General features: G+C 63.3%; 106 protein-coding genes and 1 riboswitch (1 of these 107 only partly in view). Of the genes, 59 read left to right on the top strand and 47 right to left on the bottom strand.

The genetic code is table 11. The annotated features are described in order from the left end of the window. Window positions 1-385 precede the first annotated feature (385 nt). Together BFN03_RS19380 and BFN03_RS19375 are read left to right on the top strand one after the other, a co-directional pair. Window positions 386-1,474 (top strand): nitric oxide synthase oxygenase, encoded by a 1,089-nt coding sequence (locus tag BFN03_RS19380; protein ID WP_232320366.1) that lies wholly within the window; start codon window positions 386-388, stop codon window positions 1,472-1,474. Between the two features lie 235 nt (window positions 1,475-1,709). Further along, window positions 1,710-2,543, top strand: a complete 834-nt coding sequence (locus tag BFN03_RS19375) for an oxidoreductase (RefSeq protein WP_070380381.1) — start codon at window positions 1,710-1,712, stop codon at window positions 2,541-2,543. Window positions 2,544-2,594: 51 nt separating this feature from the next. On the opposite strand, the gene BFN03_RS19370 is transcribed toward BFN03_RS19375, so the two are convergent. The 3 genes from BFN03_RS19370 to BFN03_RS19360 form a co-directional block, all read right to left on the bottom strand. Next, entirely contained in the window at window positions 2,595-4,043 is a 1,449-nt protein-coding gene (locus tag BFN03_RS19370; protein ID WP_070380380.1) for an MFS transporter, read from the bottom strand. Continuing rightward, window positions 4,040-4,495 carry a MarR family winged helix-turn-helix transcriptional regulator gene (locus BFN03_RS19365; protein ID WP_070380379.1) on the bottom strand — a complete coding sequence of 152 codons (456 nt, stop codon included), beginning with the start codon at window positions 4,493-4,495 and terminating at the stop codon, window positions 4,040-4,042. Before BFN03_RS19365 ends, BFN03_RS19370 begins: the two co-directional genes overlap by 4 nt. A 153-nt stretch (window positions 4,496-4,648) precedes the next feature. Beyond that, the gene (locus BFN03_RS19360) at window positions 4,649-6,064 is read right to left on the bottom strand and encodes an MFS transporter (protein ID WP_070380378.1); all 1,416 of its coding nucleotides are present in this window, start codon (window positions 6,062-6,064) and stop codon (window positions 4,649-4,651) included. A 610-nt stretch (window positions 6,065-6,674) separates the two neighbouring features. Here BFN03_RS19360 and BFN03_RS19355 point away from each other — a divergent pair. The 4 genes from BFN03_RS19355 to xylB are packed head-to-tail and all read left to right on the top strand — an operon-like array spanning window position 6,675 to window position 11,482. After that, window positions 6,675-7,679, top strand: a complete 1,005-nt coding sequence (locus tag BFN03_RS19355) for an NAD(P)-dependent alcohol dehydrogenase (protein WP_070381099.1) — start codon at window positions 6,675-6,677, stop codon at window positions 7,677-7,679. A 10-nt stretch (window positions 7,680-7,689) separates the two neighbouring features. Beyond that, window positions 7,690-9,171 (top strand): mannitol dehydrogenase family protein, encoded by a 1,482-nt coding sequence (locus BFN03_RS19350; RefSeq protein ID WP_070380377.1) that lies wholly within the window; start codon window positions 7,690-7,692, stop codon window positions 9,169-9,171. Beyond that, on the top strand, window positions 9,168-10,091 hold the full coding sequence (locus BFN03_RS19345) for a carbohydrate kinase family protein (RefSeq protein WP_070380376.1): 924 nt from the start codon (window positions 9,168-9,170) through the stop codon (window positions 10,089-10,091). The genes BFN03_RS19350 and BFN03_RS19345 overlap by 4 nt, the downstream gene beginning before the upstream one ends. Next, the gene (gene xylB, locus BFN03_RS19340) at window positions 10,088-11,482 is read left to right on the top strand and encodes a xylulokinase (protein WP_070380375.1); all 1,395 of its coding nucleotides are present in this window, start codon (window positions 10,088-10,090) and stop codon (window positions 11,480-11,482) included. The genes BFN03_RS19345 and xylB overlap by 4 nt, the downstream gene beginning before the upstream one ends. Before the next feature lie 4 nt (window positions 11,483-11,486). Here xylB and BFN03_RS19335 read toward each other — a convergent pair whose 3' ends face one another. Continuing rightward, window positions 11,487-12,494 (bottom strand): NADP-dependent oxidoreductase, encoded by a 1,008-nt coding sequence (locus tag BFN03_RS19335; RefSeq protein ID WP_070380374.1) that lies wholly within the window; start codon window positions 12,492-12,494, stop codon window positions 11,487-11,489. Between the two features lie 85 nt (window positions 12,495-12,579). Between BFN03_RS19335 and BFN03_RS19330 the strand changes: the two genes are divergently transcribed. Further along, window positions 12,580-13,173 (top strand): TetR/AcrR family transcriptional regulator, encoded by a 594-nt coding sequence (locus BFN03_RS19330; RefSeq protein WP_070380373.1) that lies wholly within the window; start codon window positions 12,580-12,582, stop codon window positions 13,171-13,173. Between the two features lie 5 nt (window positions 13,174-13,178). Here the strand turns inward: BFN03_RS19330 and BFN03_RS19325 are convergent, their stop codons facing one another. From BFN03_RS19325 to BFN03_RS19315, 3 genes are all read right to left on the bottom strand, one after another. Continuing rightward, complete coding sequence (locus BFN03_RS19325; RefSeq protein WP_070380372.1) at window positions 13,179-14,423, bottom strand: AGE family epimerase/isomerase; 1,245 nt, start codon at window positions 14,421-14,423, stop codon at window positions 13,179-13,181. Between the two features lie 75 nt (window positions 14,424-14,498). Beyond that, on the bottom strand, window positions 14,499-15,353 hold the full coding sequence (locus BFN03_RS19320; RefSeq protein ID WP_070380371.1) for an SMP-30/gluconolactonase/LRE family protein: 855 nt from the start codon (window positions 15,351-15,353) through the stop codon (window positions 14,499-14,501). Between the two features lie 10 nt (window positions 15,354-15,363). Beyond that, window positions 15,364-16,170, bottom strand: coding sequence for an SDR family NAD(P)-dependent oxidoreductase (locus BFN03_RS19315; RefSeq protein WP_070380370.1), 807 nt, complete (start codon window positions 16,168-16,170; stop codon window positions 15,364-15,366). A gap of 47 nt (window positions 16,171-16,217) precedes the next feature. Here BFN03_RS19315 and BFN03_RS19310 point away from each other — a divergent pair, with 47 nt between their 5' ends. From BFN03_RS19310 to BFN03_RS19290, 5 genes are all read left to right on the top strand, one after another. Beyond that, the gene (locus BFN03_RS19310) at window positions 16,218-16,949 is read left to right on the top strand and encodes a GntR family transcriptional regulator (protein ID WP_070380369.1); all 732 of its coding nucleotides are present in this window, start codon (window positions 16,218-16,220) and stop codon (window positions 16,947-16,949) included. 49 nt (window positions 16,950-16,998) lie between these two features. After that, window positions 16,999-18,033: a mannonate dehydratase gene (locus BFN03_RS19305; protein ID WP_070380368.1), complete on the top strand. Its 1,035-nt coding sequence runs from the start codon at window positions 16,999-17,001 to the stop codon at window positions 18,031-18,033. A gap of 37 nt (window positions 18,034-18,070) precedes the next feature. Continuing rightward, a complete protein-coding gene (locus tag BFN03_RS19300; RefSeq protein ID WP_070380367.1) occupies window positions 18,071-18,805 on the top strand; it encodes an SDR family NAD(P)-dependent oxidoreductase in 735 nt (244 codons plus the stop codon). Window positions 18,806-18,838: 33 nt separating this feature from the next. After that, window positions 18,839-19,693 (top strand): fumarylacetoacetate hydrolase family protein, encoded by an 855-nt coding sequence (locus tag BFN03_RS19295; RefSeq protein WP_070380366.1) that lies wholly within the window; start codon window positions 18,839-18,841, stop codon window positions 19,691-19,693. Window positions 19,694-20,106: 413 nt separating this feature from the next. Beyond that, window positions 20,107-20,802, top strand: a complete 696-nt coding sequence (locus BFN03_RS19290; RefSeq protein WP_070380365.1) for a hypothetical protein — start codon at window positions 20,107-20,109, stop codon at window positions 20,800-20,802. 80 nt (window positions 20,803-20,882) lie between these two features. Here BFN03_RS19290 and BFN03_RS19285 read toward each other — a convergent pair whose 3' ends face one another. After that, window positions 20,883-22,016: a beta-propeller fold lactonase family protein gene (locus BFN03_RS19285; RefSeq protein WP_070380364.1), complete on the bottom strand. Its 1,134-nt coding sequence runs from the start codon at window positions 22,014-22,016 to the stop codon at window positions 20,883-20,885. Window positions 22,017-22,385: 369 nt separating this feature from the next. On the opposite strand from BFN03_RS19285, the gene BFN03_RS19280 reads away from it, so the two are divergent. After that, window positions 22,386-22,754, top strand: a complete 369-nt coding sequence (locus BFN03_RS19280) for a putative quinol monooxygenase (RefSeq protein WP_070380363.1) — start codon at window positions 22,386-22,388, stop codon at window positions 22,752-22,754. 16 nt (window positions 22,755-22,770) lie between these two features. On the opposite strand, the gene BFN03_RS20345 is transcribed toward BFN03_RS19280, so the two are convergent. From BFN03_RS20345 to BFN03_RS19235, 10 genes are all read right to left on the bottom strand, one after another. After that, window positions 22,771-23,040, bottom strand: coding sequence for a WhiB family transcriptional regulator (locus BFN03_RS20345; RefSeq protein WP_084385701.1), 270 nt, complete (start codon window positions 23,038-23,040; stop codon window positions 22,771-22,773). A gap of 33 nt (window positions 23,041-23,073) precedes the next feature. Then, on the bottom strand, window positions 23,074-23,616 hold the full coding sequence (locus BFN03_RS19275) for an HNH endonuclease (RefSeq protein ID WP_070380362.1): 543 nt from the start codon (window positions 23,614-23,616) through the stop codon (window positions 23,074-23,076). 399 nt (window positions 23,617-24,015) lie between these two features. Continuing rightward, window positions 24,016-25,113 (bottom strand): 1,2-phenylacetyl-CoA epoxidase subunit PaaE, encoded by a 1,098-nt coding sequence (gene paaE / locus BFN03_RS19270; protein ID WP_070380361.1) that lies wholly within the window; start codon window positions 25,111-25,113, stop codon window positions 24,016-24,018. Window positions 25,114-25,115: 2 nt separating this feature from the next. Further along, a complete protein-coding gene (gene paaD, locus BFN03_RS19265; protein ID WP_070381098.1) occupies window positions 25,116-25,601 on the bottom strand; it encodes a 1,2-phenylacetyl-CoA epoxidase subunit PaaD in 486 nt (161 codons plus the stop codon). A 61-nt stretch (window positions 25,602-25,662) separates the two neighbouring features. After that, window positions 25,663-26,580: a 1,2-phenylacetyl-CoA epoxidase subunit PaaC gene (paaC, locus tag BFN03_RS19260; RefSeq protein WP_070380360.1), complete on the bottom strand. Its 918-nt coding sequence runs from the start codon at window positions 26,578-26,580 to the stop codon at window positions 25,663-25,665. Between the two features lie 49 nt (window positions 26,581-26,629). Beyond that, window positions 26,630-26,935, bottom strand: coding sequence for a 1,2-phenylacetyl-CoA epoxidase subunit PaaB (gene paaB / locus BFN03_RS19255; RefSeq protein WP_070380359.1), 306 nt, complete (start codon window positions 26,933-26,935; stop codon window positions 26,630-26,632). Next, a complete protein-coding gene (gene paaA / locus BFN03_RS19250) occupies window positions 26,932-27,897 on the bottom strand; it encodes a 1,2-phenylacetyl-CoA epoxidase subunit PaaA (protein WP_070380358.1) in 966 nt (321 codons plus the stop codon). Before paaA ends, paaB begins: the two co-directional genes overlap by 4 nt. Window positions 27,898-28,015: 118 nt before the next feature. Next, on the bottom strand, window positions 28,016-28,807 hold the full coding sequence (locus BFN03_RS19245; protein WP_070380357.1) for an enoyl-CoA hydratase/isomerase family protein: 792 nt from the start codon (window positions 28,805-28,807) through the stop codon (window positions 28,016-28,018). A gap of 64 nt (window positions 28,808-28,871) precedes the next feature. Next, entirely contained in the window at window positions 28,872-29,726 is an 855-nt protein-coding gene (locus BFN03_RS19240; protein ID WP_070380356.1) for a 3-hydroxyacyl-CoA dehydrogenase family protein, read from the bottom strand. Next, window positions 29,723-30,448, bottom strand: a complete 726-nt coding sequence (locus BFN03_RS19235) for an enoyl-CoA hydratase/isomerase family protein (protein ID WP_070380355.1) — start codon at window positions 30,446-30,448, stop codon at window positions 29,723-29,725. The genes BFN03_RS19240 and BFN03_RS19235 overlap by 4 nt, the downstream gene beginning before the upstream one ends. A 221-nt stretch (window positions 30,449-30,669) precedes the next feature. On the opposite strand from BFN03_RS19235, the gene paaZ reads away from it, so the two are divergent. Genes paaZ through paaI form a run of 3 tightly spaced genes read left to right on the top strand, consistent with a single transcriptional unit; the run spans window position 30,670 to window position 33,486 of the window. Beyond that, window positions 30,670-32,709: a phenylacetic acid degradation bifunctional protein PaaZ gene (paaZ, locus tag BFN03_RS19230; RefSeq protein WP_070380354.1), complete on the top strand. Its 2,040-nt coding sequence runs from the start codon at window positions 30,670-30,672 to the stop codon at window positions 32,707-32,709. Next, window positions 32,706-33,023 (top strand): EthD family reductase, encoded by a 318-nt coding sequence (locus BFN03_RS19225; protein ID WP_070380353.1) that lies wholly within the window; start codon window positions 32,706-32,708, stop codon window positions 33,021-33,023. Before paaZ ends, BFN03_RS19225 begins: the two co-directional genes overlap by 4 nt. 7 nt (window positions 33,024-33,030) lie before the next feature. Beyond that, window positions 33,031-33,486 carry a hydroxyphenylacetyl-CoA thioesterase PaaI gene (paaI, locus tag BFN03_RS19220; RefSeq protein WP_070380352.1) on the top strand — a complete coding sequence of 152 codons (456 nt, stop codon included), beginning with the start codon at window positions 33,031-33,033 and terminating at the stop codon, window positions 33,484-33,486. Here paaI and BFN03_RS19215 read toward each other — a convergent pair. Next, window positions 33,473-35,251, bottom strand: coding sequence for a CocE/NonD family hydrolase (locus BFN03_RS19215; RefSeq protein WP_198163506.1), 1,779 nt, complete (start codon window positions 35,249-35,251; stop codon window positions 33,473-33,475). The two genes, paaI and BFN03_RS19215, sit on opposite strands and share 14 nt — an antisense overlap. Window positions 35,252-35,466: 215 nt before the next feature. Between BFN03_RS19215 and BFN03_RS19210 the strand changes: the two genes are divergently transcribed. Then, window positions 35,467-36,588 (top strand): AbrB family transcriptional regulator, encoded by a 1,122-nt coding sequence (locus BFN03_RS19210; RefSeq protein WP_070380351.1) that lies wholly within the window; start codon window positions 35,467-35,469, stop codon window positions 36,586-36,588. A gap of 63 nt (window positions 36,589-36,651) precedes the next feature. Here BFN03_RS19210 and BFN03_RS19205 read toward each other — a convergent pair whose 3' ends face one another. Next, entirely contained in the window at window positions 36,652-37,302 is a 651-nt protein-coding gene (locus tag BFN03_RS19205; RefSeq protein WP_070380350.1) for a TetR/AcrR family transcriptional regulator, read from the bottom strand. Between the two features lie 81 nt (window positions 37,303-37,383). Here BFN03_RS19205 and BFN03_RS19200 point away from each other — a divergent pair, with 81 nt between their 5' ends. From BFN03_RS19200 to gcvT, 12 genes are all read left to right on the top strand, one after another. Beyond that, the gene (locus BFN03_RS19200; protein ID WP_070381096.1) at window positions 37,384-38,277 is read left to right on the top strand and encodes an SDR family oxidoreductase; all 894 of its coding nucleotides are present in this window, start codon (window positions 37,384-37,386) and stop codon (window positions 38,275-38,277) included. Between the two features lie 28 nt (window positions 38,278-38,305). Further along, complete coding sequence (locus BFN03_RS19195; RefSeq protein WP_070380349.1) at window positions 38,306-39,832, top strand: flavin-containing monooxygenase; 1,527 nt, start codon at window positions 38,306-38,308, stop codon at window positions 39,830-39,832. 112 nt (window positions 39,833-39,944) lie between these two features. Continuing rightward, entirely contained in the window at window positions 39,945-41,276 is a 1,332-nt protein-coding gene (locus BFN03_RS19190; RefSeq protein WP_198163316.1) for a lipase family protein, read from the top strand. A 588-nt stretch (window positions 41,277-41,864) separates the two neighbouring features. Then, window positions 41,865-42,914 (top strand): 3-oxoacyl-ACP synthase III family protein, encoded by a 1,050-nt coding sequence (locus tag BFN03_RS19185; protein ID WP_070381095.1) that lies wholly within the window; start codon window positions 41,865-41,867, stop codon window positions 42,912-42,914. Window position 42,915: 1 nt separating this feature from the next. Continuing rightward, on the top strand, window positions 42,916-43,815 hold the full coding sequence (locus BFN03_RS19180; RefSeq protein ID WP_070380347.1) for a hypothetical protein: 900 nt from the start codon (window positions 42,916-42,918) through the stop codon (window positions 43,813-43,815). Next, window positions 43,815-45,479: a fatty acid CoA ligase family protein gene (locus BFN03_RS19175; RefSeq protein WP_070380346.1), complete on the top strand. Its 1,665-nt coding sequence runs from the start codon at window positions 43,815-43,817 to the stop codon at window positions 45,477-45,479. The genes BFN03_RS19180 and BFN03_RS19175 overlap by 1 nt, the downstream gene beginning before the upstream one ends. Next, the gene (locus BFN03_RS20510; protein WP_070380345.1) at window positions 45,476-45,802 is read left to right on the top strand and encodes a hypothetical protein; all 327 of its coding nucleotides are present in this window, start codon (window positions 45,476-45,478) and stop codon (window positions 45,800-45,802) included. The genes BFN03_RS19175 and BFN03_RS20510 overlap by 4 nt, the downstream gene beginning before the upstream one ends. Continuing rightward, on the top strand, window positions 45,799-46,839 hold the full coding sequence (locus BFN03_RS19165) for an NAD-dependent epimerase/dehydratase family protein (RefSeq protein ID WP_070380344.1): 1,041 nt from the start codon (window positions 45,799-45,801) through the stop codon (window positions 46,837-46,839). Before BFN03_RS20510 ends, BFN03_RS19165 begins: the two co-directional genes overlap by 4 nt. A 48-nt stretch (window positions 46,840-46,887) precedes the next feature. After that, complete coding sequence (locus BFN03_RS19160) at window positions 46,888-49,923, top strand: non-ribosomal peptide synthetase (protein ID WP_070380343.1); 3,036 nt, start codon at window positions 46,888-46,890, stop codon at window positions 49,921-49,923. After that, window positions 49,920-50,615 carry a formyltransferase family protein gene (locus BFN03_RS19155; RefSeq protein WP_070380342.1) on the top strand — a complete coding sequence of 232 codons (696 nt, stop codon included), beginning with the start codon at window positions 49,920-49,922 and terminating at the stop codon, window positions 50,613-50,615. The genes BFN03_RS19160 and BFN03_RS19155 overlap by 4 nt, the downstream gene beginning before the upstream one ends. Beyond that, window positions 50,612-52,789 carry an MMPL family transporter gene (locus BFN03_RS19150; protein ID WP_070380341.1) on the top strand — a complete coding sequence of 726 codons (2,178 nt, stop codon included), beginning with the start codon at window positions 50,612-50,614 and terminating at the stop codon, window positions 52,787-52,789. Before BFN03_RS19155 ends, BFN03_RS19150 begins: the two co-directional genes overlap by 4 nt. Before the next feature lie 51 nt (window positions 52,790-52,840). Continuing rightward, a riboswitch (glycine riboswitch) is annotated at window positions 52,841-52,932 on the top strand. A gap of 154 nt (window positions 52,933-53,086) precedes the next feature. After that, window positions 53,087-54,199 (top strand): glycine cleavage system aminomethyltransferase GcvT, encoded by a 1,113-nt coding sequence (gene gcvT, locus BFN03_RS19145; protein WP_070380340.1) that lies wholly within the window; start codon window positions 53,087-53,089, stop codon window positions 54,197-54,199. Between the two features lie 52 nt (window positions 54,200-54,251). Here the strand turns inward: gcvT and BFN03_RS19140 are convergent, their stop codons facing one another. After that, complete coding sequence (locus BFN03_RS19140; protein ID WP_070380339.1) at window positions 54,252-54,473, bottom strand: hypothetical protein; 222 nt, start codon at window positions 54,471-54,473, stop codon at window positions 54,252-54,254. Window positions 54,474-54,901: 428 nt separating this feature from the next. Here BFN03_RS19140 and BFN03_RS19135 point away from each other — a divergent pair, with 428 nt between their 5' ends. Next, the gene (locus tag BFN03_RS19135) at window positions 54,902-56,275 is read left to right on the top strand and encodes an APC family permease (RefSeq protein WP_198163314.1); all 1,374 of its coding nucleotides are present in this window, start codon (window positions 54,902-54,904) and stop codon (window positions 56,273-56,275) included. Window positions 56,276-56,288: 13 nt separating this feature from the next. On the opposite strand, the gene BFN03_RS19130 is transcribed toward BFN03_RS19135, so the two are convergent. The 5 genes from BFN03_RS19130 to hppD form a co-directional block, all read right to left on the bottom strand. Then, window positions 56,289-57,926 (bottom strand): ABC transporter permease, encoded by a 1,638-nt coding sequence (locus tag BFN03_RS19130; RefSeq protein ID WP_070380337.1) that lies wholly within the window; start codon window positions 57,924-57,926, stop codon window positions 56,289-56,291. After that, window positions 57,923-58,846 carry an ABC transporter ATP-binding protein gene (locus tag BFN03_RS19125; protein WP_070380336.1) on the bottom strand — a complete coding sequence of 308 codons (924 nt, stop codon included), beginning with the start codon at window positions 58,844-58,846 and terminating at the stop codon, window positions 57,923-57,925. Before BFN03_RS19125 ends, BFN03_RS19130 begins: the two co-directional genes overlap by 4 nt. Continuing rightward, window positions 58,843-59,559, bottom strand: a complete 717-nt coding sequence (locus BFN03_RS19120) for a TetR/AcrR family transcriptional regulator (protein WP_070380335.1) — start codon at window positions 59,557-59,559, stop codon at window positions 58,843-58,845. Before BFN03_RS19120 ends, BFN03_RS19125 begins: the two co-directional genes overlap by 4 nt. Window positions 59,560-59,675: 116 nt before the next feature. Beyond that, window positions 59,676-60,260 carry a thiamine phosphate synthase gene (locus tag BFN03_RS19115; RefSeq protein WP_070380334.1) on the bottom strand — a complete coding sequence of 195 codons (585 nt, stop codon included), beginning with the start codon at window positions 60,258-60,260 and terminating at the stop codon, window positions 59,676-59,678. Between the two features lie 127 nt (window positions 60,261-60,387). Beyond that, window positions 60,388-61,593: a 4-hydroxyphenylpyruvate dioxygenase gene (gene hppD, locus BFN03_RS19110; protein ID WP_070380333.1), complete on the bottom strand. Its 1,206-nt coding sequence runs from the start codon at window positions 61,591-61,593 to the stop codon at window positions 60,388-60,390. Between the two features lie 199 nt (window positions 61,594-61,792). Here hppD and BFN03_RS19105 point away from each other — a divergent pair, with 199 nt between their 5' ends. Both BFN03_RS19105 and BFN03_RS19100 read left to right on the top strand, forming a co-directional pair. Next, window positions 61,793-62,320, top strand: coding sequence for an Lrp/AsnC family transcriptional regulator (locus tag BFN03_RS19105; RefSeq protein ID WP_070380332.1), 528 nt, complete (start codon window positions 61,793-61,795; stop codon window positions 62,318-62,320). Window positions 62,321-62,525: 205 nt separating this feature from the next. Then, a complete protein-coding gene (locus tag BFN03_RS19100; RefSeq protein WP_070380331.1) occupies window positions 62,526-63,752 on the top strand; it encodes a Glu/Leu/Phe/Val dehydrogenase dimerization domain-containing protein in 1,227 nt (408 codons plus the stop codon). 3 nt (window positions 63,753-63,755) lie between these two features. Here BFN03_RS19100 and BFN03_RS19095 read toward each other — a convergent pair whose 3' ends face one another. Next, complete coding sequence (locus BFN03_RS19095; RefSeq protein WP_084385700.1) at window positions 63,756-64,262, bottom strand: mycothiol transferase; 507 nt, start codon at window positions 64,260-64,262, stop codon at window positions 63,756-63,758. Between the two features lie 81 nt (window positions 64,263-64,343). Next, on the bottom strand, window positions 64,344-65,066 hold the full coding sequence (locus tag BFN03_RS19090; RefSeq protein ID WP_070381094.1) for a haloacid dehalogenase type II: 723 nt from the start codon (window positions 65,064-65,066) through the stop codon (window positions 64,344-64,346). Window positions 65,067-65,204: 138 nt separating this feature from the next. Here BFN03_RS19090 and BFN03_RS19085 point away from each other — a divergent pair, with 138 nt between their 5' ends. After that, window positions 65,205-65,618 (top strand): VOC family protein, encoded by a 414-nt coding sequence (locus BFN03_RS19085; protein ID WP_070380329.1) that lies wholly within the window; start codon window positions 65,205-65,207, stop codon window positions 65,616-65,618. Here the strand turns inward: BFN03_RS19085 and BFN03_RS19080 are convergent. Then, complete coding sequence (locus BFN03_RS19080; RefSeq protein WP_070380328.1) at window positions 65,603-66,571, bottom strand: GlxA family transcriptional regulator; 969 nt, start codon at window positions 66,569-66,571, stop codon at window positions 65,603-65,605. The two genes, BFN03_RS19085 and BFN03_RS19080, sit on opposite strands and share 16 nt — an antisense overlap. A gap of 104 nt (window positions 66,572-66,675) precedes the next feature. Here BFN03_RS19080 and BFN03_RS19075 point away from each other — a divergent pair, with 104 nt between their 5' ends. Both BFN03_RS19075 and BFN03_RS19070 read left to right on the top strand, forming a co-directional pair. Beyond that, window positions 66,676-66,972 carry a putative quinol monooxygenase gene (locus BFN03_RS19075; RefSeq protein ID WP_070381093.1) on the top strand — a complete coding sequence of 99 codons (297 nt, stop codon included), beginning with the start codon at window positions 66,676-66,678 and terminating at the stop codon, window positions 66,970-66,972. A 288-nt stretch (window positions 66,973-67,260) separates the two neighbouring features. After that, window positions 67,261-68,160, top strand: a complete 900-nt coding sequence (locus tag BFN03_RS19070) for a metallophosphoesterase family protein (RefSeq protein ID WP_084385699.1) — start codon at window positions 67,261-67,263, stop codon at window positions 68,158-68,160. A gap of 69 nt (window positions 68,161-68,229) precedes the next feature. Here the strand turns inward: BFN03_RS19070 and lpdA are convergent, their stop codons facing one another. Genes lpdA through pdhA form a run of 4 tightly spaced genes read right to left on the bottom strand, consistent with a single transcriptional unit; the run spans window position 68,230 to window position 72,986 of the window. After that, window positions 68,230-69,612: a dihydrolipoyl dehydrogenase gene (lpdA, locus tag BFN03_RS19065; protein WP_070380327.1), complete on the bottom strand. Its 1,383-nt coding sequence runs from the start codon at window positions 69,610-69,612 to the stop codon at window positions 68,230-68,232. Continuing rightward, window positions 69,612-70,862 (bottom strand): dihydrolipoamide acetyltransferase family protein, encoded by a 1,251-nt coding sequence (locus tag BFN03_RS19060; protein ID WP_070380326.1) that lies wholly within the window; start codon window positions 70,860-70,862, stop codon window positions 69,612-69,614. Before BFN03_RS19060 ends, lpdA begins: the two co-directional genes overlap by 1 nt. Then, entirely contained in the window at window positions 70,859-71,863 is a 1,005-nt protein-coding gene (locus BFN03_RS19055; RefSeq protein WP_070380325.1) for an alpha-ketoacid dehydrogenase subunit beta, read from the bottom strand. Before BFN03_RS19055 ends, BFN03_RS19060 begins: the two co-directional genes overlap by 4 nt. A gap of 4 nt (window positions 71,864-71,867) precedes the next feature. Continuing rightward, window positions 71,868-72,986, bottom strand: a complete 1,119-nt coding sequence (gene pdhA, locus BFN03_RS19050) for a pyruvate dehydrogenase (acetyl-transferring) E1 component subunit alpha (protein ID WP_232320364.1) — start codon at window positions 72,984-72,986, stop codon at window positions 71,868-71,870. 153 nt (window positions 72,987-73,139) lie between these two features. On the opposite strand from pdhA, the gene BFN03_RS19045 reads away from it, so the two are divergent. The 12 genes from BFN03_RS19045 to BFN03_RS18990 all read left to right on the top strand — a co-directional run bounded on the left by BFN03_RS19045 (window position 73,140) and on the right by BFN03_RS18990 (window position 84,623). Then, window positions 73,140-73,613: an Lrp/AsnC family transcriptional regulator gene (locus BFN03_RS19045; protein WP_070380323.1), complete on the top strand. Its 474-nt coding sequence runs from the start codon at window positions 73,140-73,142 to the stop codon at window positions 73,611-73,613. 129 nt (window positions 73,614-73,742) lie between these two features. Next, entirely contained in the window at window positions 73,743-74,381 is a 639-nt protein-coding gene (locus tag BFN03_RS19040) for an SIS domain-containing protein (protein WP_070380322.1), read from the top strand. Continuing rightward, on the top strand, window positions 74,378-75,868 hold the full coding sequence (locus tag BFN03_RS19035; RefSeq protein WP_070380321.1) for a xylulokinase: 1,491 nt from the start codon (window positions 74,378-74,380) through the stop codon (window positions 75,866-75,868). The genes BFN03_RS19040 and BFN03_RS19035 overlap by 4 nt, the downstream gene beginning before the upstream one ends. A gap of 23 nt (window positions 75,869-75,891) precedes the next feature. After that, on the top strand, window positions 75,892-76,665 hold the full coding sequence (locus tag BFN03_RS19030) for an SDR family NAD(P)-dependent oxidoreductase (RefSeq protein ID WP_070380320.1): 774 nt from the start codon (window positions 75,892-75,894) through the stop codon (window positions 76,663-76,665). 71 nt (window positions 76,666-76,736) lie between these two features. Then, the gene (locus tag BFN03_RS19025; RefSeq protein ID WP_070381091.1) at window positions 76,737-77,186 is read left to right on the top strand and encodes an ArsR/SmtB family transcription factor; all 450 of its coding nucleotides are present in this window, start codon (window positions 76,737-76,739) and stop codon (window positions 77,184-77,186) included. After that, on the top strand, window positions 77,183-78,223 hold the full coding sequence (locus BFN03_RS19020) for a cation diffusion facilitator family transporter (RefSeq protein WP_070380319.1): 1,041 nt from the start codon (window positions 77,183-77,185) through the stop codon (window positions 78,221-78,223). Before BFN03_RS19025 ends, BFN03_RS19020 begins: the two co-directional genes overlap by 4 nt. Window positions 78,224-78,306: 83 nt before the next feature. Continuing rightward, window positions 78,307-79,788, top strand: coding sequence for an FGGY-family carbohydrate kinase (locus BFN03_RS19015; protein WP_070381090.1), 1,482 nt, complete (start codon window positions 78,307-78,309; stop codon window positions 79,786-79,788). Between the two features lie 91 nt (window positions 79,789-79,879). Beyond that, on the top strand, window positions 79,880-80,956 hold the full coding sequence (locus BFN03_RS19010) for a zinc-binding dehydrogenase (protein WP_070380318.1): 1,077 nt from the start codon (window positions 79,880-79,882) through the stop codon (window positions 80,954-80,956). Between the two features lie 184 nt (window positions 80,957-81,140). Further along, the gene (locus tag BFN03_RS19005; protein ID WP_070380317.1) at window positions 81,141-82,523 is read left to right on the top strand and encodes an MBL fold metallo-hydrolase; all 1,383 of its coding nucleotides are present in this window, start codon (window positions 81,141-81,143) and stop codon (window positions 82,521-82,523) included. Window positions 82,524-82,887: 364 nt separating this feature from the next. Beyond that, the gene (locus tag BFN03_RS19000; RefSeq protein ID WP_070380316.1) at window positions 82,888-83,202 is read left to right on the top strand and encodes a rhodanese-like domain-containing protein; all 315 of its coding nucleotides are present in this window, start codon (window positions 82,888-82,890) and stop codon (window positions 83,200-83,202) included. A 144-nt stretch (window positions 83,203-83,346) separates the two neighbouring features. Further along, on the top strand, window positions 83,347-83,616 hold the full coding sequence (locus tag BFN03_RS18995; RefSeq protein WP_070380315.1) for a metal-sensitive transcriptional regulator: 270 nt from the start codon (window positions 83,347-83,349) through the stop codon (window positions 83,614-83,616). Window positions 83,617-83,849: 233 nt separating this feature from the next. Beyond that, entirely contained in the window at window positions 83,850-84,623 is a 774-nt protein-coding gene (locus tag BFN03_RS18990) for a sulfite exporter TauE/SafE family protein (RefSeq protein WP_070380314.1), read from the top strand. 85 nt (window positions 84,624-84,708) lie between these two features. On the opposite strand, the gene BFN03_RS18985 is transcribed toward BFN03_RS18990, so the two are convergent. Genes BFN03_RS18985 through BFN03_RS18980 form a run of 3 tightly spaced genes read right to left on the bottom strand, consistent with a single transcriptional unit; the run spans window position 84,709 to window position 86,961 of the window. Continuing rightward, window positions 84,709-86,136, bottom strand: coding sequence for a purine-cytosine permease family protein (locus BFN03_RS18985; RefSeq protein WP_070380313.1), 1,428 nt, complete (start codon window positions 86,134-86,136; stop codon window positions 84,709-84,711). Next, the gene (locus BFN03_RS20705) at window positions 86,136-86,279 is read right to left on the bottom strand and encodes a hypothetical protein (RefSeq protein ID WP_198163312.1); all 144 of its coding nucleotides are present in this window, start codon (window positions 86,277-86,279) and stop codon (window positions 86,136-86,138) included. The genes BFN03_RS18985 and BFN03_RS20705 overlap by 1 nt, the downstream gene beginning before the upstream one ends. Further along, on the bottom strand, window positions 86,272-86,961 hold the full coding sequence (locus BFN03_RS18980) for a cysteine hydrolase family protein (protein ID WP_070380312.1): 690 nt from the start codon (window positions 86,959-86,961) through the stop codon (window positions 86,272-86,274). Before BFN03_RS18980 ends, BFN03_RS20705 begins: the two co-directional genes overlap by 8 nt. A gap of 372 nt (window positions 86,962-87,333) precedes the next feature. Here BFN03_RS18980 and dapA point away from each other — a divergent pair, with 372 nt between their 5' ends. After that, window positions 87,334-88,224, top strand: a complete 891-nt coding sequence (dapA, locus tag BFN03_RS18975) for a 4-hydroxy-tetrahydrodipicolinate synthase (RefSeq protein ID WP_070380311.1) — start codon at window positions 87,334-87,336, stop codon at window positions 88,222-88,224. After that, the gene (locus BFN03_RS18970; RefSeq protein WP_070380310.1) at window positions 88,221-88,706 is read left to right on the top strand and encodes a DUF3293 domain-containing protein; all 486 of its coding nucleotides are present in this window, start codon (window positions 88,221-88,223) and stop codon (window positions 88,704-88,706) included. Before dapA ends, BFN03_RS18970 begins: the two co-directional genes overlap by 4 nt. Window positions 88,707-88,735: 29 nt before the next feature. On the opposite strand, the gene BFN03_RS18965 is transcribed toward BFN03_RS18970, so the two are convergent. Both BFN03_RS18965 and BFN03_RS18960 read right to left on the bottom strand, forming a co-directional pair. Then, entirely contained in the window at window positions 88,736-90,202 is a 1,467-nt protein-coding gene (locus BFN03_RS18965; RefSeq protein ID WP_070380309.1) for a pyridoxal phosphate-dependent decarboxylase family protein, read from the bottom strand. Beyond that, the gene (locus tag BFN03_RS18960) at window positions 90,199-91,584 is read right to left on the bottom strand and encodes an MFS transporter (RefSeq protein WP_232320362.1); all 1,386 of its coding nucleotides are present in this window, start codon (window positions 91,582-91,584) and stop codon (window positions 90,199-90,201) included. The genes BFN03_RS18965 and BFN03_RS18960 overlap by 4 nt, the downstream gene beginning before the upstream one ends. A 315-nt stretch (window positions 91,585-91,899) precedes the next feature. Between BFN03_RS18960 and BFN03_RS18955 the strand changes: the two genes are divergently transcribed. Beyond that, window positions 91,900-92,997, top strand: a complete 1,098-nt coding sequence (locus BFN03_RS18955) for a hypothetical protein (protein ID WP_198163308.1) — start codon at window positions 91,900-91,902, stop codon at window positions 92,995-92,997. 21 nt (window positions 92,998-93,018) lie between these two features. On the opposite strand, the gene BFN03_RS18950 is transcribed toward BFN03_RS18955, so the two are convergent. Beyond that, a complete protein-coding gene (locus BFN03_RS18950) occupies window positions 93,019-96,474 on the bottom strand; it encodes a DEAD/DEAH box helicase family protein (protein WP_070380307.1) in 3,456 nt (1,151 codons plus the stop codon). Between the two features lie 212 nt (window positions 96,475-96,686). On the opposite strand from BFN03_RS18950, the gene BFN03_RS18945 reads away from it, so the two are divergent. The 3 genes from BFN03_RS18945 (at window position 96,687) to BFN03_RS20700 (ending at window position 98,682) form a co-directional block, all read left to right on the top strand. Further along, the gene (locus tag BFN03_RS18945; RefSeq protein ID WP_070380306.1) at window positions 96,687-97,151 is read left to right on the top strand and encodes an SRPBCC family protein; all 465 of its coding nucleotides are present in this window, start codon (window positions 96,687-96,689) and stop codon (window positions 97,149-97,151) included. Window positions 97,152-97,187: 36 nt separating this feature from the next. Next, window positions 97,188-98,375 carry an NAD(P)/FAD-dependent oxidoreductase gene (locus tag BFN03_RS18940; RefSeq protein ID WP_070380305.1) on the top strand — a complete coding sequence of 396 codons (1,188 nt, stop codon included), beginning with the start codon at window positions 97,188-97,190 and terminating at the stop codon, window positions 98,373-98,375. A gap of 148 nt (window positions 98,376-98,523) precedes the next feature. Further along, on the top strand, window positions 98,524-98,682 hold the full coding sequence (locus BFN03_RS20700) for a hypothetical protein (protein ID WP_198163306.1): 159 nt from the start codon (window positions 98,524-98,526) through the stop codon (window positions 98,680-98,682). A gap of 317 nt (window positions 98,683-98,999) precedes the next feature. Here the strand turns inward: BFN03_RS20700 and BFN03_RS18935 are convergent, their stop codons facing one another. The 4 genes from BFN03_RS18935 to BFN03_RS18920 all read right to left on the bottom strand — a co-directional run bounded on the left by BFN03_RS18935 (window position 99,000) and on the right by BFN03_RS18920 (window position 104,712). After that, window positions 99,000-100,778 carry an ATP-binding protein gene (locus BFN03_RS18935; protein WP_070381088.1) on the bottom strand — a complete coding sequence of 593 codons (1,779 nt, stop codon included), beginning with the start codon at window positions 100,776-100,778 and terminating at the stop codon, window positions 99,000-99,002. A 261-nt stretch (window positions 100,779-101,039) separates the two neighbouring features. Further along, complete coding sequence (locus BFN03_RS18930) at window positions 101,040-101,966, bottom strand: restriction endonuclease (protein WP_332309176.1); 927 nt, start codon at window positions 101,964-101,966, stop codon at window positions 101,040-101,042. Next, window positions 101,963-103,171, bottom strand: coding sequence for a restriction endonuclease subunit S (locus BFN03_RS18925; protein ID WP_084385696.1), 1,209 nt, complete (start codon window positions 103,169-103,171; stop codon window positions 101,963-101,965). The genes BFN03_RS18930 and BFN03_RS18925 overlap by 4 nt, the downstream gene beginning before the upstream one ends. Continuing rightward, window positions 103,168-104,712 (bottom strand): type I restriction-modification system subunit M, encoded by a 1,545-nt coding sequence (locus tag BFN03_RS18920; protein ID WP_070380303.1) that lies wholly within the window; start codon window positions 104,710-104,712, stop codon window positions 103,168-103,170. Before BFN03_RS18920 ends, BFN03_RS18925 begins: the two co-directional genes overlap by 4 nt. A 544-nt stretch (window positions 104,713-105,256) precedes the next feature. On the opposite strand from BFN03_RS18920, the gene BFN03_RS18915 reads away from it, so the two are divergent. Beyond that, window positions 105,257-106,231, top strand: coding sequence for an amidohydrolase family protein (locus BFN03_RS18915; RefSeq protein ID WP_070380302.1), 975 nt, complete (start codon window positions 105,257-105,259; stop codon window positions 106,229-106,231). 38 nt (window positions 106,232-106,269) lie between these two features. On the opposite strand, the gene BFN03_RS18910 is transcribed toward BFN03_RS18915, so the two are convergent. Next, window positions 106,270-107,160 carry an alpha/beta fold hydrolase gene (locus BFN03_RS18910; protein ID WP_070380301.1) on the bottom strand — a complete coding sequence of 297 codons (891 nt, stop codon included), beginning with the start codon at window positions 107,158-107,160 and terminating at the stop codon, window positions 106,270-106,272. Window positions 107,161-107,540: 380 nt separating this feature from the next. Between BFN03_RS18910 and BFN03_RS18905 the strand changes: the two genes are divergently transcribed. Continuing rightward, complete coding sequence (locus tag BFN03_RS18905; RefSeq protein ID WP_070380300.1) at window positions 107,541-108,923, top strand: phenylacetate--CoA ligase family protein; 1,383 nt, start codon at window positions 107,541-107,543, stop codon at window positions 108,921-108,923. Between the two features lie 316 nt (window positions 108,924-109,239). Here BFN03_RS18905 and BFN03_RS18900 read toward each other — a convergent pair whose 3' ends face one another. Further along, entirely contained in the window at window positions 109,240-110,190 is a 951-nt protein-coding gene (locus BFN03_RS18900; RefSeq protein WP_070381086.1) for a helix-turn-helix transcriptional regulator, read from the bottom strand. A 63-nt stretch (window positions 110,191-110,253) separates the two neighbouring features. Here BFN03_RS18900 and BFN03_RS18895 point away from each other — a divergent pair, with 63 nt between their 5' ends. Continuing rightward, a complete protein-coding gene (locus BFN03_RS18895; protein ID WP_198163304.1) occupies window positions 110,254-111,249 on the top strand; it encodes an alpha/beta fold hydrolase in 996 nt (331 codons plus the stop codon). A 139-nt stretch (window positions 111,250-111,388) separates the two neighbouring features. Here the strand turns inward: BFN03_RS18895 and BFN03_RS18890 are convergent, their stop codons facing one another. Further along, window positions 111,389-111,739, bottom strand: a complete 351-nt coding sequence (locus tag BFN03_RS18890) for a hypothetical protein (RefSeq protein ID WP_070380298.1) — start codon at window positions 111,737-111,739, stop codon at window positions 111,389-111,391. A 449-nt stretch (window positions 111,740-112,188) separates the two neighbouring features. Between BFN03_RS18890 and BFN03_RS18885 the strand changes: the two genes are divergently transcribed. Further along, window positions 112,189-112,560, top strand: coding sequence for a hypothetical protein (locus tag BFN03_RS18885; protein ID WP_070380297.1), 372 nt, complete (start codon window positions 112,189-112,191; stop codon window positions 112,558-112,560). Then, complete coding sequence (gene dnaN / locus BFN03_RS18880; RefSeq protein ID WP_070380296.1) at window positions 112,557-113,690, top strand: DNA polymerase III subunit beta; 1,134 nt, start codon at window positions 112,557-112,559, stop codon at window positions 113,688-113,690. The genes BFN03_RS18885 and dnaN overlap by 4 nt, the downstream gene beginning before the upstream one ends. Window positions 113,691-113,927: 237 nt before the next feature. On the opposite strand, the gene BFN03_RS18875 is transcribed toward dnaN, so the two are convergent. Further along, a complete protein-coding gene (locus BFN03_RS18875) occupies window positions 113,928-114,470 on the bottom strand; it encodes a TetR/AcrR family transcriptional regulator (protein ID WP_070380295.1) in 543 nt (180 codons plus the stop codon). Window positions 114,471-114,523: 53 nt separating this feature from the next. Between BFN03_RS18875 and BFN03_RS18870 the strand changes: the two genes are divergently transcribed. Then, window positions 114,524-115,343 carry the 5' portion of an SDR family NAD(P)-dependent oxidoreductase gene (locus BFN03_RS18870; protein WP_070380294.1) on the top strand. It continues 20 nt past the right edge of the window, so the window shows 820 of its 840 coding nt (coding positions 1-820); the start codon lies at window positions 114,524-114,526; its stop codon lies off the right edge, out of view.

Genomic DNA, 115,343 nt, shown 5'->3' with positions numbered 1-115,343 from the left:
GGGCATGTGCAGTGGTGCGAGGTTGTCCCCACCCACTACGAACATCACCTGTTGAATGGCTGGTGTTGGCTCGCGAGTTCCTCTCTCTTGGCACCAGCCGAGTCCGGGCACTCCTCGACAGCCGTGAACCAAGTTGTGCCGCAAACAATTCACGCTCGGAACTATCGTGGATCGAGTGTCGCCGAATTGCGCGAATACCTAAACTGATCAGTATGTAGGCTCAGTAACTTTCTTCTGGCATACTGGCGCGAGCAAGATCAACAGTGGACGAGATTGACAATCGTCGGAGGTCTTGATGGAGAGCGCACGGACACTTCCATCCGCATCAGGCGTTGAGTCCAGAAGAAGTGAACGCGTATGCGCCGGAGCCAGATACAAAGCTCAAATGGAGGAGTGTTCGGACTTCTTCCATCAGCCCGAGCTGGCCCACTTGCGCGATTTACGTCTCGAAGAGTCATTGCGGTCTCTGGCTGTGACCGGCCGATATCAGCAGACCTTCGAGGAACTCGAGATCGGGGCCAGGCTGGCGTGGCGAAATCACGCACGCTGTGTGGGCCGGAAGCATTGGCGCATGCTCAAACTCATTGACGCTCGCCACGCCACCACCGCGGACGAGATCGCGGAAGCATGCTGGGAACACTTGAGGGTCGCGACCAACGGCGGTGCACTGCGTTCGGTCATCACCGTCGGCCCCCTACCTCTGCCTGACGGTCGCGAGTACAAGATCATCAGCCCCCAGCTGATCCGGTACGCCGGCTACCGCAACCCGGACGGGACGGTGACCGGTGACCCTGCGCACGTGAGCATTACCGAAGCCGTCACCAGGATGGGATGGCGCGGCGATGGGACACCATTCGATGTGTTACCGCTGGTGATCAGCACTCCTCACGAGCACGTGCGCTGGTACGACGTCCCCTCGGAACTGGTCCTCGAAGTCGAGATCACACATCCCGACTACCCCTGGTTCGCCGATCTCGGTCTCAGATGGCACGCCGTCCCGGCCGTGTCGAACATGACGCTGTCGGTCGGCGGGCTGAACTACCCGCTCGCCCCTTTCAGCGGGTGGTATGTCAACACAGAGGTCGGAGCCCGCAACTTCAGCGACGAGAATCGGTACAACATGTTGCCTACCATTGCCGAGCACCTGGACCTGGACATGAGATCGGAGCGGACTCTGTGGCGCGACCGTGCGCTGGTCGAGCTGAACCGGGCTGTTATCCACAGCTACCGACGTGCGGGCGTCATCATGGTCGATCATCACACCGTCGCCAGACAGTTCATGAGCCATGTCAAGCACGAAGAATCGAGCGGACGGAAGTGCCCTACGGACTGGTCGTGGATCAACCCCCCGATGTCAGCGGCACTCACTCCCACATTCCACCGGTACTACGACCCACCAGACATGGACGTTCGCCCCAACTTCGTCTCACGCAGGAGAAGCAGCGACCCAGCGTGCCCGATCACCGGCCGGTGAACCGACTCCGGCAATGCCAATCCGATCGCGATCTTCCGAGCACGTAGACCCTCCAATAATTGTTGGCACTGTTGCCGAGCTGCCAATACACAGCTTGACCAGCACTTTCTGCATGCACCTTTACAACGCGCCTAGTGTCGGCGGAGACGTCTTACAAGCTGACCGGTGACGGTTTCACCGTGCTGGGTAAGGGCAGCCGCCTGAGCCAGCCATCGAAACTGAGGAAGGAATTGAAATGGCGACATGGTTCATCACAGGTTGCTCGACCGGTCTCGGACGCGCCCTCGCCGAAGCGGTACTCGCTCGTGGACACAATGCGGTGGTCACCGCCCGTGACACCACGACACTGGCGGAACTGGCCGCGACCTATCCGGACAAAGCGCTCACACTTCCTCTCGACGTCACCGACCCGGATCAGATAGTCGAGGCTGTGCGGCAAGCGCGCAGCCGCTTCGGCGGTATCGACGTGCTCGTGAACAACGCGGGGTACGGGTATCGCGCCGCCGTCGAGGAAGGCGTGGACGCCGAGGTCGAGCGACTGTTCGCGACCAACTTCTTCGGCGCAGTCGGCACAATCAAGGCCGCGCTGCCCGACATGCGCGCCCGCCGATCCGGTGCGATCGTGAACATTTCCTCGATCGGCGCACGCATCTCGCCGGTTGGCTCCGGCTACTACTCCGCCACGAAGGCCGCACTGGAGGGAATGTCGGGATCACTGCGAAAAGAGCTACACCCATTCGGTATTTCGGTGACGGTGGTCGAGCCCGGTTCATTCCGCACCGACTTCGCGGGCCGCTCGCTGGCTCAGCCAGCCGAAGCCATCGCAGATTACTCCGAAACAGTGGGAAAGCGGCGAAAAGAGAACGACACCACGCACGGCACACAGCCCGGAGACCCCGCCGAGGCCGCGCAGGCGATTATCGCAGCGGTCGAGGACCCCAACCCGCCGTTCATGCTGTTGCTCGGCAAAGACGCCCTCGCCAGATACTTCGAGGTCGAGGAAGCACAACGGGCCGATGTCGAAAAATGGCGTGAGCTCACCATCGGAACAGATTTCGCGGTCACTTAGGAGCGAATCCCGCTGGGAAACACCTCCGGGCGATGGTCGCTCACCTCAGCATTATGCAGACAGGCCTGGCTTTTCCTCGAGCGGGTGGACGCTTGCCCGTGGGCGATCACCCATGCTGCGCGAAGTGAGGACACCGACCAGAAGAATGAACCCCACAGCGGCGATGAACCAGCCCGTACGGTGCAAACCATCATCGCCGATGATGTCGCCTGAGGTGGTTGCCAGCACAGCGGTAGCGAGGTTGGCTCCGATGTACTGTACGGTGCGATACATCCCGATCGCGGTGCCCACCTCCTCGACGGACGTCACCGAGCTGACCAGATTCTGATTGCCGATATTGTTGAATCCATTGGGAATTCCCAATACGCCGGCAACGAGCAGGAGCACGAGAATCGGAGCCGTACTGTCTTCCACCAAGGCCAGCAGCACACCTCCCACGAGGAGAGAGCATGTTCCCACGGTGAGTGTTCTGCGTGCTCCGTGACGCCCGTACGTACGCGAGGCAAGCATCGTCGTGAGGACACCGACCCCGGCGACCGGCAACATCGTCAGTCCCGCCTGCGTGGCACTCATTCCACGCGAGTACTGCAGCCATTGAGGTATGCCGAAGTAGACGCAGTAGAACGCGGCGTAGGTGAGAAGAGTCCGTGCGAGTGTCGCACTCAGTGCACGGTTCCGGGCGAGCGCCCGAACGTCGATGAACGGCTCGTCCGCTCTCCGTTCCCACTGGGCGAACGCCGCGAGCGCGAGTGCCCAGACGGGGAGGAGCCACCAGGCCGGTCCGGTGGTGAGCGACAACAGGAACAGCATCGTCGACGAGATCAGTACGAGGAACAGCAGCACCCCCACCAGATCGAGCGAGCGCAGCAATTGCCTGCGACTCGCGGGCACCCGTCGGACAGAGCCGACCGTCGCGAATCGGGTGACCATGACGGCACTCAACGCGGCGATCGGGAGGTTGACCCACATGATCGAATGCCAACCGAAGGCTCCTACCAGCAAACCACCGAGCGCCGGGCCCAGGGCCACGACTGATTGACTACACACGCTGAGGGTCGTGATCGCGGTTCGTGGCTGCGCGCCGTACCGCTCGGAGTAGCCCCGAATCATGGTCATCGCATTGGGGTACTGAGTGGCGGTTCCGATTCCGACAATTATGCGAGAGAAGATCAGCCAGCCTACGGTCGGCGCCAGGATGCCCACGATCGACCCGAGTGATACGAGAGCGAGCCCACCGAGGTACACGCGCCTCGCACCGAGGAGGGCACCCAGTTTGCCCGCCATCGGGGCGGCGACGGCAGTCGCTATGTATAGCCCGGAGATCACCCAGGTGATCCCGGACGAAGAGCCGAACTGCGCGGCGATTCCCACGATCGCCACAGCGATCATTGACGAGTTCAGCGGCTGCAGAATACTTCCGGTCGCGACCGAACCACTGACCCGGAAGGGAACAGACCGATTCTGCCGCGTGCTGACGGTATCTGTGACGATGACACTCACGGCTTCATCACTGACTCGCGTTGCGCTGCCGACTCCGGGATCTCGGCGAGGCGGCGCAATAGCCGACCCGCAATATAGAGGAGGTCGCGCTCTGCGTCAGTGCACTCGGCGTCGAGCGCAGCAGAGAGCCATTCGCTTCGCCGCGCCCTGTCAACGGCCAGAGTCTGCGACCCGAGCGCGGTGATCGCGACGATGCTCGCACGCGCATCTTGCGGGTCTACCGTGCGCGAGAGCATCCCTGCGTCTTCGAGTATCGAGACGGTTCGGGCGATGGATTGGGGGGCAACCTGCTCCAACCCTGCCAATGCACGAGCACTCATCGGCCCTTCGCGGTCGAGATGCGAGAGCGCCTGCAACTGCGTGGGCGTGAGTTGGTGGCCCGCCCTCTGGCTCCGGATACGCCTGGAGAACAAAACGACGTCTTCCCGGAATTGATTGACCTTCTCGTCCATCGTCTACCCCTTCGCCTCCGCTATTTAGTTAGCCAGCCTAGCTGTCTTATTTCTACTACTCAAGTCCCCTCAGATTCCATTTCGCCCGATTCGCACGCGTCTATTCATCAGAATAGCTGTCTATTTGCTTGCTCGCTCGAGCCGGTGGACGGCTCAGGCGTCCGCCGGCTGCCGGTCGCTGATATTTCGGGAGGTCAAGACACCTGCCAGAAGAATCGTTCCCACGACGGCAATGAACCAGCCTGTGCGGTGCAAACCGTCGTCACCGATGACGTGCCCAGAGGTGGTAGCCAGCACGGCGGCTGCGAGGTTCGCGCCGACATACTGGACGGTGCGGTACGTCCCGATCGCGGTGCCCACGTCCTCGACGGATGTAACCGAATTCACCAGATTCTGATTGCCGATGTTGTTGAACCCATTGGGAACTCCCAGCACAACCGCCACCAAGAGCAACACGATCACCGGGGCCGTACTGCTCTCCACCGAGGCCAGCAGCAGGCCACCCACGAGAATGGCGCACGTCCCGACGGCGAGCGTTGTACGCACTCCGTGACGTGCGTAGATTCGCGACGCGAGAAACGTGGAGGCAAAACCCACTCCGGCGACGGGGAGCATTGTCAGACCCGCCTCGGTGGCGCCCATTCCACGCGAATACTGCAACCACTGTGGAACGCCGAAGAAGATGCAGTAGAACGCCGTGTAGGTGAACAGCACCCGAGCGAGCGTCGCGCTGAGCGCACGGTTTCGGGCGAGCGCACGAACATCGACGAACGGCTCCTCGGCCCGCCGTTCCCACTCGATGAATGCGGCGAGGGTCACCAACCACACCGGGATCAACCACCAGAGCGGGACAGTGGTCACCGACAACAGAAACAGCATCATCGATGCGATCAGCACGACAGAGAGCAGCGCCCCGATCACGTCGAGCGAGTGCAGCAGTTGCCGACCGCTCACGGCTACGCCTCTGACGAACCCGCCGCCCACGAAATTCGTGACCGCAATCGCGCTCAGCGCGGCGATCGGAAGGTTGAACCACATGATCGAATGCCATCCGAACGCCCCTACCAGCAGACCGCCGAGGGTCGGCCCCAGAGCCAACACCGCCTGGCTACAGGCGGCAAGGATGGTGATCGCACTTCGAGGCTCCGCCGCATATCGCTCCGCGTAGTCTCGAATCATCGTCATCGCATTGGGGTACTGGGTGGCAGTTCCGATTCCGACAAGTACGCGGGCAAAGATCAGCCAGCCGATCGTCGGCGCCAACAAGCCGACAACCGAGCCGACAACCACCAACGCGAGTCCGCCGAGATAGACACGCCGAGCACCGAGCAGAGCACCCAGCTTGCCAGCTATCGGGGCGCAAACGGCGGTTGCCATGTAGAGACCCGAGATCACCCAGGTGATCCCGGACGACGAACCGAACTGCGCAGCGATGCCGACGATCGCGACGGCGATCATCGAGGAGTTCAGCGCCTGGAGCACGCTCCCGGAGGCCACCGAACCGCTGACCCTGAAGGGCACGGACCCACCGGTCTGGGCAGCGCCGGCATCGACTACCGTCACGTTCATCAGTGACTCCCGCTGCGGCACCCGCTCCGGGATTTCGGCGAGGCATCGCAGTCGCCCGCTGGCGGCGAACAGCAGTTCGCACTCGGCGTCGAATGCACCGACGCCAAGCGGCGCCGATGACCGTTAGAACCGCGAGGCGTGAGCCGATCGACCTTCCAGTCCATGTTCCACCTCACCAACGTCACCACACGTGGCAGCCTGATTAGCCAGTCTAGCTGTTTGTTTTAGAAGGCTCAATAGTGTTTGATAGCAATGGAATATCGCCGTCTGTGAAGAGATATTCACAAGCCGATCAAACAAATATGTTGGAACGGTCAAACCTCAACCTCCGCGTAGCAAGCCCGCAATCTATCAGCAACGCTGTCTAAAAGACTGGGGTTCGTTCCCCGTCGCGCAACTCGAACTGCTCGAGCCGCACCCAGACCGTGACGGTCCCAGGCCCACCTTGCGCAGAGCCTCCGCCACTTTGCTGCCATTCTCGATCCCGGCCCATACCTGCGGCGCCGAACCTGAACAGAGACGAGCAATGCTGACCATGCGTTCACCTGTTCACCACAGCTAGCATCGTCATGTGACCCAGGCAACACTTCCGGCAGACATTCCCTCCACGATGCGCGCGAGCGTGCTCGTCGAGCCCGGACGGATCGAGATGCAGGAACGCAGCGTCCCCTCCCCGGGCCCCGGCGATGTCCTGGTCCGGGTGGCCTCGGTCGGAATTTGTGGGTCCGACACTCACTTCTACCGCGAGGGCCGCATCGGTGACCTCGTGGCCGAGCGCCCGCTCGTGCTGGGCCACGAGTCGTCGGGCGCCATCGTCGCCGTCGGTGCCGGGGTGTCTACCGACAGAATCGGGCAAAGGGTGTCCATCGAACCACAACGTCCCGACCCCGAAACCGAGGAATCCCGACGAGGTCTGTACCACCTCTGCCCGCACATGCAGTTCTTCGCGGCACCACCGATCGACGGTGCCCTGACCGAGTACGTGACCATCGGATCGGGATTCGCGCACCCGATCCCGGACGAGATGTCCGATGACGCGGCAGCGCTGTGCGAGCCGCTGTCGGTGGCCATCGCTACCAACAGGAAGGCCCGAGTGACGGCCGGGGCCCGTGTTCTCGTCGCCGGGGCGGGACCAATCGGCATCGCGACTTTGCAGACCGCTCTCGCATTCGGAGCGACCGAAGTCATCGTCTCTGATCTCGATCCCCAGCGTCGTGACATCGCAACCAAATTCGGTGCGGCTACCGTGCTGAATCCGCGCGAGCAGAGCGTCGCCGGGCTCCACGTGGACGCCTTCATCGACGCCTCCGGCGCCCCTAGCGCGGTCTCGGCCGGGATCGAAGCCGTGCGCCCTGCCGGCACAGTCGTCTTGGTCGGGATGGGCGCAACGGAGATGACGCTGCCTGTCCAGACGATCCAGAACCGCGAGTTGGTGCTGACCGGGGTATTCCGCTACGCCAACACCTGGCCGACGGCGATCTCGCTCGAACGGTCCGGGCGGGTGGATCTCGATTCGATGGTCACCGGGAAATTCGCACTCGCCGATGCCGAGCAAGCCCTGAACGCAGACCGAACACCAGGCAGCTTGAAAGCTGTGGTCCGAGTACAGAACTGAGAGAGTTTCGATGCAGCTGAACACCCAGGCCTTACCGCGGCTCGCCGGTACGGTGGAGGTACCTACCTACAACCGAAACGAAATAAGCGTGGGGATAGTGCATTTCGGTGTCGGTGGCTTCCACCGTGCGCATCAGGCGATGTATGTCGACCAACTGATGCGGCGTGGCGAGGCACTCGAGTGGGGAATCTGCGGAGTCGGCGTCCTGCCAGGCGATCGGCGGATGAGGGATGTGCTCGACGCACAGGACTGTCTGTACTCACTCTCGGTGCGCCATCCCGACGGTAGGTGGGAGGTGAGCATTGTCGGTTCCATCGTCGAATACCTCTTCGCACCCGACGATCCCGAGGCTGTCATCGAGAAGATCGCCGCACCCACCACCCGGATCGTCTCGCTCACCATCACCGAGGGCGGCTACAACACCATCAACGACACCGGAGAGTTCGATTCCCACAACCCGGATGTCGCACACGATCTGGCCGACGGCGCGGTGCCGCGGACCGTCTTCGGTCTCGTCATCGAGGCACTCGCGCGCCGTCGCGCCCGTGGAATCGGGTCGCCGACGATCATGTCCTGTGACAACCTCGAAGGCAACGGTTCGATGGCCCGCAAGATGTTCCTGGCCTATGCGGAGCTGAAAGACCCGGAACTGGCCGACTGGATGCGCGCCGAGACCTCGTTCCCCAACTCGATGGTCGACCGGATCACGCCCGTCACCACGTTCGAAGTGCTCGAAACACTGTCGCAGCGGTTCGGCATCGACGATCAGTGGCCGGTGGCAACCGAGCCGTTCACGTCGTGGGTTCTGGAGGACTCCTTCGCCCTCGGCCGTCCCCCGTATGAGGATGCCGGAGTGCAGATGGTCGATGACGTGATACCGCACGAGCTGATGAAGCTGCGACTGATCAACGCCGGTCACCTGGCCCTCGGCTGTCTCGGCTACCTTTCCGGATATCGGCTGATACACGAAGTCGCCCAGGATCCGCTGTTCGCCGAGTTCGTGCTCGCTTACATGAACGACGAGGCCACGCCCACTCTCCAAGCGGCACCGGGCGTCGACCTCGACGACTACAAGAGCACCACCATCGCCCGATTCTCGAACCCCGAGATCGGCGACACCCTGGCCAGGTGCTGCACCGACTGGTCCGACCGTCTCCCGAAGTGGCTGCTGCCGGTCATCCGACACAATCTTCGGTCCGGTGGCCCGGTCCGACTGTCGGCAACGATCGTCGCCGGCTGGGCGCGATACGCGGAGGCCGTCGACGAGAACGGAGATGTCATCGACGTTGTCGATCGGCTGAAGGATGTGCTGGTTCCCATCGCTCGCAGCCAACGTGAGAATCCCACGGCTTTCATCGAGAACCGGTCCTTGTTCGGCGATCTGGCTGATCACCCCAGGTTCGTCGAGGCCTATCTGTGGGCCCTCGACTCCCTCCACCGCATCGGCGCCCGCGGAACACTCGAAGCTCTGCGTCAGAAGGAGCTGGCATGAGCCTGGTGATCGGTGAGGCACTCGTCGATATCGTCACCCGACGCGATGGCAGTTCCGCCGAGCACATCGGGGGAAGCCCGCTCAACGTTGCGGTCGGTCTCGGCCGACTAGGGCGCCCAGTCGAGTTCGTCACCCGGGTCGGCGACGATCCTCGCGGGCGCTCGATCGCCCGGTATCTCGAACGATCGGGGGTCAGCCTCGCACCCGGCAGCATGAGCGCGGAGCACACCGCGACCGCCCACGCGACTCTCGACGCCTCCGGCGCCGCCAGCTACGCATTCGACATCGAATGGGATCTGACCCCGCCCAGCATTACTCGCGTGCCGAATCTCGTACACACCGGTTCCATTGCCGCCGTCATGGAGCCGGGATGCGATGTGGTGGCGAACATGCTTGCCCGACGACGCTCCGGCTCAACCATCAGTTTCGACCCCAACGTACGGTCGGCGTTGATCGCGGACAGCGCGCGAGCCAAAGCGCGGATCGACCACCTGGTGTCGATCTCAGACATCGTCAAAGCCAGCGACGAAGACCTGCGATGGTACGACCCGGGTCGGGATCCGGTCGACACCGCGCATACGTGGCTCTCGCGCGGGCCGGCCACCGTCGTGGTGACAAAGGGGGCCGAGGGCGCTTTCGCGGTCTGCGGCGAGGGCGTCGTCGAGGTCCCGGCTCGCGTAGTCGAGGTGGTCGACACCGTCGGCGCAGGCGACGCGTTCATGGCCGGACTACTCGACGGCTTCTGGTCACGCGGCTTCCTCGGGGCGCAAACCCGCGAGACCCTGCACTCGATCGATCCGGAAGATTTGCACGATGTGCTGACCGATGCCGCACTGGTCTCGGCTCTTTCCGTGGCCCGGCCGGGCGCAGATCTTCCCACCCGTGACATGCTCGACGCAGCCGACGAGGCGCTTCGATGACTCTCGTGGCCGGCGTTGATTCGTCGACCCAGTCGTGCAAGGTGATCGTCTGTGAGTCCGATACCGGGGAGATCGTCCGGGAGGGCAAGGCGTCACATCCAGACGGCACCGAAGTTGCGCCGCAGGAGTGGACAAGAGCCCTCGACACCGCAATCGTTGCGGCGGGCGGATTGGACGACGTCGCCGCAGTGTCCGTTGGGGCGCAGCAACACGGCATGGTGTGCCTCGACGACGCAGCGTCGATCGTGCGTCCAGCGCTGTTGTGGAACGACACTCGCTCTGCGGATGCTGCCGCAGAGCTTGTGGACGAACTCGGCGGGGCTGCTACGTGGGCGGACGCAGTGGGGGTAGTGCCGGTCGCCTCGATCACGGTCAGCAAGCTGCGCTGGCTCGCCGATGTCGAACCGCAAAACGCCGATCGGACAGCAGCTGTATGCCTGCCGCACGACTGGCTCAGCTGGCAACTCGGGGGCGGCACCGATCCGAGTACCCTGACCACCGACCGTGGCGATGCCAGTGGCACCGGATACTTTTCTGCCGCAACGGATTCCTATCGCCCCGATCTGCTTTCGCGCGCGTTGCGAGGCCGCACGGTGCAGCTACCCCGGGTGGCCGCACCCGCCGAGCAGATCGGGGAAACCCGGTGGGGCGGCGCCCTGGGCCCGGGAACCGGCGACAATGCGGCTGCCGCACTCGCTCTCGATGCCAGAGAAGGCGATGTCATCGTGTCGGTCGGAACGTCGGGTGTCGTGTCGGCGGTGTCGGCAACAGCCGCGCACGACCCTGGAGGATTCGTCGCCGGCTTCGCCGATGCCACCGGACACAACCTCCCGCTGGTGTGCACGCTGAACGCGGCCCGTGTACTCGATGCCACGGCCACACTGCTGAGCGTCGATCACGAAGAGTTGTCGCGGTTGGCGCTCTCGGCGCCGTCGGGCAGCGCGGGTCTGGTGATGGTGCCGTATCTCGAGGGTGAACGCACACCGAACCGCCCGCACGCTACCGGAGCAATTCACGGTCTACGCCTTGCCAATTCGACACCCGCGCACCTTGCGCGCGCCGCTGTCGAAGGGCTGCTGTGCGGACTCGCGGACGGCATCGACCACCTGACCGAACAGGGTGTGACGGTGCGCCGCATTCTCCTCGTCGGCGGCGGCGCCCGCTCACGGGCACTGTGCGAACTGGCCCCGGCCGTCTTCGGGGCACCGGTGCTGGTGCCCCGCCCCGCCGAGTACGTCGCCATCGGCGCCTGCCGCCAGGCCGCCTGGACCCTCGCCGGGACCCGGGAACCACCCAAGTGGAGTCAGGCACCGGCCGACCGGTACGAGGCAGATCCGGCACCCGCTGTGCGCGAACGGTATTCCGAGGTCCGCGATCTCACCGACTCCTGACCGATCAGTTCGTGCGAACGAGCATCTTCCCGACGTTCCCGCCGCGCATGAGCTGGAGAAACGCATCGACTGAGTTCTCGATGCCGTCGACGATGGTCTCGTCGTGAACCACCTCACCGGACGCCAACCAGGGTCCCATCTTGGCGGCGAACTCGGGGAAGACGTGCGTGTAGTTGCCGAGCGTGAAGCCTTGGAGGGTCAGACCACGCCCGATGATGTTCACCATGTTGTCGGGTCCCGGCGTGCGCTCGGTCGCGTTGTACATGGAGATGGCGCCGCACAGTGCGGCCCGGCCGCCTGGACGCAGCACGTCGAGGGCGGCCTCCAGGTGGTCACCGCCGACGTTGTCGAAGTAGACGTCAATGCCATCACCGGCAAGTTCGGCCAACTGTTCACGGACCGGTGCCTGTTTGTAGTCGAAGGCGGCGGCGTATCCGTACTTCTCGGTGAGCAACGCAACCTTCTCCGCCGTCCCTGCGGATCCGATGACCCGGGAAGCGCCCTCGAGTCGCGCGATCTGCCCGGCCGCTGTTCCGACCGCACCGGCGGCACCGGAAATGAAAACGGAGTCACCGGGCTTCAGATTCGCGATGTGCTTCAGCCCGACGTACGCCGTCAAACCGGTGAGCCCGAGGATCCCCAGGTAAGCGGAGATCGGTACGCCCGGAATTTCCTCGACGATCCGGAACGCCGACGCGTCGCCCTGCGCGACGTCACGCCAGCCGAGCTCGTGCATGACCACCGAGCCCACGGGATGAGTGGCAGCCGTGGATTCGACCACACGCCCGACGGCGCCGCCGGTCATCGTCTCCCCCAGCGCGAACGGCGGAATGTATGACTCGCGATCGTTCATCCGCCCACGCATGTAGGGATCGACGGAGATGTACTCATTGGCTACCCGCACTTGATCGGGAGCGAGGTCGGGCAGATCGACGACGACGGTGCGAAAGTCGTCCTGCGTCGGCCACCCCACCGGGCGGTTGACCAACTGAATCTGGGTACTCGATGTCATGGGGGTATTCCTTTCGATACTTTCTGAAATGACCATTTCAATATATACTGGACCGACCGTTTCACAACAACGAGTGAGGGTCCTCATGCCGCGTACGCAGGATTTCGACACCGCAGAAGTGATCGAAAGTGTTCGTGATCTATTCTGGGACAAAGGATTCGAAGCCACATCGATACCGGAGGTCGAGCGGGCTACCGGACTGAATCGCTCGAGTCTCTACAACGTGTTCGGCAGCAAGCGCGGACTCTTCGACGCGGCCGTGAACGACTATCTCGACCGGGTAGCCCGCCCTCGGCTTCGCATCCTGACCGACGAGCCCTCCCATCCGGAGGATGTGTTCCGGTACTACCGGAGCCTCGCCGAGGCACTCGCGGCCGACCCGGACGACTCCCCCGGTCGCGGTTGCCTGCTCTTCAACAGCGCTGCCGGCTTCGCGGCCCACGACGACACCCAGCGCGCCGTAGTCGACACATACCGCCATGAACTCTTCGCCGCACTCACGCACGCACTTCGTACGTTCGACCAGGACACGCCACCCGACGTCTTGGAACACCGGGCCCGACTCCTGACCTCCCTGTCCGTGAGCGCCCTCGTCCTGTCGCGGGTAAACCGGGACGAAGCCGTCGCGGTCGTGCACACGGCAATAGCGCAACTGGAGGGCTGGCGCCGCAACTCCTGACGCTTTCAGGTCTGGCGCTCCGTCGACAGGGCTGTCACAAGGCTCGGGGCAAGAGGTGCCCGCGGGATGAGGGTCGCCTGCAGCGCGTGGTAGATATCCGGCTTTCCGGACCACACCGTGCTCGCGGGCCCACCTTCCGGCGTGCGTTCATGATGCCAGGATCCGTGCACTCGATCGATGAAATGTGTTTCCGCGTGGTCCCAGAACGTGTTATACCATCGCGCGTACTTCGCATCCTTTGTCACGGAATTCAATGCGGCGGCGGCCGAGATCCCCTCGGCGATCACCCAGTGCAGCCGCGTCGTGACCACCGGTTCACGCTGCCAGTCGATGGTGTAGACAAACCCCGGCAATTTGTCTGCGCACCAACCACTTTCCACGGCGACATCGAAGAGCGCCTGCGCGTCGGTCACCAACCAGTCTGGGGCAGCGTCGCCGAGTGCGGCATGTACATGCAGACACAATCTGGACCACTCGAGCAGGTGACCAATGGTGACCCCGTAGGGACGGAAGGGGTCCGCGGGTAACTCCTTGTTGTACTCGAGCTGCGGTGTCCAGTTCTCGTCGTAGTGTTCAGGCATGAGCCACGCATTGTTTCGGGTGGACTCGTGCACCAGCCGACGGGTAATTGCGAGAGCCCTGTCGTGGTGAATTCGGTCACCGGTCACGTCGCCGACAGCGAGAAGCGCTTCAACGGTATGCATGTTCGCATTCGCACCGCGGTAGGTGTCCGTCGTGGTCCAGTCGCGGCTGATACGGTCGACCACCATTTCAGCCGAGTTGTCCCACCAATGTGCGTCGAAGACCGATATTGCGTCGCCGAGCAACTCCCGGGCCCCGGGGATGTCTGCCACGACCGCACTCGATGCGGCCAGGAGGACGAAGGCTTGATCGTAGGCGTCCTTGGCCTGAGGGGATTCCTGGTTGTCGGAGACGAACGCGAACCAGCCTCCGTACTCGTCGTCATGGAGGGCCCCTCGCAGGGCGTCGACTCCGATGCCTGCCAACTCCCGGGCTTCGCGGTGCCGGAAAAGAGCGCCGATCGAATAGACATGTGTCATCCGCGAAGTCAGGTAGGTATACACGGGCATATCGCGGCGCGCGTTGCCCTGTTCGTCGAGCCAGTAGAACCCTCGGCCGGGCTCAGCCGAGTGGATACCGAAATCGAGGAGTCTGTGGGTTTCGTTCCTGAGCCAGGTTTCGTCGTATACCGTGTCGGCGGTGATGTGAAGATCTAGGTTCAGACCCATTGCCGTATCTGTCCTTCCAGTCCAAACTTCTCCGGTGCTACGTGTCGGTGCAGTGGGCGCGCACTGCCGAATGCGTCAGCCACCGAAGAATGCAACTTCGGTGCCGCGTGATCCGGTGTCGTGGAGAGCAAGTACAGAGCCGTCAATCGTGGCTGCTCGGGCAAGGTCCTGGCGGGCCGAGGTCACGATGAGAGTATCCCGCTGCGCTCCGGCGAACGCACAGGAAGACGGCTGCTGCACCGGCAAATCGACAGAAGTGAGCCGGTCGCCCTGAGGAGACAACCGGACGACGCGCCCGCCTCCCCACATCGCCACCCAGATGCACCCGTTCGTATCGACGCACAAGCCATCGGGCAGCCCTTCGTCACTATCGAAAGTCGCCAGGATCCGGTGGTTCGACAGTTCTGCCGATTCGAGGTCGTAGTCCCAGACCGAGATCGACCGCTCGAGACTGTCAACCAGGTAGAAGAGGTCAGATCCGGGACTCCACCCGAGTCCGTTCGGAAGAGTCCAGCCATCGAGAACAGTACGAACGGTGAAGTCCACGTCGAGAACGTGCAGAGCTCCACCGCCTGGCTCGAAGTCGATGGCGCAACTACCGGCCCACAGCCGGCCCCGCCCGTCGCACTTGGCATCGTTCATCCGGGCACCGCCAGGGAGGAAAGCGTTCGTAACCTCGAGTTCGCCGTCGGCGGCAATGACGCCGAACCCTTCGGCGATCGCGGCGACGTAGCCGCTGGTTGTCGAACGGGGTGCAACGGCTCCGACGGTGGTGTCGAAGATCAGTGTCTTTGTCTTGTGGGTCTCGAAGTCGGTCACATGGACCCGACCTCGAGGAATGTCCACCCAGTGGAGGACTCCGGTGCGGCTGTCCCACACCGGTCCTTCACCGACAAAAGAGTCGGATTCCGTAAAAGTGCTGACACGCATTGGGACTCGACTATTCCGGGAGGGCTACCGGAATACTCGCGAGCATTCCACCGTCGACGGGCAGCGAGATGCCGGTGATGAAACTAGCCCGGTCGCTCGACAGAAAGGCGATGGCCTCGCCGATCTCCGAGGGCTGCGCGACACGTCCCAGCGGATGCATTGTCCCCCATTGATCGACTAGCGCTTGTTCGCCGGCCGGAGTGCCATCGGAGAACTGGCGTGCGCTCGCGCGCAGCATCGGGGTGTCGACGGAGGCGGGACATACGGTGTTGGCACGGATTCCGTGTCGCGCTTCATCGATCGCGATGGATCGGGCGAGAGCGTTGAGCGCTCCCTTGCTGGCCGTATAGGACGACACACCTTCCTGGCAGACGAACGCCTGGACCGACGAGACCAATACGATCGAGCCTCCTCCGCGACGACGGAGGTGGGGAATAGCATGTTTGACAGCCAGGTAGGACCCGGTGACGTTGACCGCGAGAGTGCGCTCCCAGGTAGCTGGGTCGGTATCGGCGGCAGAGCCGTACGTCTGGATACCTGCGGCTGTGACCACAATGTCGAGGCCGCCGAACCGCTCGGCGGAGTCGGCGACGAAGCTCTGCACCGCGTCCGCATCCCTGACATCGGCAACCCGCCCGAAAACCCGGTTGTCGCCATACTCGCCGGCGAGGTTCTTTGCTGACTGTTCGGCTTCTTCCGCGTCGATTCCGCAGAACGCGACGGATGCTCCGTGCGCGAGCAGGCGCTCCACTGCCCCGAGACCGATACCACTGGTGCCACCAGTGACGATTGCGGTCCTGTTTGCCAGTTCAGACATGACTTGAATACTTGCATACAAGTTGTGAGCTGTGCAACTATTTCTCCATGGTCACGACTCGAACATCGCAGACAGAGGACGGATCGGCGCTCGAGCTCTCGCCCATCCGCCGTGGGGTGACTCGTGAACGCACCTCGGACCTCGTTTTTCAGGAACTCCAAGGGGCCATTCGGGATTTGCGCCTCACTCCGGGCCTGTCGCTGTCCGAGAGCGCCTTGACCAGGCAGTTCGCAGTGAGTCGGACCCCCGTGCGTGAAGCGCTGGCGCGCCTCGCTGATGCGGGGTTGGTTCAGGTCACGCCCCAGGTCGGCACTCGCGTAGCGCGGATACGACCGGCAGAAGTCCGCGAGGCGCAGTTCATCCGTGAGCACCTCGAACTAGGAGCGTTCGAGTCCGCATGCGCAAATCCCACCGCGAACCATGCGAGGCTGACCGCTCTCGTCGAGGAGCAGGAACAAGCGTTCAGAGACCGCGATGAAGAGCTCTTCTTCGCCAGTGACGAAGCGCTGCACCGCACGATGTTCGAACTGGCGGGCTTCCCGGGAGCGTGGGAAGTGGTTCAGTCCAAGAAACTGCAACTCGATCGCCTCCGCCGTCTGACACTGCCCGAGCATTCGACGACCCGTGAATTGATCACCGAACATACGGCCATCGTCGAGGCACTGAAGAACCGCGACGTCGCCGTCGGGCGAAAGGTCATCTGCGACCACCTCCGACGAGTCCTGACCCAGCTTCCACGGCTGCAGCATGAACACCCCCAGTACTTCGCGGAACAGTAGCGCCGCCCCAGCCTGACCAGTCGCCCTCACAACCCCAGGAGAATCAAGCATGCCGATTCGGCTATCGCTTGGCCATGTCGACGAATTCGACGACACAGTAGCGCAATTCGCACACCAACTCGGTCTACAGAGCGTGCAGTTCCACACTCCGAGCAACCTGACGACAGACAAACAGTACTGGGGCATCGATGAGCTTCAGGCTCTTCGGGAGTACTGCGACAATCATGGTCTGCGTATCGAAGGACTGGAAAATGTTCCTTCTGAACAGTTTTGGAAGATTCAGCGAGGACTACCGGGGCGCGACGAGCAGATCGAGAACTATCAGCGGACGATCCGAAATATGGCAAAGACCGGATACGATCTTCTCGGTTTCAACTTTCTGCCAACCTACGTCTGGCGTACGGATATGAATGCCGTAGGCCGCGGCGGCGCAAGTGTTACGGCCTTCGATGCGAACGACGCCCTGAACGGAAACGCGCTCGCTTCCTACAAGCTGACCCACCCCGAAGCGATTGACGGCGTCCTCGATGCGGAGCACATGTGGGACAACTACCAGTACTTCCTGGACGCCGTACTGCCGGTCGCCGAAGAAGAAGGGGTCCGCCTGGCACTTCATCCGGATGATCCCCCCGTGCGCGACGCCCTGGGCGGTCACGAGCGAATCTTCATTTCTCCCGAGGGAATCGCCGAAGCGCACCGACGTGCCAATGGAAGTCCCGCATGGGGGCTGAACTTGTGCCTGGGAACGGTGTCCGAGATGGGTGGCGAGGACGCCGTCAACCAGGTCATCGACCTACTCGGGCCGGAGGGGCGCATCTTCTATGTTCACTTCCGCGACGTCAAGGGAACCGTCCCCCGCTTCGCGGAGTGCTTCCTCGGTGAAGGCAATTTCGACCCGTCACAGGTCATTCGGCGCCTTGACGCCGTCGGCTTCGACGGGTTCCTCATCGACGATCACGTGCCGGCGATGGTCGGCGACATCGCCACGTGGGGAGATACATCATCGGCCGCATACTGCAGCCGCGGCAGGGCTTACGCCATCGGGTACTTGCAAGGAGTGCTGGGCGGGCTCGACCTCAACTGAACTCGACCTCGACCGATACCGGGAACAAGGAGTGGAAATGGGCAAGTTTGTTGGGCGACGCGTTGTCGTGACCGGGGCGGGCTCAGGAATCGGATTCGAGATCGCTCGATTGTTCCTCGAAGAAGGTGGCAAAGTCGTCGCTGCTGACAGGGATACACGGTCCGTCCCCACGGGATCCTTTCCCATCGAAGTCGATATCAGCTCACCGGACGAAATCGACCAGCTCCGAGAGCACGCATACGAACTGCTCGGCGGCGTAGACATCCTGTGCAACAACGCCGGCATCGGATCGACCACCAGCGTCCTTGACGCGACGGTCGAGGAATGGGATCGCGTGTTCGCGGTCAACGCACGCGGAACGTTCTTGTGCATGAAGAGTTTTCTCCCCGGCATGCTCGAGCAGAGGTTCGGCGTCATCGTGAACACCGCCTCGGTGGCAGGGATGATCGGCCTGCGCGATCGTGCCTCCTACTCGGCCAGTAAGGGCGCGGTGCTCACCTTGACCAAGCAAGCCGCGGTCCAATGGGCGGACGCCGGGATTCGCTGCAACTGCGTATGCCCCGGAACAGTCGATTCGCCGTGGGTCGAACAGTTGCTTCAGCAAGCGGAAGATCCTGTCGCCCGCCGCGCGGAGCTCACTGCGCGGCAGCCGGTGGGCCGGCTCGCCGCACCCACAGAGGTGGCGAAGGCGGTGCTCTATCTGGCAAGTGACGACGCCGCCTTCGTCACAGGTGCCGAACTCGTTATCGACGGCGGAATCCTTGCTGGCTGACAGCGAGCACATCTGATCGAAAGGAAGACCACAATGCGGATCGCTTCAGTTGGCGGGCGAATCAAACTCGTACGTGAGAGCAAGCTGATCGACGTTCACAAGGCCAGCGACGGCCGGTTCGGTCCAACGGCGGCCGATGTCTTCGAACAGTGGGCCCAGTTTCGTGACTGGGCGGATCACGACACCACAGAGGGCGACACACCTCTGAATGAATCAGAGGCAGAAGCGCCCGTCCCACCGAGCCCGCAGGTGTTCGGCATCGGTCTGAACTATCGCGAGCATCAGGTCGAATCCGGCCTCCCAGCACCCGAGGTCCCTTTGGTCTTCACCAAGTTCCCGACCTCGATCACGAACGCCTTCACGGAGGTTGCGCTCCCAACCGATCAGGTCGATTGGGAAGTCGAGGTCGCGATCGTCATAGGCACACGCGCACACAAGGTCTCGCGCTCGGAAGCGTGGTCCCACGTCGCCGGTGTAACTGCCGCCCAAGATATTTCCGCACGTGATGTCCAGATGCGGCCGGCGGGTACACCCCAATTCAATCTCGGTAAGTCGTTTCCGGGGTTCACGCCGCTCGGCCCAGTTCTGGTTACGCCCGACGAATTCGACGATCCGAACAACATCACACTGTCGTGCGATCTCAACGGTGTCACACTGCAGTCCAGCTCAACCGCCGACCTCATCTTCGACGTCGCGCAACTGATCGAGTATCTGTCCGGGATCGTGATACTCATGCCAGGAGACGTCATCCTCACCGGAACCCCTTCGGGCGTGGGCCTCGGGCAGACTCCGAAACGATTCTTGGCCGCCGGGGACGAGGTTGTCAGTCATGTAGGTGACCTGACCATGCGACACACGTTCGTCGGCGCGGGGGATCGCCGATCCTAGACGGGCTCGTCCACGGGGCACCAGCCCCGCACGCCGCTCGTGGTCGGCGCCACCGGCATATCCGGACAAGCGGTCAGCCCTCACTAGGAGAGGCTCATATGTCGCTGGTTGGTGTCTGGGGGCGTGACGGCTGGGCCTCGCCTACGGCCGCTCTTCGGATTCAAATCCCATGTCGGCGGAGGCTGGGCGGCCGATCCTGGAACTCGCCTCGCGTAGGACGAACCTGTCTTACCTGTCAGACATGAGAGCTTGCAGGACGGAACAACTTTCAACTTCTTGTTGTGACTTGTCACAGTTCCGCAGGGGGAGTCGCGGTGACACAATTGCGGTCGCCCTGGCCATCTTCCGTTGTCGACCACGACAAGTCGGAATACCACCGATGGCCAGGGGTCCCGTAGTAGTGGAGATCCCGTATGCATCACATAGCCCGTAGCGCCGCCGCTGCGACTGCCTCCGTCGCCCTCATCGCGACCGGCTTGACCACCGGCGTCGGCGTGGGTGTGGCCAGCGCCGATGCCGAGTGCCAGGCGTCGAGCCACGGCACCCACAAATCCACGGTTGGCCGTACCTACACCTATGAGAAATCCGTCGACCGTGAGGCCGCCAACGGCAATACCGTCACCTACACCCTCACCATCAGCACCAGTGGTGGTATTCCAATCGTCAGGAAGATCGTCGACTTCCCGCCGCCCGGCTTCGGGGCTCCGATCTCGGCGACATTCACGCATACCGATCCGAAGCCACAGACCGCAAACCTGTCTCCATCCGGTGGCGGCTACGCGTTGAACGGCTCCTACACCGTGAAAGGCAACAACCCGCTCATCCTGCAGACGACCTACCTGGTCCCCGAAGGTATTCCGGTCGGTACCCAAGTCACCAGCGGTGGCATGGACTCGAGTGGCACCCTCGGCATCGGGCAGAATATGCCGGGTGTGACCGCGTGCTTCACCGTACGCGACGCCAACGCGGGCGAGACCGTCACCGGCAGCCTGGACGACAACGGCCTCGGCTCCTCCGACGGCCAACTCAGCTCCACCGGCTCCATCGCGGACATCCTGGGCGATGCCCTCAGCCGGGCCCTCGAGGGGCTACTCGGAAACCTCAGCTGATTGGTAGAGCATCCGTATCTCAGAGTGACGCCGCCACTTCCAGTGGCGGCGTCACTCGGCTCTCTTTTGTTGTGCGAGTATCAGTTACCGGCGCTACCAGTGCCGGCTCCCAAGCACAGCGATCCCGTGCAGTCGCCACCGGGTAGACCCGGCAGGCCCGGAAGACCCGGCAGGCCTGGTAGACCTGGTTCTGGATCCAACACGAGCACCAGCACCGTATTGTTGGTGAAGTTGGTGACGTAGGCGTGGCGTCCGTCCGGAGAGATCTCTACCGCTTTCGGGTTGATGTTTCCTAGCGGGAATGTCGATGTGACGGCGTTGCTTTCGGTGTCGATCACCGATAGCGAACGATCTGTGGAGTTGGCGACCAGAGCACGAGTCCCGCCGGGGGTGATCGCCACCGAGTACGGACTCTTGCCGACTGGGATGGTCGCGACGACCTTGTTGGTGTCGGTGTTCTCGATCACCGACACCGTGTTTGCATTGGTGTTGGTGACGTAGACGTTGGATCCGTCCGGCATGATCGCCACACCCCGCGGGCTCTTCCCCACCTCGACCTTCGAGACAACTGTGTTGGTGGAAGTATCGATTACCGACACGGACTTGTTGTTGCCGTTCGTGACGTAGGCACGCGACCCGTCCGGCGTGATCGCTATCCCCCGAGGAGTTTTCGCCGTGACAACTTTCTCACTCACGGTGTTGGTGGCGGCGTCGATAACCGATACCCCGTTCCCGCTGTTGTTGGCGACGTACACGGTGGACCCATCCGGGGTGACCGCCAATCCCAGGGGTTTCCTCCCTAGCCCGATCGTCGTGACGATCCCGCCTGTGGCGCTGTCGATTACCGACACCGAACTGCTGTTGAAGTTGGCGACGTAGACGCGAGACCCGTCAGGGCTTATCGCCACACCTCGCGGGCTCTTCCCCACCGAAATCGTCCCGATCACGGTGTTGTTGACGGTATCGACCACCGACACCGTCTTGCCACCGTCTTGGTTGGCGACGTAGGCACGGGATCCGTCCGGGGTGATCGCCAGCGCCCGGGGGTTTTTCTCGACCGGGATCGTCGCAATGACCGCATCCGCCGCCGCGGTCGCCGGTGTGACTCCGGCCAGACCCAGCACCATTGCGATAGTGATCGCCAACCCGAGAAAGAGATCCGAGGCTGCCCTTCGGACCGTGACAGTGCCGCCAAAATACCTGCACTCAATCACATTCGACTCCTACGAAAAGACATCAATCCAGTCAGAGCTCCTGGGCGGTGATGAAACACATCGCGCGGCTTGCTCTCTGGTGGTTGCGGAGTCTGCCGTACACCACAGGGCTTTGTCCAGACTCTGCTCGACGAAAATCGGTACCGGCATCGCGGCATTCGGTCACCAGCAATTTGCCAGGAGCTCGAACGGTACTCACTCATGTCTCGTTCGAAGACGGTCCGCACCCGCCTTGAGACCACCGCCTCGGGTTGTCAGTGATACGAGGACTCGGAGATCCTGATCGATTACCTTGGAACTAGGTACCCGAACGGCTACTCCGAAGGGTGGCTTCTCCTTCGGAAAGCCCCAGACACGAGGAGCAACGATATGGCCGGCAACCACATCACCGTGTTCTACAAGTGGACGGCACACCCGGGGAAGCTCGCGGAACTCACATCGATATACAAGAAAGTGACCACCGCAATGGAGCAGAACGAGCCAGGGGCCGAGGCTGTCCACATCTACGTGTCCGAAGAGGACAACGCCGTGTACGTACGCGACGAGTTCACCGACGCCGCGGCAATGGGTTTCCATCTGCAAAGCACCGCGGCAGATCACTTCCCCCAGCTGCTTTCGATCGCTACTCCCGGGCCGTTCTTCTTCCTCGGGGACGTGCCCTCCGAGCTGAAACAGGCAACCCAACAGATGCAGCTTGGCGGCGAATTCAGCACTCATGCAGCCGGATTCGACCGGTGAATGAACTGATATCGATTCAAGAGGGAGCCCCGGACGTGAGGCGGACAACTCTGCCGCGGCGATACTCGACACCGCCCCACACACCAGACTGCCCAGTGGCAGAAGCATATTCGGCGCACGCGTCCTTGATCAAGCAGTGTGCGCACGTGCGTGCCGCGTAGTCGAGGGACTCACTCGGGTCCGGAAACCAACGGTCCGGGTGTGCGTCGCCGCGACAAGCCGCGTATTTCCACTGAATGTCTGCAGAGGCCGACAGCAGGTCAGTCAAGTCCGTCATTGCAGTCATCGGGGGATGCCTCCTTTCGAGTCGTTTGTCAGATCAGTGGATCGGTGTCAGTTCCCGCCAGATCTTTTTCTGCTGCTTGGCCTCTTCGGTTGGCGCACTGGGAACCCAGAGCATCCGCATGCCGGATTCTTCCGGCGTGCGGTCGGCTTTACGCTGGTTGCAGGGCGCACAGGCCGCAACAAGGTTGCCGTAGGTGTCACCACCACCACGGCTCTTCGGGTACACGTGGTCGACCGTTTGCGCGCCTGCACGTCCGCAATACGCGCACCGGTACCGGTCACGCCGCAGCACTTTGGCGAAGCACGCCCGGGTGTCGGCGTCGACGACCGGGCGGACCGGGGTGTGAACGTAGTCGACGAGCCGAACGATTCGAGGAAGCGGTACTGCTAGGTGTTGAGATCGCACTACGAAGCGCGGTGTGCACTCGTCGACCGTGACGGCGAGTTCCTCCGTGAGGAGCACTATCGCACGAGCGGCCGGTACGACACCGAAGTCTTCGAACGTCGAATTAAGCACCCGTACCTGATAATTCATCCAGGTGCGGGCAGTGATAGCGGTGGCGTGGCGGTGGGACATGGCAAGAGTCTCATCTCGGGGTCGGATTCGCGGGGGAGAGAGGATTCGAGGTTGCGACGTTTCCGAACCGCACCCATCATGAGCGGCGATGCAGGCCGATCGGTGATTTACGAGCGGAGGCGGAGAGGTCACGCCCCCGGTAGGAGCGTCAGCGGATTTCGGGCATGGTCACACAGGCGGAAAAACCTGGTGACTGATGACTTCCGCTCGCGGCGTGCGTCGACATCAACCATGTAGGTGTAATGCACATATTCAGTGCACGCATCGCGCCCGACCGCCTTCCTTTGCTTGCTGGTCCAGTGGAACTCGGTGACCAGTGTCTCACAATCTCAGCAGGCCACAACTGATTTGAAGGGTTCCGCTGTTGGCTCGTCAGTGAAGAGCGGGGTCGCACAATGGTCAGGCGTCGAAATCGACAGTCACCGTGTCGCTGACCGGATAGCTCTGGCACGTCAAGACGAACCCGGTAGAGACCTCGTAGTCCTCGAGCGCGTAGTTGCGGCGCATGTGCACTTCGCCGCTGGTGATTTTGGCGCGACACGTCCCGCACACACCGCCCTTGCACGCGAAGGGCACGTCGGAGCGGTGCTCCTCGGACGTGTCGAGGATCGTCACATCCCGCGGGAACGTGGCGGTGGTCGAGCGGCCGTCAAGGATCAGGGTGACCTCGCTGCTCGGCCCGGCAACACCCGGCTCGCGATGGGTCTCCATTGGCGGCGGAACATCTTCGACATAGAAGAGTTCGTGGTGCACACGGCTGTTGTCGATGCCCAGCTCAGCGAGGACCGACTCCGCATCGGTGACCATTCCGTAAGGGCCGCAGAGCCAGAAGTGGTCGATGTCGCCGATCGGCACAACCAAGCGGAAGATCTCACGAAGTCGGCGGGCATCGAGACGGCCGGTGAACAGCTCGACCTCCCGGGGTTCGCGGGACAGGACGTGGATGACGTCGAAGCGCGACCCATACTTGTCCTTGAGATCGGAGATCTCCTCGGCGAACATCACTGAGCTCGTGCGCCGGTTGCCATACAGCAGAATGACTTCGGATTCGGGGTTGTCGAGCACTGAAGCTGCGATGGACAGAACCGGAGTGATCCCCGAGCCTGCCGCTACGAGCACGTGGCGGCCGCCCGCCACCGGGTCCGCCACGAACGTTCCCGACGGGCCCTGCACGTCGATCGTGTCGCCGCGCCGAACCTGGTTCACCAGCCAGGTGGAGAACAGTCCGCCACTCACCTCGCGCACGCCGACGCGAGGCGCGGATCCAGCGGCAGCGCAGATGGAGTAGGAGCGCCGGTGCTCGACACCGTCGACCGTCCGACGGAGCGTGAGCGACTGCCCGGGGCGGAAGGCGAACACCTCGTCGAGCTCGGCGGGAACGTCGAACGTGACAGCAACCGCGTCATCACACAGAGACTCGACGGCGGCCACGGTCAAGGTATGAAACGCTCGGCTACGTGATGCAGCACCAGACTTCGAGGAAACCGCTGTGGTCATGATCAGATTTCCTTCACGTGGTCGAAGGGCTCGAGGCAGTCCAGGCACCGGTAGAGCGCCTTGCACAGAGTCGCCCCGAACTCGGAGTCGAGGCGGGTGTTGTCCGAATGGCACACCGGGCACTGAACCTCACGGGGCTTGGTGACCAGTGTGAGAGGTACCGGACCTGAGACGCGGCGGGGTGCGGGACCGGGCGTCGAGTAACCGTTCTCGCGGAGCTTGCGCCGACCCTCCTCGCTGATCCAGTCAGTACTCCACGGTGGCGTGAGCGCGGTCTTGACTTCGACGTCGGGGCATCCGGCCTCCTTCAACGTGCGCTCGATGTCGTCGCGCATGGTGGCGATTGCCGGGCACCCCGAGTACGTGGGGGTGATGGTCACGACCACAGATCCGTCGGCACGTTCCTCGACGCCGCGCAGCACACCCAGATCAGCAAGGGTGAGCATCGGCATCTCCGGATCCCGCACCGACGCTGCAAGTCGGCGCATACTCGACTCCCCGAGTCGGTACACATTCGACTCTTCGTGTCGGCCCACAACAGCCGCCATGTCACCACACTCCTTCCGGATGCGCCCTTGCCACACACTGCATCTCGGCGAGTAGCAATCCGAGCGCCTCGGTGTGCAGGCCCTGCCGACCCGCCTTGCCTCCGATGGTGCCTGCCGTCCGGTCGGTGGGCGCGGTGAGTTCGGCGGCCCGCAACACTTGTTCGAGTACGGAATCGAATTCCGCGCGCAGCTCCCGTGGATCGACCCCGACACCCACATCGGCGAGGGCTAGTTCCTCGGCGGACGGGACGAACAGTTCCTCGACGTATGGCCACACGCGCGAGAGCGCGCCTACCATGCGCGTCTTCGACTCCGCAGTCCCGCAACCGAGGGTTACCGCCCACCTGGCCGCGTAGTCGCGGTGGTATGTCAGTTCCTTGGCGCCCTTCACCGCTACGGCCGCGAGGACCGGATCTCGCGAGGAGCGGAGTCGGTCGAACAGTGCCAGCCGCCATGTCGAGAACAGCAGAAGCCGGACGATGGTCTGCGCGAAGTCACCGTTGTCCAGTTCGGCAAGCCTGGTGTTGCGAAACTTGTTCTCGTCGCGGAAGAACGCGAGCGCGTCCTCGTCAGGGATCGGTGAGGTCTCCGAGATGTGAGGCACAACGGTGGCGTCCGCGGCAGCCGCACGAGCGAGCAGCAGTCGCGCCTGGCCGAGCAGATCGAGCCCCGTATTCGCCAGGGCTACCTCCTCCTCGAGTTCCGGTGCGCGTGCACACCATTGCGCCAGACGCTGTGAGGAGATGAGCGCGTCGTCTCCGAGCATCAGACAGTAAGTGGCCAGAGCAGCGAGGTCGACGTCGTCGGGCACCGTGGTGTCGACACCGGCCAACGGATCGTCGAAGCTCGTGCCGAACGCCCACTGGTCGTGGCTGTCCTCGTCGACGAGACTCTCGTAGGCGTTGTCGTGGTCGATCATCAGTGTTTCCTCGTCAATTCTCTTCGGCCCGTACTTAGTTGGGGCCGGATCACATGTGGGGAACCGTGTCGGGGATCTCGTAGAAGGTCGGGTGGCGGTAAACCTTGTCACCGCTCGGAGCGAAGTAGGGATCCTTCTCCGACGGACTGGACGCGACTATCGAGCTCGAGCGCACCACCCAGATACTCACGCCTTCGTTGCGCCGCGTGTAGACGTCGCGGGCATGGCGCACGGCCATTTCGTCGTCTGCCGCGTGCAGCGATCCGACGTGCACGTGGTTGAGTCCGCGCTTACCCCGTAGGAACACCTCGTAGAGAGGCCAGTCGGCGCGCACCGCGGCGTTGTCCGTGCTCATCGTGTGTTCTCCTCCGTGCTTGCTGAACGCGTTTCTCGACGCGCGAAGGCGGTCGCGGCCTCGCGCACCCAGGCTCCGTTCTCGTGGGCCGCACGCCGGTTGGCGATGCGCTCCACGCTCGATGCGCCATTACCCTTGATGACCTGCATGAACTCGCTCCAGTCAGGCTCACCGAAGTCGTACGAGCCGCGCTCGGGGTTCCACGACAGATCCGGATCGGGAAAGGTCACGCCCAGCACCTCGGCCTGCGGCACGGACATGTCGACGAAGCGCTGTCGAAGTTCGTCGTTGGTGTGCCGCTTGATGCGCCACTTCATCGACTGCGCGGAGTTGGGCGACTGGTCGTCCGGCGGCCCGAACATCATCAACGCCGGCCACCACCAGCGGTTCACCGACTCCTGGACCATCTCGCGCTGGGCATCGGTGCCGCGCATCATCGTCATCAGCAACTCGAAACCCTGGCGTTGATGGAAGGATTCTTCCTTGCACACCCGAATCATCGCTCGCGCGTACGGACCGAAAGAGCTGCGGCACAACGGGACTTGATTGCAGATCGCAGCGCCATCAACGAGCCAGCCGATGACGCCCACGTCGGCGTAGGTCAGCGTCGGGTAGTTGAAGATCGAGGAGTACTTCTGCTTGCCGTCGATCAGTTTCTCGGTGAGGTCGGCACGATCGGCTCCGAGCGTCTCGGCTGCTGAATACAGGTACAGACCGTGGCCTGCCTCGTCCTGGACCTTCGCCATGAGGATCGCCTTGCGGCGCAGCGAAGGCGCCCGGGTGAGCCAGTTGCCCTCGGGCTGCATGCCGATGATCTCCGAATGTGCGTGCTGCGCGATCTGCCGGATCAGCGTCTTCCGATAGCCGTCTGGCATCCAGTCTCTCGGCTCGATCCGCTGGTCGGCGGCGATCGTGTCTTCGAAGAGCTCTTGCAGCCCGTCTGATGCGTGTGACGTGGTCATATACCCTACCTTTATTACCGAATGATCGGTTGGTGTCGAGTATGCATCGAGACCCGCACCCACACAAGGGCGAGAACGCACCGACTCAGTGGTTGTCGAAAGTCAGCGGCCCTCAAAGTCAGCGGCCCTCGAATACCGGCGTGCGCTTTGCGAGGAATGCATCGACGGCGCTGCGGTGATCCTTCGACTGACCGAGCAGTTCCGCGGCCTCGCGTTCTCGTTCGAGCGCCTCGGTCAGCCCCGTCGACTCGGCCGCGACCAGCTTCTTGACCTGGGCATATGCCGCGGTGGGCCCCTCGGCGAGTCGTCGCGCCAGCGCCGTCGCCGTCTCGAGAAGCTCGGAATCTGGAACTACGCGGTGCACAAGGCCCCAGTCCAGCGCCTCGGCAGCGGTGAACCGGTCACCGAGCATCATCAACCCGGTCGCGCGACTCGGTCCGAGCGCCTGAACCAAAGAGTGGCTCAACCCGGAATCGCCGGCCAGGGCGATGCCGGTAAAGGCCGTCGCGAACTTGACACCCTCGCCCGCCACCCGGATGTCGCCCGCAAGAGCGATACCGAGGCCTGCGCCAACGCACGCCCCATTGATCGCCACGACTACCGGCACGCGAATTCCGGCCAGTGCCCTCAGCAGCGGGTTGTAGTGCTCGCCTACCGTGCCCATTGCGTGAGCGGCGTCGGCCTCGAGTCCGGCCACATGCTCGGCAAGATCTTGTCCCACACAGAAGTTCTTCCCTGCGGCCGCCAGGAGTACGGCTCGCACGCCGTTATCGGCTGCGACGTTTTCCAGAGCGGTCAGGAGTTGTTCCTTGACCGCACGGTCGAGCGCGTTCGATGCGTCCGCCCGTTCCAAGGTGACGGTGGCCAGTCCCGCATCGAGGGAAAGTCCAACCACTCCGCCTGTGCCCATGGGAATACGCCTCCTGCTGATTGTGATGGGGTGGCCGCTTCATAGCGGGGTCACGGCTAGATGGTCACGACCAGGCGAAGAACCCCTGGCCCGTCTTGCGGCCGAGTTCGCCTCGCTCGACCTTCTCCCGGAGCAACGCCGGCGGTGCGAAACGCTCACCCAGCGTCTTCGTGAGATGTTCGGCGATCGCGAGCCGGACGTCGAGCCCGACCAGATCCGTCGAGCGCAACGGCCCCATCGGGTGTCGGTACCCCAGCTCCATTGCACGATCTATGGATTCGGCATCGGCAACGCCCTCCTCGAGCATCCGTATCGCCTCGAGCCCAAGGCATACGCCGAGACGGCTGGTGGCGAATCCTGGAGAGTCGTTGACCAGCACGTCGATCTTGCCGAGCTGCGAGACCCAGTCGCGGACGCGGTCGACAACCCCGCCATCGGTCGCGGGGGCACGAATGACCTCCACGAGCGTCGAGGCCGGGACCGGGTTGAAGAAGTGCATCCCGATCAAGCGTGAGGGGTCGTTGAGCGCAGCACCGAGGGCAGCGATGGAGATCGAACTGGTGTTGCTCGCGATCACCGTCGACGGGGCGACAATCTTCTCTACGAGGGCCAGCACGCCGAGTTTGAGATCGAGTGATTCCGGCACTGCCTCCACCACCAGATCGAGGGCGGAGGGCAGACCGTCGGGTGCACCGACGGTGCTGACCCGAGACAGCACGTTCGCTGGGTCGGCGTCACCGAGTTTGCCGCGCTCGTGCGCTCGCCCGAGTCCATCGGAGACGCGGGTCAGTACAGCCTGCTGGTCACCGGTCTCGGCAACGGTGACTGTGGACCCGAGGGTGGCGAATATCTGGGCGATTCCGGCGCCCATGCGACCACCACCGACAACACCCACGTTCTCGGGCACTGTTCTCGTCATCTCTTCTCCAGGAACGCGGTCATGCGGTCGTGTTTGTCGCGGCTTTCGAACAGCACCGCCTGGGCGATGTCGTCGGCGAACGGGTGCGAGCCCGGAGCATCGACGATCATCTTGGTGAGCCTTTGCGCCAGCGGCGCCGACCGGGTGATGTGGTCGATGATCTTGTGCGCGGCGGCGATGTGCTCTCCAGGAGCGACGACACTCATGACGAGCCCACAACGCAGCGCATCCTGTGCATCGAGCTTCCGGCCGCCGAGAAGCACCTGCTTGGCAACGGATTTACCCACCAGTTCCGGCAGTCGGTAGCTGGCTCCAGCCGCAGCCATGATGCCCAGGCCAGGCTCGGGATTGCCGAAGACCGCGGTCTCGGTGGCGATACGAATGTCGCAGGCGTAGGCGAGTTCCGCACCACCGCCGAGCGCGTATCCACTGACTGCCGCCAAGGTGGGCAGCGGGAGCCTGGCGATCCGATCGAAAAGGTTGCGATTGATTCCGGCGAGGGCCTCGTCGCGGCCGCGCTCGCGCAGCTCGGCGATGTCGGCGCCGCCAGCGAAGTGATCGCCCTCGCCGATAAGCAGCAGCGGCTTCGGTGTCGTCTCGAGCGCCACACATACCTCGTGTAATTCGCCGATCATCTGCGCGTTGATCGCATTCCGCTGAGTGGGGCGGTCGAGGGTAACCACCATGCGGTCATCGAGATCAGCGATCTTCAGCGTGTTCACGGCGTCCCGATCAGCATCGCGACCGGGCCACGCGGTCCGTCCACCAGAACAACTTCGGGCACGGCCTTCTCCTTCACTGTGATCACCTCTCTTGATAACCGAATCTTCGGTAGGTATGCAAGGGCATCGCGGAATTGGGCACTTGCCCAACATTCTTGACAGTCAACAGTCGCTGCAGGGATTCTGGTTACCGACCGAACGTACGGTGAAATGGAGTTGTCGTGAGCACGCTGCTGGAAAGCTACGCCGCAGGACGTTGGTACCGCGCACCCGATGAGGGAAAGCCGCTGCTGAGCGCGATCGACGGCTCCGAGGTGGCGCGCATCTCCGCGACTGGTCTCGACCTCGGCGCGATGGTGGACTACGCCCGCGACGTCGGCGGACCCGCACTGGCGCAGCTGACCTTCCACGAGCGGGCCGCAGCCCTCAAGGCACTCGCTCTCACTCTCATGGCAGGAAAGGACGAGTTCTACGCGCTGTCCGCCGCTACCGGGGCCACGAAACGCGACTCCGGCATCGACATCGACGGCGGCTTCGGAACGCTCCTCAGCTACTCGAGCAAGGCTCGGCGCGAACTGCCCAACGACACAGTTCACCTCGACGGCACGCCAGAACCGCTGGGCAAGGAGGGCACGTTCCTCGGCCAGCACATCTACACCTCCCGTCGCGGAGTCGCCGTCCAGATCAACGCCTTCAACTTCCCAGTGTGGGGCTTTCTCGAGAAACTTGCTCCCGCATTCATCGCCGGCGTTCCGTCGATCGTCAAGCCGGCCAGCCAATCGGCCTACCTCGCAGAGCTCGTGTTCCGTCGCATCATCGAGTCCGGACTGCTCCCGGAGGGCTCACTGCAGTTGCTCTCGGGCAGTGCCCACGGTCTTCTCGACCACCTCGGCGGACAGGATTCCGTGGCATTCACTGGATCGGCCGACACTGCCGCGACCCTGCGCGCGCATCCAGGCGTCGCAGGTGAAGGCGTGCACTTCAACGCCGAGGCCGACTCGCTCAACGCGTCGATTCTCGGCTCGGACGTCGCTCCTGGCAGCGAGGAGTTCGATCTGTTCGTCGGACAACTCGTTACCGAGATGACGGTCAAGGCCGGCCAGAAGTGCACCGCCATTCGACGCGCCATCGTCCCGTCCGCGCTGATGGACGACGTCATCACAGCGGCCGAAGCGCGACTGTCGCGGATCGTGGTCGGCGCGCCCGGGGCCGAAGGCGTCACGATGGGCGCTCTCGCCAGCATCGAACAGCGCGATGAGGTGCTCAAAGCGCTTCGCGGCTTGACCAAATCGGCACGAATCGTGGTTGGCGACCCTGAGAACTTCGAGGTTGTCGGAGCCGACAAGTCAGCTGGCGCATTCCTGCCACCCATCCTTCTGCGCTGCGATGACAACGATGCCGCCGAACCCCACGAGATCGAGGCGTTCGGCCCCGTCAGCACGGTGTTGGGATACCACAGCACCGACGAGGCGATCGATCTTGCAGCCCGAGGCAAGGGCAGTCTGGTGGCCTCACTGGTCACTCGGGATTCTGGCCTCGCCCGCGATATCGTCCTGGGACTCGCCCCATTTCACGGTCGGGTACTGGTCCTCAACCGCGACGACGCGAAAGAGTCCACCGGGCACGGCTCACCTCTGCCGGTCCTGGTACACGGTGGACCCGGGCGCGCAGGTGGCGGTGAGGAACTCGGCGGAATCCGCGGCGTCCTGCACCACATGCAGCGCACCGCCGTCCAGGCCACCCCTGACATCCTGACCGCAGTGGGCAACCGCTGGGTCACCGGATCTCAGCGCCACGACGACGGGATTCACCCATTCCGGAAGAACCTCGCCGAGTTGCGGATCGGCGACACGATCGTCGGCGGTCCCCGTCGGGTCACCCGCGCCGACATAGACCACTTCGCCGAGTTCACGGGCGACACCTTCTACGCGCACACCGACCCCGACGCGGCCGCGGCGAACCCGCTGTTCGGGGGCATCGTCGCGCACGGCTACCTGGTGGTCTCACTCGCCGCGGGTCTGTTCGTCGAGCCGAATCCCGGTCCGGTCCTCGCCAACTTCGGTGTCGACAATCTACGGTTCCTCACCCCGGTCAAGGCCGACGACAGCCTCACCGTCACTCTGACCGCAAAGCTCATCACACCACGCAGCAGTGCCGACTACGGCGAAGTGCGTTGGGATGCGTTGGTGATCAACCAGAACGGAGCGGCAGTCGCGACATACGATGTGCTGACACTCGTCGCAAAAGGAGACAACCCATGAGCGTCAAGATCGTCGTCTGCTACGGACGTCCCGAAGATCCGGACAAGTTCGATACCCACTACCGTGACGTCCACATTCCGCTGGCACGGAAGACGCCGGGGCTGTCGGACTACACCTGGGGCAAATGCAGCACCCTCGACGGAAGTGAGCCTCCCTACTACGCGATCGCGGCCCTCCACTTTCCCGATTCCGCCACCATGCAGTCGGCACTTTCGTCGGACGAAATGAGGCAGGCGAGACAAGACGTCCCGAACTTCGCCAGCGGCGGCGTCACCATGTACGTCCAGGACGAAGAGTCCGTCTACAACCAGTAGGAGAATCATGACCGCCGACGCGACCGAGTGCCGCCTCGCGCGGGAGATGTTCGAGGCCGACACCGCGTCGCGAGCGCTCGGCATCGCGATCCTCGACCTATCCCCCGGGCACGCGGTCGTATCGATGGTCGTCGGCGAGACCATGGTGAACGGTCACGGAATCACCCACGGCGGTTTCGTGTTCGTGCTCGCCGACACCGCGTTCGCCATGGCGTGCAACGGATACGACGAACCCGCCGTGGCGGCCCGCGCCGACATCCGGTTCCTGACCTCGACACGGCTCGGCGACACTCTCGTCGCCGAGGCCACCGAACGAGCTCGTTTCGGACGCAACGGAATCTACGACGTCACCGTGCGCCGCGGCGGCGAGATCGTCGCCGAATTCCGCGGCGACAGCAGAACCGTCGCCCGTACCCGAGCGGAGGGCATTGCCGACTCAGCCGTTCGTGTCAGCCAGTCGTGACCGGCAGCACCAACTCCTGGCCGGGATCGCCTGCGGTGATCGTGACCTGATGAGCAACTTGTCCCCCGCGAAAACTCGGATCTCCGCCGGCCACCACCAGGCGGACCTGGTGCCCCTCGTCGAAACGATGGACGATGGCCGGCATCGTGACCCGCATCGGCTCACCAGGTTCCGTAATCCGGATCGGAGCAACCAAACCGTTGATCAGTGTTTCAGTGCCGTCGGGGGCAACGTCGTACAACTTGGCGAACACCACAACCGCATCCGCGACGCCGGTGACGGCGGGTGTCGCCGTGACACGGAGCCCGAGCGTCGGCGCCCCGACTACGTAGAGCGGATCTACGAGGGACTCGGAGGTCCACTGCGCCCGGGTATCCGGAATCATGCCCTGTGGAACCTGCAGGTCTGGCAGGAGATTAGGCGCTTCCGATTCGGTGGGAAGTCCATCCGGAGGCGTGTTCAACACTTGCGCACCGGGAACAATACTGTCGCGGTAGCTGCTCAACGAACCATCACCCGACAGATAGAGCGAATAATTCTTCCCCACATCGATATTCGATGAGCTGGCATATGCCGGCGCGGCGTTGCCTGTGTAGTCGACCCAATCGCGGAAGTAGCTGAACACCGGCCCGGTATCGGCCCCGGTGTCCTTCAGGTAGTGGTCGAACCAGTCTGCGACCCGGGCGGTCTCGTACTGCGTCTGCGGGTCGGGATTCTCCCAGCTGAACTCGCCTTCCGCGGGGTTGTTGTCGGAATGTCCCCAGCTCTGCCAGATCATCTTCACGTCGTTGCCCTGCGCTCTAAGTGCCTCAAAGGTCGCCCGAGACTCGTTGAGGTCGAAAAGCGTGTCCTTCTGACCCTGCATCAGCAGAACCGGAATCCTCACCCGATCCATGTATGACGCCACGGAGGACTGACGCAGAGCAGCAATGTACTCCGGGTCGGGGAAGCCCTGTACCACGGACTGATCCAGAGCGGGGCAGACGAAGTCGACGAAGTTGGGGCAGCCGGATGCTCGTGCCGGATCCTGCGCATAACCCACGATTCCAGGGTTCGTGGCGCCGGAGGCAGCAAACCCGATCGCGTACAGCACCTTCGACGCGCCTGGCACCGATGTGCTGACCCCTGACGTCTGGCTTATGCTGTTCGGGACGAGCGAGTAGCTGAGGTCGTTCCAGGTGATCATCGGGATGATCGTGTCGATCCTCGGGTCGACTGCCGCCGCGGCGAATTGCGCTGACCCACCATATGATCCGCCGATCATGCCGACCCGTGGATTGTGGGCCGGAGCCGTACCATCGTGGGCGGTCGCATCATGCACGATGTAGTCGAGGCCCGGAATCGGGAGTTCGTGCCGGGGGTCTCCGAATGCTATGCCGTCCTCACCGCCGAGGAAGCTCACCAACTCACTCGCCGCCCGACCGTCGTATTCGAGATTGTCCAGATAAATCTTGCAACTCGAACCCCCGAATCCGAGGCCCGAATATGCAAGCACCGCATATCCGCGAGAGGCGAAGAAAGATGCAAGCCCGGTCAGGTCGTTCTTGGATCCGCCGAAGCCGTTGGTGGTGAGCACGGCGGGAACCCGATTCGACGCGGACGCAGAGTCCGGTTTGTACAGGTCTGCGATCACGTCGCAGAGTTCGTCACGGTTCGGTCCGACGGAGACCTGGAAGTGGAGCGTGGTCTTCGAGAAGCCGTCCGGAACAGCCGACGCCGGGATCGCCGCCGTAACCGACGTCAGCAACACGGTCATAGCCGTCATCACGGCCACCAGAACTGATCTTGCTGCCGCACTGTTCACGTCCACTCACCATCCGTCCGTATGTTCGAATAAATCCGAATACCATGACGTCTTGCGAGCACCCACTGAACGAACTCACGAACTATCCACTCGATCCAGACTAAGCCCTGCGCCACTCGTATCGTCCGAGAAATCGACGCATCGCCCAGCTAGTTGACGAGCCTAAGCTTGCCGTCATGAGATGGGGTCGTAGCCTCGGACCGCCGTCGCAGTGGACGCAATGGATGACACTGATCGCGGGGACAACCCTCGCGTGGAGTGCCCTCAGCGCGCTGCGGCTCGCTGCTGCGACCATCTTCGCCGCCCTGGTCGTGGCCGCAATCTGTGCCCTGACTCGGACTGGGCCGGCTCGGGTGCCGCGTGCAGCGGAGATCACGGCACAAGGCGTGGTCGGCGTGAGTGTGGGATTCATGGTCGACAAACACACTCTGGCGGCTTTGGGATCCAACTGGATCGCGGCCGTGAGTGTTTGTGTCGCAACGCTCGTCATCAGCGTTGCCGCAGGTGCGCTGCTCGGTCTGCACCGCAGCGTCGATCCGCTCACGGGTGCGCTGTCGATGGTCGCCGGCGGTGCCCAGGGGCTTGTCGCGATGACCAAGGAGCTCGGTGGCGACGAACGTACTGTCGCGGTGATTCAGTACTTACGGGTCGCTTTGATCATCGTGACGATGCCTCTTGCTGCAACTCTGCTCTTCGATGCCGCCGATGCGAGCCCGTTGCCCCGAAACTCCCCCGGATCGCCCGGCGCACCCTGGTACATCGGGTTCGCGCTGGTGGTCGTATGCATTGTCGTCGGAACATGGACGGCCCGCGCCCTGAAAGTACCCGCTCCTGCAATGCTGGGCCCTCTGACCATCGCGGGGGCTATCGAACTCACGGGATGGGTCGACGCGGTCGCGGTTCCAGAGCTGCTTCTTCTGCTGGCCTTCGCCGTGATCGGGTGGCAGGCCGGACTTGCCTTCACCCCAGCGAGTGTGCGGGCAATCTTCCGGGTCCTCCCGGTTGCCATACTGCTGATCCTCGGCGTTGTAGGCGCCTGTGCTTGCCTGGGAATACTGCTCGCACATGCGACCGGCATAAGCCTCCTCGAGGGGTACTTGGCCACCACTCCAGGTGGTGTGTCTGCAGTACTAGCCGTGTCGTCGGCGAGCGGAGCGAACATCACGTTCGTTGCTGCCGTGCAGGTCATCCGCGTTGTGATCATGCTGTTCGCCGCGCCACTAGGCGCCCGCGCATACGTCAGATTCAGGCCCCCACCACCGAAGACGCCGGATGTCACACCGGTGCACTCAGACTGAACGGATGTCACATCGGGCGAAACGGGCAGGGCAATCCTGCAGGGTAGAACCGCGGCACGGGTGTCAGACGAATTCGCGCAGGACAGCCATGTTGATTGTGTGCGCGCTGGCGATTACGGAGTCGATGGGCTGAGGATCGTCAGCTAGCACCCATTGCTGCGCGATCATCAACACGGCGCCCACCAGGCCCGTCGCGAGGTTGCGAAGATGCACATCGGATACGCCGCTGCGGTCGATCTCTGGGCCGATGACGCCGAGGACGGCGTCGACGAAGGAGCCCGTGCAAGCCCGATATGCGTCGTCCACTTCGGGGCCGACTCCGAGGATCTCCTGGAAGGCGATCCGCGAAATCCGCGGGTCGTCGGCGACTGCCTCGAAGAATCCCGCGAGAGCCCCTCGGATCTTGGCATCCAGATCCACGCCGCCGTCGGCACCACGAACGATGCTCTCTCGGAGCCGGTCGGTAACGTTGGCGTAGGCCGCCAACAGTAGAGCCTCCCTGCCGCCGAACGACTCGTAGAAGTAGCGCTTGGTCAGCCCGGCTGCGGCGCAGATCTTCTCGACAGTCGCGCTGCGGTATCCGCTGGTACCGAAGACTTCGACCGCAGCGTCGACCAATCGCGCGCGCCGCTCTTCCCGACGCTGCCCAGGTCCCGCGCCGCGGTAGGTGCGCCCCGGCGCCTCCTGCCCGACAGGACTCGCCCAACAATTCACCTCACAATATTGACACCACACAGTTCCAGATACAAACTGACACCGAACGGTGTCTGATCACACGTACCCCAGGAGATGACCATGCCCACTCTCAGAAACAAAGTCGCACTCGTCACAGGCGCGGCGCGGGGGATCGGCGCCGAGACCGCCCGCGCCCTCGCCCGCAGGGGCGTCAAGCTGGTTCTCATCGACCTGGACGCGGAACCGCTGAACGCTCTCGCCGCCGAACTCGGTGACGACATCGCCCTGGCCACCGCCGCCGACGTGTGTGATCTCGCGGCCATGGAGAAGGCAGTCGAGGCGGGCATCGCGAAATTCGGCGGAATCGACCTGGTCCTGGCGAATGCCGGTATCGCCAGCTACGGCTCGGTCATGCAGGTCGATCCCTCAACTTTCAAACGAGTCATCGACGTCAACATCCTCGGTGTCTTCCACACGGTCCGCGCTGCGCTGCCCTCCGTGATCGAACGCAAGGGCTACATCCTGATCGTCTCGTCCCTGGCCGCGTTCACACCTGCCCCCGGTCTCGCGGCCTACAACGCGAGCAAGGCCGGCATCGAGCACTTCGCCAACGCCCTGCGCATCGAAGTCGCCCACAAGGGCGTCACCGTTGGTTCGGCGCACATGTCATGGATCGACACACCGCTGGTCCAGGACACGAAAGACGATCTCACCGCGTTCAACGAGTTCCTCTCGGTGCTGCCGGGGCCGCTGGGCAAGACCACAACGGTTCAGACCTGCGTCGATGCCTTCGTCGACGGATTGGCACAGCGCAAGCGCCGCGTCTACGTACCACGATGGGTGGGCCCGATCGGGTGGCTGAAGTCGGTGATCACCTCGCGCATCGGCGATCGCGCCGTCGGCCGCCACGTGCCGAGGATCCTTCCCAAGATGGACGAGGAAGTCGCGAAGCTCGGCCGGTCCACCAGCGCGCGCAATGTCGCCCTCGACGACGTCGCCGTAGACCCGAAATAGCCTCCCTTCCAACGTCAAAGGAATCTTCATGGCATACACCGACATCGCGGCCGACGTCCAAGGCGCGAAGACCCCCGTCGAACATCTCGATGTCCTGATCATCGGTGCCGGGTTGTCCGGAATCGGCGCCGCGTATCACCTTCAGGACAACTTCCCTGACCGGACATTCGCCATTCTGGAGAGCCGTGAATCGATGGGTGGCACGTGGGACCTGTTCCGCTACCCCGGAATTCGCTCCGACTCCGATATGTACACGCTCGGATATCGCTTCAAGCCGTGGAAGAACGACCAGTCGATAGCCGATGGGTCCTCCATCCTCGATTATCTCGAGGAGACGGCCACCGAACACGGTATCGACCGCAACATCCGCTTCCGGCACCACGTGATCCGCGCCGAGTGGTCCACACCGGACTCACAGTGGACAGTCGAAGCCGAGCGCGGCGACACCGGTGAGATCGTTCGGTTCACCGCCGACTTCCTGATGTCCTGCAGCGGCTACTACCGCTACGACGAGGGCTACACCCCGGAATTCCCTGGAATCGATCGCTTCGAGGGTCGAGTGGTCCATCCTCAGCACTGGCCGGACGACCTGGACTACGCCGGCAAACGCGTCGTCATCATCGGTAGCGGTGCCACCGCAGTGACCCTCGCACCGGCGATGGCTACCGACGCCGCACACGTGACCATGCTGCAGCGTTCACCCACGTACATCATCTCGATGCCTGGCGCAGACAAGGTGGCGGGCCTCCTCCAGCGCTTCCTGCCTGCACGGCTGGCGTACTCGCTGACGCGGCTCAAGAACACGGCGGTTTCGGCTGCGGTCTATCAACTGTCCCAGCGGTACCCGAAGTTCATGAGAGGCCGCATCCGGCAACTCCAGAAGGGCTTGCTGCCGGAAGGGTACGACATCGACACCCACTTCAACCCCCGGTACAACCCGTGGGATCAACGGCTGTGTCTGGTACCCGATGGCGATCTCTTCCGGACGATCAGGGACGGGGACGTGTCGATCGCGACCGATCACATCGACACTTTCACCAACACTGGCATCGCATTGAAGTCGGGTGAGGAACTGGACGCCGATATCGTCGTCACCGCAACAGGATTGAATCTCCTTGCCTTCGGTGGAATGACGCTCGCAGTCGACGGCCGCGACATCGACCTCACCGAGACCATGGCCTACAAGGGCATGATGCTCAGCGGTGTGCCCAACTTCGCCTTCATCGTCGGGTACACCAATGCGTCCTGGACGCTCAAGGCTGATCTGGTGTGTGAGTACGTCTGCCGCCTACTCGCGCACATGGACGAGCGCGGATACACGACATGCGTCCCCGAACGAGACCCCTCCGTCGAGGAGGCGCCACTCCTCGACTTCGCTGCAGGCTACGTATTGCGTTCGGCAGGCTCTTTCCCCAAGCAGGGTTCGAAGCGGCCGTGGCAGATGCCGATGAACTACTTCCGCGATCTGGTAATGCTCCGGCACGGAAAACTGGTGGACCAGGCCATGGTGTTCGGCGGGTCGCGGCCGAGACCGAAGGTGACTGCGGGGCGCTGAGTCATGACGCTCATCACTAATACCTGTTAGTGTGCGGCAAGTCGCCCGACGAACGTCGGCATACGCGCTCGGTGTCGGCCCGAGCGCGTATCAGGGGGGGGAGGACTTGACGATGCGACGGCTTGCTCGGACCCGGCCGAACTGGGTAGCGAGACATCTGGCAGTCATGATCTCGGCGACCGTTGCGGCTGTAGCGGTGATGACATGGCCCGTCGCAACCGTGGCGGGTGCCGCTCCCGTGGACGGCTTCTATGTCCCACCGTCGCCGCTCGATCAGACGCCGGGCACAGTGGTCCGGACCGAGCCTCTGCCGATCTTCACAACGCCTCCTGCGGCAAACGGCGACTGGCCGATCACCGGCCAGAGGGTGCTGTACACCTCACGTAACCAGTACGGAGACGCGGTCGCCGTCAGCGGCACCTACATCGAGGCAACGCATCCCTGGCAAGGAACGGGGGACAGGCCGACGGTCGTAATTGCCCCCGGCACGTCCGGGCAGGGTGACCACTGCGCCATGTCGGTCGCGTTTTCCACCGGGCTGTACGCCGATCCCGCGAAGTTGTCACTGTCTGCCAACCAGGAGGCGGTGTCGGCCGCGACGTGGAGTTCACTCGGTGCCCGGGTGTTCGTCACCGATTACATCGGGCTGGGCACACCCGGAATACATACGTATGCCAACCGGGTCGAGCAGGCGCACGCGGTTCTCGATGCGGCACGGGCTGCGAACGCACTAGCCGGGTCCGGCTCTGCGACACCGGTGGTGTTCTGGGGCTACTCACAGGGTGGTGGCGCGGTTGCCGCGGCGGCGGAGCTGCAGCCGTCCTACGCACCGGAACTCAATCTCGAGGGCACTTGGGCCGGCGCTCCCACCGCGGATCTCATGGCGGTGATCGAGCAGATCGACGACATCAATCTCATCGGAGCCGCTACCGCCTACGCGGTCAACGGATTCGTCGACCGCAATCCGGATATCGGCAAGTATGTCGATGAACTCGTCACTCCGCAGGGCCGGGAACTTCTCGCGAGCCTCAGCGACACGTGCATCGCCGACGTCATCACCAAGTACCCGTTCACACAGACCAGTGTCCTGACTGTCGACGGACGCCCGGTGCTCGAGCACATACGCGAGATCCCCGAGGTAGCCGACTTGCTTCGGCATCAGAGAATCGGGGCCATCGCCCCGTCGAGCCCGGTCCTGATCACCAGTGCGATCAACGACGACACCGTCCCCTACGGTCAGGCTCGCCAACTCGCCGACGACTGGTGCGCCCAAGGCGCGACCGTTACATTCCGAACTAACACCCTGCCGCCCATCCTCTCCGGCGCGGCCCTTCCGAACCACCTGAGTCCGGCGTACATCGACGGATACGGCCCCGACAGTGCAATGAGCTACCTACTCGATCGACTCAACGGAGTTCCGCTGTCCGGCTGCAGTCTGCACTGATCGTTCACCTTGCCGCCTTTGGGAACTCAGCGGACATTCCAGAGACTCCCAAAGCGGCTGGAATGAGTTGCATTTCAGCGCCTTGCCCGCCCTAGGCGTATGTTACTCACGGGTAATAAGAGTCCACCGCTACAACACCATGCCAGCGGTCCCGCTTTCAAGCAGGCAGTGGATTTTTGTGACACGATTCATAGAGACCCCTCGAATTCGTCTGTCTCGCAGGCCATGTTTCGCCTCCGATCAGTAGGGCTACTTGCCCGTTCCTCTGGGTGGCCACGGGCGAACCAGCAGGTCGGAGCGGTCGCCGCTCGGAGCGATGTTGCGCCCGCCCGGCGTGTCGGCCACACCTTGTGCCCCCAACCAGCTACGCACATCATGCTTGTTGACAGCGCGGGAACGGCAACAACTGCCCCGTATTCGGCTGTACATTCCTCGCCGCAGAGATGACTCGAGGTCGGGCGGGTTGCATGCCGATACGGTCCATGATCTTGTTCCCGCAAACGGATGACGAGATTCCGTGCAGGACTTAACACATTGCACCGACCCGGCGTGGAAGCGGTCGAGGCGGTCTGTACAGAGGGGTGAGTGTTGACGCATTCCCGGTTCGAAGCGATCGGTGCCTACCTGCCAGAGCAGGTGGTAACGACCGACGAGTTGATCGGTCGTCTCGCGCAAAAGCCGAGCTTCGACTTCGCGGCGGTGACCGGTGTTCGGGAAAGGCGTGTGCGATCCACGTCGCCGGAGGCCAGTGAGGACTCGTTCACCCTGGCTATGAACGCGGCGCGCGACTGCCTGTCCCGTTCCCGTTATCGGGCAGAGGATCTCGACGCGATCATCTCGGTGTCGATCACCAGAAGCAAGAACGGGGAGACGATCTACTTCGAGCCGTCCTTCGCGTCGATGATCGCGAAGGAACTCGGCGCACGTCAGGTCATTCACTTCGACGTATCCAACGCCTGCGCCGGCATGCTCACTGGTACGTATTTGCTGGACAAGATGATCCGCTCCGGGATCATCCGCAACGGAATGGTCGTCAGTGGAGAGGCGATCACTCCGATCGCGGAGACGGCGGTCAAGGAACTGGCCGGTGGATATGACCCACAGTTCGCTTCTCTGTCGGTCGGAGACTCGGGTAGTGCCGTCATCCTCGACGTGTCGGAGGACGAACGCGACCGAATCCACTACGTCGAGATGATGACCGCGTCGGAGTACTCGGACGCGTGTATCGGGAAGCCGAGCGACCGCACCCAGGGCGTCGCCCTCTACACCGACAACCGGCGAATGCACAACGAAGACCGGTTCAAGCTGTGGACCGGAAGTCAGAGCATCTTCCTGGCCGAACAGGGCCGCACGTTCGCCGACGAAGAGTTCGACTACGTCATCCACCACCAGTTCGGATCGTCGGCGGTGGAGTTCCTCAACGCACTCGGCGAACGCGAGTTCTCCACACCGATGCCGCCGCCGCTCAACGTCATCGACAAGTACGGAAACACCTCATCCACCTCGCATTTCATCGTCCTGCACGACCACTTGCGGCAGGGCAACATCCCGTCCGGGTCGAAGGTGCTGATGGTGCCCGCCGCATCCGGAGTCGTCACCGGGTATCTGTCCGCCACGATCTCATCTCTGGAGGCCTGACATGGGCGTCATCATCACAGCGACCGGTGTCAGTCACGACACGGACACCGCGAGCGTCATCGAGCACTCCTCCAGGGCCGCTCGCGCGGCTCTCGAGGCGGCGTCGATCAGCCCCGAGCAGGTCGGTGTGTTGATCAACACCGGAATCTACCGAGATTCGAATATGGTCGAGCCCGCGATCGCCGCGCTGATCCAAAAGGCCGCCGGTATCGGCCTCGACTACGGCGAGACGGATCCGAAGTCGTTCTCCTTCGATCTGATGAACGGCGCGTGCGGAGTTCTCAACGCTGTTCAGGTGGCGTCCGGACTCCTCGAGACATCCACGACAGAGCGTGTTCTCATCGTGTCAGGTGACACTCATCCGTCGATGACCGGTGCCGCTGCGCCACAAGACTTCCCGTACTCCACCGCGGGTGCGGCGATGTTGCTCGAATACACCGACGGGGCAGAGGGATTCGGCCCGGTACACGTTGATCTCCTAGCCGGTGAGCCCACGATCGAAGGGTACGTCGACATCTCTACGATGGGCATCACCGGCCGCTCTGCGATGACCGTCGCTCGCGCCGACGACTTCGACACCAGAATTCTCGATGCCGCCGTCTCGGTCGCCTCGTCCGCACTCGACGGCGCCGACACCGACCCGGCCACGACCGTGCTGATCTCCTCGCAGCCGACGCCTGGCTTCCAGGACGCGCTGGCGAAGAAGCTCGGGGTTCGCGCGCTCACTGCTGGAGAGCAGCCGATCGTCGGTGACACTCACACCGCCGCATTGACACTCGCGTACCACAGCGCGGCCGCCGCAAGCGGATTGACTGGCGTAACAAGTGTGCTGTTCGTTGCTGCCGGCGCCGGGCCGAGCGCGGCTGCAACGATATACCGGGTCCCCACCCAGGCAGCGTGATGTCCGCATCAGTTTTCACCCGCTGGCTCGATCGACTGTCGGACATCGCCAGCCGCCGACCGGACGCGGCCGCAGTGACCTACGCCGATGGCCCGACCGACGCTCTGCCCGGCTACACAGATCTGACCTTCGCCGAACTCGACGCCTGGTCGGACGCCCTCGCTGAGCAGTTCACCGCTGACGGCATCACGGCAGGCACCCGCACGATCGTGCTCGTCAATCCGGGCCCCGAGTTGTACGCGACATTGTTCGGGCTGTTCAAGGCCGGGGCGGTCCCGGTCGTCATCGACCCCGGAATGGGATTGCGGCCCATGCTGCGCTGCCTGTCGGCCGTCGACCCCCAGGCGTTCATCGGCATCCCGCAGGCCCACGCCGTACGGGTCCTGTTCCGGCGTGCGTTCCCCAGCGTGCGTGCGACGGTCACGGTCGGGCGTCGGTGGGCTTGGGGTGGCCGCACTCTTGCTTCCGCGGGCCGTACCCCCAAACGCGGCGCACCGCGGAAAGTGGGTTTCACCGACGACGATCTGTTGATGATCGCGTTCACGACCGGCTCGACCGGACCGGCGAAAGCGGTCGAACTCACGCACGGCAACCTCGAGGCGATGCTGGCGCAGACCCAATCGATGACCGAGGTGACCGAGGATGAGTCCGCGCTGGTCACCCTTCCGATGTTCGGAATGCTCTACCTGCTCCTCGGTGCCCGAATCGTCCTCCCGCCACTGATTCCCAGCCAGGTCGGTGCCACCAATCCGCTGCACGTAGTCAACGCGATCAACCGGTTCGATGTGGCCACGTTGTTCGCCTCGCCTGCGGTACTCGGCCCGCTACTCGAGCACGCCCGCACCCACAAGTCGACGATGTCGACGATCCGCGCGGTGTTCTCCGGCGGCGCCCCGGTTCCCGACGCAGTCATCACCGGCTTGCGTGAAGTCCTCCCGGCCACCGCCGCGGTCCACGCCGGTTACGGGGCAACCGAGGCGATCCCGATGTCGTCGATCGAGTCTCGTAAGCTGCTCGAGGGACTGACAGATCAGGCGAGGAGCGGGGCCGGTACCTGCATCGGCCCGCCCGTCGACGGTGTCGAGGTGCGCATCATCGCCGCTGTCGACGATCCACTGCCCCGTTGGAGCCAGGCTGCTGCGCTGGACGAAGGCGTGGGGGAGATCGTCGTTTCCGGGCCCAACGTGAGCACCCGCTACTACTGGCCCCCCGCCGCAAATCTGACCGGGAAGATCCGTGACGGAGACCGAATCTGGCATCGCACCGGAGATCTCGGCCGGATAGACAGCGATGGCCGAATCTGGTTCTGCGGGCGCAAGTCCCAGCGCGTCGAGACAAGCGCAGGCGTCTTGTACACAGTGCAGGTCGAGCAGATATTCAGCACAGTGGACGGTGTCGCTCGCACCGCGCTCGTCGGGGTTGGCCCGCGCCCCCGCCAGCGGCCGGTGCTGTGCGTCGAACTGGCCGCCGGCGCCGATCCTGCGAGGGTGCTGGCCGCAGTGAAGACACGCGCCGCCGAGAACCCCTTGACGGCCGGAATCGATACCGTTCTCATTCATCCGAGCTTCCCGGTCGATATCCGCCACAATGCCAAGATCGGTCGTGAACAGCTCGCCATCTGGGCCGCGACCGAGTTGGATCGACACGCAAAGGTTCCGCGATGAAAACGCTCTTGTTGCGCGCTATCCCGATCGCCGGGTGGATCTATCTGGTGTACGGTGCCGTCCGCGCCGCCCGCAACCGGCCACTCGAGCACCCTCTTGCCCGGACGGCCTGGTGGGTCGATGCGTTCCTCAGCATCGTCGTGCATGCGGCCCAGATCCCGGCCGCGCTGCGCGCCGACGGCGGGCGGCGGTCGCGGGGCGCCACTGCCGCGCTGACGATGCTCTTCGGCATGACCTGGTGGACTACGCAGTCTCCGACTACACAGCCGCCTACCACTGCGACGAATACCACTGCGCCGAGTAGCAAGGAGATCTCCGAGTGAAGTTCCTCGTTACCGGAGCGTCCGGGTTCCTGGGCGGCAACATCGCGCGCCGCCTCGTCGACGACGGCGAGCACGACGTGTCGATCCTCGTTCGCCCGACCAGCCGCCTCACCGACCTCGGCGACACGTCGGCGATGCGGATTCAGTACGGCGATCTCACCGACCCGGCATCTCTCGAAGCCGCCACCCGTGGGATCGATGTCGTCGTCCACAGCGCCGCCCGCGTCGACGAGCGTGGCACCCGCGCCCAGTTCGAGCAGGAGAACATCACGGCGACCCAGGTGCTGCTCGCAGCGGCCAAAGCCAATGGCGTCAAGCGATTCGTTTTCATCTCGAGCCCGAGTGCCCTGATGAGCTACGACGGCGGCGACCAGATCAATCTTGACGAGACCGCTCCGTACCCGACGAGATTCCTCAACCTTTATTCGGCAACCAAGGCGGCAGCAGAGCAGGCTGTCCTTGCGGCGAACGCAGACGGATTCACCACCTGCGCCTTGCGGCCACGCGCGATCTGGGGGCCAGGCGACCGATCCGGCCCAATCGTCCGACTTCTCGCCCGTGCCCACGCCGGAACACTGCCGAACCTGTCGGGCGGCCGCGATATATACGCCTCCCTGTGCCACGTCGAGAACATCGTCGACGCGACGGTCAAGGCCGCGGGCTCCGAGAACGTCGGCGGCAAGGCGTACTTCATTGCCGACGACGAAGTCACCAACATCTGGCGGTACATGGCCGAGGTCTGCGAGGACTTCGGGTTCGCCCTCCCCGACCGGAGCGTCAACCCACGGGTGGTCGCCGCGATCGTGAGGGTTCTCGACCGCGTGTGGACCATCCCGTACGTCGCCGGCCGGTATTCGCCGCCGCTGTCGATGTACGTGCTTGCGCTGATGACCCGTTCGGCGACGTTCGACACCAGCGCCGCCGAACGGGACTTCGGCTACAAGCCCGTCATCGACCGCGAAACCGGGATGCGTCGATTCAGGGAGTGGGTCGACGCGCAAGGCGGTCTCGCTACGCTGACCCGCGACCTGCCCTGACCTCGCGTTCACCCCGACTTGTTCCCGCCCTCTCCGAAAAGGATCGATGTGCCCGCGTCCGTCCCGTTTCAGCGCCCCATCTCAGCGACCGAGCATCTCTACATCGCAACGCAGCCCCTCGCCGCCCCATTCGCGATCCAGCTCGTCGTCACCGGTACCGGTGAGATCGACGCGGCAGCGCTCGAGACCGCCGTCGGTCATGCCTCCGCAGCGTGTCCGGGCGCGCGGCTGGTCCGCGAGGGTCGGAACTGGGTCGACTCCGGCCGTACCCCGCAGGTGAGGGTCATCGATCACGCCATCGACTTCGACGCCCTCGACGGTGATGCGATCCTCGAGAGCAGCCTGGGCGCCGACTCCGGCGCCACCACCGAGATCGTCCTCGCCCGCGCTGCTTCGCAGACCAGCGTCATCGTCCGAGCGTTCCACGGCGTGATGGACGCCAAAGGCCTTGGTTTGTGGGTGGGAGATATCTTCCGGTCCCTACGCGGCGATGAGTTGGTCGGGGCGGCGGACCCTACAGCGGATCATGACCTCGTGTCACGTATCGGCGCCAACAGCTCACCCACCAAGCTGTTGCCGACCCACAGGGCACCGCTCGGGTCCACCGGTCCCGTTCCCCGCGATAAGCCGTTCTTGTGGCGCCATCGCAGCATTCCGACCACGACGCCTGCTGCAGTCGCCCGGATCTGTGCGCACCTCACCGAGGAGCTCGAGTCCCCGGCACGATTCATGGTGCCGGTCGACCTCCGCCGTCACGATCCGGCGATCCGATCGACCGCGAACCTCGCTCTGCCCCTGTTCGTCGACGTCAAACCAGGGGTCACGTGGCAACAAGTCCACGCTCAGATCCTCACGCGCCTCGGAGACCGGCGCGAACTCGCCGAGATGGACAACGGCGGCCTCGCACGACTTCCCGCACCGGTCACTCGCGCCATTGTCAGCACCGCCCATCGCTTCGGTGCCCGCACGAACCGAAACCTGGTCTCGGCGATCGTCTCCCACGCCGGGAAGATCGACTTGGACGAACTGTCTGCGCCTGGCTTCACCCCCACAAGTGCGCGTTCTCTACCGGTACACACCGGGCTCGTCCCGATGTCGTTCGTTGTCACCGAAACCGGCGGCATCACCGAGATCAGCGTCTCCTGCCGCGCAGGCGACGGCGTCAGTGAGCGCCTCGACGCGCTCCTCGACCGCCTCTCCGAAGCACTCTCCACACCGGAGACAGAGTCCGCCGCACCGGTCACCGTAGTCGAACCGGCGCTGCCGACAGTCGTCACCGCGCCGACGCCGGATACCGCAGACAGCCGGTTCCGCAGCCATGTTTCTGCCGCACCGACTGCGGTGGCGGTCAGCGGGCCCGCCGGCGAATACACCTACCGCCAGCTCGACGACTGGGCCGACGCGATCGCGGCCGTCCTCGCTGATCGCGGTGTCGGCACCGGTGGGGTCGTCGCTATCCTTTCCGGACGCACCCCGGCGGCGGTGGCCGGACAGCTCGGCATCATGCGCGCCGGTGCGGCGTTTCTGGCACTGGACCCGAAGCACCCCAGCGACCGTCTCGCCGCGATCCTGGCCGACTCCGGTGCCGAGATTCTGCTGGCCGGGCGTGAACACCAGCATCTGATCGACACCGAGATCCCCGTTCTGGACCTCGACGACCTCCCGACCCACACAGAAGCACCGATCACGGCGACCATCAATCCCGACGATATCGCCTATCTCACCTACACCTCCGGGTCGACCGGCCGCCCCAAGGGCGTCCTCATTCCGCACCGCGGCCTGGTCAACTTCGTCGATACCGCCGTCGAGTGCTGGCACCTCGGCCCGGAGACCCGGTATGCCCACCACCACACCCCTGCGGCGGACCTGGCCTGTTGCGCGTTCTTCAGTTCCTTGCTGACTGGAGGATCGCTCACCCTTGTTCCCCAGGATATTTCGCATCTGTCGCTCGAGGAGATGCTTTGCGAGTCGGGTGCCAACACCTTCCTGTTCACCCCGAGCCTGCTCGAGACCATCCTCCGGCTGGGCATCTCCCCGCCCAGCCCACGCACGGTGATCATCGGAGGTGAACGCCTCCTGCCCGGACTCGCCGCGCGAGCACGCAAATTCTTCGGCCCCGACACCCACCTGGTCAACAGCTACGGACCGGCCGAGATGTCCATCGCCTGCACCACCCACGTGCTAGGCAGCGACCCGGATCCGGACGCACCGTCGGTTCCCATCGGCCCGCCCTTTGCCAACACCCCTGTCTTCGTGCTCGATGAGCACCGGCAACCCGTCGCTCCCGGGGAGATCGGCGAACTGTACTTCGGCGGCCCGCAGGTGGGGCGCGAGTACCTCGGTCGCCCCGACCTGACCGCCGAGCGGTTCATCACCTTGCCCGGTGGAGAACGGGTCTACCGCACCGGCGACCTCGGACGGGTACTGCCCGGCGAAACTCTCGATTTCGTCGGTCGTATCGACAACCAGGTCAAGATCCGCGGCAACAGAGTCGAACCCGGAGAAGTGCAGGCCGCCCTCGAACGGGTGCCCGGAATAGACCGGGCCGCAGTCCTCGGCCGCCGGACCGAGGCCGGCGGCAACGCGCTCGTCGCCTACGTCGTCGCACATACAGACGCCGACATCGACACAGTCGCCGTGCGCGAGCAGCTGGCAAAGCAGCTGCCTCCCTACATGATCCCGGCCACGATCCAGGCCGTGGACGCTCTTCCCCTCAACGCCAACGGCAAACTGGACCTGGCACGTCTGTCGAGCATCCCGAACGCAGGCCAAGGGGAGTCCAGCGAACCACCGTCGGCACAGCCGACCGGCGGCGAGGGAGACGAACTCGCCCAGATCGCCGCAATCTGGGCGGCGATCCTCGAGACCACCCCCGACGAGCTGACGCCGGAATCGGACTTTTTCGTACTCGGCGGCGACTCGCTCGCATCTCTCGAAATGCTCTCCCGGATCTCGTCCACCATCGTCGGTCCCGCCGGCGAGGCACTGTTCGTCAAGCAACTCGAGGGTCTTGTCACCAACATGACTCTGATCGAGGTGCATGCCGCCGCGATGTCCGCGCGCGAGAATGGGGTCCGGGCATGATCTTCATCGGCGGAGGTTCTCTGCTCTGGCGCGCCGTCCGCTCCGCCGCGAACTCGGGCCACTGTGTCGATCTCGTCTGCGTCCGTCCGGAAGAAACATGTCCGGACGGGTTTCCCATCGTCGAAGTCGACGATGTCAACTCTGTGGCTGCGATGATCGAGGCAACGTGCACCGACGGCGTGGTGTGGTCGATCAACAACCCGACGATCCTGCGTGCCCCACTTCTCGACCTCGGCCTGCGGATCTACAACATTCACAACGGGCCGCTGCCCGCATACCGGGGCCTACCGGAAATCGCGATCACGTTTGCGATCCTCAATGGTGAAACCCACTACGCGGCAACCCTCCACAAGGTCGACCACGGTATCGACACCGGTGCTGTCCTCGACATCGAAGAGTTCCCGATCGCGCCGCAGGACCGGTTTCAAGAGGTGATGCTCACCGGACTGCGCGCCTGCCACACCCTGTTCGAGCGCAATCTCGATCGCGCGGTGTCGGCAGCGTTCACTCCTGTCGATTCGCCCTCCTCGGACGGCGCCTACTACGGACGCGCACGCCTTCGAGAACTGTGCGATCGCCGCGGTGATCCAGACTTTGCCCGCGCCGGCGGTCTGGGCGTGTTCACACCCCTGTACCCCGAGTTGGCCGCCGCGCTCGAGCAACCGGCCATGACCGAAAGCGTGCATTCGTGAACCGTTGGGCTTCGATGATCGTGGCGCGCCCGTGGACGGTGCTGCTGAGCACTATCGCGGTAGTGCTGATCGCAGGCGCATGGGGATCGTCGGTGATGAACAATCTGAGTACGGGCGGCTACTCCGACCCCGCCAGTGAGTCCGTTCGCGTCGAGCAACTCGTGGAGCAGCAGTTCGGTCGGCAGAGCCCGGATGTAGTTGCCGTATATACAGTTCCGGACGGTCGCGCGATCGGCGACCTCGGCGACGAGGTCCACCGCAGCATCGAGGGAATCGATCCCACCCTGTTGGATCGCCCCGTCGTCACCTATTGGAACACCCCGGGCGGCGCAGCGTTTCTACGCTCTGAGGACGGCACCAAGGCCGTGGCACTGGTATTCGCTGCCGGCGACGAGAACGAACGCCTCGCCGCGTTCGAGGGCATCGCCCCGCACCTCACCGTGCCTGGAATCGACACCGAGATCACGGGCTTCTCTGCTCTCGCTATGGAAATCAATGAGCAGTCCGAACATGATCTGATAGTCGCGGAGATGTTGTCACTGCCGGTCACCTTGGCGGTCCTGGTCGTGGTCTTCGGCGGGCTCGTGGCTGCTTCCCTGCCAGTGGCGGTCGGATTTCTGTCCATTCTCGGCGCCCTGGCTTCGTTGCGGCTGATCTCCGAGTTCGTCGAGGTCAATATCTTCGCGGTCAACGTCGCATCCCTGCTCGGTCTCGGGCTGGCGATCGACTACGGGCTGTTCATCGTCAGCCGTTTCCGCGAGGAACTGGCGCGCGAGGGCGTCGATGTCGGGTCTGCACTGAACCGCACGTTGTCCACGGCCGGGCGCACGATTGGTTTCTCCGCGCTGCTGCTGATGTGTGCGTTCGCCGGAACTCTGGTGTTTCCACAGGCTGCACTGAAATCTCTGGGCTTCGGAGCAATGTCGGCGGTCGCCGTCGCGGCGATCGCATCGCTGACGGTGCTGCCTGCCGCACTCGCCCTGCTCGGCCACCGTATCGGCAAATGGAGTTGGCGAAGAGACGCATTCGAGCGGGGTGAGGCCAGGGCAGGACGGTTCTGGGGACGGGTCACCACCGCAGTGCTCCGGCGCCCGGGAGCTGTCGCGTTCGGGATCGTCGCAATATTCCTGGTGGTTGCGTCGCCGACCCTCGGTATCAAGCTCGGCGACGTCGATCACACCGCGCTTCCCTCGGACAGCTCCGCTCGACTCGGCGCGGAAAGCATCGCCGCGGAACTACCTGCCGCCAATGGCGGTGTCCTCATCCACACTCGCAGCACCGACGGCGGTCCCCCCTCGCCGGCCGCACTGGGCGAGCTGAGTCGCGCTGTGGCGGATGTCGACGGCGTCACAGGTGTCGTCGTCGTGGGCAGCAAGGACGACGTGACGGTCATGCAGGCACGCCTCTCGGTCCCCGACCGCTCACAAACCGCGATCAAGGCTGTCGAGCAGATCCGCGGCCTCGACGCCCCCGAGGGGATCAGCGTGTCGATCGGTGGACCGACAGCGATCACCGTGGATGGCGTCGATGCCATCATTGCCTGGCTACCTGTGATGCTCGCGATCATGGCGGCCGCCACTTTGATCCTCATGCTTTTGGCGTTCGGCTCGATCGTTCTGCCGATCAAGGCGGTCGCGGTGGCGTTCGTGAGCCTGGCCGCGACCTTCGGGATTCTCACGCTCATCTTCTACGACGGCTATCTCGCCGGTGTCCTTCAGGTCAGCCAGGGGCCACTGCCTGCCGGGATGGTGGTCTTGGTGATCGCCGTGGTGTTCGGGCTGTCCACCGACTACGAGGTATTCCTCATCTCGCGAATGGTCGAGGCCAGAGCGGCCGGAGCGACAACCGAAGAAGCCATCCTGGTCGGGGCCACTCGAACCGGCCGCGTTGTCACCGCCGCAGCAACACTGCTGATCCTCGTAACCGGTGCCTTCACGCTCTCGGAACTGACGCCCATGCGGTTCATCGGATTAGGAATGATCATCGCGCTCGCGCTCGACGCCACCCTGGTCCGAATGCTGCTCGTGCCGGCCCTGGTCAAGCTCATGGGCGAGGCCAACTGGTGGGGCCCCGCGTTCCTTCGGAGGCAGCCTGCAGCCAACCAGACACCGGCAGCGAGCAGCGAGCCGCCATCAGCGGATGATGACCTCTCCGTGCTCGAGGTCAAGCACTGACGAAACACGCAGGCGGTGTACTGTTTGGCAAGTCACAATTGAAGACGCCGTTGATGCGCAGCGGGAGAACCTCCCACAAAGGAGGTGCCGTAGGAGCAACTTCCTCCCCGGGAATCTCTCAGGCCCAGCACCGCAGCGAAGAGGCAACTCTGGAGAACAGGATCGGCCAGACCGGTACTTACCGAAGGTGAAGAGCATGCCGCGACCGCGGTAGCCCAATCTCTCAGGTTTCAGGACAGAGCGGGGAGGTGTGCCCCGATTCTTCGGCGACAGCCGACCCCCTGAGGAGGCCCTGACATGACTCTTACCGAGACCCCCGAGACCCCGCTTCTCGTCGAGCACCGCACGCTCGGCGCCCACTTCACCGACTTCGCCGGTTGGCAGATGCCGTTGAAGTACTCGAGCGAGCTGGCCGAACATCACGCCGTCCGCACCAAGGCCGGCCTGTTCGACCTCTCACACATGGGGGAGATCGCCGTCACCGGAACGGAATCCGGCGCCCTTCTTGATTACGCACTCGCCGGTGAACTTTCAAAGATCGGGGTCGGTCGAGCCAAGTACTCCCTTCTCTGCAATGCGGACGGGGGCGTGATCGACGATCTCGTCGTCTACCGACTCGCCAACGAGCAATTCCTGGTGGTAGCCAACGCGGCCAACGCGTCGACGGTGTACCGCGAGCTGGCCGCCCGTGCCGAAAACTTCTCGGCGACAGTCGAGAACCAATCCGGCGAGACCGCGCTGATCGCCGTCCAGGGACCGGCCGCCCAGGAGATCGTGCAGTCTCTCGTTTCCGACGAGCAGGCGGAGGCGGTGGCAGAGCTCAAGTACTACGCGGTCACTCGCGCAGCCGTCGCCGGCATCGACGTCCTGCTCGCCCGCACCGGATACACCGGCGAAGACGGATTCGAGCTCTACGTACCGAACGCACAGTCTGTGCAGTTGTGGCGCGCACTCCTCGCCGCTACAACCGAACGTGGTGGTGTTCCCGCAGGTCTCGCCTGCCGGGACACCCTTCGACTCGAGGCCGGAATGGCGCTGTACGGCCACGAGCTGAACCTGGATACGAATCCGTACGAGGCGGGGCTCGGCAGGGTGGTCCGATTGAACAAGGACTTCGTCGGACGCGACGCGTTGGCGCAACTGTCGGAGCAGGACCCGAAGCGAGTACTGGTCGGACTCCAAGGCGGCGGTCGCCGGGCCGCCCGTGCCGGCTACACCGTCCACGACGCCGACGGCGGGGAGGTCGGCACAATCACCTCCGGGGCGCTGTCACCGACCCTCGGACATCCGATCGCGCTCGCATTCGTGGACGTCGCTCACCGCGAACCCGGCACCGCGCTCGCCGTCGATATTCGTGGCAGGAAGGAGCCGTTCGTGGTTGCCTCGCCACAGTTCTATCGTCGCTCCTAAGCTCCTCCGTGCCCGGGATCTTCTCGATCCCGGGCACGTGTTGTTCGGCACGTCAGTTTCGAGTGGTGAATGCCTTCGGAAGGAACTTGTCACCGAGCACAACCACCGCAAAGGCGATTGCGGCACCCCACCACCAGGCCAAGTCGACGAACGCCCCTACAAACGCGATGGCGCCTATGGCTATCCCGATGGTTGCAGCCCACCGCAGGCTTCTCCGGGGTCGACTGCTCGGCGGCTGGACGATCGGGTTCATGGGCTCGATCGGTTCGGGCATGGCTCTCCTAGGTTCCCCTCGCTTGTGTACTGACGTCTGCTCAACGTGCCTGCTACCTACCCGCTGGCCGCCCGAGGGAACGATACGCGCCCGTTAGCAATCCGGCGGCGTGGCAGATCCACGGCGCGGTCGCCGTGCTTACCGGTCGTGAGGACGCAGGGCGGCCGCGCACCCGAGCGGCCAGTTGCGCGATTCTTCGGTAGGAATGATTCAGGTGTTTTGGGAAACGAATCAACCCCGGAAACGCCGCTCGAAGTAGTCGCGGTTCTGGAAGGACGGTGCCAATGCAGGTTTCTTCGGCACAGAAGTCTGGCATCGCGCACTCCGGTCGAGGTGTATCAGGCAGTCGTGGTGGACCAGGCAGCGGGAGGTTTCGCCGTTTCTCGGCCTCGCATTCGGTCTTGTTGTTCGCGTTTGCGTTCACCGTCATGGCTGACCCGGTGTCGTCGGTGGCATACGCGATCGAAGCGGCCTTGCGAGAGCTCGGCGGCGACCTCGGACTGCTCATGGCCACGATGACGCTGGTAGTCGCGATCATCTGCCTCATCATCGTCAACTATCAAAGATTGGTCGCGCGATACCCGATGGGGGGAGACGCGGCCGCGGCAGCGGGTGATGCATTCGGCGAAGGATGGGCGTTCTTACCCATCGGGGCGCTGATCGTCGATTTCGTTCTGACGATCGCCATCAGTGTCTCTGCCGGAACATCGGCGATCATCGACTATGTGCCGGAATTGTCCGGGTGGCGAATTCCACTCGCGGTGGGACTGATTCTGCTCGTAGCGTGTGTCACCTGGTTCGGAAATCTGGGCCGAGCAGTCTTCGCTGTATTGACGGTTGTATTCATCGTGTTCGCCGTGCTGGTGATCGTCGGCGCATTCACCACGCCGACGAACGCTGCCGACACTGTCGCCCAGGCACCGCACACGCCCGCCCTGTCGGTTGCTCTGGCGTTCCCAGTCGCGATGGCCTTGGCGACCGGTGTGGAAGCCCCGTCTTCAGCCATCTCCCAACTGGGCCAGCTCGACGACGACGGACGCCGCCGATTCGGCCAGATCACGTTGTGGCTCACTCTCGCAATCGTCGGCGGAATCACCATCGGCTTGACCGCAGCAACCGTTCATCTCGGTAGACATATCCCGGACACCGGCTCCACACTCATCGCCGACGTCGCGAAAGCCTCCGTACCCACACCCGTCTACGGTCTGTTCCAGGGTGCAACAGCCCTACTCCTACTCTCCGCGGCCTCGTCGTCCTTTCAGGCCGGACCCGGACTGTTGAAGGCACTCGCTCGCCGCACCGACGATTCCGGCCGCGAGCTCGGGATTCTTCCGCGCCCGCTCGGTCGTACGAACCGCCACTACACCCCGTACTTCGGAGTGGTCGTATTCGCGATCCTGTCCCTCGCGATCACCATCGCCGGCGGGGCGCAGGATCAACGATTGGTGCTTTACTACGCCGTGGCCGTATTCATCAGCTTCCTGATGGGACTGATCGCAATGGCGCGCTTCTCCCACCGAGAAGGCGAAACAGGCTGGTTGCTTGTCAACCTGTTCGGCGCCGCAGTCGTTGCGTTCACGCTGATCGTCAATCTGGCACGCGGACGACCGATGGTGTCTTTGGCAGCCTCGCTGCTGTTGGCCGCGGCAATGTACATCCTGTGGGTACGACAGGGGCGACCACGAGGAATCGCTCACGCTACGGCCGATGCTCATGGGGTTAAGGCCGAGCCACACCAGGGCCTCGAGCAGGTGCAGCCGGGCCGCGCGAGCGTCGCCGAAGATCCCTCCGGCGACGCTTGACGCACCTTCCGCCTCAGCGCAAGTCGCGCCGACGAAACGCAGTCACGCCCACCGTGATCAGCGCGATGGCAATGAGAAGCAGCCAGACGATCGGCGTTGCCTCGAACTGCTCACCCGGCAGTTTCGGGGCGTGGCTGAACGGCTCGAGATTGAGTACAGCCTGCGGGAACTGAGCGATCGATCCGACCATGAAGATCAGGAGGAACGCGACCAGCACTCCCCAGGCCGCCGGTGTGAACCGCGGGACGAATCCAAACAAGAGGACAGTGACCCCCGCGAGCATCCAGATTGCGGGAACCTGCACCAGCGCCGCACCGACGATGCCAGGCAATGTCCCTCCCACGTTGTCGATGGAAACGCCGTAGGCAACTCCGGCAGTCACTCCAGCAGCGACCACCGCGACCGCCGGTCCGAGTAGCGCGAACAAAATATGGCTCGACGCCAGGCGGACACGGCCGACCGGACCGGCGGTCACCGATTCGATGCGCTGTGCGTTCTCCTCTGAGTGCAGACGAAGACACGCGGAGATCGCATACGCCGCAGCGGCCATCCCGAGCATCGTGAAGGCGTAGCCGATGAACGATTCTTCCAGCGACTCCGATCCACCCATCCGGGTCATGATGTCCCGGATCGCCTGACTGTCACCGAGCTGTCCACCGATTCCCGAGGCGGCGCTGCCGATGAGCAGGCCGTAGAATCCGAGCCCCACCGTCCAGGCCGCAAGAGTGCCGCGGTGCATCCGCCATGCCAGCCCTACAGTTCCGGCGAGCGTAGGAGACGCGATCGTGGGGCCGGGCCGCTCGGCGATGAGCCCAGCTCCGACATCACGGCGCTGCACGAGAACGTATGCTACCCAGACGAGTACGAGCGTCGTAGCCAGGCTGGGCAGCACTACCCACCAACGCTCGTCGGCATACGGACGGATCTGCAGGGCCCAGCCGAGCGGTGAGAACCAGGACAGCGTGCCCGAACCGGCATCGCCGACGGCCCGCAACGCAAACGCCGCTCCGAGTACCGATAGTGCGATACCACGAGCGACACGAGCACCGGCACTCAGCTGCGCCGCGACTGCGGCCACGCCGGTAAAAACCAGGCCGGCGCAGGCCAGGGAGGTTCCGAACGCAACTGATCCGGACGCCGGCACATCTTGCGTCAACAGGGTTGCAGTGCAGAGCATCCCGGCGATCACTGAGGCGCCACCAGTGAAAATGAGCGCCGCAGTAAGACTGGCGTACCGTCCGACGGATGTGGAGTCGAGGAGTTCAGCCCTACCGTTTTCCTCCTCGGCACGGGTGTGGCGGACGAACGTGAGAATGACCGCCAGGGCAATGAACGTGTAGTAGATGCCCGCCTTCCACAGACCGACGGACCCCAGGCTGGAACTGAAGATCGGGCCGAACATTGCGATCTGCGCCGGGCTGGCCGCGGTCGTTGCGGCAAACGCGGCGAGTTGGTCTTCAGTCGTGTAAATATCGGCGATACTGACGATATACAGAGCGGGCGTGGCTGCGAAGATCAGGATCCACAGCGGAAGAACAACTCGGTCCCGACGAAGGAACAATCGCAAAAAGTGCAGCGTCCCAGTGAAGTTCGAGGTAGATACCGAGGGAAGATCGGCAGGTCGGATTCGAGTAGGCGTGGCGGTGCTCATACCCGGACCCTCTCCGCCGTATCAGACGTCGTGGCGTCGTCGATATCGTAGTGCCTCAGGAACAGTTCCTCGAGGGTAGGCGGCTGACTGACGAGACTGCGCACGCCGATCTCGCCGAGCACGCGAACGAGCTCACCGAGGTGTTCGCCGTCGACCTGGCAATTGAGCGTCGACCCGTGTAGAGAAATATCCTCTACACCATCGATGTAGCTCAGATCGCCTGGTTCGCCGAGGAGTTCGGCCTGGATCGAGGTGCGGCTGAGGTGCCGCATCGACGCCAGCGTCCCGGATTCGACGGTTCGCCCCGATCGGATGATGGTGACCCTCTCACAGAGCGCATCCACCTCGGACAGGATGTGGCTGGACAGCAGCACCGTCACGCCACGGCCACTGGCTTCGGCCACACACTCGTGAAACACCCTCTCCATCAACGGATCGAGTCCCGAAGTCGGCTCGTCGAGCAGCAACAAGCGCGCGTTGGAGGAGAACGCCGATACCAGCGCCACCTTCTGTCGATTTCCCTTCGAGTACGTTCGGCCCTTCTTCGCGGGATCGAGGTCGAATCGCTCGATCAGGCTACGCCGGCGGGCTTCGTCGATCCCACCTCGCATCCGTCCGAGAAGGTCGATGGTTTCCCCTCCGGACAGCGAAGGCCAGAGCGTCACATCTCCTGGAACGTAGGCCATGTCGCGGTGCAGAGTTACGGCGTCGCGCCAAGGGTCCCGTCCGAACACGGCTACCTCGCCGCTGTCTGCACGCAGGCTGCCGAGCAGGATGCGGATGGTGGTGGACTTTCCGGACCCGTTGGGGCCGAGGAAACCATGTACCTCACCCTCACGGACCTCTAGGTCCAGTCCGTCCAGCGCCCGGGTTCGGCCGAACGTCTTCACAAGGTCGCGCACTTCGATGATCGGGCTCACGACTGCTCCTCAGCTGTGGTATCTGGTTGTCCTGCCTCAGCTGTTTCAGGCTGGGCGGCAACATCTTTGGTGGACAGGTAGGCGTCGAGCATCGACGAATCGGAAAACATGCCCTCCGAGTACAGCTCCAGCGCGGGCAAGGCCAGGTCGCTGGACAGGTCGCGGAGGGCCTGGCGATAGTCGAGCGGAGATTCCTTGTCGATGCGCATCTGCATGTACAGCAACATCGCGCCGACGTTGTTGAGGGTCAGGTACCGCGCCCGGGCCGCCGGATCGCGACTGGGCCGCACCTGACCGGCTGCCACCCCCATTTCGAGGTATTGCTCGGCGTCATGGACCATTTGCTCGAACAGGGCTCCGCCGAGTCCGCCACCCGCCTGGAAGCTCCGCACGATGTACACGAACAGCGGCGCGTACTCGTCGATCTCGGCGAGATCCTGCATTGCCCGGGCCGGGCCGGGTGTGGTTATCGCCTCCGCCTTACGCCTTCCAATGACATCGAGGACGTACTTGTCACATTCGGCGCGAAGCCCGTCCTTGGACCCGAAGTGGTGATTGACCAAGCCCGGCGACACCCCCGCTGCGGCTGCGACAGCCCGCACCCCGGCGGTGAAGCCGGACTCCGCGAAGACCGCGATCGCGGCATCCCGAATCCGGGCGCGGGTTGTCATATCACTCCGTGAGTCCCCCGCATCGTCATTGGTTGAACGCATGTTCAATACATTAAACGCATGTTCAATCCGACGCAAGCATTCGGGCTCGAGATTCCGAGAGAACTGGACCGGCCATCTCCATCGTCGCCGGTCAACGCGTTTTCATCGGTCTGCTGTCAGTGCCAGAATCCGCGGATACCCGCGACACCGTGGGCGCCATGCGCGACCGCGACCGCCACATGATTCGGCGACATTCCACCCAGCGCGTAGACCGGGAGGGAGCATTCACGAGCGAGATCGCGGAATCGGTGCCAACCCAGAGGTGAGGCGTCGGGGTGTGATTGCGTTCGCGCCACCGGGGAGAGGGTCACGAAATCCAGACCGAGCGCCGCCGCATGGTCGAGCTGCGCAGCATTGTGGCAGCTAGCAGAAACCGGATGATCTGCGGGGAGCGGCCTCGTGGAGGCCTCCATCAACTGAGCTGATTTCAGATGTACCCCACACCGGCCGATGGCCCGGGCCCCGTCTATGTCGGCATTGATCATCAACTGAATGCTCGGAGGAAGTGGGGCAGCCGAGACAACTTCCGCCATGTCTCGGACCTGCTTCGGCGACCACATCGGGAGCCGGAGTTGGATGATGCAAGGGGCCGCAGTCGATGCGTGCTGCAACAACCCTTTCAGATCATTCGTTTGGTGCGGCGCGATGTCCGGTGGTGTGATGCGGTACAGCACCGGCCATGCGCCGATGCCGGACCTCACGCTTGCGCCCTCCGATCGACGAAATCTGTGTAGGGCCTGTCGTGCATGACAACCCGAGGATACGGGTGGTCGTCTTCATCGGCATCGGCGTAGACCGACTCATCAAGGTGTGCAATGAGCGTCTCGCTCAGAAATTCCCGCGCGCGGCTTGCTCGCGTTCGATGGCTTCGAAGAGGGCCTTGAAGTTGCCGATGCCGAACCCGAGCGAGCCGTGGCGTTCGATGAGTTCGAAGAACACCGTGGGCCGGTCGACGAGGGGTTTGGTGAAGATCTGCAACAGGTAGCCGTCTTCATCCCTGTCGACGAGGATGCCTCGCTTCTGCAGTTCTTCGATCGGGACGCGGACGTTGCCGATCCGGGCGCGCAGCTGCGGGTCCTCGTAATAGGAGGCCGGAGTGGCCAGGAACTCGATGCCCTCGGCGCTGAGCTGATCAACTGCGGCGAGGATGTCGTTGGTCGCCAGCGCTAGATGCTGCGCGCCTGGGCCGCCGTAGAAGTCGAGATACTCGTCGATCTGCGACCGCTTCTTCGCAATGGCCGGTTCGTTGAGTGGAAACTTCACCCTGTGGTTGCCGTTGGAGACCACCTTGCTCATCAATGCCGAGTAGTCGGTGGCGATGTCCTCGCCGACGAACTCGGCCATATTGGTGAAGCCCATGACCCGGTTGTAGAAGTCGACCCAATAGTCCATCTTGCCGAGCTCGACGTTGCCGACGACATGGTCGAGAGCCTGGAAGATGCGCGTGGGAGCGCCCTCGCGTCGGCGATGGGTCGACGTCCGGGCCACGTATCCGGGCAGGTAGGGGCCGTTGTAATTCGAGCGGTCGACGAGCGTGTGCCGGGTGTCGCCGTAGGTGGCGATCGAGGCGAGGCGAACGGTGCCGTACTCGTCGGTGACATCGTGGGGTTCGTCGAGAACGATCGCACCCTCGACCCGGGCGTGGGCTATGCATCTGTCGACGTCGGGAACGGCAAGGGCGATATCGACTACCCCGTCGCCGTGGCGGCGGTGGTGTTCGATCAAGGGGCTACCCGGATCCACGGCGCCCTCGATGACGAAGCGGACGGCACCGGACTCGAGAACGAAGCTGTGGTGGTCGCGGTTGCCTGTCGTCGGTCCGGAGTAGGCGACCAGGGTCATCCCGAATGCGGACTGGAAGTAGTGGGCAGTCTGGGTAGCGTTGCCCACCACCCAGACGATGGCGTCCCAACCGGTGACCGGGAAGGGGTCGCGCGTGCCGTCGTACTCGACCAGTCCGACGAGTTGGCGGAGCTGGTCGAGATCGAGATCCGCCAGGAGTTCCTTATCGGTGAGGGTCTGTTCGATCGTCATCGCTGCCTTCCTAATTCTGAGCCGGTAGAAATTCGGGCCGGTTGAGTTCGGACTGTTGCCGAGATCACTACGAAAGCCGATAGCGCCCAACTAGGCAACAAAGCCACCAGAAGCTAGTCGAAGTGCCATATCTTGGGGCCAAGTTCCCGACTTTCATATACATTTGGACTAGCTGAAATCCGGCGGAGAGGTTCTGGCTATGAGGGACGCGGTGCAATTGGACGAGCTCGATTTCGCTCTCCTTCACGCGATGCACGCCGATCCGAAGGCGGGTGTGCTGGAACTGTCACGGCAGCTCAAGGTCGCCCGAGCCACGGTTCAAGCACGGGTCCGCAAACTCGAGCAGTCGGGTGTGATCTTCGGATACGAACCACGCCTCGACATTGCCGCTGCTGGGTTCGACGTTCAGGCCTTCGTCACGCTGGAGACTGCGCAGGGCGCGCTGGACTCTGTGACGAAGGAACTCGAGTCGATTCCCGGTGTACTCGAGGCCTTCGCGACCACCGGTTCGGGTGACATCCTCTGCCGTATAGCCGCCCGCTCCCACCTCGACTTGCAGCAGACGCTGATCGACCTGAACAAATCAGGCCTCGTCGCCCGCTCCACAAGCGTGATGGTGTTGTCGGTGATCGTCCCCTACCGGTCGATGCCACTGCTGCAGACTCTCGACCGACCGGGGGCGACGAAGGCACCGGCCTACCGCGCCGCCTCGAAGACCTCGGATTAACCATCTGATCGACAGTTCTGATGAACAATCCGGCTAGAAATCGCCGAGTTTCTTCGTCGGAGATGCACATCATGGCTACTTGGCATCCGGCGGCTTGCGTCACACGAAGGTGACCACAACAGTGATCGCCGCAACAGCGGGGCGCGCCGATCGGGTACTACCGATTGCCACCACCTCGACCAGTAGCCGAGAACTGAAAGAAGCCATGAAGAATCTGCTCACTCGATTCGAAGAGAAGGCCCCCGAGATCGTCTTCGAATGGCACGATACCGAGACATCCGCGCGTGGATGGACCGTGATCAACTCGCTGCGTGGTGGCGCTGCCGGCGGCGGAACCCGTATGCGTCGCGGCCTGGACCGCCGCGAGGTGGAATCGCTGGCCAAGACCATGGAGGTGAAGTTCACTGTCTCCGGTCCGGCCATCGGCGGCGCAAAGTCCGGCATCGACTTCGATCCGACGGACCCGCGCAAGGACGAGGTATTGCGACGGTGGTTCAAAGCTGTTGCACCACTTCTGAAGTCGTACTATGGCACCGGCGGAGACCTGAACGTCGACGAAATGGTCGAGGTTGCACCGATCACTGAGAGCTATGGCCTCTGGCATCCGCAGGAAGGTGTGGTCAACGGACATTTCGCAGCCAGCGACCGCGAGCGCGTGCAACGGGTCGGCCAGCTTCGCATGGGTGCAGCGAAGGTGGTCGAGGATCCTCGGTTCACGCCTGACCCGCAGTTCAAGTACACGGTGTCAGATCTCATCACCGGGTGGGGTGTGGCCGAATCGGTGCGCCACTACTACCGCGTCTACGGCGGCGAACTTGCCGGCAAGCGAGTGATCATGCAGGGTTGGGGCAATGTCGGTGCCAGCGCCGCCTACTACCTGGCCCAGGCGGGTGCCCGCATCGTCGGGATCATCGACCGCAACGGCGGATTGTCTCGTCCGGATGGCTACGACTTCGAACAGGTCCGCACCCTGTTCCTCGCCAAGGACGGCAACGAACTCTGCGACGCCGCGATGGTGCCATTCGAAGAGATCGACGAGGCGATCTGGAACTACGACGCCGAGATCTTCCTGCCCTGCGCCGCATCTCGCCTCGTCACCCGTGACCAGCTGAATCGACTGATTGTCGGCGGGCTCGAACTGGTAGCCAGCGGCGCCAACGTGCCCTTCGCGGACAATGAGATCTTCTACGGCCCCACCTACGAGTACGCCGACAAGAGTGTGTCCGTGGTTCCGGACTTCATCGCGAATTGCGGCATGGCCCGTGCTTTCGCGCTACTGATGGAAGGGGACATCGAGGTGTCCGACGAGGCGATCTTCGGTGACGTCTCCGCGACGATCGCGGCCGCCCTCGAGCGTTGCTACGCCCGTTCGCCGGAACCGACCGGCATCGCCGGTACAGCCTTCGAGATCGCGCTCGATCAGCTGGTCTGACGATCAACGGCGCTCATAGACCCCGCGAACGTATGCCGCCTGGCCGATGTGTTGAAGGTCGTCCGACAGGACGCTGACCAGGCGCACACCGCGACTGACTGGGGGGTCGAAGCTCTCATCCACGATGACGTCGAGGTCAGCCTCGCTGATTGTCGCGAGATACGCGACGGTACGTGCGTGGACCGCGTCGTGGTAGCCCAGCAGCAGATCAGCCGACGCCGCTATCAGGGCCACGTCGGTGGGAGACTGCCCGTAGCCGATCTCCCTGGTCGGGAACGGGAGGCCGAAGCGTTCGTCCCAGCCGGCTGAGGTCCAGACCTGTTCGGTTCCCGCGACCCCTGCGACATGATCGTCCTGCACCCGAGTGAGATGCCAAACGAGCCAGGCGATGGAGTTGGCGCCCTCGTCCACCCGGTATGTGAGGGCATCGTCAGGCAGACCGGACAGTGTCGCGTGCACTTCATCCTGGATGCGGCCGAACGCATCGGCCAACACAGCGCTGTGATCCACGATGCTCCTTATCATCGACTACTCTCCCGTTCCACTATGCCTCCATTTGGCGCCGTCGGACAGAGTGCGGCACCGGTGATGTCAGCAGCCGAGTTGTGTAGCGAGATCCGAGAAGTCCGCGGCGTTGATGTCGAACTCGTCCGAGTACTCGACATCGGCGGGCGCGTCCGCACCCAACTCGTCCGGGCGCGCAACGAATGCGGTCTTCATGCCGAGGGCGCCGGCGGCTCGGATGTCGTACTTGTGGCTGGCCACCATCATCACATCACCAGGGTCGCAACCCAGGTATCGGCACGCCATCAGGTACGTGCGTGGGTCCGGCTTGAACGCACCGGCCATCTCTGCGGAAAAGATTGCGTCCCAAGGTAGTTGTCCGTGTCTACTGATACTGATGACGGCGCATACATCGGCGTTCGACAGAGTAGCCAGGGCGAACTTGCCGCGCATCCGCAAGAGGCCCGGGACGGCGTCGGGCCAGGGGTCGAGCCGCTGCCAAGCCGCGTTCAGTTCCTCGCGTTCGGCAAGGCCGATCTCCTCGAGGTCTTCCCGCTCGAGGAGAGCATCGAGAGACCGCCTGTAGATGGAGTCGACAGTTGTCCACTGATCCGACAGGTCATCGGGTCTTGATGTCGACTCGAAATACATAGCGCGCCAGCTGTTCACGAACTCCGACCAGTTGACACCCGGGTACCGCATGCCGCAGATTCGTTCCGCCGAGCGGCGAACCGTGGAATGAAAATCGGTGACCGTTCCTTGGACGTCGAACAGGAGAGCCTTCGGGTGCCGGTCAGGTGATGTGTTCATCCATCCCAAGGTACCGATTCCCTCCACTGCACCGTTTCGGTCGATTTGCACGCCTAGCGACCCCTTTTGCGCACATCTCCCCGTTGGTTCGTTGTAGCGTCTTTCTACCGGATCTGCCACCCAGAAGGAGCACGTCCCATGACCTCTCGCCTCAATCCCTATATCAGTTTCGCGGGCAACGCGCGGCAGGCTATGGAGTTCTACCAGAACATCTTCGGTGGCACGTTGTCGATGAGTACGTTCGGCGAATTCGGCATACCGGATGCCGAGAGCGCCGACAAGATCATGCACGCCATTCTCGAATCCGAGAACGGATTCACCCTCATGGGCTCAGACACGCCCCCTTCCGTTGAACACAACCCGGGAACGAACATCGCCATAAGCCTCAACGGAGACGATGCCGACCAACTTCGCGGCTACTGGACCGAACTCTCACGTGGCGGCACTGTGACGGTACCGTTGGAAATGCAAATGTGGGGCGATGAGTTCGGTTCCTGCATAGACCAATTCGGCATCTCGTGGATGGTCGATATCGCTCAACCGCAAGACTGACTTCCGCGACGGATCTCCGTGATACTGGTGTGACGTCGGCGGCGGATCAGCGCACGCAAGGTCGCAGACTTCTGGTAGCCCACGGCGCCGGCTACTGCGTCGGCGCTGAGCGCGGTGGTGCGAAGCAGAAAAGTCGCCTGGTCGAGGCGGACTTCCTGAACGAATTCCATCGGCGACATGCCGAGTACGGAGGCCGTTGTGCGCTGGAGCGTTCGTTCACTCACACCGATCTCACGTGCGACAGTGCTGATCTGTAGCGGTTCCTCGAGATGATCGCGGATCCAGCGTTCGAACGCCATCATCGTGGGATCGGCGGTGGCGAGTAGCGCCGGCACAGCGAAGATCGCCTGGGAGGGCCTGTCCCCGATCAGGAGGTACCTCGCGACGAGATCAGCCAGCGCGGGGCTTTGCTGCTGGACGATCGTCAATGCGAGATCGATGTGCGCGAACGCCGCCCCGGCCGTCGTCACACCATCGTCCTGGGTGAGCGCGCGACGCTCGTCGAGTTCGACGCGGGCATACCGCGCACGAAACGCCGGGCCCAGCCACCAACTCGTCGTCGCCGCCAACCCGTCGAGAACTCCCGCCTCGGCCAGGAAAAACGTTCCACTGCAGGCGGCGGCGAGGGCTGCTCCGGAGCGTCGCCCCTCGGCCACCCAGTCCAATGCGGGGTGCCCACGTACCGTGTCGACGATCTGCGCCGGCGTCCTCACCCCGATTGCGGGCATCACGAGCACGTCTGGCAGCTCGGCGATGTCTTCGAGCGGCGTGGTGACTAGTTCGAGGCCGTGACCGGTGCGAACCGACGGCTCCACCGCCACCGGGACCACCGTGAACGGTGACTGCCCGACGTCTGCGCGTTCGTGCAGAGCGTTCGCCGTCGCCAGTACATCGAGCAGGATGCTCAGTCCCGAGTCGAACACTCCGTCTACGGCCAGGACCGCGACTCTCATGACGGAAACGGTAACAAACATGTCGCTTCCGACGCTCTACATCGCGCACCGCCCACCTAGCGTGATCAGTGGATGTAATCACGAACCAGAACCGAGGAGGCATTGTGGCAGTCGACAGAGGAATACTGGCCCTACTCGAGGCCAAGCCGGGTAAGGGTGGGGATCTGGCGGCCTTCCTCGAACAGGGCCGGGCCCTGGTGTTGGAGGAAGGCGGCACCGTGACCTGGTACGCGTTCAAGCTCAGCGAGACCACGTACGGCATCTTCGACACGTTCAGCGACGAAGACGGTCGTCAGGCGCATCTGACCGGCGCCATCCCTGAAGCTCTGGGCAAGGTCGGACCCGAACTGCTCGCCAAGGATCCCGATATTCGCCCCGTCGACGTGATCGCCGTCAAATAGGCGAAGCGCCCCGAGCGCAATGGCACCGGGAGCGTCCGCCATGTCCGTTTCCGGATATGGCGGTGCATTGTACACTGCTGCAAATCAATTCGATAAAGACGTTACGTAATCCGCGGTGGCACTCGAGTAACCGGGAACGTTCGAGACCAAAACTTGCCCCCAAGCGACACCCGCGAAGCATAGACTGACGGAGAGCGGTGGGTTCCCGCTCGCGCAGGTTGCTTCGTCTACCCAACACCTGGTCTTCGAGGTCGACGGCTCCTTCGATGCCAGGAAGGAGCCTATTTGATGCCACCAAACTCCCCGCGTGAGACGACGAATCTCGAGCAACCGACCCTCCGTGCTTCTCGGCAGTTCGACCAACCGCCGAGACCCACCCGCACCCCTCGGGCCGCTGGCGGACAAGAGGTGAGAGGACGCTTCTTCCACACACCGCGCAGGGTGGCGATCGCCGGCGACTGGCACGCCAATACCGACTACGCACGGCAGGTGATCGCGTACGCAGCCAAGCGGAACGCCGACATCCTGGTGCATCTCGGCGACTTCGGCTACAGCTTCAAGGACAGCTATCTCGACGCGATCGACGCCGCGCTCGCCGCCGAAGACATGGTTCTCGGATTCGTCGAGGGCAACCACGAGGACTTCGATTGGCTTCTCGCGCAACCCGTTGCCGAAGATGGGTTGCGCTACTTGAGAGGACGAATCGTGCATCTCCCGCGGGGGCTGCGTTGGAACTGGGGGCAGACACGCTGCCTGGCGTTGGGCGGTGCCCATTCTATCGACCGATTCCTGCGTACCGAGGGCAAGTCTTGGTGGCCGCAGGAACAGATCAGCGGCGCCGACGTCCGAACGGCTGTCGATGGCGGACCGGTGGATGTCATGTTCTGCCACGACTGCCCCGGCGGTATCGAGGTGCCAGGCATGGCCCGCGACCGTTACGGATTTCCACCGGAGGAACTCGCCGAATCGGAGGCGAACCGCGCCAAGCTGCGGTTTGTCGTGGATCGGGTTCGTCCCTGCCGATTGTGGCACGGCCACTTCCACCACCGATACCGCACGATTCTGGAAGGCGCCGACTATCGAACCGTCATCGACGGCTTGGGTCGGGACAACAACCCGATCGACAACAATATGGTGGTGCTCAATCTCGGCGACGTCGGCTTCCATCCAGCGCTAGGCGGGCGATAGTCCGAAGTCCTCGACGGCCACGGTTCGACACTGGCTACTCGCTGTGCACATGTCTGGACGTACGCATGTCTAGGAATGTGCGTGCAGTGGCTTACCTGCGAGTGCGAGCATTGCCTCGCCGAGGGCTTCGCCCTGAGTTGGATGCGCGTGCAAGAAAGGGGCGACATCGGCAGGCAGCGCCTCCCAGGCCACGGTCAACTGAGCCTCACCGATCAGTTCACCGACCCGGTCGCCGACCATATGAACCCCGACGACGGGTCCATCCTCACCGCTGCCTCCTGCCCGCACGACCTTGATCCCACCCGAGGTCTTCAGGATCTGACTCTTGCCGTTCCCCGCAAGGTCGTACGAGACAGCGGCGACATTGCTGTAACGCTTCCTGGCAACATCCTCACTCAGCCCGACGGATGCGACCTCGGGGTGCGAATACGTCACCCGCGGAATGAGATGCTCGGCGACTGCAGTCGGCAGAAGACCCGCGATCTCCTCAGCAACGAAGATGCCCTGCTGAAACCCCCTGTGCGCCAACTGAAGGCCATTCACGACGTCACCGACGGCATACACACCCTCAGCGGTTGTGCGGAGGCGCTCGTCCGTGACGACGAAATCTCGCTCGAGCGCGATGCCGTGTTCGGCGAATCCGGTATCACCGGTGCGTGGTCCACGTCCCACCGCCACCAACAGAACGTCTGCCTGAAGGACTTCACCGCCGTCCAGTTCGACGGCGACGCCGTCAATCGATTCCTTCGCGGTCGCAACCTTCGCGCCCGTCCTGACGGCGATGCCCCGCCTTCGGAAAGCCCGTTCGAGTTGCTTCGAGCACCACGAATCCTCCCCGGATACCAGTCGGGGAAGCGCTTCGACGACGGTTACTTCAGCCCCGAACGACGCCCAGATGCTGGCGAACTCGACACCGATCACCCCACCGCCCAGAACAATCACGCTCTGTGGTGAGAACTCGAGATTCAGTGCCTGGTCGCTGGTGATGATCCGGTTGCCGAGTTCTATGCCCGGGACCGTGAGGGCATATGAACCCGTTGCCAGCACGACAGACGTTCCCGTGTAACGCGTTCCGCCGACTTCTACCGTCCGATCCCCGAGGTACCGGCCATGTCCGACGACGGTCGTCACCGCGTGATTCGCGACGAGCCCCAGCAATCCCCGGTACAGGCGCTCGACGACGCCGTTCTTGTACTCGTGGACGGCCTCGAGGTCGATGCCTTCGAATCTTGCCCTGACACCGAAGGACTCACTCGATCGGGCGGTGTCCGCAACCTCGGCGGAGCGCAGGAGAGCCTTGGTGGGGATGCATCCGCGGTGCAGACAAGTCCCGCCGACTTTGTCCGACTCGATCAGCGTGACGGAGAGTCCGAGCTGGGCGCAACGAACGGCGCAGGCGTAACCGCCTGACCCCCCACCAAGAATCAGGACGTCACTGTGCGTACCGACCATCACAGTCTTCCCAGCAGGGAGATCGGATTCTCGATGTAATCGGCGAACAGCCTCACGAACCCGCCCGCGACGCCGCCGTCGCAGACGCGGTGATCGAAGCTGAGCGATACCTGGGTCATCTTCCGGACAGCCAGCTGCCCGTTCACGACCCAGGGTTTGTCGATGATTCGTCCTACGCCGAGGATCGCGGCCTCCGGATGGTTGATGATCGGTGTCGAACCGTCAACCCCGAAGACGCCGTAGTTGTTGAGCGTGAACGTGCCCCCGGACAGGCGCGTGGGCGCGAGCTTGCCTTCGCGGGCAAGGGCAGTTGTCTCCCGAAGTTGTTGCGCAAGATCAATTGTCGAGAGGAGATCGGCATTCTCGATGACCGGGACAACCAACCCCTTCGGGGTCTGCGCGGCGACACCCAGATGCACGTGGTCGTACTGGACGATCTCGTTGCGCTCGGTATCGACGGTGGAGTTCAGCTCCGGGAACTGCTTCAGCGCGGCAACGGCCATGCGGGCAAGCAATGCCAGCAGACCCACTCCGCCGCCGTCGTCATCGAGCGAAGCGTTGATCGCCGTGCGGGCGTCGAGGAAGGCCGTTGCATCCACGTCAACCCAGGTGGTGGCGTCCGGTATCTCCCGACGGCTGGCCGACAGCCTGTCTGCGACAGTCTTGCGCAGGCCCTTGATCGGAATCCGCTGATGGTCGCCGGTCTTGTTTGCGGGTGCCGCACCAAGTGCGTTCTCGACGTCCGCCCGGGTGATCACACCGCCCGAGCCGGTTCCCGACACTGTCGACAGGTCGATGCCGTTCCGGAGCGCGAGGCCTCGTACGACCGGGGAGATGACCCGTGCCACGGCGGCGCGGCGCGGTGGCGTCGTGGTCACAACCTGGTCGGTCTGCACGCGCTGGTCGGTCTGCACGCGACGCCGTCGGCGTCGCGTATCTTCACTGGTTCCGTACCCGATCAGAATGCTGCCGGATCCGGCACGTTCCTCTTCCCGGTATTGCTCGTGGCCCGCCGCGCTGACCGTTATCAATGGGGTTCCGACCTTCAGCGTCGAGCCTGCGTCACCGTGCAGTGCCACGACCGTGCCCTCGAACGGAATCGGTACCTCCACCGCCGCCTTGGCGGTCTCGACCTCTACGACCACTTGGTCGATCGCGACCGTATCGCCGACCTTCACCCTCCATTCCGCGATGTCGGCTTCGGTCAGACCCTCGCCGAGGTCGGGAAGCATGAAGACCTGGTCGCTCATACGGGCACCGCCCAGCGGGTGTCTGCGGTGTCGTTCCACTGCAACCGCTCCACACTGTCGAGGACTCGGTCCACGCTGGGAAGATGAAACCGTTCCAGCTTTGGTGGCGGATACGGGATGTCGAAACCACTGACCCGCAGGACGGGAGCGTGCAGGTAGTGAAAGCACCGCTCCTGAACGCGGGCGGCGACTTCCGCCCCAACCCCGGCGAAGCCCTGAGCTTCCTGAACCACGATGCACCGGCCGGTCTTCCGGACCGATGCCATGACCGTCTCGTCATCGAACGGCACGATCGAACGTAGATCGATCACCTCGAGGTCACGACCTTCGGCGGCCGCAGCCTCGGCCGTCTCGAGCGCGACACTCGCCGACGGGCCGTACGCGACGATGGTCGCGTCCCGACCCTGGCGGCGCACAGCAGCCTTCCCGATCGGCGGGCCGGCCCCGAGCTCGACGTCGGCACGGGAGAAATACAGACGCTTGGGTTCGAGAAAGATCACCGGGTCCGGGTCGTCAATGGCCTCACGCAACAGCGTGTACGCGTCCGAGACTGTGGACGGCGCGACGACCTTCAGCCCCGGAGTCTGAGCGTAGTAGGCCTCACTCGAATCGCAGTGGTGCTCGACCCCGCCGATGCCGCCGGCGAACGGGACACGGATCACGATCGGCACCGACAGGGCGCCTTTGGTGCGGTTCCTGATCTTGGCGACGTGGGAGACGATCTGCTCGAACGCGGGGTAGGCGAACGCGTCGAACTGCATCTCCACCACCGGGCGGAATCCGGCCATCGCCATGCCGACCGCGAAGCCGACGATGCCTGACTCTGCCAGTGGAGTGTCGAAGCAGCGGTCCTCGCCGAAGTCGCTGGTCAACCCATCCGTCACGCGGAATACACCCCCGAGAGCACCGACGTCCTCTCCGAAGACGACGACATTCTCGTCTGCGGTGAGCGCATCCCGCAGCGCGGTGTTCAGTGCCTGAGCCATGGTGATCGTGGGCATGGTGTCAGTGCTCCTCGGACTCAGCGGCCAGTTCGGCCTCTACCTGCGCTTGTTGTTCGCGCAGTTGGGGAGTTGGTTCGGCGAAGACGTACCGGAACAGGTCCGTGGGGTCGGCGGGGCGTTCAGCGTTCATACCCTCGCGCAGCGCCGAAGCTGAAGCCTCGGCCTCAGCGGCGAGGGCCGCCGCCGCGTCGTCGTCGAAGAGGCCCTTCTCGCGCAGGTACTTCTCGAGCCGGGCCAACGGGTCGCGTCCGAGCCACTTCTCCACCTCCCCGGCGTCTCGATACCGGGTGGGGTCGTCGGCATTGGTGTGTGCGTCGATCCGGTAGGTCTGCGCTTCCACGATCACCGGACCATTGCCCGCGCGGACGAATCTGGCGGCCTCGTCCATCACCGCCAGCATCGCGACCGGATCGTTGCCGTCTACCTGCTCGCTTCCGATTCCGTAGCCGACACCCTTGTGCGCAAGCGAGGGAGCAGCGCTCTGCTTCGCGATCGGCACGCTGATCGCGAACCCGTTGTTTTGCACCAGGAAGATCACCGGGGCTTTGAACACGCCGGCGAAGTTCAGTGCCTCGTGAAAGTCGCCCTCACTCGTCGCGCCGTCGCCGCAGAACGCCAATGCGATCGTGTCGCGGCCCTTGCGGTTCTCGCCGTAGGCCACGCCCGCGGCGTGGAGCAACTGGGTGGCCAGGGGGGTGCACTGCGGGGCGCTGCGATACCGCGCGGGGTCGTATCCGCAGTGCCATTCACCGGCGAGCATGCCCAGAAGCTCCACCTGGTCGATGCCGCGCGCCATGAGCGCCATCGAATCCCGGTAGGTGGGAAACATCCAATCCGTCGGACGCAGGCACATCGCTCCCGCGATCTGACAGGCATCCTGACCGCGTGCGGACGGGTACACCGCAAGCCTGCCCTGCTTCGTCAACGCAGTGGCTTGTTGATCGAATCGCCTGCCCAGAAACATGTTTCGATACATCTCGACGAGGCGGTCGTCACTGGGCCTCGGATACCGGGCCTCGCTCTCGGTCAACTCACCCGCCGTGTCGAGGTACTGCACCGCATGATCTGCCGGAAGAAACTTCTGATACTGCGGCGCACCCACAGGTTCCATGAGCGTCACATCTACCTCCAAACCCATTGTGTGCAGTAATGCTCCCAATGGATCGACTGATCGACAATGATCCGGCTCGAACCAAGACATACGGCCCAAAATCAGCGCAGTGGCGGCAGATCGTCTCGCTACTGTGTGGTAGACCACAGTAAGGGTGGACAGATGGCCGACGATACATCACGCACATACGTACTCGACGCGACCGACCGACGCATCATCAGGGAACTCGTCGCAGACGGACGAATCTCGATTCGAGCCCTTGCGGAGAAAACGCATATCTCCCGCGCACACGCTTACATGCGGATCGGACGTCTGCAAGACGCTGGGATCATCGAGGGTTTCACCACCCACATCGCCCACGACAAGGCCGGGCTCGGTTCCTCCGCGTTCATCGCCCTCTCCATCAAGCAGGACTCGTGGCGCGGAATTGCGTCCCAATTGCGCAATCTGCCCTTTGTCGAGCACTATTCGCTGCTCGGCGGCGATTTCGACGTTCTGGTGCTGGTCCGGTCACCCGACAACCGTGCGCTCCGCCACCTTGTGCTCGAGCAACTGCAAGGCCTAGAGGGCGTGCTGTCCACCAAGACGTGGCTGATCTTCGAAGAGGCGAACGGGCCAGGGGCGGAGTGGGTATGAGCGCTTTGCCCGAATTGTCCGATCTCGGGCCGACTGACCGCGAGATGTTCATTGACAATCGAATGGCTCTGTGGACATGATCCGAATCGCACCACAGGTGAGCAATCACTATGCGATGAGGTACGGCACATGAGCGAAATCGACGACGCCGCACTCGAAAGCCTCGCGCACACCGTTTTGGTTCGGGAAGCCGCCGGACTGTCCGCTTTGGCCGATTCGGTCGGACCGAGCGTCGTGCACGTCGCACGCATCGTGGTCGATACTCCCGGCAAGATCATCACCACCGGTTCGGGAACGTCGGGAATCATGGCGGCACGCCTGGCCCATCTACTCTCCGTGTGCGGCACACCGGCCCTGTACCTGGCCGCCACGGATGCGCTCCACGGCGGAATGGCGGCGATCGGCACCGACGACCTCGTGCTGGCAATCTCCAAGACCGGACGCTCCGGTGAGCTGACCGAACTGGCGGCCCGCCTCGTGAGCCACGGCGTTCGCGTAGTCGCGGTCACGGAGAACTCCGGGTCCCCTTTCGCGGCTGCCGCCACCGACGTGGCCGAGCTGCCCGCCACAGCCCACGATGCCGACCCGGGCGACATGATTGCCCTGACCAGCACACTCGCGGTCGGCGCATGGGGCGACGCCGTCGGTGTCGTGGCAATGGCTCTCACCGGACGCACGATCCACGACGTCGTTCGATCCCACCCCGCAGGTGGCGTCGGCACTCGCGAGGACCTGCTCGACGACAACAGACCTGTGGTCGGGCTTTGACCCGCCCGGTCGTTCTCGGCATCGACTCGTCGACCCAGTCCTGCAAGGCCGAGATCCGGGACGCGGATACCGGCGCACTGCTCGCCTCCGGGTCTGCGCCGCACACACCTGCTTTCCCGCCGTGTAGCGAACAGGATCCACGATCATGGTGGGACGCCATGGTCGCCGCAGTCCGCACAGCTCTGTCTGGCGCGGGACCGGTCGATGTGCGCGCGCTGTCGGTCGCCGCACAGTGTCACGGACTCGTGCTTCTCGGCTCGGACGGACAGCCTCTGCGGCCTGCCAAGTTGTGGAACGACACCACGGGAGCACCTCAACTGTCCGTGCTCGTCGAGCGCATCGGCGGACCCCGGTGGGTGCGACGGATCGGCACGCTGCCGACGGCTGCATTCACGATCGCCAAGCTGGCCTGGGTTGCCGAGCACGAACCGTCGATTCTCGATCGGACCCGTCACATCCTGCTTCCTCACGACTACCTCGTCTACCGACTCACGGGCCGGGCCGTCACCGACCGGTCCGATGCCTCCGGCACAGGCTATTTCGACGCCACCACCTCTGCCTGGTTGCCGGATTACCTCGAGATCGCTGCGGGAGAACGGGATTGGCTCCCCCTGCTGCCAACAGTTCTCGGCGCCGCTGAACCCGCCGAAGTCGTATCAGACTATGCCGCAGCCGAATTAGGCCTGACGGACACGACGCTGGTTGGCGCCGGCGCGGGCGACCAGCACGCCGCCTACCTCGGCCTGGGGTTGAGCGACGGAGACCAGTACATCGGGCTGGGAACGTCCGGTGTCGTCGCGACCTCGTCGCGCACCCCGGTATTCGACGCGACCGGCACCATCAGCGGAGTAGCCGACACCACCGGCGGCTATCTTCCTCTCGTCTGCACGCTCAACGCTGCACGGGTCGGCGACACCGCGGCACGCATCCTCGGGACCGACCACGCCGGACTTTCCACACTCGCACTCGCCGCAGGCTCGGCCCCGGGGCCGGTGCTCGTTCCGTTCCTCGACGGCGAACGCACCCCGAACCGCCCCAATGCGCGAGGTCTGCTGTCCGACATCACTTCGGCCACCACCCGCGAGGAGATGGCTCGCGCATTCCTCGAAGGTCCGCTGCTGTCGCTGTTGGACCACCGAGATGCGTTGCGTTCCTACGGGTTGCGCTGTGACGGTCCGATGACAGCCGTTGGCGGCGGAACCCGCTCTCGTGCCACACTCGCACTCCTCGCCGATCTCTCGGGCGACGTGGTCACCGTGCCCGACGCGGGCGAGGCCAGTGCACGAGGCGCGTGCGTGCAGGCCGCCGCGGTCTGCGCGGGCACCGACGTCGAGGGCATGGTCACCGTGGCTCGGCGTTGGGCACCGCCCCCACGAATCACGGTGGAACCTCGCGATACCGGCCGCGATATCGCAGCGGTGCGCGCACGCTGGGCAGAGTGTGCAGGCGTCGACACACTCGACCGCGCAAGAGCGGCCACCCGATAATCGTCTCCCGGAAGGAACAACCGATGACTGCAGCCACTCGCACACCGTTCGACCTGACCGGAAGGACCGCTCTGGTCACCGGCGGGAATCAGGGACTCGGCCGCGCATTCGCACTCGGTCTCGCCGACGCCGGCGCACGCGTCGCTATCGCCGGACGCAACACCGAACGCAACAAGGAGGTGGTCACCGAAGCAGCCTCCAAGGGATACGAATTCGCGCCGATCACCGCCGATGTCACCTCCCGTGCCGATGTCGACCGTATGACCGGAGAGGCCATCGACGCGCTCGGACACATCGACATCCTTGTCAACAACGCAGGCATCGGCGTTCACAACGATTCCTGGGATGTCACCGAGGAACAGTGGGATTCCGTGTTCGACCTCAATGTGAAAGCACTGTGGCAGTGCAGTATTGCCGTGGGTGCTCACATGCGCGAGCGGGGCGGGGGATCAATCGTCAACCTTGGCTCGATGTCGGGCATCATCGTCAATCGCCCGCAGATGCAGCCGGCCTACAACGCATCGAAAGCGGCCGTGCACCACCTCACCAAATCACTGGCCGCCGAGTGGGCACCGCTCGGTATCCGAGTCAACGCGTTGGCACCCGGCTATGTGTTGACCCCAGGTTCGCCGGTCGAGAATCCCGAATTCAAGCGGTACTGGGTCGACGACGCACCCCAACAGCGGTTTGCAATGCCGGAGGAGATCGCCCCCAGCGTCGTCTTCCTCGCCAGCGACGCCGCCAGTTTCATCACCGGATCCGTCCTCGTTGCCGACGGCGGCTACACGATTTGGTGAGGTCGAACAGAATCATCGGATAATCCCTTCGGCCGGTGACGACCGGGTTCTCTCGGTGCTATTATCTGCGCATGAATGCAGATACTGTTGCTACCTGTCGGCGGAGGTTGCCGGACGACCAGGTCGATCTGGTGGTAGGGGTGTTTCGCATGCTGTCCGATTCGACTCGGGTGCAGATCTTGTGGGCCTTGACGGGCAGAGAACTGTCGGTCAACGACCTCGCCGAGCACGTCGGAAAGCCTGCACCATCGGTGTCGCAGCATCTGGCAAAGCTTCGGATGTCCCGCCTGGTCCGCTCCCGGAAAGAGGGCACCCAGGTGATCTACCGCTTGGAAAACGAACACGTTCGCCAACTCGTCACCGACGCGGTATTCAATGCCGAACATGCCGGACCCGGCATTCCCGGGCATCACCGCACCAGCGAAGACTTGCGCAGTCTGCATCAAGGGTTCGACGATCCAGGGTTCGACGATCCAGGGTTCGACGCCGCACCGAAGCGTGGGCCGGAGAATCCGGCATGAGCCACACATCGAACCGCGTCCCGCCCGCGCATGACCACGGGCATGGCCACGGCCACGGCCACGGGCACGGGCGCGGCGGCCGGATCGGTGCGGCTGTTCGCGAGGTGTTCGCGCCGCACAGTCACGACGCGGCCGACAGCGTCGACGATGCCCTCGAGTCCAGTGCCATCGGAATCCGGGCTGTCAAGATCAGCCTCGTAATCCTCGGCGCCACCGCTCTCATTCAGCTCGCGATCGTCGCCGTCTCCGGATCGGTGGCGCTGTTGGCTGACACGGTGCACAACTTTTCCGACGCACTGACTGCGATACCGCTGTGGATTGCGTTCGCGCTGGGCAGACGGGCCGCCACCCGCCGCTACACCTACGGTTTCGGGCGGGCCGAAGATCTCGCCGGATTGTTCGTAGTCGCGATGATCACCCTGTCTGCGGTGATCGCCGGGGTCGAGGCGGTGCGACGGCTGATCAACCCTGTCCCGATCGAACACGTCGGCTGGGTGGCGGTTGCCGGATTCGTCGGGTTCCTCGGCAACGAAATCGTCGCCGGGTATCGCATCCGAGTCGGGCGTCGGATCGGTTCCGCGGCATTGGTTGCCGACGGATTGCACGCTCGCACAGACGGATTCACTTCGTTGGCAGTGCTGTTCGGCGCCGGCGGCGTTGCGCTGGGCTTTCCGCTCGCGGACCCGATCGTCGGACTCGTCATCACCGTGGCGATCCTCGCGATTCTGCGCAGCGCGGCGCGAGATGTACTGCGCCGCCTCATGGACGGCGTCGACCCCGAACTCGTCGAAGCCGCCGAGCAATCCCTGTCCACCGAACCCGGCGTTCGCCAAGTGCGTAGCTTGCGGATGAGGTGGATCGGGCACCGCCTTCACGCCGACGTCGAGCTCGACATCGACCCCTCCACCAGCCTGGCCGACGCGCATCGGCTGGCACACGAGGCCGAACACACTCTCACCCACGCGGTGCCGAAGCTCTCCACCGCGCTCGTGCACGCCTATCCGGCACACAGAGCGATCGTTTCTGGAGGCCGCTGAAACAGGCACACAACATATTTCGTCCCAATGTTCCGATTCGGACACCGCTGCGGCCTATGAGCCCGACGGATAGGCTGGCCGACGTGGATGTTCTCCTCGGTATCGACATGGGGACTGGCAGCAGCAAGGGCGTGCTGGTGACGCCGGACGGCGTCGTCGTCGCCTCACACCAACTTCCCCATGAGATGTCTCTGCCACGGCCGGGTTGGGCGGAGGTGGATGCGGAGAAGGTCTGGTGGGCGGATGTTTGCCGGATCAGCAAGACTCTGCTCGACAGCAGACCACCGGGTTCGCGCGTCGCGGGAATATGCGTGAGCGGAGTGGGGCCCTGCCTGGTGCTGTGCGACGAGAACGTGTCCCCGGTGCGGCCCGCAATCCTGTACGGAATCGATACTCGGGCTTCCGTCGAGATCCGCGAGCTCACGGATTTGTTCGGAGCCGACAACATTCTGGCCCGCGGGGGTAAGGCACTGTCGAGTCAAGCGGTCGGTCCGAAGATCGAATGGGTACGCAAGAACGAACCGGACGTCTTCGCGCGGGCTGCGCGCTGGTACGGCTCCAACTCTTACATTGCCGCGAAGCTCACCGGCGAGTACGTCTTGGACCATCCCACCGCGAGCGCATGCGATCCGCTGTATTCGATCCGCGACTTCCGCTGGAACACTGATTGGGCAGAGAGGATCCTCGCCGGACTGCCTCTTCCGCGGCTCGTCTGGCCTGCCGAGGTGGTCGGCACCGTGCATGCAAGCGCCGCGAGCGAAACCGGCATTCCAGAGGGGACGCCGGTGGTCGCGGGCACGTTGGACGCGCTGGCCGACACGGTGAGCATCGGTGTCCGCCGACCGGGTGATCTGATGCTCATGTACGGGTCGACGATGTTTCTGGTGCAGGTGCTCGAGGAGTTCCATACCAGCCCGGCGCTGTGGACTACCGCCGGCGTGCAGGAGGATACGCACACTCTCTCGGGCGGTACCGCGACGGCGGGCACTCTGACGAACTGGCTTCAGAGCATCACGGGTGAAGCCTCTTTCGAGGAACTCACGGCAGAGGCGGCTGCGGTCCCGCCGGGATCGGACGGGCTGCTGGTGCTGCCGTACCTTGCCGGTGAGCGAACCCCGATCTTCGACCCCGATGCACGCGGTGTGGTCGCCGGACTGACCCTCCGGCACGGCCGCGGTCACCTTTTTCGGGCATCGTACGAGGGCATCGCATTCGGTACCAGGCAGATTCTCGAGATGTTCGACGATGCAGACGCACCGGTCGAGAGGGTGGTCGCCGTCGGGGGCGGGTTGCGCAGCCCGATCTGGGCGCAGGCACTCAGCGACATCACCGGTCGCACCCAGCTACTACCCGATCAGACGATCGGAGCCAGCTACGGCGACGGACTACTTGCCGCGATCGGTGTGGGACTTGTTCCACCCAATACTGATTGGGCGCGAATCGCGACCGAGATCGAACCGAATCCGGAGTACCGCGAGCGCTACGACCAGCTGTATGAAACGTGGCTCCGAATCTATCCGTCCACGCGCGAACAGATGCACCGGCTGGCCCGATTCAACGCATGATCTCCGATCGTCTGGGTATCCACCCATCGGGACACCCGGTCACCGGGTTGCTCAGCCACCACTGTTGCTCGGCCACCAATCGGGAGAAGCGATGTCGCAAACTATGCAGGCCGTGATCTGTCATGGTCCACGGGACTACAGACTCGAGGAAATACCGGTTCCCGTTCCAGGGCCCGGTGAGGCACTCGTGCAAGTCGAGGCCGTCGGCATCTGCGCGAGCGACCTGAAGTGCTACTACGGTGCGGCCAAATTCTGGGGCGACGAGACCCGGCCCGCGTGGGCGGAAACCGAGGTGATACCCGGCCATGAGTTCGCCGGCAAGATAGCGCAGATCGATGACGAGGGTGCTGCCCGGTGGGGCGTCGAGGTCGGAGATCGGGTGGTGTCCGAACAAATCGTCCCGTGCTGGAAATGCCGGTATTGCGAGCGGGGTCTGTACCACATGTGCAAGCCGCACGATATGTATGGATTCAAGCGTCGCACGCCGGGTGCGATGGCGAAATACATGATCTACCCGGTCGACGCGCTGGTGTACAAGATCTCCAAAAAACTCCCGCCGGCGCACGCAGCCTTCACCGAGCCACTGTCGTGCTCACTCCACGCGGTCGAACGTGCCGGCATCACCTTCGACGACGTCGTGGTCGTCGCCGGGTGCGGCCCGATCGGGCTCGGCATGGTGATCGGCGCGCGGTCGAAGAATCCCGCTCATGTCATCGCCCTGGACCTGGTACCCGAGAAGCTCGAGCTTGCCAAGGAATGTGGGGCGGACATCGTCGTCGATATCGCCGACGAAGACGCCGAGAAGGTCGTCATGGATCTCACCGACGGCTACGGAGCCGATGTCTATCTGGAGGGAACAGGCCACCCCTCGGCGGTAACCCAGGGATTGAGCCTCTTGCGCAAGTTGGGAAGGTACGTCGAATACGGCGTCTTCGGCAGCGACGCCACAGTCGACTGGAGCATCATCAGCGACGACAAGGAACTCGACGTTCTCGGCGCGCACCTCGGGCCACATTGCTGGCCCGCAGCCATCCGAATGCTCGAGTCGGGTGAGCTGCCGATGGACAAAATCTGCAGCCACCAGCTACCACTCGCCGACTTCCAGAAGGGGCTCGATCTGGTGGCCGGCGGAACCGAATCGGTCAAAGTGTCGCTCATCCCGTCCTGACCGACTGGATTGGGGCCTGTGAGCCGAACCGCCCCCCGGAGAGGGCAACCCATCGGCTCGGTCGCGGGTCGGTGAACTTCTATCTGTTCCGTCACATACCCCCGGGGGTAATTGCATACCCCCACGGGTATATGGCAATCTCGGTGCAGCAAGCAAAGAGACTTCCCTTTCCGGAGGTAGCAAGATGATCCTCGAGCAGTACTACATCGAGTGCCTGTCGCATGCGTCCTACTTGATCGGCGACGAGAGCACGGGACGTGCCGTCGTGGTCGATCCGCGACGTGACATCACCGAGTACCTTGCCGACGCCCGCCGATTCGGGTTGACCATCGAGGGAGTGATCAACACTCACTTCCACGCAGATTTCGTTTCCGGGCATCTGGAACTGATCGACGCGACCGGCGCGTGGATCGGATTCGGCGAGGCCGCCGAGACCGAATACCCGATCCGCCGACTCCGGCACGGCGAGCACATCAGCCTCGGCGAGGTCGATATCGGAATCTTGTCGACCCCAGGACACACGTGGGAGTCGATCAGCCTGCTGGTCCGCGAGCGACCGCAGGCGCTCCCGTCCGCCGTACTGACCGGCGATTCGCTGTTCATCGGCGATGTGGGCCGCCCCGACCTGGTCAATCTCGGTGATGGCTCCAACACCGACCTGGCCCGAGCCATGTATCACACCATCCACCGGACGCTGCTGACCCTGCCTGATTCGGTGACGGTGATGCCTGCGCACGGCGCCGGCTCGTCCTGCGGGAAGAACCTGTCGGCGGAGCTGACCTCGACCATCGGTGAGCAACGCCGCACCAACCCGTCCGTGCAACCGATGAGCGAGGACGCGTTCGTCGCTCTGATCACCGATGGGCAGCCCGCGGTACCCGCGTACTTCTCCGTCGACGCGGCCCTGAACAAGGCCACTCATCCCTTGCTCGACCAACACCGCCATATCCCCGCAGTGTCCGCGGCGCAACTGCGCACCGAACTCGCTTCCGGTACTCGGGTGCTTGATGCCCGTACCCCAGACGACTTCGCCGACGGACACCTGAAGGGGTCGGTCAACGTCGGATTCGACGGCCGGTTCGCCGAGACCGGGGGCATGGTCGCCCAGATCGGGGAGAGGATCTTGCTGATCACTTACCCTGGGCAGGAGCAGGATGCGGCGATGCGGCTCGCGCGCATCGGCTCCGATCACGCGGAGGGCTACCTGACCGTGGACGTCGATGGTGCCTTTCCTGCAGAACTGGCTGACCTCATGCAAACCTCGCCGAGGGTCACAGCCGCGGAACTGGATCGGTTGCTCGCTGCGGAGGCCGTGATGCTCGTCGATATCCGCAATCCAGCCGAGCGCGAGTTCGGAGTAATCCCGGGTGCTGTGTCGATTCCGCTGGCGCAGATGCTTTTCCGACTCGATGATCTCCCCCACGATCGTCCGATCGTGGTGCATTGCGCCGGCGGGTGGCGTTCCAGCGTCGCCGCGTCGCTGTTGCGTGCTCGAGGATTTGAGCAGGTCAGCGACCTCGTCGGCGGCTACGACGAATGGGCTGCGCACAAGATTCTCGGCTCGTGACGTAACACGGCGAAGGCGCAGTAGCGGTCAGACGACAGAGCATCGCCACCTCGTCGAAGGAATCCGTGAAACCTGTAGCCGGACAAACGAACAGAACTGCTAGGAGAGATGATCATGTGTTATCCCACGACCTGCTCGCAATGCGCAAAAACGACCTGGGGCGGATGCGGCCAACACGCCGACGGCGTCATGAGATCCGTGCCCGCCTCCGAGCGGTGCACATGCGACAAGGAATCCGCCCCACCGGCGAAGCCGGGGTTCTTCCGCGCGCTCTTCGGATCTTGATCTACCGACAGGCTACGGGTGCATCGCCACCTACACAGGTAGACGGGTCTGAATAGAACGACTGATAGAGAGATTGGGTATGCGTGAGATAGACCTCGACCAATTTGCCGAGAACTGGGCCGACGGCGTTCCCATCATCGATGTGCGCGAACCGTGGGAGTACGCCACCGGGCACGTCCCCGGCGCGGTGCTGATACCGCTCGGCCAGTTGGATAGCCGAACCGCGGACATCTCCGACGGGGACGTGGTCTACGTGATCTGCGCGTCCGGCAACCGGAGCGTGCAGGGAGCACGCATTGTTGAAGCCGCTGGCCGAACGGCAGTCTCGGTTGCCGGCGGCACCTCTGGATGGGCCGCATTGGGCAGGCCGCTGGAAGCCGGTGGCCAGACGTGAGCGGGCCTGCACTCGACCTTGCCGAACATCAGCTTCTGCCAGTGAGAACCCTGTGTGGGGGTGGGGCATTGCACAATCGACCCACCCCGCACGTATACCCGTGGGGGTATTATTGATCGGATAGCCCAACGAAAGGAAGCAGTCATGGTCGGTAACGAAGACAGCACCGCAGTGGTACTCAACCGACTACGCCGGGCACACGGGCAACTTGCCGGCGTGATTTCCATGATCGAGGAGGGACGCGACTGCAAGGACGTCGTTACCCAACTCGCTGCGGTATCCCGGGCACTCGACAAAGCCGGCTTCAAGATCGTCGCAGCCGGGCTGCGTGAATGCCTCACCGGTGACACCCAGGAGAACACGCAGCCAATGACCGAAGCGGAACTCGAGAAGCTCTTCCTCTCTCTCGCTTGATCTCACGGTGGGGGGCGGCCCGGTGACGCAGTTCACGATGCCTTCCCAACCGAAATTGGAAGGACGTCAACGAACTCGTGACCGAATTGCTCGACACTACGGCAGGACAATCGAGCGAGTGAGGCCGCTACTGGGCGACACCGTCGGCTTACTCAGTGTGGCAACAACTATCGTTTTCACCTCATGGTGACTGCTGCTCACTTGGCTCCCATCGGGAACCAGGAAGGAAGATCGTGACCCTCACAGTCGCCCTCACCCTCGGCGCAGTCATTGGAATTTTGCTCGGTCTGCTCGGCGGCGGTGGATCCATCCTGGCCGTCCCCGCTCTGGTCTACGGCCTCGGACTCGGCATCGAACAGGCGATACCGATGTCGCTGCTCGTGGTCGGCATCGCCTCAGCAGTCGGCACCCTCCCGAAACTGCGTGCTCGGCAGGTCGAATGGCGGCTGGTGGGAATCTTCGCCGCCGCAGGTATCCCCGCCACCTTCGCTGGGAGCGCGGTGAGCCGACTTCTGCCGCAGGCCGCAGTCATGATCGGCTTCGCCGCTGTGATGGTCGTCGCGGGTATCCGGATGCTGCTTGACCGCGACAGCATCGGAACTGCCTGCAAGACTGACGATTCAGGAATCAACTGGCGGCGGTGCGCGCCCCGCTCGATTCCGGCCGGATTCGCAGTGGGATTCCTGACCGGACTGTTCGGCGTTGGCGGCGGCTTCCTCATCATTCCCGCCCTGGTAGTGATGCTCGGTGTCCAGATACAGATCGCCGTCGGGACGTCGCTGGTAATAATCGTCGTGAACTCGGCCGCCGGACTGATCTCGCACCTGAGTGGCGCAAGCATCGACTGGGCGATCACCGTAGCCTTCGCCGGCACCGCCATCGTCGGGTCACTACTCACTGCCCACTTCGGCACCCGCATCGACGCCGACCGACTTCAACGCTGGTTCGCATATCTTGTCTTCGCTGTCGCAACGTACATATTGATCGACACAGTGTTCCTGCACTGACATCGAATTCCAGAGGGGGCTCGATCTCGTGGCCGCGAGCACCGAATCGGTCAAGGTTTCGCTCACCTGTCTTGACCTGTTTCCGTCAGGCGACTGGTACCGCTCCAACCTGTACTGACGGTCCAGCGCCCACGCCTTCGGGTTTGTCCGCGCTAGTGGACGCCGTATACCCGCCCATGCCCAGCTTCGGGATCACCGTTCTGCCGAGAAGGTAATAAACCCCTCCCGCGACGACCATGGCAGGAAGCGTCGCAGTGATGTGGTCGAAGGCTGCTTCCCCTGCAGAGAAGCTCAGGATCGAAAAGCCGCTCTGCCAGCCACCGAGGAACATCCACACGACCATCCCGACCAGTGTGCTCGCGAAGGCCAAGACGTTGAACCCTCGGCTGTACCAATACGGCCCGGACTTGTCGAAGCACGCCTTCACGTCGATTCGCTGTCTCCGGAGGAAGAAGTAGTCGACCAGCGCCACCGCCCAGTAGGGCGCTACAAGTAGGCCGATGAAGATGAGCAGGGTGTCGAAGATGCCCTGCAGTGATGAACCGAATACGAATATCATGGACGGAATGGTCACCAACAGGCACACTATTCTGTAGTTTGTGCGCGGGAAGGTGCTCAGAATTCCCATCGATCCCGAACCCAGAAGATGTGTTACCGACGTAATCGTTCCCAGGACGATAATGAGCAAGGAAACCAATCCTAGGTCCAGTTCATTGGCCCAAATCGCTGGATCGATCTCTCCGGTTGCCAGCGTCGCCATACCGCCAACGATGGCAAACAGAACTCCGGTGGCAAACAGTCCCAGATAAGTACCCCAAAAGCTTGACTTCTCGGATCTGGAGAATCTATTCCAGGATCCCAAGTAGGGGAACCAGGATATCGAAAATGCAAAGATGATTTCGAATGCAATCGCCCAATCGGAACTGCCGTCGCCAGGTTTGTTCACTACCGTCGACATGTGACCGTCGATGATCAACCTGACGATGATATATCCGACAAAGGCCACCAGTAGCGGCACTACCAACCGCGAAACCACGAACGCAGCCTTCTGACTGTACGAAACAATAAGCAGCGGAATGATTATTCCCGCTCCGATCGCGTACACGTAGTAGTCGCCCGCAAAACTGATTCCTTGACCGTTGGCCACGATCTGCGTGGCTGTGCCCGCGAGCGCGGCCAAAATTCCGACCCAGCCGAAATTGATACAGACGAGAACCATCGTTCCATATGCTGAGCCCCGGTGGCCGAAGGCCGGACGCAGCGACACGATCTCGTCGATTCCGTATCGCGCACTACGCTGAGAATTCCACGAACAGAAAGCGAATCCCAGCATGAATCCGGTGACGGTGATCACCAACAGATTTTGAAACCCGATCCCGCTGGCGTATGAAGACCCGGAGATGAAGTTGGTGAGTAGAACATTGCCTCCAGCCCACAGCCAGAATATCGACAAGAAGCCGGCATAGCGATTCGATTTCGTCAGCGGCGCCGACGTGGAAGATTCAGCGCTCACTACGACACTCCCTGCGCGATATGCCACAAGATCGCGAGTGAGATCGGGGCGATGGCCAACGCCAGCATCAGGATTTGGTCGGCTCTGGAAAGGTCTGTGGATGCACCGGGATCGACGTTGCGCCACTCATCGTGCTCAGTCATTGAACGTATCCCCCTTGAACTCGGCCGAGAGAGATTCGTAGGCTTCGTCGATCCTCTTGCTCGAGTAGGCCACCAGATCAGGTGCAGTTGCCTTCCAGGATGTATACGGCGAACCCGACATCTTCTTGATCAGTTCACGGGAATCGATGATTTCTATCCCGTACGTCCAATTCGCCATGTTCAGGATTGCCGACTTGTGCGCACCAGAATTGGTGGCCGCGCAACCGTCCTTTACCAGTATTACGTCGTAGTTGCGGGAGAAGGCGTCGACCACGGTAGTCAAAACGCAGCAGTCGGTAGTAAACCCGACCACGATCACCGTTTCGATTTTCTGGGTTCGCAGTATCAGATCCAATGAGGTTTCGTGGAACCCACTCCACCGGTACTTGTCGATGACGACGTCGCCGGGCTGCGGCTGGAGTTGGTCGATCACCTCGAGATTCTCGGTATCGGATCGGTAGAAAATGGGTTTCCCCGAGTCATCGAGGACGTCATGATTGACCAGGCCTGCACCGTCTGCACGGCTCACGTGCCGGGTGTAGACGACCGGGACCGACAACGATCGACAGGCCTCGATAAGAGATTCGGCAGAATCCACGGCATCCTGCATGTGCTCGATGCCGTACTTACTTTCCTTCTGCATATCAATAACAAGGAGTGCTGTATTGCTTTTGTTTACCATTGATTTACCTTCACTCGCCAACGAGCCAGAGCGTACCGCGCATTCACGACATGCGCTCGGCGAGAACGGATCGGGTCGACCGAGCTTGGCCCCGCCCAAGTGCCCGACTTCAACCATACGGATTTTTTCTGTTTTGTCCGGTCAGCAAGCATTAACTTCTAAGGTGCATTTCTGCTGGATAGGGGTGTTGCTGCATTTCATCCAAGAGCGAATTCCGGCTAGTTTGCCATCTGAGACGCGGCGTCGAGGCGTTTGATCCGAGCCTCCGAACACGCCTGGTGTACATCTTGTACGTCCCTTTCGCGTTTCTTGGGCAACTCGCGGTCAGTCGGCGATGCCCAGAGCAACTGTCGGGCGTAGTGTCTATCAACCATGGAGAACTCCCCGTTTGGCCGGATCATCACCGCGATGGTGACTCCGATGCACGACGATGGCTCGATCGACTACGACGGGCTGCAACGGCTCGCAGTACACCTCGCCGACCATGGGCACGACGGGCTTCTGGTCAACGGCACCACGGGAGAATCCCCGACGACCACCGACGAGGAGGACTACTCCTCGGTGCAGGCTGTAGTCGAGGCGGTGGGCGACCGCGTCGCGGTCATGGCCGGTTGCGGCACCAACGACACCGAACACTCCACAAGGGCGGCGCGGGAGATGGTCGCCCGCGGAGCGGACGCGTTATTGGTTGTCACCCCGTACTACAACAAGCCACCGCAGGACTGCATCCTCGAGCACTTCCGCATTGTCGCCGAAGCCGGCGGCCAGACGCCGGTCATGCTGTACGACATCCCCGGCCGCACCGGAACCGCTCTGACCACCGATACGATTCGACGCGCCTCGGAAATCGAGCAGGTCAAGGCCGTCAAGGACGCCAAAGGCGATCTGTTCGAGGCAAGCCGGCTGATCGCCGAGACCGATCTGCTCTGGTACTCGGGGGACGACGTCGTCAACCTCGCCCACCTCGCGCAGGGCGCCACCGGCATCGTGTCGGTGGTCGGGCACGTCGCAGGCGACCTCTACGCCGAAATGGTGTCCTGTATCGATCGGGGCGACCTCGCGCGTGCACGAGAAATTCACACCCAACTGATCCCTGCGGTCGACGCAATCATGCACACCTCGCAGGGCGCGATCCAGGTGAAGGCGGCCCTCAAGATGCTCGGCCTCATCGATTCCGACCGGCTCCGCATGCCGCTACGGCAGGGGCCTGCCGAACACATCGAGCGCCTGCGCGCGGGACTCGCCGCGTCAGGTCTGCTGTGACGGGGGACGACTCGTTGGCCGCATTCGCCGATGACGATGAACTGTGGCAAGACTATTCGGACGCGGTCGTGGACATTGCGCTACCGACCGGCGCCGTTCGCGTCGTCCCTACAGACGGCGGTGCATGCGGAATCATGCCCGTAGCCGGCCCGCTGCACATCATCGCGTCCTGCCGGCCCGGTGAACCTCCCGGGACCGAACGCGAACGTGAAGACCATGTGCGGCTTACCGAGGATCTGCACGGCCGCGGCCTCGAGACGTTCGAAGCGATCGGGGGTTCGCGGGACGGCACCTACCGCGAACTCAGTGTTGCGGTATCTGGATTGGCCGACGATGAGGCCCGCGAGATCGGCCTTGAATTCGAGCAGGTTGCGATCTTCGCCTGGACGGACGCGGAGTGGAAGCTGCTGGCATGTGCCAGTGACCGATCCACCGTCCAGGGATGGGTCCTGGAACCGTCACCGATCCCGCCGGAGTGCTGACCGCAACGAAGTGCCGGAACGCAGAGGATCTACTCCATGAAGCGGGCAAGGAATTCGATCAGCAGACGCTCCGCCACGGGCTCCGGTAGGGCCTCGATCAGCGCCAGAACCTCAGACATCGGGCCGGCCAGTCCGCCGCCGGGTTCCATCCCGACCATGGCTAGGACTGCTGCGCAGTTCTCACTGGTCAGGTCGTCCATCCGAATCTGACCGGCTGCGGCGACGAAGTCCGCTGGTGCCTGCGCCCCCGGCATACCGCGCGCGGAGTCCGCCGCCACGGCCAGTGCGTCGCACAGCTCCACGCTGACCTTCTCGGTGACCGGCGTGACGGTCAGATGCGTGGTGCGTGGCAGTGTCGTGCCGTCCGACTGCGTCCGGCCCGGCTGGGGCTGTAGCGTCCAGCCCAGATCCTTCGCGGCGTCCGCCCAGCGATGCGGATCTACCTGGCGCTCCGGGGCAACCTCGGGATCGGCGGCCACGGCGAGCAGCGGACCAATCGGATCACCCACAACTCTAAGCCCCTCGATGCTGTAGATGGCCTTGTGTACCTGTTCGGTGGCCCGCGCGATCTGCTGGGTCAGTTCCGCGAATCCACTGCGCCCCAACGTCTGCGAGACCGTCCACCCCGCGGCGAGCGGCATCACGGAACGGGACCCGAGAATGGTGGGGTTGACCACCGCGTAGCCGGGCCAGGCGCTGGTGGCGAACCACTGTCGGCGGTGCCGGTCTCGGTCGCGGTAGAGCAGCACCGACACCCCCTTCGGGGCGTAGCCGTACTTGTGCAGGTCCACCGAGATGCTCTCGACCCCCGGCACCCGCAAGTCCCACGCCGGTCGCTCCTCGGCACCCGGCCACCACGGCAACACCCAGGCTCCGATACAACCATCAACATGCACCGGGACGCCCCGGCCTGCACATGTTTCCGCAATCTCAGCGACGGGGTCCACCGCTCCGTGCGGGTAGGACGGCGTCGACACCACCACCAACGCCACTGCCCCGTCCAGACTCGCGGCCACATCCTCGGCGCGCAGCCGGCAGGTGTCCGGATCCACGGGTAGCACCCGCAAGTTCAGATCAAGATAGTGCGCGGCTTTGATGAATGCAGCGTGCGCGGTGGAACCGATCAGCAGTGTCGGCCGGTCAGACCTGCCGGTCGCGGCCCGCCAGGTGTCGCGGGCCGACTTGACCGCAAGCATGCAGCTTTCGGTGCCACCGCTGGTCACGCTGCCGACCACATCGGGCACACCGTCCGCCAGCACGTCACGGGCCAACGCCACGAGATCGCGTTCCATCGCGGCGACGGAAGGGAACGTAGTGGGGTCGAGCCCGTTGAGCGCCTGTGTCTTTCGTGCGGCCTCAGCCGCAACCTCTTGCAGCTCGGCGATATCCGGGTCATATACATACGACAGCAGTCGCCCGCCCTCGGTCGGCGCGTCCGCCTCGCGCATTTCATCGAGTCGGGCGAGCACCTCTGCGGGAGTGCGTTCAAAGATCATCGGGCGCTCCTGATCCGTTCTTCGGCTGACAGTCTGTACCCGCGTAGCGCAACCATGCTCGCAGCCACGAGAACCGCTGGCACAGCTGCAAATGCGATGACGATTCCGGTGATCGCTCCGTCGGATTGGATGACGGTTTCCCCACCGGTGGAGGAGACGAATCCGGTGACCGCGAGGATGGCGAGCACCACCGCAGGTCCTAGTGCCAAGCCCACGGTCTCCGCGGCGGTCCACACCCCACTGAAAGCACCCGCGCGAACCGATCCGGCGGTGTTGGTCTCGTGTTCGCTGATCACGTCCGGGAGCATCGACATCGGCAGCATCTGCATACCGGCGTAGCCGATACCGGCGAGTGCCACGACCGCATACACCCACGGCCCGGGGGTGGCGAGCAGTCCGAGCATCGCAACGGCGGCGGCCAGAAACAATCCGGACGCCAGGAAGTATGCGCCGCGCTTGCCCCACGCGTGCACCAGCCGCATCCACAGCGGCATCACCGCCAGCGCCGGTGCGACGAGCGCGGCGAACAAGACGGACACCGAACCCTCGGAGTCGAGCAAGTAGGTGGCCACGTATTGGGCGGCGCCCAGCATGCATCCAGTAGCCAGTGCTTGTAACACGAAGGCGCCGAGCAGGAATCGGAACGGACTACTCGAGCGCACCGCTGCCAAGCTGTCGGCGAGACCGTGGCCCGACGAGGCACCTTCCGGGATTGGATCGCGGGTGAGGACGATGTTGCGGCCGCGTGGTGCGATCCGCCAGGCGGCCAGCATGCCGAGCCCGAGAGTGAGCCCCGCGACGACGCCCATCAACAAGTATCCGGGCCTGTCGCCGCCCCCGAGTTCGCGCAACGCCGGACCGCCCGCGCCGAACAGCAGGATCGCAACGGCGAGCAGCGCGACCCGCCAGGACATCAGCCGAGACCGTTCGTGATAGTCGTCGGTGAGCTCGGCGGGCAACGCGATGTACGGAACCTGGAACAGGCTGAACGCGATCGCGGCGAGTACGAACGCCACCGTCACCCACAGGCACCCGAGGAGCGCGTCGGCGCCGGCGGGCACCGCGAATGTGAGCGCGAAGAACACCGGCAGGGCGAGCGCACCGAGAAGCAGGAACCGTCGGCGCGTTCCTGTACGAGCCGCGTCGGCATCGCTGCGGGAGCCGATATACGGGTTGATCAGCACGTCGAGCGCCTTCGGAGCGAAGACCACCACCGACGCGACCGCGGCAGCGACCCCAAGCGTGTCAGTGAGGTAGTAGGCCAGCACCAGACCGGGCAGGGTCGCGAACCCTCCCGTACCCACCGACCCGAGCGAATAGCCGGCGACCGTCGATCTACTCAGACGTGGGGGAGCCATGGTCATCGGGTCAACATATGCCATCGGTTTCAGTCTCGAGCGGGTTCTGCGCATCCGGAACTGGAGATGCGCCCTACCGAAGCGCTGCCACCTCTGTTTCAACAGTGCGCTACAGTTCAGCGCAAGGTAGCCCCGCGCCCGGTGGCGTCGTCCATCGGATCGTCGAGTGCGTGGGGTTCGACGATGATCGCCGAAACGGCAAGTCGCACACTCCGGGTCCTGATTCCCGGCTCCGTTCTTGATGATCGCTCACTAGCCCCGCCTTCCCGAGGTGATGTTGTCGAAGTGGCGGTGCATTTCATCCCTACTGGTTCCGAGGCATCGTCCATCGAACAATCCATGCAAGCCACCGCACGGCCGATCTTCGGGCGGATGCCCGGCGTTCACACGGACGGTAGCTTGCGCTGGCTGATCTCTTTGTTCGGAGACGGCTGGTCGGCCGATTGGTGGTCCGACTGCCCTATCACGGGAGCGGTCGAGGTCACAGGAAGGTTCGTCGCCACCCTCGGACCGGGACGGTTGGACGATGATCCTGTACCCGTACGAGGCAGGGTACGACGGGTTCGGGTGGTCGAGCAAAGAATCGAACGCACGGACAACAGTGTTAGTGCCATCGAAGGTACTGAGCGATTCATCGAGTTCGAGTCCACCCCGCAGCGCTTTTGGTCGACCCTGGAACCACTTTGGGACGACGAAAGCTTCAGCCCAACTGGGGTATTGGTCGACCTCGACCTCGACGACGTTCCAGCCCTCGATTCTCAGTTCGTTCCGGGGGCGCTATCCGCTGAAGGCACGGACGTCTGGGTGATGGATCGGTCGAATCCCACTCTTCTGCATCTTGATAGCCGCTCGTCCCCACCGAGGATCACCGAGTACCTGCTGCCGCTGACAATCGAGCCATCGGGAAGTACGCGACGCGACATCCATGCCGATCGGAGCGGATGTTGGATCACCTCGCCCTACGACGTGTTCCGATGCGACCGCGCCGACGACGGAACGTTGACCGTCGAACGCGTGAGCACCGAAGGCGGCGCAGGCGTCGTCGACAACGGACGCCTGTTCATCCTCCGCATGCCCCGGCCGGTGATGCGGATTGATCGACGGCGTGGTCTCGTGCGCGTCGAGCCAGACGCACACCCTGTGCGAATGCTCGATCAGAACCGACGGCTCATACCGGTCGACGACCCGGAAGCTGCGGCTGCATTGCGAGCGAGACGTTTTCGGGTCAGCCAGGCGCGCGCCGACGACACGGGATGGAGATGTGCTGACGGACAAGTCACCATACGAACACCGGACGGCAAGCGCACGACGGTCGACCTCGATAGGCGCACGTGCGGCACCGTTTCCTGGGTTCAGCCGGACCCCTTCGCCGATCCGGCGAACGCGGATGTCGTAGAAAGGATCTTGCTGCCGGTCCCGCGGTCCATCACCGAGTGAGCGCATAGCCCGCTGGTCAGTTCAGGCGCTGGCCACCTCAGTCGGCTCGGCGGAGTCGTTGATCGACCGGATCACCTGCACGAGCCGCACTGCCTGATCGTCGCCGAACACCTCGGTGGGCCCGTGCGGGGCGCTGTTGGTGAACGGCGACTCGAACAGCAGCTTCGGGTCCATCTCCCCGTGGCGGGTCAGGTGCGAGATGATGAGGTTCACGAAGTCGATCTGGCTGGCGGTTGCGGTCTTGCCGTTCAGGAATTCCGCGAAGGCCTCGGTTGCCGCCTGCTTGTCCAGACCGACGAGCGATCGAATGAACCGCCCCAGTCCCTTCGCGTTCTCTACCGCACGCTCGAGATCCTCGGGATCACCGGCACCGCTGCGAGCGAGAAGTTCTTCCAACGAAACGAGATCCGCAGGAGTGAGCGCCTTTCCGTTTCGTAGTTTCTGCAGTGCGAGGTTGTCGGGCTGGCGCCGCAGATAGTCCCGCACCTTCGCGGTGAAGCGCTCGACGTCCGTGCCGGATCGCAACTCCGGCATGTCGACCTCGACGACGTCGCCGAGGGTGTCCTGAAAGTCGGTGTAGACAATCGTGCGCTTCTTCTTCTCGAGCAGTCCGACGATGGAGCGAAGTTCGCGGCGTGCATGCTCGAGCATCGGCAGTGTCACGTCCTGCCACCACTCGTCTCCGGCCACCTCGCGAAGCAGCGGCTCTTTTTCCTTCACCTTCGGGATGTTCAACCCCTCGTCGAGCAACCCGTCGGCGATCTGCTGGATCGACGTCCGATACTTCGGGAGGGTGTCGTCGTGGTAGTGGACCGCCAGCTGGCTACCCAGGATCATCAGGTCGAAGCGCTTGGCCATCTCGTCTGTGTCGCGCACCGTCGTCGGCAGCCCCGCCAGGTTCTCGACGATCTCGGCAAGCTTGCGCTCCGACAGTGACTCCCACTCGGTCCGATCGGAATACCTCTCGACCTGCCTCCGCTTCGCGCGGACGATGACGTTGTCGAGACGCATCCCCTGCACCTGCTTGTGCAACATGTCGGCGGTGGTCGATCGAAGTTCGGCATCGGTATCGTTCTTACCCAGCGCCGCAACCAATTCTGCTCGCCTCGTGAAGAGTCGCTGCGACAGCGATGCTGTCACCGCTCCTTCCGAGGCGTCCGGATACTCCTTGAAGAATGCGAAGTTCCCACAGACGTCGAAGATGAAGAAGTCGGTCTTGTCCTGACCGGGCCCGTACAGGTCTGGGCACAGACGGGTTCCGCGTCCGACCATCTGCCAGAACTTCGCCTTGGCACGCACTGGTTTGAAGAAGACGAGGTTGACCACCTCGGGGACATCGATACCGGTGTCGAGCATGTCGACGGAGATCGCGATCTGGGGGTCCTTCTCCGCCTGCGAGAACTGGTCTATCAGATCCTGACTCTGTTCGACGGCGTGTGTGATCACCCGCGCGAACGATCCTTTGAACTGCGGATAGTTTGCGTCGAAGCGCTGCGCGATGAAGTCGGCGTGGCGCTGGTTCTTCGCGAAGATGATCGTTTTGCCGAGACGGTCGCCGCCCTCGACCCGGTGCCCACGGGTCATGAGGACCTCGAGGACCTTGTCAACGGTATCGGTATTGAACAGCCACTTGTTGACGACTTCGGCGTCGACGCCGTCCGGGATTACGTCTTCTTCAGTGTCGTCACCCCACTCGATACCCTCCCACTGCTGCTTCTCCTCGTCGCTCAGGTCGTCGTAGGTGATCCCGCGCTGAGGAAAGGCCAGCGGAACCGTCACCGCTCGCGGTGGAACAAGATACTTGTCCTCGATAGCCTGTTCCAGACTGTAATCGTCTGTGGGAATTCCGGTTTCGAGGTTGAAGAGAGAGTACGTATTGCGATCGATCTCATCCTTGGGGGTTGCGGTGAGACCGAGAAGCAACGAATCGAAATACGAGAAGATGTGTCGATACTTCTGGTACACCGAGCGGTGCGCCTCGTCGATCACCACGAGGTCGAAGTAGCCGGGGCCGAACTTCCTTTCCCCGCCGTCGACTTCGTTGATCAGACCCATCATCGTCGGGTAGGTGCAGACGTAGACGCGGCCGTCGGTGTTCTTCTCCGTGAGCAGGTTCACCGGTGACGAGTCGGGCAGGTGGGTCTTGAACGCGTTCACGGCCTGCTTGACGAGCGCCTTGCGGTCAGCGAGGAAGAGCACCCGCTTGACCCAGTTGGCCCGCATCAGCAAATCGACGAGGGCGACGACGGTTCGTGTCTTACCGGAGCCGGTCGCCATCACCAGCAGCGCCGCGCGCTGATTGTCAGCCTCGAAATACTCGGTGACGCGACGGATCGCGCGCTCCTGGTAGGGCCGGCCGGCGATCTTGTTGGGCACCTCGAGTGATCCCAGCGGCTTGCGGGAGGCACGACGCTGGACCACGAGTGCCAGCTCGTCACGGGTGTGAAAGCCCTCTATCGGCCGGGGCGGGTAATGAGTGTCGTCCCAGAAGTAGTGCTCGAACCCGTTGGTGTAGTAGATGATCGGTCGTTGTCCGGTCGACCTCTCGAGGCAGTCGGCATACAGCTTGGCCTGCTGCTGGCCTACCTGGGGATCCTTTGACGTGCGCTTGGCCTCGACCACCGCGAGCGGGAGGCCGTCGTCACCCCACAGCACATAGTCGACGAACCCGTTCTTGCCGTCCGGCATGCCCTCCACCGGGTATTCGCGGTCGCGGGGCTGATCAAGCGGCCAACCGGACTCCTGAAGCAGCAGGTCGATGAGGTCGCGGCGGGTCTGCGCCTCGTCGTAATCGTGGGTATCGGGTGTCGCCGCGCTGGCGGCGTGCGCCGCAGCGATCTGCGCCTGCAACTGTTCAACCAGCTGTTCGAGGGACGCCTTCTCGAGGTCGCTGGTCTGCTTCTCAGCATCACGCGCCGCCAACTGCGCTGCCAGATCACGCTTCTCGGCTTCGGATTGCTCCAGGAGTGCGTCCTTGGCCGCCATGTCTGACTCGAGCTTCTTGAGCTGCGCAACAGTCTTGGCAACCGCGGCACCGCCGCCGGGCTTGGGTAGCAGTCCCGGATCGAACTGCTGCTGCGGCGAAGGCCGACTCGACGGCTGGCTCGCATAGGTGCGGGCGAGCCAGGACAGGATGTGAAACAGCTCAGTCAGGACCTTGCGCCCAGCGTCGGGCGGGACCGGGCGCGCCTCGTGGACGGCGGTGTTACCGAGCTTGCGGATGAGATTCATCTTCGCCTGCAGCCCGTGCCCAATGATCGAGACGAACGCCGGGTCGTGCAGGCGGGCGGCAAGGTCACTCTTGTAGGGCTCCCGCAGCGATTCCACCTGGTACAGCCACTTAACTATCAGTTCGACAGTGCGCCGAGTGTAGAAACAGGTGGTGCGGGCATCGAAGAGCGCGTCCCGCTCCGCCTTACGCGCCTCCGCGTGCAGCATCGGCCACTCTGCCTGCAGAAAGTCAAAGTTCCCCGCCATCAATGCCCATCCTTCTCTTGCAATGGTCGTCCGGTGATCTTCGCACAGGGTTCCGACTGACCGGGTAGTGCTGATCGTGGCAACGGCCGAGCTACCAGACGCGTCCCCTGATTTGGCACCCGCAGCCCCTCTCCGCGTCGTCCCGGTCGCTGGCGCGACGTGACGCCGCTTCGCCGGGAGCGTTCGGTAAATTCCGGTGGCATACTGCCGAGATGAGCGATTTCACTTTCTCGGCGTCGATTGTCGTCGACAGCTCGCCCGAGGTTCTCTACGACATGGTCTCGGACGTGACTCGGACGGGCGAGTGGAGTCCGATCTGCAAGGTGTGCTGGTGGGACGAGGGCGGCGGTCCCGTTGTGGGCGCCTGGTTCACCGGGCGGAACGAACTGCCGGAAAGGACCTGGGAGACGCGTTCGGAGGTGGTGGTCGCCGACCGCGGACGAGAGTTCACTTTCGTCGTCGGCGGTTCCTTCGTCCGGTGGGCTTACACCTTCACCCCTTGCGACGGTGGCACCGAACTCACCGAGTCCTGGGAGTTCCTGCCCGCCGGACTTGCCATGTTCCAGGAAAAGTTCGGAGCCGATGCCCAAAAACAGATCGACGATCGCACCGCCGCCGCACACAGCAGCATTCCGGCAACCCTCGCCGCGATCAAGAAGGCTGCCGAGTCCAACTAACCCGGCCGCGACCGGGCAAGATAGCCGACGATCACCGTGAGCAACTCCCGATCCGCACCACGACGGGACTCGGCGTGCGCCTGGGACGACGACCCCGTGGTCGCGTCGTGGGAGGGTCTGCCGCGGCTGGAACAGACGGTCACCGCGGATGCGTGCGTCGTCGGGCTCGGCGGCTCGGGGTTGGCGGCCGTCGTCGAACTGGCGGGCCGCGGACTCCGGGTCGTCGGGCTCGACGGCGGCAGGGTCGCGGCCGGTGCTGCGGGCCGCAACGGCGGGTTTCTGCTGGGTGGGCCATCAGCGTTCCTGCACTCGGCCGTCGAGGCGTGGGGTGCGCCAGCGGTCGAGCTGTATCGGGCCACGCTCGCAGAACTCGACCATCTCGCCGCGGTCTTGGGACCCGACGTGATCGCCCGAACTGGCTCGATCCGGCTCGCCGGACTTCCAGGTGCTCCCCGTGACGCCGCCGAAGCCCGCGACCGGGCCGTCGAGGAGGCCGACTGTGCGGCGCTCGCAGCGGCGCTGCGGGACAACGGAATCCGTGTCGAGCACTATGAGGGTGAACTCGGGACCGGGGTGTACCTGCCCGACGATGCGGCGATGAATCCATCCCGTCGCGCACTGAAACTGGCGGCGCTGCTGCGACATTCGGCCGAGCTGTACGAGCACTCGAACGTCAGGCTCATCGACAACGGAAGGGTTGTCACCGATCACGGCGCGGTGCATGCACCCGTGATCATCGTGGCGGTGGACGGCCGGCTCGAGCAGGTGCTCCCGGAATTACGAGGACGCGTCCGGACGGCACGGCTGCAGATGCTCTGTACTGCCGAAGGCCTCCCCCGGCGCCTGCCGTGCCCGGTGTACGGCCGGTGGGGCTACGACTACGCACAGCAAACCGCCGATGGGCGCCTGTTCGTCGGCGGTGGGCGGGACCTGTTCGCCGATGCCGAGTGGACCACCGACACCTCGCCGACCACGGCGGTGCAGCACTACATCGAGTACGTCGCCGAACGCATAGCCGGCCGTCCCGTCGACGTCGTCCAGCGGTGGGCGGCGTCTGTCGGCTACACGGACGACGGTCGTCCACTGTGCGCGGAAACCCGCCCTGGAGTCATCGCCGTGGGCGGGTACAACGGCACAGGCAACCTGGTCGGCGCCGTCGCGGCCCGCGCGGCCGTGGCATTGGCCCTCGATCGCACGCCGCCGCCCGCGTACTTGGCGGGGTAACTCGGGCGGGTCTGTCGACGAAGTCGGGCCGTCAGGACGCCTCGATCGCCGCCCCGTCATCCGTCAGGATTCCCCTTTCAACACATCGAGCTCATGCTCCGCGAACCAGCGGATGAGGTACTGCTCGTACGACCCCTTCCCCTTGCTCGTGAGCCACTCAGCCAGGGCCGAATCGTCCCATCGAACGGCAACCAAGAAGGTGGCGAAGCAGGAACAGGATGTCGCGGAACGGGAACCGGATCGACAGGCCCGCACCGACTCCGAGAACGTCGCCCTCGACGCCTTTGCGTCGGAACTGGATGAATAGAGTGACGATATCGATCGCCGCGAGAGAGAACTGCCGCCTAAGGAGCAGGCGACGGCATCTAGCTCGTCGGCGTCGCCATCAATCCGGGGGCATACCGAAACAGTGGGACATCCAAAGTGCTACCGGCAGCGGTCCCGAGGCACCAGCGGAGACTTCAACGAGATCCTCGCCAACAGCAACGAGAGCGGCACGAGGTCGTCACCATGCAGCCAGCAACGTCACGTTCACCAGCAAGCGGTGCGGGACATGGACGCTGGTGTGCCACTCTGCCTCCGGTGCGTTACCGCGTCAGAGTGGAGGTACCTTGCCTCAAATACTCAGCTCGAGTCAACACTGCCCGAACAGCGCATATACCGAGTCCCCCGGTGGCCGGGGCCTCCATAGATCTGAATGATTCCGCGGTCGATCAACTTGTTGAGTGCGTATTTGACCTGATGCGCCTTGAGCCCTGTCGCATCAACCAGTTCCCGGACAGACCTGGGCTGGTCGAGCGCACCCCAGACCGGTGGGACGTTGGACGCCAACTTTGCAAGTTCCGCATTTCCCGGCACACCAGAGGGTGTCGGGGTGTCGTCCCCTGCATCAAGAATCTCTACCGTTGGTACGGTCCGTTCGATTCCTTCGGCAAGTTTCGGCGCAAGATGGTAGGTGGTGCTGCCTCGATCACCACTGGCAACGGCGAGCTCTGCGGTGACCAAGCCCTGCAACACGGCTCGGGCATCGGTCGAATCGATCGGTGCAAACTCCTGTCGCACAAATGAATTCGTCCATTCCTGTCCGTGACGCATCGAGGCGAGAATCTGACGCTGCATATCCGATAACGCCGCATCTCCGACAACATCGGTCAGCCAGGACAGGTCGTCAGGGGACAGCAGCGCATGGCGCGGAACAACTGCGGTGAATCTCACACCGGTGTCATGGAACTCAGGAGGGCGCATCCCTGCTTGGCGCAGGGCCGATCGCACTTCCCGGATTCCGCCACCCTCACCTTCGACAACACGGCTACCCGTCTTCGTCCGCGTCAGTTTGCAAATCTCATACAAGAATTCGTTTACTGCGGATTTCCCGGTCGGCTTGCCGAGTTGATCACGGCTCAAGCCCCACAGCCCGCCCGGATTCGCGATGACCAGCTTATCGTCTCGTAGACGAATTTCCACACGCTTGCTCTGTGTATGCGGGCCAAGGTCTCTATGTACCAGCGCGTTTGCGATCAACTCTCGGACGGCGACCATAGGAATTTCACTCTGGTCGACGCCGTGACCATCGGCACCGTACCGGATCACACTTCGAGTGTTCCGGCGCACCCATTCCATTGCTTGATCCAACATGTCCGGAATCGGACCGTCGAGGTGAACCAGGTCACGTGTTCGCCCCTCAGTCCGATCAGGTAGTTCGACCCCAGCAGTGATGGACAACGACGGCGCGAACTGCTGTGGGTACTGTCCGAGCGCATACAACCCCGCGATCGTAAGATTGTGCCCTTCAGGCGAGGTAACCCCCTTCCACCGGAGAATCTGTTCATCCGTGGCATCGGCAAGCCGCCTGGACGAGGATCTCGCTTCTGAAAGAAACACCGCTACAAGCCGTGCATCGAGATCCTCAGCGGAAGACCCTGCTACCGATTCCGCGTCGTAGCGAGGCTTGTCGCGGAGTGCGATAAGTTGTGCCACTTCCTGATCTGACATCCGATAATCGCCGTCGGCCTGTCTCAGATACGCGGAATCTCCCCTGACCACACGACATGGCCGGTCGGATGTCGGGAGCCCAGCCACACCGGCAACGACGACATCTCGTCCGTCGACTACCGCATGCTCGAACTTCACGTGAACGGGAGGTGTGACCCTGTTCCTAGCTTGCGACGCAACACTTCCCTCGATCTCGGCCACGGATGCCACGCCGACGACTTCGAAGTCTCGCGCTTCATCGACGCCCAGAAGGATGGTGCCGCCTTCTGGCATGTTGCCGAAGGCGCAGAGCGTTTCGGCCAACCCAGGACATCCACCAGTCGCACGCTTGACTTCGACCTCAGTGCGATCCCCGCCGCGCAGTCGCAGGTCCGCCAGCACATCCTGAAGTCGCTCCGCGGTCCACAACATGTCCACAGGATAGCCCACCTATGTACTCATTTTCTCTATTTGTGTCCATTTGATGATATCCGCAGATCAATCACCATATTCTCCACCTGAGTACGGAGTAGATCTGATTCAGATTCACTCTTGTTCACAGTCAGCTGCACAATGAAATACACACTCCTACACACTCCAGCAACGTCCATATCGAGCCACCGCTAGGTTATAGCCACTGGTCGCCCCGGTAGGGCATCGATTCCTACAGCACCAACTGCCACAGGTTCGTGGTTATTCGAAATAGTCTTCATCGACTTCGACGAGGGTGAACGTTTGACGGACCTGTACTGCGACGCCGTATTTGATCATCAGCGCTGCCAGTCGTTCTCCGTCGATGAGGATTACCCTGGTCCCGATGGTGTCGGAATAGGCCCGCGCTTCAGCAGTAAACCGACTGGTGGTGATGAAGACGCCCCGAGCGGCACCGACTCCGTGCAGCGCTCCGACGAATGCTTGGATCTCTGGCCTACCCACAGCATTGTCTTGCGCATAGCGCTTTGCCTGTACATAGATCCGGTCAAGCCCCAGAGGGTCCTGGTCGATCACGCCATCGACGCCACCGTCTCCCGACCCGGCGATCCGGGCAGCCTTCCCCTCGGTGCCGCCGTACCCCATGGCGACGAGTACGTCCAGGACGGACTGCTCGAGGAAATCGGGGTGCTGTTCGCGCAGGCGCTCGAGCAGGTCTGCGGCGACCTCGGAGTGGAGACGTTTGACGCCGGTCTCGATCTGCTCGAGCGGATCCGCTTCCTCTTCGGGCTCAGTGCTAGTTGCCGACGTGTCGGCTGATGCCCGCGCTGGTGGAACATAGTCCCGGTACGCGGGAACGGCTTTGAGTGTTTTCTCGGTTATCCCGGTGGGGTGAGCTGCGAGCAATTCGCGGCCCGCGTCGGCTATGACGAATGTCGCCCGCGCCGGCTTCTCAACCAGCTTGGCGCGGTACAGGCCACTGAGCGCCCAACCGATCCTGTTGTCAGAACGACTCTGCCCGGAAGGCAACACCTCCGCCCGTTGGTCCGCGGAGAGTCCGACGTGATCAGCGACGGCTGCATGGAGATCTCGCTTGCGCCATGTCCTCCCATCGCTGAGTACCTTGAGCGCAGGGGTCAGGAAGCCCGACCACACCGGCATCGCAGAGACGGGTTCCGCTGCGGTCACAACTCTCCTCGGAAGGCGCGGGACTGGAGCGACGCGAAGAGGGCGTCGAGTGCACTGAGCGCTTGGCGATGCCCCTTCCTCAAGCCTTCGATACCAGCAATCCGACCCGCGAACTGCGTTTGATGCTCTGAGGGAGGAATTGGGAGTTTGATCGACCCCAGTGATCCCTGATTGATCTTGTACGTACCGTTGGTAGTTCGTGCAGCAGATTCAAGTTGCATCCTGACGGCTCGAGTGTTCCACAGTGCCTGTATGTAGGCCCTACTACACGAGGTCGCGTCGACGCGCGCCGCAATTATGGTGTCTGGAAATGTCGTGTCAGGCAAACTTCTCGGGGCGAAATAGCCCTTTCCAACGAGGTTGAGGTTGCCGTTGCCTCGACAGATCAGCAGGTCTCGTTCGTCGACTGATTGTTCAGGTGGGGGCGTTGTCTTGAACGTCGCCACCTTAACCGCTGTGCTGTCGAACTCAGTACCCGTGACCGCAGAGAGCGTCAGCACGTTGGCATGCACAGTTCCACGGCTTGAGGGGGAAAGCCCATTCCGGAAGTTTCCCATGCACAGCTCGTCCATTGTTTGGACGGGCCAGCCGCGTGGGTTTGTGGATGGTTCGCCGAACATTTCGACGAAGATCGACTGGGTAAGCTCGTCGAGGCGGGCGAGGGCTTCGCGGCGCTTGGCGCGGAGGGCGTCGGCGTGGTCGAGGATCGCGGCGATCCGGCGCTGTTCGGCGAGTGGTGGAAGCAGAATAGGCATCGCCGCACAGCGCTTCAGGTCCAGATTTGAGATGTTCGTTGTCTGACGCGAGAAGCTGCGCGCAGTGGCCTGCGTGCGGTCGGATGAGAAGAACCGATAGAGAAACCTAGGATCAACTTTGTCCTCGTTTGGCCGCAAGACCGTGACGAAGCCTCCAAACGTGGACCGTCTCTCCAACTCAGGAACCCATGAGCACTTTCCCACGAGGTTCCAGCTGTTCGCCGACGAAACTAGCAGATCACCCTTCTTGAGGTACTGCTCGACTCGCTTTACGTGAACTGTATCGATGGCCCAGACGTCTGAAAGGTCAAGGTGCTCCTGCACGTTCTTCGTTCGCATGCACGAAACGGAGCCGACGGTGTCAGGTGGCACCACGTCTGCGGGTTTGAACGTCACGCCACGGATGAAGGCTGCTACCTCACCCAGGGCTGTCGTAGGCCACTTGCTCACGCCGCACCCCCCGCCAGCATCTCCCGCAGTTGCGCCATGCCGTCGCCGATCTCCTTCTCGATCCGCTCGAGCTCGTCCAGAATCGCCTCAGGCGTCCGGTGCTCGATTTCCTCGTGGACGATCTCCTTGTACCGGTTCAGCGACAGGTCATAACCCTGCGCTGCGATGTCCTCCTTCGGCACGCAGAAACTCTGCTCCGTACGCGCCCGCTCCCGCTCCGAGCTATCCCGTACGGCCCAGCGCCGCAACACGTCCGGCAGGTTGTTCTTCTGGTGCTCGGCCTCGTCGAGCACCGCCGTCACACCGAGCTTGTCCTCGTCGAGCAGGGCGTTGCGCTTGTCGTCGAGCGAATACCCGTCGGCCTGCACGTCGTAGAACCAGACGTTGTCGGTGCCGCCGGAGTCGGTCTTGGTGAAGAACAGGATCGCCGTCGAGACGCCTGCGTAAGGCTTGAACACCCCCGACGGCAGCTTCACCACCGCGTCGAGCTTCTGATCCTCGACCAGGATCTTGCGAAGAGTCTTGTGCGCCTTCGAGCTTCCGAACAGCACGCCGTCCGGCACGATCACCGCCGCCCGTCCACCGGGCTTGAGCAGCCGCAGAAACAGCGCCAGGAACAGCAGCTCGGTCTTCTTGGTCTTGATGATCTGCTGGAGGTCCTTCGCGGTGTTCTCGTAGTCCAGCGATCCCGCGAACGGTGGATTCGCCAGGATCAGCGAGTATGCGCCCGCATCGCCGGTGTTGGCCTCCGCCAACGAGTCCCGGTACCGCACGTCGGGCTGTTCCACGCCGTGCAGCAACAGGTTCATCGAGCCGATCCGCAGCATCGTGTTGTCGAAGTCGAAGCCGTGGAACATCTCGTGGTGATAGTGGCGCTTGCCGTCCCCCGAGCCGATCGCGTCGGCGTGGTTGGCGCGCATGTACTCGGTGGCCGCCACCAGGAAGCCGCACGTGCCCGACGCCGGGTCGACGATCGTGTCGCCGGGCTTGGGCGCGGTCATCTCCACCATCAACTGGATGATGTGCCGCGGGGTGCGGAATTGGCCGTTCTGGCCGGCGCTGGCGATCTTCGCGAGCAGGTACTCGTAGATGTCGCCCTTGGTGTCGAGATCACCCATCGGCACCTGGTCGAGGCGGTCGATCACGCGCTGCAGCATGCCCGCGTTGGGGATGGTCAGGCGCGCGTCCTTCATGAAGTGCGCGTAGGTGGAGTCGTCACCGCGCATCGACTTGATGAACGGGAACACCCGCTGGCCCACCACGTCGAAGGCCTCTTCGGCGGACATGTTCTTGATCCGCGACCAACGCAGCTCGTCGTAGGGACGGCCCTCCTCGTCGTTGCCGTCCGGGAAGGGCTTGTTCTCGACCGTCACGCCCAGCAGGTTCTGCTGGTTCAGCGCCTTGGTCTGCTCGTCGTCGAGGCGGCGGATGAACAGCAGGTAAGTGATCTGCTCCATCACCTCGAGCGGATTGGAGATGCCGCCGGTCCAGAACGCATCCCACACCGCGTCGACTTTGCTCTTGATCTCACCAGTGATCACGTGACCAGGCTCCTATCCAGCGTCAACAAGCGAACAGATGACTGTATACGTCAGCACCGACACCTGCACGATCGCCTCAGCCACGCCTGACTCCCGATTGCCTGTATGTTCTCACCGTTAGCGACATCTAGAGCGCATGCTGACCTGCGGTTTCGCTCCGCTGCTCAAAGCGATGTCCCGCAATTTGCGTCAGGCACCGATACATTTCCTAGGTACGGCCCCTCGACGTCTTTCAGCTAAGGCCTCGCTATGCGCATGTGTGTAGCCGGGCTGCTGCCTCCGGCAAAAGACAGCCCACTCGACCTACAGATCGATCCGGGCCGCGTGGACTTCCACCGTGGCATCTTCCTGCCGAGCGACGCCGCTGCAGCCATCTCCCAAGCACGGACCGTGCAGTGTTGACGTTCGCCTCTATCCCCGCGCATTTCTGCCGCGCATAGTGAGGGCGGTAGGGCAGATCATCCGCAACTACACGGCGTGGTCCCAACATCGCTATCAATCGTTCGGATGTAGCTCACGCCGAGTCGCCGAAGGGAGTCATGAAATGCCGAGGATTGATACCCATCATCATTTCGTCGCGCCGTTCTATCGCAGCTCCTTGCACGAGGCCGGAGTTGAGGACGCCATCGGCGCTGCGCTGCCCGAGTGGAGCGTGGACTCGGCGCTGGAAACCATGGCCGCACTCGACATCGCCACCGCCATCTTGTCGGTCTCCACACCAGCAGCAACGTTCCTCACGGACCCCGCTGCCGCGGCGGCGCTCGCGCGGGAGCTCAACGATTTCGCCGCAGATCTAGCGGTCAGTCGGCCCGACCGGTTCGGTTTCTTTGCCACCATCCCTACCCCGCATCTCGAGGAATCGGTCCGCGAAGTGATCCGGTCACTCGACGAGTTGTCTGCCGACGGCGTTGTTCTGCTCGCCAACGCGATGGGGACCTATCTCGGCGCCGAAGGACATGACGCTCTGTTCGCCGCTCTGGACGAGAGGTCTGCCGTCGTGTTCGTGCACCCCACCGACCTTCCCGGCCCCAGGGTGCCCGGCATCGCGCCGTACGTCGCCGATGTCCTTCTCGACACCACCCGCGCCGCATACCTTCTGGTGTGCAACGGAATCCGAAGCCGCTATCCGCACATTCGGTTCATCCTCAGTCACGCCGGGGGCTTTGTGCCCTACGCCGCGCATCGCCTGGTCGGCTCGATGGTCGGCGAAGCCGGCCGTGACCCACAGCAATGCTTTGACGAGCTCTCGGGTTTCTACTTCGACACCGCAGTGTCCTCAACCGCATCCGCTCTGCCCAGCCTGCTTGCGTTCGCCAAACCCGGCCACGTCACCTTCGGCTCGGATTGGCCATTCGCGTCACTGCCGGCCGCCCAGTACTTCGCGCAGGGCCTGGAGTCCTACCCGGGCCTGGATCAGGACGGGAGGGACGCGATCGACCGCACCAACGCGCTGGCGCTGTTTCCCCGACTTCGATCAACACCGGCACGCCGCCCCGCGTCTGACGCAGCCCTGGGATGATCGCCCGCCGACCCGCCTGGAGTTGCACACAAGGGTCGTCACAGCGGCGGGTGCTGCCCGGTGACCTCGTCCAGCACCTCCCGCAGGTGAAGGAGGATCCACAGGTGCCCTGCCCCGGCCACGAAGTTTGCTTGACAGGACGGGATCGCCTGGCTCAAGTATTTTCCCATTGCAGGTGGAACGCTTCGATCCAGCTCGCACGACCACAGCAGGACCTCGCTGCGGATCTGCTCTAACGGAAAGCCCCACGGACGACCGTGATTCGCGGCCATGTCATCGACCATCCCCGCCGCGCCACCCCGCACCGCTTCGGCGAAGTCTTTGACCAGCATCCTGTGAATCTCGGGTCGATCGAGGATGGCTTGGTCGACATCGTGAATCTTGTATTTCATGGTGTCGAGGTATCGCCGCGGATTGCGTCGGATGACCGCCGCCAGGAATCGCGTGTTCGCGCTGGACAGCCACGGCAGATACCAGGCCAGTTTCATGAAGAACCGGTTGGTGCTGCTGATTCCGTCGAAGACTCCAGCAGCGTCGGTCGGTGCGGGAGATGCGACGATACCCACCGTCGTCAGGCGCTGCGGCATCTTCCAGGCGCACGCCAGCGCACCGGGACCGCCACCGGAGATACCGACGATCGCAAACCTGGGGACCTCCAGTGAATCCGCGAGCGCCGCAACGTCATCCGCCCAGTCGAGCAGCGTGCGCCCGGGTTTGGGATCCGAGCCGCCGTAGCCCGGACGATCTGGCGCGATGATTCGCGCAGCACCAGGAAGCGAGTTGTCGGGCAGCATGCCCCAGCTAAGACGCGAGCCCGGAAGTCCGTGGAAGACGAAGACGGGAACACCTGTAGCGTCTCCATATTCGGCATAAGCCAATCGCCGCTGATCCGACAGGCGAACCGCAGAATCGATTCGCGGTGCGATCACGGCGACTGTCCTTCGCTGAACGTCAAATGGTCACCGCCTGCCCGTAACGCAGGTTCGTGCAGTCCACACCAATCGCTCTGCGGATCAACCGCTTTCACGCCCTCATGCTCGATCGGGAACGCGTTATCCAGATAGTACGTGATCTTCATAGTTGCACCGGGTTCGGACGGTTTTATCGAATTGTACTGTCATAGAAATGCGGTGGGCAATGGCACCGAGACCCGTATGTGATCCCCCTGGGCCGGGATCGATAATCGCGTCGGCTCGGCGGGCATGCCGTAAACTCTCACTCACCAGCTGCATTCGCCAGGCCAGCCGAGATCCCTAAGAGCCTCTGTCAACACCGCCACCGCCGAGACCGATCTCGAAAGGTATCCTCCATGACGGGGACGAATCTTCGCAGGGCACAGCTCGATATCTGGCGAGCCAAGTGGGCAAACACCGACGGAATCCGCGCGCGGCAGCAACACCGACTGGCTGATCTATTGTCGTTCGCGAGACGTGAGTCGGGCTTTTACCGGCGCCACTATGCCCGGCTTCCCGATACGCTCAGACATCTCAGCGAGCTTCCCGCGGTGACCAAGCCGATGCTGATGGAGAACTTCGATGACGTGGTCACCGACCCCACGATCACGAAGTCCGGGGTCGACGCGTTCCTGGCCGACCAGGCCAACATCGGCCGGCGCTATTTGGGGCGCTATCCGGTGTGGACGACCTCAGGGACTACCGGTGAGCCCGGCGTGTTCGTCCAGGACGACTTTTCGCTCATGCTGGTGCACACCGTCCCGGACCGCTGGACCAACCCCGCCCTGCTCAACTTCAAGATGATGCGACGGCTGATCCGAAACAACCGCAAGTTCGCCGAAATAGCCGTCGCTGGAGGTCACTTCGCCGGCGCATCCGGTATCGCATTGTTTCGCCGCGAATCCCGCCTCGGCGCAAGCCGCATCCGGTTCTTCTCGGCCACCCGGCCCATCGATGAGCTCGTTGCGGATCTCAACGACTACCAACCGGCGGTCATCATCGGATACTCGACAGTGTTGGTGGAGTTAGCTCGCGCCCAACAGGACGGCCGCCTGGCCATCAGCCCAGCAATGATTCAGCCCTCTGCCGAGCCGATTTCCAACGCCGCCAAACAGGAACTACGCGAAACCTTTCGGTGCGTGGTCCGAGAGACCTACAGCGCCACCGAAGCCCTTACGTTGGCCACCGAATGCAGCCGCCGCAGCCTGCACGCCAACACCGACTGGTTCATCCTTGAACCGGTCGACGACACGTATCACGCAGTCGAGCCCGGCCAGCCCTCCGCCACGGTCCTGCTAACCCACCTAGGCAATCGGGTGCAGCCACTGATCCGATACGATCTCGGCGACAGCATCATCATGCACCGCGACAAGTGTTTGTGCGGCAGCGCGTTTCCGGTCATCGAGGTCCAAGGCCGCCAGGGCGAGGTCTTGTTCTTTCAGTCCGCGACCGGACAGCAGACAGCGATCTTCCCACTGGCGTTAATCGGCGTCGTGGAAGCGGTTCCCGACGTGGCGCGCAGCCAAATAGTGCGCACCGGCCCCTCGACTCTCGAAGTCCGCTTCGAGGCGAAGCCCGGCCGGGACAAGGCTGCCGTGTGGAACCACATCGCCCAGTCGCTGGGCCGATTCCTCGAGTCCCACAGCCTCAGTGACGTGCGGGTTGAACAAGGCACAGCACCGCTGCAACGCCACCCGCGCAGCGGCAAATTCCGCCACGTATGGACCGCAGGCTCATGAGCGACCACCACATTGTGGTCGATGACTACCCACGATTGGTCCGTGGATGGACCGCCGTCCTGACCGAGCCTCGACGCTCGACAGGCGGTCCAGATCAGGACAAACGTTTTCGAACAGGCTCTCACTGAGGTCGGGCCGGCGGCGGGTCGCTCGTGCGAGCATTGGAATTGAAACGTCCCGTGAGACAAACGTATCCGTGGCAGCCGTTAGACAGAGACACACCCCGCCACTTTGACGGATCCCCGGCTAGTCGCCGACGCCCGTCAAAGTAGTTGTGCGGCCCGGGGGTTGGAGCTGGGGTTGTTGTGGGGCGGTCTCAGCCGTACCGCTCGACGAGCGCGTTGCCAATCGAGGCCAGGTGGTCTCGCACACCCGGAGGGCCGGTCACCTCGAGCCATTCGACCATCCAGGCAAGCTCGCCGGCGATCGCGTACTCGTCGCGGCCGCGGATCACGACCTCGATGCGGCCGTCGGTCGTGGAACCTCCAACCTCGAGCCGACCGCCGAGCGCCATCCGGAGCAGACCTATCCGGTGGGGCTCGCATACCGCCTGGATCTCGAGGGGCGTTCGCTTGCGGTCGACCTCGTCGGCGATCTCGCGCCAGCTCTCCGCAAGGTCGAAGTCCTCAGGTCGGCGGACGGGATCGTCGGTCGGGTCGGCGTACGACACGCGGTCGATCCGGAAGGTTCGCTGGCCGGCCTCGGTGTTGGAGACGAGATACCACGACGGACCTTTGGCCACGATGCCCAGCGGGTGGACGGTTCTCTCGGTTTCGACGCCTTTGCTGTCCACGTAGCCGAGCCGCACCTGGACGCCGCGGATCACCGCGTCTTGGAGTTCGTCGAGGAAGCGAGGCTGTGGTCGTGGCTCGATCGGGCTTGATCCCCATCGCCCCGGGTCCGTGACCAACGACGACGCCGCTGCCTCTGCCTGAACCCGGAAGGGCTCCGGCAGCGCATGGACGAGCTTGCGCAGAGCTGTTTTCACGGCCGGCGTCGCAGCCGAGGCCGGGCCGGCAACCAGGAACAAAGCGCGGGCCTCACTCGCGGTCAACCCGGACAGGTCGGTGCGGGCGCCCCCCACGAGGCGCCAGCCGCCGCCTCGGCCCTGCGTGGAGTACAAGGGCACCCCGGCCCTGGCCAGGGCGTCGAGGTCGCGGCGGGCAGTGCGCTCGGAGACCTCGAGCTCTCGGGCGACTTCTGGCGCTGTCACCTGCCCGCGTCGTTGCAGCAAGAGGAGGACGGCCACTAGTCGGTCTGTGCTCACCCTCACAACTTTTTCACAGAAACCGGTCATGAGGTGACCGGTTTAGGTCAGCAAGATGTCGACATGACCTCACAGACGAGTCCAGCTGCCCAAGAGAAGCCAGAGAGGAACGCCATGTTTGATCCAACCGATTTTCCCGAGCCCACCCTGATTTCGGTCAACGGTGTAGAACTCGAAGTCTTCGAAACGGGACGGGAAAATGCAGGAAACCCGATTGTGCTCTGTCATGGCTTTCCAGAGCATGCCTTTTCTTGGCGCCATCAGGTGCCCGCCCTTGCCGACGCGGGCTACCACGTCATCGTCCCGAACCAGCGAGGTTATGGGAACTCATCCCGTCCGACCGAAGTAGCGGACTACGACATCGAACACTTGTCGGGTGATCTCGTCGCACTTCTCGATCACTTCGGATACGAGGATGCCACCTTCGTCGGCCACGATTGGGGTGCGTTCGTCGTGTGGGGGCTGACCCTGTTGCATCCGAACCGGGTCAACACAGTGATAAACCTGAGCCTGCCCTACCAGGATCGCGGAGAAAGGCCCTGGATCGAGGTCATGGAGGAAATGCTGGGCGGCGACTTCTATTTCGTCCACTTCAATCGACAGCCAGGTGTCGCGGACGCTGTGTTCGAAGAAAATACATTCCGGTTCCTTCGCAACCTGTACCGGAAGAACGAGCCGCCCAGCGAGCCTGCGCCGGGTATGGCGTTGATCAATCTCGCCAAAGCAGAAACACCACTCGGTGAGCCTTTGATGAGCGACAGCGAACTGGCCGTTTTCGTCTCCGCTTTCGAAGCATCAGGGTTTACGGGCAGCATCAATTGGTACAGAAACCTCGACCGCAACTGGCACTTGCTGGCGGATGTTGACCCGATCATCCAGCAGCCCGCACTCATGATCTATGGCGACCGGGATCCGATCGCCAGATCTGAAAAACTGACGGATTTCGTGCCCAATGTGGAAGTGGTCAATCTGGATTGCGGTCATTGGATCCAGCAAGAAAGGCCGGAAGAAACAAACCAAGCGATCTTGAAGTGGCTGGAACAGCAGGATGCCACCTAGCCCAAGAGCGTTTCACGGTTGAGCATGCGCTCCGGCTCGAACGGAACGAATTGGCCGTCGTGCACACGAGCAAAGGGGGCGTGCACGGGGAAAGTTCACCCCCCCCCGTGCACGCCGCTTCGTTACGACCTCAGCCCCCTCAGCCGGCTTGGATCTCGGTGAGCTCTGTCCCGGCAGGGAATGGAAGCGTGAACTCTTCGCCGACATCACCGACAGCATCGGAGACGGCGGTAGTGACGATGACACGGTCCTCATAGAGCTGCCTGATCCTCACAGCGTGTCCGCGGTAGTGGAACCGATTCAGCAGAAAACCCAAGCCGCGCTTCTCGAGTGCTTCCTCCGCGGCGGGCCAGTCTGAAACCGGCTCGAGGGGCCAGCCCAGACGATCGACGGGGATCAGGTCAGGCGCCTGGGAGTCCAGGTCGATCCAACCGATAACTTCACCGTCCTGTCGGCGGTGTGGAATCCATTGACTGGGAATGGCACTCATGGTCCCTCACACTATCCAACCTTGGGTGGAACCGGAATCGATCCGCCTAATCTTCGCTGCGTCTCGACAAGTGTCGAGATGCAGTGAGGATTAGCGGGACTCGCCAGTGCAGTTTGACGGATCTCGGGCGGGTCGAGGGGTCTCGCCAATTTACGTGCAAGCGCGCCACGCCCTGCAACAAGGCCGGGAAGTGCGACGCGGCCAAGGCTACAGCCTGCACGTCACACCCCGCTTCCGCACGTCCACCTAGCGCTATTTGCCGCTACCGGAACAGTCGGAGAGAGCGATTCTGCCTCTGATCGCAAGGCATTTCGGATCTACCGGGACCGACTGAACGACGCGACCGTCTGATCAACTCGCGGGGTTATCGGGTGTACCCCGGATGGACGGCGTGACCGAACCAGCCACGTACCGTCAAAAATGTTTTGACGGTGGGGTAGGCTCGGGGCATGCCCGATCCCGAACGGCCGGAGGCGGCGATGCTCGACGAGTGGCTGCAAGCCACATCGTCATCGACGAACGAAGCACCCCGTGACGACCCGACGGCGATCGTGCGCGGAGTACTGAACCGATTGGACAACGACGGAGTAGAGCTACCACACCACGTGGTCTACGCCTGCGTCGTATTGCTGTCGGTCGCGCGGACCGATCTGGATCGGCTGGAACTGGGCCTGATGCGGGCAGCCAGCGAACACGGCAACAGCTGGAGTTGGATCGCCGAGACATTCGGCCACCGCTCCAAGCAAGCCGCACACGCTCGGGCCAGTGCACTGCACCGACGCCTGGAATATCGAACCCTCGACGAGGAAGAAAACCGATGAAACTCCGTGTAGACCGCGATCGTCTCGCCGATGCGGTGGCCGTGGTCGGGCCAACAGTGCCTCGGCGCCCTTCGATCCCCGTGCTCGCGGGCATTCGACTACGAGCGGAACCGGACTCGGCGTCGGTCGCCGGTTTCGACTACGAGATCTCCTCCCATGCCACGATCACCGATGCAGTGGTGGACGAGCCCGGTGCTGCACTGGTATCGGGGCGACTGCTCACCGATATCGCGAAAGCCCTCCCCCCGCAGCCGGTCGAGTTGTCCGACAACGGGGACCGCCTCGAGATCGTCTGCGGTCCATCGCGATTCGCCCTGCCGCTGATGACTGTCGAGGACTACCCAGACCTCCCGCCCTCACCTGCAGCGGTCGGCGCAGTCAATCACTCAGACCTACGCGACGCCGTGGCGCAGGTGGTCGTGGCCGCCGGGCGCGACGACACGTTGCCCATGCTGACCGGGATCAACATCGAATTCCATCCCTCGTTCCTGCGGCTGGTGAGCACCGACCGGTTCCGCATCGCGATCCGCGAGCTCAGGTGGGAGCCTGTGGCCGCGATGGGCAACTCGAGACCAACCAGCATGCTCGTGCCGGCCCGCGCGCTGGCAGAGACAAGCAAGACGCTCACGGGACCGAGAATCGAAATCGCCAGTGTTCCAGGGCAAGCGATCCTGGGACTCGCGACCGACGAGCAGCATCACACCATGCGCACGCTCGACATGCCCTATGCGCCCTACGAGCGCTATCTCGAGACCACCCGCACCGCATCCGCCCGCATGCGTTCCGCCCCGCTGATCGCCGCGATCAAACGGGTGTCGCTTCTCTCGCCCAAAGGAGCGCAGGTTCGGTTGACCTTCGCCGCAACCACGGCTCGTTTGTCTGCCGGGGGCGACAACGAAGGAAGCGCGGAGGAGTCCATCGGTTGCGAGTTCGACGGCGAACCGTTGACCATCGCCTTCAACCCCCGTTATCTACTCGAGGGACTGACCGCCGCGCATGCCGAGATCGTAGAGATCGCCCTGAACGGCCCTACCAGAGCAGCGATTCTGCGTGCGACCGATCGCGAACCCGACGGTAAGCGCCGCGACGGTCTGATCTATGTACTGATGCCCGTTCGCCTACCCGACTGAGCCATCGCCCGACGAGAACGCGACCCGAATCCCGCCCCAGACTTCAGCCGCTGCCGGGGCACGTGCACACGACTTCGATCACCAGTGCACACGACTTCGAACATCGACCACGGACGGACCCCTCCTCGGCGGCGGCACCAAGCCGCGAGGAGGGGCAGGCCTGTAATGTAGGTGCACCGAACGCAGCTAGCTGTACTGGCCGGGACCGTTGATTGGGCGGAGAGGACGTCGAGCAGGCTAGGTCACGCAGCGCAGCACTTGTGACACGTGCTGCGCCAGTTCCTCAGGCGACATCGTCGGCAAGCGCATGAACCAGCGATAGAACACAGGTGAGAGCAGCAGCTCTGCGGCGCGTTGGGTATCCGATACTCCGCCGTGCTGGAACAGGGCCCGGACCGTGCTCAGCTGCGGGCTCAGGAGTCGTTCCTGGAACTCACGCGCTACCGCCTCGTCTGTCTGGATCGCAGCGGCCAGGGTGCGCAGCAGAGACTCATGCGGCTGCGTCGTGATCTCCTCAATGGCGGACCGCAGCAATTCCTCGAGCTGGTGTTGCAGGTCTCCGCCATCGCCCCGTGCGCCCGTCTCAGGTTGTTGCGTGCTGTGTGTGAGCAATGCGTCGAAGAGGATCGCCGGCACGGATTGCCATGTCCGATAGAGCGTCTGCTTGCCCACTCCAGCCTTGGCGGCGATGCCTTCCATGGTCAACGACGCCGGTCCGCTGGCAATTGCGAGCTCCAAGACCGCCGCGTGCACGCGGGCCACAGTGGTAGCACGAGCCATGATGGAACTGTACCAAACGAGACGTACCGTCTCGTTTGTGCTTTCATGGTGCCATGACTGATTCGCAGACTTGGTTCATTACTGGCGCGAGTAGAGGACTCGGCTGTGCCTTGACCAAGGCAGCACTCGACGCCGGACATCGAGTCGTGGCAGCGACGCGAAGTGGTGAAGCCCCTGTGCGCCACGATCGGCTGTCCACGTGTCGGCTCGATGTACGTGACAGAGATGCCTGCCGGGACGCTGTCCGTTTGGCCGCTGAAGAGCACGGCAAACTGGATGTGCTTGTGAACAACGCTGGCTATGGACTCGTAGGCGCTGTCGAAGAGGTCGGGGAACTGGAGGCCCGCGCGATCCTCGACACCGACCTGCTTGGGGCTCTGTGGCTAACGCAGGCAGCACTACCCGTCATGCGAACCCAGCGGAGCGGACACATCGTGCAGATCTCGTCGGTCGGCGGGGTTGGGGCCATGCCCTTCTTCGGGCTTTACAACGCGGCGAAGTGGGGTCTCGAGGGTTTCGCCGAGGCTCTGGCAGGCGAAGTGAAGCCTTTTGGAATCCGCGTGACCGTCGCGGAAGTCGGCTCCATGGACACCGAGTGGGCCACCGGCAGCATGAAGTTCAGTAGACCCATTCCCGAGTATGACGACCTGCGTCGAAGCATCCTGGGCGCGCCGTCTGTGCCATGGGAGAGCGAAGCGGGCGCAACCGGCGGTGGCGCTGACCCCGCAGACATCGCACGCGAACTCCTGCAACACGTCGTCGCACCCGCGGACGACCGGCTTCGGATCCTCCTAGGAAGCGACGCCCCATCCCAGGTAGCGGCCGTGATCCAGCAGCGTCAGACCGAGTACAACCTCGATCCCCGCTACTCAG

Origin of the sequence: Rhodococcus sp. WMMA185, from assembly GCF_001767395.1 — a bacterium.
GTDB lineage: Bacteria > Actinomycetota > Actinomycetes > Mycobacteriales > Mycobacteriaceae > Rhodococcus_F.
Note: the sequence above shows the minus strand (reverse complement) of the source record. Positions and strands in the feature narration are given on the sequence as shown.

Excerpts from the sequence above, each read along its gene's own strand:
- BFN03_RS19245 (WP_070380357.1), bottom strand. The coding sequence starts at position 28,807 with ATGGGCACAGGCGGAGTGGTTGGACTTTCCCTCGATGCGGGACTGGCC.
- BFN03_RS20345 (WP_084385701.1), bottom strand. The coding sequence starts at position 23,040 with ATGACTGCAATGACGGACTTGACTGACCTGCTGTCGGCCTCTGCAGAC.
- BFN03_RS18980 (WP_070380312.1), bottom strand. The coding sequence starts at position 86,961 with ATGGTAAACAAAAGCAATACAGCACTCCTTGTTATTGATATGCAGAAG.
- BFN03_RS19365 (WP_070380379.1), bottom strand. The coding sequence starts at position 4,495 with ATGGACGAGAAGGTCAATCAATTCCGGGAAGACGTCGTTTTGTTCTCC.
- BFN03_RS19180 (WP_070380347.1), top strand. The coding sequence starts at position 42,916 with ATGGGCGTCATCATCACAGCGACCGGTGTCAGTCACGACACGGACACC.
- BFN03_RS18965 (WP_070380309.1), bottom strand. The coding sequence starts at position 90,202 with ATGATCTTTGAACGCACTCCCGCAGAGGTGCTCGCCCGACTCGATGAA.
- paaD (WP_070381098.1), bottom strand. The coding sequence starts at position 25,601 with ATGCGCCGACTTGCAGCGTCGGTGCGGGATCCGGAGATGCCGATGCTC.
- BFN03_RS19080 (WP_070380328.1), bottom strand. The coding sequence starts at position 66,571 with ATGAGAGTCGCGGTCCTGGCCGTAGACGGAGTGTTCGACTCGGGACTG.
- BFN03_RS19130 (WP_070380337.1), bottom strand. The coding sequence starts at position 57,926 with ATGAGCACCGCCACGCCTACTCGAATCCGACCTGCCGATCTTCCCTCG.
- BFN03_RS19000 (WP_070380316.1), top strand. The coding sequence starts at position 82,888 with ATGCGTGAGATAGACCTCGACCAATTTGCCGAGAACTGGGCCGACGGC.
- BFN03_RS19315 (WP_070380370.1), bottom strand. The coding sequence starts at position 16,170 with ATGTCTGAACTGGCAAACAGGACCGCAATCGTCACTGGTGGCACCAGT.
- BFN03_RS19275 (WP_070380362.1), bottom strand. The coding sequence starts at position 23,616 with ATGTCCCACCGCCACGCCACCGCTATCACTGCCCGCACCTGGATGAAT.
- BFN03_RS19350 (WP_070380377.1), top strand. The coding sequence starts at position 7,690 with ATGCAGCTGAACACCCAGGCCTTACCGCGGCTCGCCGGTACGGTGGAG.
- BFN03_RS19210 (WP_070380351.1), top strand. The coding sequence starts at position 35,467 with ATGAGATGGGGTCGTAGCCTCGGACCGCCGTCGCAGTGGACGCAATGG.
- dnaN (WP_070380296.1), top strand. The coding sequence starts at position 112,557 with ATGAAACTCCGTGTAGACCGCGATCGTCTCGCCGATGCGGTGGCCGTG.
- gcvT (WP_070380340.1), top strand. The coding sequence starts at position 53,087 with ATGACTCTTACCGAGACCCCCGAGACCCCGCTTCTCGTCGAGCACCGC.
- BFN03_RS18915 (WP_070380302.1), top strand. The coding sequence starts at position 105,257 with ATGCCGAGGATTGATACCCATCATCATTTCGTCGCGCCGTTCTATCGC.
- BFN03_RS18950 (WP_070380307.1), bottom strand. The coding sequence starts at position 96,474 with ATGGCGGGGAACTTTGACTTTCTGCAGGCAGAGTGGCCGATGCTGCAC.
- BFN03_RS19375 (WP_070380381.1), top strand. The coding sequence starts at position 1,710 with ATGGCGACATGGTTCATCACAGGTTGCTCGACCGGTCTCGGACGCGCC.
- BFN03_RS18945 (WP_070380306.1), top strand. The coding sequence starts at position 96,687 with ATGAGCGATTTCACTTTCTCGGCGTCGATTGTCGTCGACAGCTCGCCC.
- BFN03_RS19290 (WP_070380365.1), top strand. The coding sequence starts at position 20,107 with ATGCATCACATAGCCCGTAGCGCCGCCGCTGCGACTGCCTCCGTCGCC.
- BFN03_RS19005 (WP_070380317.1), top strand. The coding sequence starts at position 81,141 with ATGATCCTCGAGCAGTACTACATCGAGTGCCTGTCGCATGCGTCCTAC.
- BFN03_RS18885 (WP_070380297.1), top strand. The coding sequence starts at position 112,189 with ATGCCCGATCCCGAACGGCCGGAGGCGGCGATGCTCGACGAGTGGCTG.
- BFN03_RS20705 (WP_198163312.1), bottom strand. The coding sequence starts at position 86,279 with ATGACTGAGCACGATGAGTGGCGCAACGTCGATCCCGGTGCATCCACA.
- xylB (WP_070380375.1), top strand. The coding sequence starts at position 10,088 with ATGACTCTCGTGGCCGGCGTTGATTCGTCGACCCAGTCGTGCAAGGTG.
- BFN03_RS19060 (WP_070380326.1), bottom strand. The coding sequence starts at position 70,862 with ATGAGCGACCAGGTCTTCATGCTTCCCGACCTCGGCGAGGGTCTGACC.
- paaE (WP_070380361.1), bottom strand. The coding sequence starts at position 25,113 with ATGACCACAGCGGTTTCCTCGAAGTCTGGTGCTGCATCACGTAGCCGA.
- BFN03_RS18995 (WP_070380315.1), top strand. The coding sequence starts at position 83,347 with ATGGTCGGTAACGAAGACAGCACCGCAGTGGTACTCAACCGACTACGC.
- BFN03_RS19105 (WP_070380332.1), top strand. The coding sequence starts at position 61,793 with ATGAGGGACGCGGTGCAATTGGACGAGCTCGATTTCGCTCTCCTTCAC.
- BFN03_RS19055 (WP_070380325.1), bottom strand. The coding sequence starts at position 71,863 with ATGCCCACGATCACCATGGCTCAGGCACTGAACACCGCGCTGCGGGAT.
- BFN03_RS19295 (WP_070380366.1), top strand. The coding sequence starts at position 18,839 with ATGCGGATCGCTTCAGTTGGCGGGCGAATCAAACTCGTACGTGAGAGC.
- BFN03_RS19070 (WP_084385699.1), top strand. The coding sequence starts at position 67,261 with ATGCCACCAAACTCCCCGCGTGAGACGACGAATCTCGAGCAACCGACC.
- BFN03_RS19330 (WP_070380373.1), top strand. The coding sequence starts at position 12,580 with ATGCCGCGTACGCAGGATTTCGACACCGCAGAAGTGATCGAAAGTGTT.
- BFN03_RS19135 (WP_198163314.1), top strand. The coding sequence starts at position 54,902 with ATGGCTGACCCGGTGTCGTCGGTGGCATACGCGATCGAAGCGGCCTTG.
- BFN03_RS19195 (WP_070380349.1), top strand. The coding sequence starts at position 38,306 with ATGGCATACACCGACATCGCGGCCGACGTCCAAGGCGCGAAGACCCCC.
- BFN03_RS19300 (WP_070380367.1), top strand. The coding sequence starts at position 18,071 with ATGGGCAAGTTTGTTGGGCGACGCGTTGTCGTGACCGGGGCGGGCTCA.
- BFN03_RS19155 (WP_070380342.1), top strand. The coding sequence starts at position 49,920 with ATGATCTTCATCGGCGGAGGTTCTCTGCTCTGGCGCGCCGTCCGCTCC.
- BFN03_RS19120 (WP_070380335.1), bottom strand. The coding sequence starts at position 59,559 with ATGCGTTCAACCAATGACGATGCGGGGGACTCACGGAGTGATATGACA.
- BFN03_RS19025 (WP_070381091.1), top strand. The coding sequence starts at position 76,737 with ATGAATGCAGATACTGTTGCTACCTGTCGGCGGAGGTTGCCGGACGAC.
- BFN03_RS19225 (WP_070380353.1), top strand. The coding sequence starts at position 32,706 with ATGAGCGTCAAGATCGTCGTCTGCTACGGACGTCCCGAAGATCCGGAC.
- BFN03_RS19190 (WP_198163316.1), top strand. The coding sequence starts at position 39,945 with ATGCGACGGCTTGCTCGGACCCGGCCGAACTGGGTAGCGAGACATCTG.
- BFN03_RS20510 (WP_070380345.1), top strand. The coding sequence starts at position 45,476 with ATGAAAACGCTCTTGTTGCGCGCTATCCCGATCGCCGGGTGGATCTAT.
- BFN03_RS19320 (WP_070380371.1), bottom strand. The coding sequence starts at position 15,353 with ATGCGTGTCAGCACTTTTACGGAATCCGACTCTTTTGTCGGTGAAGGA.
- hppD (WP_070380333.1), bottom strand. The coding sequence starts at position 61,593 with ATGACGATCGAACAGACCCTCACCGATAAGGAACTCCTGGCGGATCTC.
- BFN03_RS19030 (WP_070380320.1), top strand. The coding sequence starts at position 75,892 with ATGACTGCAGCCACTCGCACACCGTTCGACCTGACCGGAAGGACCGCT.
- BFN03_RS18935 (WP_070381088.1), bottom strand. The coding sequence starts at position 100,778 with ATGTTGTGGACCGCGGAGCGACTTCAGGATGTGCTGGCGGACCTGCGA.
- BFN03_RS19310 (WP_070380369.1), top strand. The coding sequence starts at position 16,218 with ATGGTCACGACTCGAACATCGCAGACAGAGGACGGATCGGCGCTCGAG.
- BFN03_RS19140 (WP_070380339.1), bottom strand. The coding sequence starts at position 54,473 with ATGCCCGAACCGATCGAGCCCATGAACCCGATCGTCCAGCCGCCGAGC.
- BFN03_RS19175 (WP_070380346.1), top strand. The coding sequence starts at position 43,815 with ATGTCCGCATCAGTTTTCACCCGCTGGCTCGATCGACTGTCGGACATC.
- BFN03_RS18875 (WP_070380295.1), bottom strand. The coding sequence starts at position 114,470 with ATGGCTCGTGCTACCACTGTGGCCCGCGTGCACGCGGCGGTCTTGGAG.
- BFN03_RS19100 (WP_070380331.1), top strand. The coding sequence starts at position 62,526 with ATGAAGAATCTGCTCACTCGATTCGAAGAGAAGGCCCCCGAGATCGTC.
- BFN03_RS19010 (WP_070380318.1), top strand. The coding sequence starts at position 79,880 with ATGTCGCAAACTATGCAGGCCGTGATCTGTCATGGTCCACGGGACTAC.
- BFN03_RS19240 (WP_070380356.1), bottom strand. The coding sequence starts at position 29,726 with ATGACGAGAACAGTGCCCGAGAACGTGGGTGTTGTCGGTGGTGGTCGC.
- BFN03_RS19085 (WP_070380329.1), top strand. The coding sequence starts at position 65,205 with ATGACCTCTCGCCTCAATCCCTATATCAGTTTCGCGGGCAACGCGCGG.
- BFN03_RS19045 (WP_070380323.1), top strand. The coding sequence starts at position 73,140 with ATGGCCGACGATACATCACGCACATACGTACTCGACGCGACCGACCGA.
- paaC (WP_070380360.1), bottom strand. The coding sequence starts at position 26,580 with ATGATCGACCACGACAACGCCTACGAGAGTCTCGTCGACGAGGACAGC.
- paaB (WP_070380359.1), bottom strand. The coding sequence starts at position 26,935 with ATGAGCACGGACAACGCCGCGGTGCGCGCCGACTGGCCTCTCTACGAG.
- BFN03_RS19090 (WP_070381094.1), bottom strand. The coding sequence starts at position 65,066 with ATGAACACATCACCTGACCGGCACCCGAAGGCTCTCCTGTTCGACGTC.
- BFN03_RS19305 (WP_070380368.1), top strand. The coding sequence starts at position 16,999 with ATGCCGATTCGGCTATCGCTTGGCCATGTCGACGAATTCGACGACACA.
- BFN03_RS19215 (WP_198163506.1), bottom strand. The coding sequence starts at position 35,251 with ATGACGGCTATGACCGTGTTGCTGACGTCGGTTACGGCGGCGATCCCG.
- paaA (WP_070380358.1), bottom strand. The coding sequence starts at position 27,897 with ATGACCACGTCACACGCATCAGACGGGCTGCAAGAGCTCTTCGAAGAC.
- dapA (WP_070380311.1), top strand. The coding sequence starts at position 87,334 with ATGGAGAACTCCCCGTTTGGCCGGATCATCACCGCGATGGTGACTCCG.
- BFN03_RS18905 (WP_070380300.1), top strand. The coding sequence starts at position 107,541 with ATGACGGGGACGAATCTTCGCAGGGCACAGCTCGATATCTGGCGAGCC.
- BFN03_RS19325 (WP_070380372.1), bottom strand. The coding sequence starts at position 14,423 with ATGGGTCTGAACCTAGATCTTCACATCACCGCCGACACGGTATACGAC.
- BFN03_RS19355 (WP_070381099.1), top strand. The coding sequence starts at position 6,675 with ATGCGCGCGAGCGTGCTCGTCGAGCCCGGACGGATCGAGATGCAGGAA.
- BFN03_RS19020 (WP_070380319.1), top strand. The coding sequence starts at position 77,183 with ATGAGCCACACATCGAACCGCGTCCCGCCCGCGCATGACCACGGGCAT.
- BFN03_RS18890 (WP_070380298.1), bottom strand. The coding sequence starts at position 111,739 with ATGAGTGCCATTCCCAGTCAATGGATTCCACACCGCCGACAGGACGGT.
- lpdA (WP_070380327.1), bottom strand. The coding sequence starts at position 69,612 with ATGGTCGGTACGCACAGTGACGTCCTGATTCTTGGTGGGGGGTCAGGC.
- BFN03_RS19345 (WP_070380376.1), top strand. The coding sequence starts at position 9,168 with ATGAGCCTGGTGATCGGTGAGGCACTCGTCGATATCGTCACCCGACGC.
- BFN03_RS19280 (WP_070380363.1), top strand. The coding sequence starts at position 22,386 with ATGGCCGGCAACCACATCACCGTGTTCTACAAGTGGACGGCACACCCG.
- BFN03_RS19360 (WP_070380378.1), bottom strand. The coding sequence starts at position 6,064 with ATGAACGTGACGGTAGTCGATGCCGGCGCTGCCCAGACCGGTGGGTCC.
- BFN03_RS18895 (WP_198163304.1), top strand. The coding sequence starts at position 110,254 with ATGACCTCACAGACGAGTCCAGCTGCCCAAGAGAAGCCAGAGAGGAAC.
- BFN03_RS19200 (WP_070381096.1), top strand. The coding sequence starts at position 37,384 with ATGCCCACTCTCAGAAACAAAGTCGCACTCGTCACAGGCGCGGCGCGG.
- BFN03_RS18960 (WP_232320362.1), bottom strand. The coding sequence starts at position 91,584 with ATGGCATATGTTGACCCGATGACCATGGCTCCCCCACGTCTGAGTAGA.
- paaI (WP_070380352.1), top strand. The coding sequence starts at position 33,031 with ATGACCGCCGACGCGACCGAGTGCCGCCTCGCGCGGGAGATGTTCGAG.
- BFN03_RS19040 (WP_070380322.1), top strand. The coding sequence starts at position 73,743 with ATGAGCGAAATCGACGACGCCGCACTCGAAAGCCTCGCGCACACCGTT.
- BFN03_RS18955 (WP_198163308.1), top strand. The coding sequence starts at position 91,900 with ATGCAAGCCACCGCACGGCCGATCTTCGGGCGGATGCCCGGCGTTCAC.
- BFN03_RS19380 (WP_232320366.1), top strand. The coding sequence starts at position 386 with ATGGAGGAGTGTTCGGACTTCTTCCATCAGCCCGAGCTGGCCCACTTG.
- BFN03_RS19335 (WP_070380374.1), bottom strand. The coding sequence starts at position 12,494 with ATGACATCGAGTACCCAGATTCAGTTGGTCAACCGCCCGGTGGGGTGG.